This is a genomic window from Spirosoma pulveris (assembly GCF_054781875.1).
The window spans coordinates 98772-214114 of the sequence record NZ_BAAGTO010000007.1 but is presented as its reverse complement, the minus strand read 5'-3'; the positions used below and the strand labels follow the sequence as shown (position 1 = coordinate 214114).

Genomic DNA, 115343 nt, shown 5'->3' with positions numbered 1-115343 from the left:
CCAACATCATTGGTCCGTCGGATATGATGGATGGGCGTGTGGGTTACCTGCGTCAGGTGCTGGACGAAGGTGGATTCCACGAGGTTGCCATCATGTCGTATGCGGCTAAGTACGCTAGTGCCTTTTATGGACCCTTTCGCGATGCGCTGGATTCGGCTCCCAAGTTTGGCGACAAAAAGACGTACCAAATGAACCCCGCCAATAGTCGGGAGGCCCTTATCGAGGCCCAGCTCGACTTTGAGGAAGGGGCCGATTTTCTGATGGTGAAACCGGCTCTGGCTTATCTTGATATTATCAAACTGCTGAATGATAATTTCCATCTGCCCATTGCAGCTTACAACGTGAGCGGTGAATACGCCATGATTAAGGCAGCCGCGCAAAATGGCTGGCTCGATGGTGAGCGCGCCATGATTGAGTCGCTGATGGCCATCAAGCGGGCGGGAGCAAATGTTATCTTGACGTACTTTGCCAAGGAAGCGGCCCGTTTGTTAAAAAATAGTTAAATGAAGAAATTATCATTAGGTATTTTTGCTTAAGTGAATGCATAGTTGATTAGATTTGTAGGGAATATGTTCACCCTCTGTTTGTCAACTATGCAAAAAAATTTACTTCTGTTAGTTTTAGTAGCTTTTCTTTCAAACTGTACCCAAACCACCGTATCACCCGTTGCTGTTGATACAACAACCGTAGATAAAAGCGGAACCAGGAAGCCATATACGGAAACAATCGTTATCCTTGGTTCATCTACTGCCGAAGGTTGGGGCGCTTCAGAGTATAGAAATTCGTGGGCAGGATTACTCACCAAACGATTTTCAATTGGCCGTGTTGTAAACCTTGCCAAAGGAGGCTACAACAGCTATCAGATTTTACCCACACATTCCAGTCATCCAGCCAATCGGCCAGCTGCAGATACCCTTCGTAATCTGACGGCTGCGCTTAAGGAAAAACCAACGACACTGATCATCAGCATTACCACAAATGATGTGTTATTTGGATATGGCGTTGATGAGATCATCACAAATTTTAATATAGTGAGGAACAAAGCGTTGGCTGCCGGGGTAGCCCGTGTGCTCATTACAACCCCCATTCCCCGTAAATTAAATGCCGCAGCCACAGCAAAATACCTTCTTCAACGCGACCTGGTTCTAAAAAATTACGGCACATCGGCTGTCAATATTTTCGATCCTGTAGCAAACTCAGAGAATTTATTTAAGTCGGAACTGCTTTGTGGTGACGGTATTCACCCGAATGATAAAGGGCATAAAGTAATCTACGAGCAGATTAAGAAAGTGTTGCTCATGAACCTGTTACGATAAGTAGCTGTCAAAGTCCGTCGCAGGGGCGTTAGATCTATCAACTCTACTAATAAATCTACTTTGTTACTAAGTTTGCAACGGGATACGTCAACCGCGCGGGCCAGACACAAAGAAGATACTGAAGTGTGTGGCATGTAAAGCAGGCGAACAAAACTTCACAATTGAATAGAGTCTTCTGATATGAGTCAATTATTGATACGAAACGCCAGATTAGTAAACGAAAACAGAATTATTGACACTGATGTTTTAATAAATGATGGATTTATAACTAAGCTTGGTTCTGGCTTATCAGATGCTCATGCTGATAAAATCATTGACGCTGATGGCAACTACCTGCTGCCCGGTGTCATTGACGATCAAGTGCATTTCCGGGAGCCCGGTTTGACACACAAAGCCACAATCGGGTCGGAAGCCCGGGCAGCTGTGGCGGGGGGGGTGACCAGCTTTATGGAAATGCCTAACACTGTTCCAAATGCCCTGACGCAGGAACTTCTCGCACAGAAATACGCCATTGCAGCCAATACCTCATTGGCCAATTACTCGTTTTTTATGGGCGCTTCGAACGACAACCTCGACGAAGTACTGCGAACCAACACCGCCGATGTGTGTGGTATCAAAGTATTCATGGGTTCATCGACGGGGAATATGCTCGTCGATAATGAACAGGTGCTGGATCAATTGTTCAAAGAAAGTCCGATGCTTATTGCCACTCACTGTGAAGACGAGGCCACGGTTCGGACTAATTTGGCCCACTACAAAGCAGAGTATGGCGATCACGCAACCGCCGGTCTGCATCCGCTGATCCGGAACGAAGAGGCTTGCCTGCGGTCGTCATCCATGGCGGTTGAGCTGGCAAAACGACACAACACCCGCCTGCACATCCTGCACATCTCAACTGCCGACGAACTGGCGCTGTTTAGAAACGACATACCGCTGACCGAAAAGCGCATAACGGCCGAAGTATGCGTGCATCACCTTTGGTTCGACAGCGAAGACTACGCTACGCTGGGCAATCAGATCAAGTGCAATCCCGCCATCAAAGCCCCGTACCATAAAAAGGCCTTACTAGCCGGGCTTCTGGACGACCGGCTCGACATCATTGCAACCGACCACGCGCCCCACACCTGGGCTGAAAAGCAACAGCATTACTGGCAGGCGCCGGCGGGTTTGCCGCTGGTACAGCATCCACTACTGCTCATGCTTGATTTTGTAAAGCAGGGTAAGCTATCCATCGAAACCATGGTCCGCAAAATGAGTCACGCTCCCGCCGACTGTTTTCAGATCGACCGGCGTGGCTATGTTCGTGAAGGCTACTGGGCCGATCTGGTTCTGGTCGATCCGGCCCGGCCGATGACGGTTTCGAAGGAAAACATTCTGTATCAATGCGGATGGTCGCCGTTAGAGGGCCATACCTTTGAGGCAAGCGTAACCCATACGATTGTTTCGGGCAGGCTCGTGTATGAAAACGGCCGCTTCGTAACCGATCAGCCCGGCGAACGAATGCTGTTTGTACGGTAGGGTAGAAAAAAATTTAGACAAAATCCTTGTGCAATCGGGTTTGTACGCCTTATCTTTGCACTCCCAACACGGGGAAAGCGTACCTGCCGAAGTGGTGAAATTGGTAGACACGCACGTTTCAGGGGCGTGTGTCTTTACGGACATGCGAGTTCGAGTCTCGCCTTCGGCACATTATCAACGGTCTGTAAATTTAAAATTTACAGACCGTTTTTTGTTTTAGGGCCTTTGGTGCAAAACTGTGTTGCAAAAAGAGTTGAGTAAGGTTGAGGTAAAAAGTGCTCGTGCGACAAAAGCTGTCCCAGCCCGGCTGTTCCCGGGCCGAAGATTCTCCAAACGTTCTTGATCAGCCCCATATAGCCCTGGTTTTTTCGAGCCATTGTCTTCGCTTTTCAATACCAATTTGTCCGCCGTTGATAGCCTGTGTCACCTGTGTGATCGAGTCCTTATCGGCGAGTTCGTTACAACCCAGGCTGGACCACTTGGCAGCCGCTATTTTCAGGCACCAGTCTGTGCTGATGACGCCGTCCGGGTTAATAACAAAGTCGGGTGCATCGGGGAATGTTTTCCTGAGCAGGGTGGTCGTCGCCTTATAGTTGCCCTTTCCCGTTAGTTGGATTAGGCCCCGTCCGCGATACGTGAAGCCATCCGTGGGTGCTGTATTGCCATTACGCCCGGCATAGACTTCATTGGCTAATTTCTGGGGGTTAAAGGCAAACAGAGTAGGCTCTAAAGGCCCTTTTGGCTTAAAACGCTTAGGCCAGACAACAGGCAGACGCTTCGGGCTGTAATTTAGGTTCTCGACCTGAACGGTAAGCTCATCTGACTCATGCATGATCTGAGCCCAAAAATGCGCTACGCGCAAATTGGATTGGCTGATCTTAAATTCGTCCAGAACGGCTTGTCCATTGGCAATTGCGTTCCGGTAGCTCGACCGGGCATTGGGAGCAAGCTGTAGTATCTGGTTAAGGGTTACTTGTGTAGGCATATGTTTCGGGTGGTTAGCTGACCTAAATATGACTACGTAACTCGCTAAAAACTAGCGCTTAAGCTCCCATTTAGTTATCTGTATGCCGGATTGTTACCGCGCAGTTTCTAACCACCAAACATATGCCGGTGGGGGTGTCCGCTTCCCGGTAAACGTAGCCATTGAGTAAGGGAAATCAATGACCGCCCGATTTTAAATCTCTGACCAATCCGGAAAAGGCGAGGACTCCGTCGAAATTCAGCTCGGAATAGCCACCGGTACGGGAGGAGTCGTTGTGCAGCCGGTTTTAGTTAACTTATGCGTCTAAGCAGGTTGACTTTCCATGGGAAATTGAAGGGTAATAGTTGTTCCTTCCCCTTCCTCGCTCGTTACCGATAAGGTGCCCATATGGGTCTTGGTAACTATATCGTACGAAAGCGACAAGCCTAAACCAGTTCCTTCGCCGGTGGGTTTGGTTGTGAAAAAAGGCTGAAAAATCTTGTCCTGTACGAGGGCGGGGATACCTGTTCCGTTGTCGCTTACCTGAATCTGGACATAGCCACTGATAAGGGCAGTGGTAACGGTTACGGTTGGCTGATAGGTATCGGGCGTAGTTTTCCGTTTCTCTTTAACTGCATAAAAGGCATTGTTGTACAGATTCAGTAAAACTCGCCCAATCTCCTGAGGGATCATGTCGACCTTCCCTAACCGGGGCCAGAAATCCGTTTTCAGTTCAGCGGTAAAATGGACGTCTTTGGCACGCATGCCCTGGTAAGCAATCTTGAGGTATTCATTGGCTAACGCATTGAGATCGGTGGGGCGTTTCTCTCCTGTACCGCTGCGCGAGTGCTCTACCATGCCATTGACAATAGCCGAAGCCCGCCCGCCATGATGACTGATTTTCTGGAGACTTTGTGTCAGGGTCGCTAAAATATCGTCAGTATAGGCTTTTTCGGCTGGGGGAAGTAATTGAAAGGGGCCATCCTTAAGTTCGCCAATGAGGTCGATACTGACTTCGGAGAAGTTATTGACAAAATTGAGCGGATTCCGGATTTCGTGGGCGATACCGGCGGTTAGCTCACCCAGACTCGCCATCTTTTCCTTCTGGATCAGCTGCGTTTGAGTAGACCGGAGTTCGGCCAGCGACCCTTCGAGAAGAAGACTTTTTTGATTGATCTCTTCTTTCTGGCGTTGCAGAACGGTATTTGCTTTTTGCTTTTGGGCATAGCCATAAATGATAAAGCTCAGCAGGGCCGCCAGCAAACCAAGGATGATGAAGAGTGAAATAAGGACAATGCGCTGGTTCTTTTTTTCCTGATTGAGTAAATCCACTTCGGTCTGCTTCTGCGCAATTTCATAATCAGTGCGAAGGTCAGCCATTTTCTGGACGGCCTTGACGTTGTTGACACTGTCTCTGTACACAATGTAATCCTTGTAATAAGCCAGAGATTTACCCAAATCGCCCGCCTTTTCATGAATCTCCGAGAGCTTCAAATCGGCATTACTGATTTGTTGTTTAAGGCCATACTGTTGAGCCAGCGTTAGGCTTCTCATGGCGTAATTCAGGGCAATGCGCTTATCTCCTTTCTCAAGGTAGATATCCGACATAGAAAGGAGATAGACAGAGATGGGGTAAAAGTCCTCTAATTCGTCGAGCAGTTGAATGGCTTTATTGATGTATTGCTCGGCGAGGGCATTTTTTCCCGTGTTGGCGTATACCATGCCTATGTTGCCCAGATTGTAAGCTTTCCCGATTTTGTAGTTGGCCTCATCAAAAATCTTACCCGATTCCCGAAAGTACAGCAGAGCCGATTTGTAGTTTTTATGATTGAGAAATTCGTCTCCCGCATTTAAAATGGCAGAACCCAGAAGGACTTTGTTGTCGGATTTCCGAAGGATTGCGATGGCTTTATCGTAATAATTCATCGCATTCGTGTGATTATCCGAAATGGAATACAGATCAGCAATGGACATATAGGCCGTTCCTTCACCTGAAAGATAGCCTATTTTGCCGGCTGCTTCTGCGCTTTTTATGTAGGCCTCCAGGGCTTCATCTAAATTGCCAAGCAACCTTTTTTTATTGCCCTTTTGAAGGTAACCGCTGTGCAGAAACGTGTAGTTGCCCGCCTGCGAGGATAGACGAATTAGTTCTTCGGCATATTTCAGGGCTAATTTTAGATCGGTTACTTCATTAAAGGCCAGTTTCCGGAGCAGATCCAGCCTGGCGTCACCTGTCAGCGTATCTTTTTGATAGACAGTAGCAAGGCTATCCGCCAGCTTCTGATTCTGGCCGGCAGCATAAAAAACAGTGAAGAAAAAAAAGCCTATTACTAAATAACAGGCTTTACCATTAGCATGCATAGTGTGTGTAGACGCTAGGAGTCAACCTGAATTTTTGGGTCGGACTTATGCTCTATGTTGTCAATTGCCGATATGTAATGTATGCAATACTCTTCTTCGGAAGGAATAGGAAGCCCTGAATCAATTTGACCCCGCCACATTGAAGAACCGCCTATCGGAGCTGGATCGGGGCTGAATACATTGGTTGTGGAAGTACGCTGAATGCCTGTAATTGCCGAAACGCCGGAGCCGGGACCTATAATCCATTGTACCGTATCGCCACGAGATACACGGGTGATGCCATTATCGGACAATATAAGTGACTTGTCCGGGTTTATTCCCAGAATTCGAATCGTTTGTGTTTTTGGCATTTTTCTATTGGTAGAGTGAATGAATGCTTTTTGCAAATGCAGCGATCTGCTACTTGTATTGAAACTGTTAATTAAGCAAGTCTCCTTTTCAGACTGCGTAATCGGTTCGGTTCAAAACCAACGTGCCAGGGCTTGTGTATCAACAAACGACGTAATTACCTAATCGCAGGTATTCGTGGCTCGTAAGTAAAGGGCAATCAAGCTCTTAAAAAACGGGAAATTTCCCGTTTTTTAAGAGCTTGAACGGTATATATGAACGGCTATCGTTCAGATGGACAGACTTACTGATCCGGCTCCCTTGTGAGTCTGCCGGTTAACCCTAATTACAGGAAAGGGCAGGAAAGACGAACAGATAGAAGTGGGTATATTGCCCGTTAAACGGCAACTTGGGCCGGTAGTCCCTAAGGAGTATGAAAACAAAAGTAATTGCCCTGCTATGTGCGGTGTTGATGGGTGGACCGCTTCGTGCGCAAAAGGCGGAGAAAGCTTCGTTCCCGGACGGAAGCCCAATCGGCAGCTGGTTTACGACAGTCCGGAAAGTTAATCCTGATCAACTCGGCAAGCGCTACGTGGTTACAAGCTATGGGGTAAAATCGGACAGTATTCTTGTACAAACAAAAGCCATTCAGAAGGTGATTGACGCGGCTGCCCGCCAGGGTGGGGGCGTGGTCGTAATCCCCAAGGGTACGTTTATGAGCGGGGCCTTATTTTTCAGGCCCAAAACCCATTTACACGTAGTGGGGGGGGCCGTTCTCAAAGGCTCGAACAACATTGCCGACTACCCCAAACTGCCGTCGCGGATGGAAGGACAGAATCTGGATTATTTTGCCGCACTGGTTAATGCCTACGAGGTCGATGGTTTTACCATTTCGGGAAAAGGCACGATTGATGGCAATGGCTTACGTTTCTGGGAAGCATTCTGGGCCAGACGAAAAGAAAATCCGAACTGCACAAACCTGGAGGTTTCCCGTCCCCGACTGGTTTTTGTCTGGAAATGCAACAACGTGCAGGTTCAGGACGTAAAACTGCATAATTCAGGTTTCTGGACGAGCCATTACTATCAGTGCCGAAACATAAAAGTGATCGATGCACACATCTATTCGCCCTACCAGCCGGTGAAAGCACCCAGTACGGATGCCATTGACATTGACGCCTGTACAAACGTGCTTATCAAAGGGTGCTACATGTCGGTCAATGATGATGCCATTGCCCTCAAGGGAGGCAAAGGCCCCTGGGCCGACCGGCAGCCCGGCAACGGAGCCAATACTAATATCATCATTGAGGATTGTGAATTTGGCTTCTGCCATTCGGCACTTACCTGCGGCAGTGAAGCGATTCATAATCGAAACGTTATTATGCGAAACTGTCACGTAAGTGAGGCCAGCCGGGTATTGTGGCTCAAGATGCGGCCCGATACACCCCAACTGTATGAATACATCAGGGTCGAAAACATAAAAGGTCAGGCCCATAGCCTGCTGTATGTGAAGCCCTGGACACAATTTTTTGATTTACAGGGGCGTCCGGACGTGCCGTTATCCTACTCCGACCATATAAGCCTTAAAAATATTGAGCTTACCTGCGATACCTTCTTCGACGTTGCGCCTTCGGAGCACAACAAGCTCTCTAATTTTACCTTCGAGAACCTGGTAATCGACAGTAAAAATGCGGCTATTGACAAAACGGTCGTCAAGGGGTTTACGCTCAAAAATGTGAACATCAACCAAAAACTTGTCGAGTAACTAACCGCATCACCGACACACAGGCCTTTCTGTTGATACCTAGTCTCTCCTTTTCTGGTACTGGGTAACGTCAGGCTGGCTTCCCGCTCGCTACGAACCCGGTCAGCACGTCTTTGATGGTATGCCAGCGCATGTCCGGATAGCGATCATTATCGATGGCAGTAGCCTTACCCCGTCCGTCCAGCATATCCCGCATGTACTGCATGCCTTGCCAGGCCGGGTAGAGGTCGTCTCCACCGGGGGCTACGAAACGGGCAATGGAAATAACAGTGCTGAGCGCCCCCAGCCCACCCGGCCGTAATACGCTGTAGGTCTCCCCGGTCACCTCACTCACCACCGCTGTCAACTCCCGAAGGCTCAGTTGATCACCGGCAATGCGCAGAAAGCGGGGCGTCGAGTCATCCAGAGCCGCACTCGCGGTGAAGGCTGCTGTATCATCCTTGGTGGTGAAATCAATGCGCTGGTCGGGGTTGCCCCAAACCATCACCCGGTGCAGCTTGAAGAGAATAATGGGCATCTGCCCCGTGATCATATCGGCAAAGGGGCCGTTGAAGATCGTGGTGGCGGCAATGGGCGCCTTGTCGAGATAGGCATGAAATTCCCGCCTTAAATCCAGGTTGCGGTTCCGGCCGGCCGGTAGTCTGGTGAAATCAATTGAGTAGTCGGACGGGATGAAGCGGGGGACGCCAGCCGCCACAGCTGCATCGAGCAGTACTTTCTGGGCATCAATGACCGTTTCCCGCAGGCCCGACAACGCCGACACGACGCAGGAAGCGCCCCGGCAGGCGTCCGTTAGTTCGTGGATGGTCCAGGTACTGAGCCTGACGACCTGAACGCCCATTTTTTCAAGTCCGGCAATTTTGGTGTTGCTGCTGCTGGCACGAACCAGAGCACGAACGTCGGCACCCCGATTTACTAAAGCCCTGACAATTCGTTCGCCCATATCGCCCGTTGCACCAGCTACTGCTATTGTGTTTTTCATGTTTGCTTTTTTATGTTGACGTGCCGCAGCCGCTAAGCGACGCACACAGTTTGGATGACCACTTGATGAAACAGATGCGGACTGGTTACCGTACCGTCCCATCCGGATAAGCCGGTAGCTTTTTGTGAAGTTCCGGCTTGGCGAAGGCCGTCTGATAATGAGCTATGCTCTCCCAAACGGAATAGTTTAGAAAGGTACCACTTCCGGCGCTGCCCCGATAAAACTGCGCTGAAATAAAGCCCAAACGGTTCGCCACAGACGAGTAAGACCGGTTGAGCAAACGAAACGGTGAATACACCCTTCAGTTGAAATGAGTAGAAACGTACTCCCGGCATAGTCTTTACAAAACAAATCACTGTGGCATAAACTTTTGCGTTTCACAGCCGGTTCGTCAGCCTTACAAAGGGGCATGAACAGTCTTGTCCACAATTCGGGGAAAATGAAGATTCTGCTGACGGGTGCCACCGGCTACATTGCCCAGCGATTACTGCCTGTTTTGCTACAGGACGGCCATGATGTGATCTGTTGCGTTCGGGACAAGCTTCGATTTCAGGCCCCGGAACTCGCTTCGCCCAACGTTCAGCTCGTTGAAGTGGACTTTCTCCGGCAGGAGACGCTTCGGAACATTCCCCCGGACATTGACGCGGCCTACTACCTGATCCACTCGATGGCCTCGCCAACCGGCGATTTCGCCCAACTGGAAGCCATTGCCGCCCAGAATTTTGTGGAAGCCCTGCGGCCAACCGGTGCTCGCCAGATCATCTACTTAAGCGGCATTGTTAATCAGCCTCAGTTGTCGAAACACTTACAATCCCGCCAGCAGGTAGAGCACATTCTGGCTACGGCGGGCATACCCCTAACCACCCTGCGGGCAGGAATCATTGTGGGATCGGGCAGTGCTTCCTTTGAGATTATTCGCGATCTGGTCGAGAAATTACCCGTCATGGTTGCTCCCCGCTGGCTGCATACCCGCTGCCAGCCCATTGCCATCCGCAATGTGGTTTCTTTTCTGGCCGGTGTACTGCTTCGCCCCGAAACCTACCGGGCCAGTTATGATATTGGCGGACCCGATGTGCTTTCGTATAAGGAAATGCTCCTCCAGTTTGCGCAGGTAAGAGGACTCAAACGCACCATTGTGGTGGTACCGGTCATGACGCCCAAACTGTCGTCGTACTGGCTTTATTTTGTGACGGCTACGTCGTATCCACTCGCCTGCCATCTGGTAGACAGCATGAAGGTAGAAGTGGTAGGTTCGGCCAATAAGCTGCACACCCTGCTCGGCATCGAACTGATTTCCTACAAAGAAGCCATATCCATGGCCTTTGATAAGATTGAACAGAATGAAGTGATCTCCAGCTGGAAAGATGCCCTGGCTACCCCGGTTCTCCACAAAGGTCTGGCTCAGTATATTGAAGTGCCGGTGAAAGGCTGTTTTAAAGACCACCGCCGGATCAGGGTTGCCAACGGCGAGCGGACACTGGATAAGATCTGGTCCATTGGCGGACAAACGGGCTGGTATTACGGCAACTGGCTTTGGGCACTGCGGGGGCTGATGGACCAGGTCGTGGGTGGGGTAGGCCTGCGCCGGGGGCGCCGGAGTCCGAGCCGCATCAAGGCGGGCGATGCCCTGGATTTCTGGCGGGTACTGTTAGCCAGCCGATCGCAAAAACGATTGTTGTTATACGCCGAAATGAAACTACCGGGCGAGGCCTGGCTGGAGTTCCGGCTTCATGCCGATAATACCCTGGAGCAAACGGCCACGTTTCGGCCTTTGGGCATCTGGGGCCGGTTGTACTGGTACGCCGTACTGCCTTTTCACGGGTATATTTTTGAGGGAATGATTCGGCAGCTGGCCCGGCCTTAAAGGGCCGAAACGCCACGCGTTGGTTTAAGATTGGGTAGTTTAAGCGACCTGATCGGTTTGTTGATGCAGCGGGTTAGTTAATGGCCGCCACGTTTCTCATGACGACGCAATCAGGTGACAACGACTTGCTTAACCGCCGGGAATTTATTCAGTCGGCAAGTTCATTGGTAGCGGCTGGCATGACTGGTTTTACAGCCGATTTGAGTAAGAACCCATCGGTCGGGCAGTCTCCGGTCTCTATCCGAATCAAGCGGGTCGATTCCAATTTTGAGCGCGAGCCGCTCAATCCATACCGCTTTAAAGGCAGTGCCATCACAGAAAGCTGGCAAACGGCTTCCCTGCTCGAAAGCGAATCGGGGATTCGTAAAGTCGGCTTGTGTACGCAGGGGGTGTTGTGGTCGGATGCGAAAGTGTTTGCGACTCACTCGGAGCGGGTTGGCAATGCGCTCATGTATGCCATAACGGATCGGGCGTTGCAACTCATGAAAGGAAATTCATTCACCACCCCGGTTGATCTGCTGGATGAGCTGCTCCCCGAAGTCTACGCCTACGCCAAAAAAATTACCGGTAATCCGGACTTGCGAAAGACGTTTGCCCTCAACGCACTGGTCAGCGTCGACAATGCCGCCTGGCTGTTGTACGCTCAGGAAAACAAACTGATGCGTTTCGACGACATGATTCCGGAAAAATACCGACCGGGCCTGTCCTACAAACATACCAAAGTGGCCAGTATTCCGTCGTTCAGCGTAGGAACAACGGCCGATACGATCAAGGCGGCAGCCGACAAAGGCTATTTTATCCTGAAGCTAAAAACCGGCTCGGCGGGAACGCAGGCCGAAATGCTGGAGAAAGACATCGCGTTTTTGACGGCGGTGCATAAAGCTATCGGGCAGTATGAAACGCCTTATACCAAAAGCGGCAAAATCCCGTATTACTTCGATGCCAACGGGCGCTACGAGAAGAAGGAAACGCTGCTTCGTTTTCTGGATCATGCCAAAAAGATTGGGGCCTTCGATCAGATCGCGGTTATCGAAGAGCCTTTCGAAGAACGAAATGAGGAATTTGTCGGGCAACTGGGTGTTCGGATTGCCGCCGACGAAAGTGCGCATACCGTAGAAGATGCAGCCATCCGAATTCAGCAGGGGTATTCGGCCATTGCGGTCAAAGCTATTGCCAAGACCCTCAGCATGACCATGAAAATTACGCAGTTGGCTTACGAAAAAGGGGTACCCTGCTTTTGCGCCGATCTGACCGTCAATCCTATCCTGGTGGACTGGAATAAGAACGTGGCGGCTCGTCTGCCCCCCTTTCCGGGCGTAACGATTGGCTTGCAGGAAACGAACGGGCATCAGTACTTTAAAAACTGGGATAAGCTCATGAGCTATCATCCCAAAGCGGGTGCCAGCTGGACCAAAACTCAACAGGGCGTGTACCCCACCGATCAATCGTTTTATACCGAAAGTGGCGGCATTCTTCTGCCATCGGCGCATTATGAACAACTGTTCGAACAGGTGTAAGCAGGTTTTATCCCGTTCTGTCAGGACAAAACCGGTGGTCTAGCTTACGAACTGACCAACCCCACGGCGACGGCTTCGGCAAACCTTCTTGGTAGAACGCAGTTGATGTATTAGCGGATTATTACGGGCCAACGTGCTCCCGTCAAAACGGGCCGGTCTGATAATCAATCGACTAACAGCTTAACATACGACATCATGACTGATAAAACTGCCAAAAAATTAGCGAGGATTGTTTTAGGAGGTGCCTTGGTCTACGCGGGTATCAGCCACTTAACCTTTGCTCGGAAAGCCTTCAGGGCGCAGGTCCCGGACTGGGTACCCCTGCCGAAGGATGATACGGTGCTGTACTCCGGTTTCGCCGAAATTGCACTGGGTAGTAGCCTGGTGCTGACGGACGAAAAACACCAGCAGGTAGTAGGAAAGGCAGCCGCTGCTTTTTTTACGGCAGTTTTCCCCGGTAATATTTCGCAGTACCTAAACGGGCGTAGCGCCTTCGGGCTGGATACGGACCGCAAACGATTTGGCCGCCTGTTTTTTCAGCCAGTCCTTATCTACTGGGCGCTGGCGAGTACCGATAATACGTAACCATGAATGATCAGGTGCCGTAACGCGGGTAGTTGCCGGTCTTTTTGTTACTTCATCGCAACGATGTCGTTAAAAATCGTCGTTTCGTCGGCAAGGGTGGGTATGCCGTTGCGGAGATAGCTGTAATAAGCCCGGCCCGCCAGCGATGCATGACCTCTATTGCCGCTGGCCAGCGCCCGCTGATACGCTTCCAGCAACTGCTTCTTTCTAAACGCCCTTTTGTTTGTCGTGTCGACGACCAGGTAGATGATACCGCTTGCAACCAATATGAATACCATGAGTGCCATTGATTAGCGTGGAGAGATAGGGGGCTTTGTCCGGCCGAAACGTAGCTGCCAATTTTTACATCAGGATCGCAACTAACTCGTTCACCCTTAGCAATCTACGAAAATCCGTCAAATCAGGATTTATCAATTGATTAAGCGTAGCAAAACCCTCTTCCGCTATGATGAAGAGGGTTTTTGTGTAAATAATAGTTGATTAGTACTTACCTGGCTGGTAGCGTTGTTTCGGTTAGCCCATTTCAATGGCACTCCAGGGGGTCTTTTTATAACGTTGAAGCAACAGGAAGAATACACCCATCGAGAGTGGAGTTGCTATCCAGACGCCATAGGGTATAAGCGTCAGGCCGTAATGTGAAAAGCCGATCACTGCCAGAATAAGGCTGGTCAACAGGCCACGGGCGGTGTTGTTCTGCTTAAGGGCGTCGGGAACTACTGAAAACGGCATGTACCGGGTCGAAAGAAGGGCCGAGCTAACGAGCATGACCAGCGAATTACTAAAAGCCAGCAACACATCGCTGATTTTGTCGAGACCATAGCGGTACAGGATGTAGCTCGCCAGAATGACGTAAAAAGGTATTAGCAGCTTTATAATAAGGGCTTTCAGTGATCCCGCCAGTACATCGCCCGGTGCTTCTACGGGAGCACTGCCGTATATCCAGGAAGCCCTGTAGTTGTCGGAAATGCCCAGCTGGTACTGTGCCACCATGACGTACAGACCGGCAAAATACAGCGCGAAGAGATAAAAAAAGCCCGCTGAGCCGAGGCTTCCCCCCTGGAAAGACATGGCGACCACGTAAGCCAGTCCAAACCCCAACTGTGGATACGTTTTCAGTTTGAACTTACGGTCCCGGCCGGTTATGCGCCACGTAAACGCAAAGGCTGCCCGCTCCAGTGAGTTTGTCGTTACCCAAGTCGACAGTTGCTCCAGCCAGCCAGTCTGGCTCGACTTCGACTGTTGCGCGGAAGAAGCCGTAGCTTCGGGTCGGCTTTCGGCATCGATGCCGCTTAATCGTTGGGTGAAATCGGTGGTCAGGAACCGGTTCATGAACCACAGACCCGCAATGGGCATCAGCAGGGCCAGCGCGGCAAAGATCAGGTGATTAGTATCCAATACCGGTTTGACGAACATATCGACAGTAGCTGCCATCCACATCGGGGGAACCAGGTAATGCCATCCCTGGTGTTCAACAACCCGCAACAGGGTGTCCTGCGAGCCGATCAGACGAGGAAGAATCTGGTAACCGCCGTAAAAAAGTACCGCCATCAGGATCTGGAAATAGTTGATGACCTCGCGCAGCTTTTCCTCGCTGATAAACCGCATCAGTACCAGATAAAAGACATTGGTTAGAAAGACCATCAGCACCGCCGACAGTAAACTCAATGTCAGAAACATCAGCCCCGCCAGCGGACCAAATCGATACCCGACAATCAGAATACCGCCAATCGACAACGACAGGGCAATTCCAAACAAATAACTGGTAATGTGTACGACGCGGGCCAGCCAGAGTGTCCGGCTACCGACAGGTCGGGGGAGTATGATCTGGTTATCGGACGAATCCAGAATGACCGCCGAAAAATCTGAGATAAGCGTCATGGCGCAGAGGGCCATGATGTACGAAAACTGAAGGGTAAGCGGAAAGAACAGGCTCTCCTGCGGAGGAATGACCAGCATTCCCAAACTGATTATTCCACCAACAAAGGTGTAGATAAGCAGGATGCGCCCAAAATTATTGTTGTTTTCTGCCGATGGTTTGCCGTAGCGGCCCAGGCTAGCGATGTTCCGCCGGTTGTCCATCGTCAGTTTCACCTGTACGATAGCCCGCAGTTGGCCATAATCGGCACCCAGCGCCCGGAATAACGGTTGGATGTGGTCGAGAAGCCAAAGAATAAGTGTCGTCATAAAGTCGTCACGCCAATGAGTTCATCTAGTTACTGAGCGTATGAATGAACTCTTCGGCAATACCCGTTTGTCCATCGCTGCCGGTGAGTTGGGCGAATAACTGTTCGAGGGATTCGGGGCGCTGGTGCTGTAGCTCGGCAAAGGTACCGTCGGCAACGATTTGCCCCTGGTTGATGATAATGATTCGGTCAGAGATCTTCTCCACCACCTCCATAATGTGCGAGCTGTAGAAGATGGTTTTGCCACTGCCCGCCAACTGCCGGATAATCTCCTTGACCAGTACAACGGCGTTGGCATCCAGACCCGAAAGGGGTTCGTCCAGAAAAATGACGTCGGGGTTATGCAGCAACCCCGAAATAAGCAGCACTTTCTGGCGCATCCCTTTCGAAAAAGTCGTCATGCGGGCGCCGGCATAATCGCTGAGCTGAAACAGACGGAGCAGGTCGAGGGCTTTCCGGTCAATATCTGCCGGATGCAAAGCATACAACTGTCCAATAAACTGCAGGTACTCCATGGGCGTCAGCGTATCATAAAGGGCCGCATTTTCAGGAACATAGCCAATCCGGCGTTTGATGTCCAGCGACTGTGTCTTAACGTCCATGTCCAGAACCCTTGCCTCACCGGCAAAGTCGGCCAGCATCCCGATCAGGATTTTTATGGTTGTCGATTTACCTGCTCCATTGGGGCCGATGTAGCCCACAATCTGGCCGGACGAAACGCTCAGGTCAATGCCTTTCAGAACGAGGGTAGACCCGTAGGCTTTATGAATATTCTGGAGTTGAATAACTGGTGTCATCGGGAACGTGCGTTAACCGGGTTCAAATAGACAGAAGCTGTTTGAACTTTACTAACGTCAATCTACACAAAAAGTCCCGTTCGGCAGTAAGCCAAACGGGACTTTAGGCAAATAGTCGGGAAGAATGGTTACGCAGCCACTTCTTCGCTTTCGACCAGATTATGCTTCATCAAATATTCGGCGATCTGAACGGCGTTGGTAGCCGCTCCTTTGCGGAGGTTATCGGCCACAATCCACATGTTCAGCGTTTTAGGCTGGCTCTCGTCGCGACGGATTCGGCCAACAAACACTTCGTCTTTCCCGTGAGCCGTCAGCGGCATTGGGTACACTTTGTTTTTTGGGTCATCCTGTACAATAACGCCTTCGGCATTGGTCAGTAAATCAATGACTTCGCTCAGTTCAAATTCGTTTTCAAACTCAACGTTCACCGCTTCCGAGTGGCCGCCGATGGTTGGGATTCGAACCGTGGTGGCGGTCACCTGAATCGAATCGTCGCCCATAATTTTCTTCGTCTCATTCACCATCTTCATCTCTTCTTTGGTGTAGCCATTGTCGAGAAAGACGTCGATGTGGGGCAGTACGTTCAGGTCGATGGGATGCGGGTATACTTTCTCAACACCTTCCTGTCCGGTACGTTCGGCAAAAAGCTGATCGACGGCGGCTTTGCCCGTTCCCGTTACCGACTGATAGGTCGATACCACTACGCGTTTGATCTTGTACCGATCGTGAAGCGGCTTCAACGCCACCACCATCTGAATCGTCGAGCAGTTTGGGTTAGCAATGATTTTATCTTCGGGCGTCAGTGTAACGGCGTTGATTTCCGGAACGACCAGTTTTTTGGTCGGGTCCATGCGCCAGGCCGACGAGTTGTCGACAACGGTAATACCGGCTTCGGCAAACTGAGGGGCCAGCGAAAGCGATGTACCGCCACCGGCCGAAAAAATCGCAATGGCTGGTTTGGCTGCAATCGCGTCGGCAAAACTTACGACCGTGTACTGTTTACCCTTAAACTCGACCTGTTTACCAACCGACCGCTCGGAAGCGACAGGAATGAGTTCTGACACGGGGAAGTTGCGTTCTGCGAGCACCTTCAGGATTTCGCTACCGACCAAGCCAGTAGCCCCAACGACTGCGATTTTCATTTTGTGTGATGCGGAGGTCCAGGCTGCCCATTCGGGTTTGTGCCGTAAAGTCCGCTGTTAATTGGTTAATAAAACTGGGTATGTTGGCAATAACCAACCCCCATAGGTTAATTGGACTGCAAAAATAAGGTAAAACTTTGACGGTCAGGAATTATATTCTAAAAAAAATCAGAACCGCCCTACCAGGCCAATGCCCGAATTAGACAGCGACGAGTAAGGCGTTAGCCGCCAGGAGATACCCTGCTGTTTGAGGGCACGGTTATAATACTGAACCGAACGGCGTACATGCTGGCCGGGGATATTCATTCCCCAGCCAATACCTGCCAGAATAGCACCCCCCAAGAGAAAGACGCTACCCTTAGCATACATATTTTGTCGATGCGTATCGGTAACGGTTTGATAGCTAACAACCTGCCCCCCATACACCATACCGCCAGAGCCACCACAAACCGAGCCAGTTGGGCAGTAGAAAGGCTGTTGCGTGTTGAATTTTCCGTCGCTTCCCGGCCCGTTCGATCCCATGATGACCGCGCCAATGATAGCCCATGTAACCCCGCCCGCAATTAACCATCCACCCGTATGTCGACTACCGATATAGCGGTTGAATTCACGGATGGCATCCTGATCGCCAGAGGCTAATATGTACTGCCCAAGATCTTTAGCATGACGAACGTCAAGACCATCATACATGTACCGGGTTTTTACCTGCTGTCCGTAACGACCATTGTAAGATGGAATCAGTTCACTTTCAATGGGTTTGAGCTTTTCAGATGAAACCGGCGGAGGAAGTCGATCTTGTTGAGCCCATGTAGAAAGGGGGCTTAGAAGGAGCAGAAGGAATAGTGTTTTCATAGTCGTTGTCTCTTTTAAGAAAGTTAGCAACAACTACGATTAATTGTATTAAAGAATGAATAAAATTTGATTTAATAAGTATTCGTGCACGATTAGGTTGGATTTGTGTTCAAAAAGCTAAAAATTAAAACCGGTAGGTCTGCTCGGGAGTTATGCAGAAATCCAGCTTCACATCTGTTGGTTCAATATCCGTGATTTCATCAACTGCCTCAAATAGCGACAACCCTACTTTGAGGCAATCTGGGCGGCAGCCTGCCAGAAACCGGTCGTAGTACCCGCCACCGTACCCGACACGATGCCCTTGTTTGTCGAAAGCCAATAAAGGTACGAGCACGATGCTTATCTGTTCCAAAGCCGTCTCGTACCGGCTTCCAACGGCGGGCTCTGGAATGCCCAATCGGTTAGTAACCAGCGGTGTGCCGGGAAAAATGGTGTAATTCAGCAGTTGCTGGTTGTACTCATCCGTAACCGGTACGCTGATGTGTATGTGGGGAAACGACAGCCAGATTGGCTCAATAATGGCCCAGGTATTTACTTCATTATGCCGTTTAATGGGCAAAAAGGTGTGTATAATTATAGATGCATCGGTGAAGCCGTTTTCCTCCAGATAGGTAAAAAAGCGACCGGCAATAAGGTCGCTGCGATGAGCTACCTCATCGGCTGTCAGAGCTTTTCGTTGGGCAAGCAAGGCTTGGCGGAGCGCCGATTTAGTCATAATTGTTTACGTTGAACTAACCCGCAATCTGCCTGACGGATACGTATTTATAAAATTATTGCAAACAGAGACGCATAGGTTACCGAGAGTAGTGCGCTGTGTTCAACGATTTTATAAACTATGTCTTTCTTTATATGAACAATGAGGGTTCGTCTTTGACAATCAAACTAAACTTTTATGGCGTACGTAAGGGCTCATTGTAAGCAAAGCTGCATTCGGTAGTCGAAGGGATCGAAAGCGTCCAGCATTTTGGGCAGAAACTGGCGATCGTTGAGGTGGAAAGTCAGGAAGTTTTCGCTGCGCTCCTGTAGGCTGCCATTAGGGAAGAGTTCGTTTTTAACGGCCAGCAGATGCCGGATACCCACTTCCTGGTTCCGCTCTTCGGCACGTCGCATCTTCTTTTCCAGTCGGGCAACCGCGTCGGCAAACCGCTTTGTTTCGGCCAGAACGGCCCGCTCCAGGGTTGGGTCGACCATCTGCGCTTTGTGCAGAATAGCGTCCAGAGCTTTATTGACGGTCTTGTTTTCGTTATCGAACCTAAGCGTGTGGCGGGTATGATTATCGACAAACTCGCGTTTGAGCGTAAGCGTGTCCTGGAACAGCTGCTCGGGGGTAAGGCCCAGTTTGGCAACGCGTTTGGCACTTACCGACGGCACGTACATCGCGAAGTTACGGGGCATCAATATCGGAAATGGTGTTTGGTAATGCTCGAAAACGCTCTTCAGCTGAAGCCAGTACGGTACCTCCGATGGCCCGCCAATGTAGGCCAGGTTCGGTAAAATAGTCTCTTGATACAACGGCCGCAGTACGACATTCGGGCTGAATTTCTCCGGATGTTCGTCCAGTAGTGCCAGAATTTCACTTTCCGAAAAGGTCTGCTTCGTATGTAACACCTGATAGGTGCCGTCTTCCTTACGCTCGATCCGTTCGCGAAGCTGGTCATCGAGGTAAAACAGATTGATGTCGCGGGGAGCAATCACGGTTTTATAGCCCAGTGCTTCCAGCTCCGCCGTTCGCTTGCTCACGAGTTCACCCGACCGCTGGTTTATCAGCTCGTCGCGCATTACGGGCGAAAAAACGCGTTTCAGGGCCGAATCGTCGGCATCCAGACACACTAATCCTTCGGCGCCGAACAACTCGTTTACGTAGTAGCGGGCGGCATCGGCCAGGGTGTCATGTTTCAGGTAGGCGTCTTCGAACAGAGCCAGTTTCTCCGGAATCTGTGCAAAGAGAGTTTTTAGTTCCTTCGGATTCATCCGGCCAACCGCGCCCCGTTGGTCCGTTTCCCAGACATACTGATTGCCCATCAACGAAAAATGGTTGATTTCGGCAAAATCATGGTCTTCGGTCGCCATCCAGTACACCGGCACGAAGTTGTAAGTGGGGTACGTTTCCTTCAGCTTGCGTGCCAGCTTGATCGTAGTGATCAGTTTATAGATAATATAAAGCGGCCCGGTAAATATATTAAGCTGGTGCCCCGTAGTAACTGTAAATGTATTGGGCTGGAGCAGCGTCGAAAAGTCTGGCTTTACGGTTATGTGCTGGTACTGCCGTTCCAGCGCATCGACCAAAACCCGCCGATTGGCTTCCTCAAACGTCTTGTCGCTAAGCTGCCCTTCAAAGGCGGCTACATCCGGAAAACGACCGTAAAAGGGTTTTAAGCTGTCTTTATTGGAAATGTAATCAAGGAACAGGGAAGAAAACTGGCCGGTTGAGGCCAGCGGCAGGTACTGACAGTCCATGCGGAGGGGCGGGGGTTGCGGTTACCGGTTTTTAACAACGAAAAATCCGGCAAGGTTCGGTAGGAGGTTGTTCAGCCCACGACGTAAGTCGTGGGCTGCGTTAAAGCAAAAGACGAAAAGGACATTACACACTAACAACTTCGCCGTACAGGTCAAATTCCTCGGCCCGGTCGATACGCACGTTGGCGAAGTCGCCGAGTCGAACGTATTGGGTGGCGGGTACGAGTACTTCATTGTCTACTTCGGGGGAGTCGGCTTCGGTGCGGCCGATGAAATAACCGCCCTCTTTCCGGTCGAACAGCACTTTGTAAGTTTTGCCGACTTTCTGCTGGTTCAGCTCCTGCGAAATGCCCTGTTGTAGATCCATTAGCTCGTCGGCGCGTTCCTGCTTGATGTCGGCCGGAATATCGTCGGGCATGGTGAAGGAGTGCGTGTCGTCCTCGTGCGAGTACGTGAACACACCCAGCCGGTCGAAGCGCATCCGCTCCACAAAATCGTACGTTTCCTGGAACATGGCTTCCGTTTCGCCGGGGTGGCCCACAATCAGGGTGGTGCGGAGGGTGATGTCCGGCACTTTTTCCCGGATGGTTTCGATCAGGCTTTCGGTTTTCTCCCGCGTAATGCCCCGGCGCATGAGTTTGAGCAACTCCGTCGAACCGGTTTGCAGGGGCATATCCAGGTAATTGCAGACATTGGGCCGGCGGCTCATCACGTCCAGAATATCCATTGGAAAACCCGACGGGTAAGCGTACTGCAACCGAATCCAGTCGATGCCTTCTACATCGGCCAATTGGTCGATGAGGTCGGCCAGGTTCCGTTTCTTGTAGAGGTCGAGACCGTAATAGGTCAGGTCCTGCGCAATCAGGATCAGTTCTTTTGTGCCGCGCCGGGCCAGCGACCGGGCTTCGGTCAGCAGTTCCTCAACTGGCCGCGAGACGTGGCCACCGCGCATGAGCGGAATGGCGCAGAACGAGCAGGGCCGGTCGCAGCCTTCGGCAATTTTAAGATACGCGAAATGAGCAGGTGTGGTAAGCAGACGTTCGCCCACGAGTTCGTGCTTATAATCGGCCCGAAGCGTTTTGAGCATCCGGGGAAGTTCGTTGGTGCCAAACCAGGCATCGACGGTGGGCATTTCTACTTCGAGTTCGTCTTTGTAGCGGTGCGAGAGGCAGCCTGTTACGTAGACTTTATCTACGATACCCGCTTCCTTGGCGTCGACATAGCGCAGAATGGTGTTGATGGATTCTTCTTTAGCGTTATCGATGAAGCCGCAGGTATTGATAACAACGATGTTGGCGTCGTCTTTCTTCGATTCGTGCGTCACGTTCATGCCATTGCCCTTGAGTTGCGTAAACAGCACTTCCGAATCCACCAGGTTCTTCGAGCAACCAAGCGTGACGATATTGATTTTATTGGTACGTATTCCTTTGGTTTTCAAAACAGATATATGTTTCAGAGCATCAGTACTCACTAACGCTCAGGGTAAGCTGCAAAGTTCGGTGCTATGGGATTTCCGGTCTGGGTGCAATCGGTAATCCAGGGTATCCGATGGTAGATAATTGAATTTGGGACAGTTGAGCGCCAATGGTCTCGTCGGTATACCGCGGGGCACAAACAAAAAAACAGCCCGCTGGCACAAACACAAGGACAAAGAGAATGAAAAATGTTTCCATCGGTTTAAAACACTGCCTGGTGCGTAATATCGACCGTTACGGAAACGGACTTGTTCTTTTGAACGCTGACTGGAAAAATGTTGCCCTGACTATCGGAGAGATTGGCGTACAGCCCCTTCGGCTCCCGAACCATAACCGTGTACTGGCCTACGGGCAGACTCACGCAAAACGTGCCATCTTTCCCGGATTTTACAGTTTTGATCGGTTTGGTATCTCCCACTGAGTTAATGAATCCGTTTTCGCCCGCTTCTACCTGACTCCTGTTCAACAGCGGAAAAATCAGCACGTCGCGCACCACAGGCGACCCTTCCGGATTCTGCCGGGGCGAGTCGGGGCTGGGCATGAAGTTGCCGCGCTTCTCCCGAACGACACCGCATATTCCCTGTTTCGTCACGGCTTTAGCTGCTTTGCGCCGGGGGGCTTTCTGGGCTGAAACGGTAAGTGAGTAAGACAACGTCAATAGACTGAAGGCCACCCATATGAATCGTAGGTCAGCAAACCAAGAAGGTTGGTTTCTCATAGCCCAAGTTCTCGTTTTACACCGTCTAGCGAATGCCAGGTCGTTGTTTCACTCTTTACTTTCAGGGCATGTACGTAATCAGGAAAATCTTCGAGGCTATCGAATGAAGCCAGACTTTTCTGCAAAGCTTCGTATTTTTCGTAAGCAATCACCGCGAATTTTGGCTTTCCTTCAGATTGAATAATTTGCGCGTTCAGTGTCATTCGTAGCTATCATTTCTTAAAAAACGAATCCACGAACTCCATCTTGTTGAAAGTCTGCAGATCGTCGATCTTCTCGCCAATGCCGATGTATTTGACCGGAATCCTGAACTGGTCTGAAATGCCGATTACCACGCCCCCTTTGGCCGTACCGTCGAGTTTGGTAATGGCCAGCGCCGTTACTTCGGTAGCTTTCGTAAATTCCGTTGCCTGAATAAAGGCGTTTTGACCGGTCGAACCGTCGAGCACCAGCAGTACTTCGTGAGGAGCTTCGGCGGTAAATTTTTGCATGACCCGCTTAATTTTGGTCAGCTCATTCATGAGGTTAACCTTCGTATGCAGTCGGCCGGCGGTGTCGATAATAACCACATCGGCACCGATTTCGGTGGCTTTTTTTACCGCATCGAAGGCTACGGCCGAAGGGTCGGTGTTCATACCGTGCGAGATAACCGGAACGCCTACCCGATCGCCCCAAAGTTTGAGCTGGTCGACGGCGGCAGCCCGGAACGTATCGCCAGCGCCTAATACTACTTTTTTACCCCGCTTGTGGAACTGAGCGGCCAGCTTACCGATGGTGGTTGTTTTACCAACGCCATTGACACCGACCACCATAATAACGTACGGTTTTACGCCAGCGGGCAAGGCAAAATCGTCCGTTACGTCGACGGTATTATTATCGGAAAGTAAAGCGGCTATTTCTTCGCGCAGGATTCGGTCCAGTTCGTCGGTACCCACATATTTATCCCGTGCCACCCGTTCTTCAATCCGCCGAATGATTTTCACCGTTGTTTCAACGCCAACGTCAGAAGAGATCAGCACATTTTCGACTTCGTCCAGTACGTCTTCATCGACGGTCGATTTGCCAACAACTGCCCGGCCCAGTTTAGAAAAAAAACTATCTTTTGTTTTCTCCAGACCTTTGTCGAGCGTTTCTTTCTTTTCTTTCGAGAATAAACCAAATAGGGCCATAAGGCAGAATCAGTGAGTTGGTCAGTTGGTAGTCAGATCGAATAGCGTTTCAGGCGGAAATAATGGCTGACTGTCTCGCTATCTGCCCTAACCGTTTTTTAATAAAAAAAAGTCCCACAGAACCTTACAAGGCTGTGGGACAAATGTCTTCGTGCAAGAAGCTGACTTATTCAATGCCTAGCTTTTCAGCGCAGCCTGTACTTCGTCAACCGGGACCATTTCTTCTTTGAAGGTATAGGCGCCAGTTTTAGGCGATTTAACGGCTTTGATAATTTTGGCGAACGCCTTGCCGTTGTCCTTCGTTTTCAGGGTTGCAACTACCTTTTTTGCCATTGTCTTTTTGTAGTTTACGGTTTACGGCTCTCCGTTTTCGGATGCGGCAGCAGATTGACTCTACCCACCGTAAACAGAAAACGATAAACCTAAAACCTATTTAATTTCTTTGTGCAGCGTTACTTTCTTAAGGAACGGATTGTATTTCTTCCGCTCGATACGAGCCGGCGTATTTTTCCGGTTTTTCGTAGTAATGTACCGGGACATGCCGGGAACACCGCTGTCTTTCTGCTCGGTGCATTCCAGAATAACCTGGATTCTATTGGCGCCTTTCTTTGCCATTGCTAAAGTTCGTTTTCTCGATAAGGAGCGCAAAGGTACGAATTGTCTTTTACTTGACAAAGAGCTTGTTAGAAAAAAATGTGGGATTTTCTATGAACGACCTCAGAAAAGCCCGCTGATGTTTGTCTTTAGACGGCCCACTTTCGACCTTTGGGGGTAACCATGTACCAAACAGTAGGATACTGTTTGATCTCTTTATACAAACAGCAAGATGCTGTTTGGTACCAATCATGAACACACAGACAATACAATACGAATACGCGCCGGGACATTTTAAAGCATCCGAGCCAAGTGTGTACAGGCCCGATATGCTCAGCGAAGGCGAGATGATTCTAAATATGGGACCGCAGCATCCGTCGACGCACGGTGTTTTGCGGTTCGAAGTCGTAACGGATGGTGAAATTATCGTTGATGTGGTACCGCACCTGGGCTATCTGCACCGTTGTTTCGAAAAACATGCCCAGCACCTCCCGTTCAATCAGACAATTCCCTTTGTTGACCGGCTCGATTACCTGGCCGCTATGAATTCCGAACACGCGTTTGTGATGGGCGTAGAGCGTATGCTTGGTATTGAGAACGATATTCCCAAACGTACCGAATACATTCGGGTGCTGGTGGCCGAACTGAACCGGATTGCCGCACACTTTGTGGGCGTCGGTACGTATGCGCTCGATATTGGTGCCTACACGCCCTTTCTCTGGCTCATGCGCGACCGGGAACATATCCAGCGGATGCTCGAATGGGTGAGCGGTGCCCGAATGTTGTACAATTACATCTGGGTAGGTGGGCTGTTTTATGATCTTCCCGTAGGCTTCGAAGAACGTTGCCGTGAGTTTGTCAATTACCTCAAACCAAAGCTGGTCGAGTTACAGCAACTTGTTATCGAAAACGAAATCTTCGTCAAACGAACGGCCAATGTGGGGGTGCTGCCGCTTCCCGTCGCCATCGATTACGGCTGCACCGGTCCCATGCTGCGCGGTTCAGGCCTGCGCTACGACCTCCGCCGGGTGGATGGCTATTCGGTTTACCCCGAACTGGATTTCGACATTCCAATTGGCGAAGGGAAAGTAGGTACCGTGGGGGATTGCTGGGATCGGAACAACGTTCGGGTGCTGGAGTGCCACGAGTCCATCCGCATCATTGAGCAGTGCCTCGATCAGCTTCTGGGCGATCACAAACGTACCCGCGACTACGACCCGCAGGCAGTTGTGCCCAAGAAAATTCGCCCCAAAGCGATGGATTTCTACGCTCGCGCCGAAAGCGCTAAAGGTGAGTTGGGCTTCTTCTTCCGAACCGACGGTAAGTCAGATATACCGGTTCGCTGCAAAGCCCGCTCATGCTGCTATCACAACTTATCGGTTATCAGCGAAATCAGCAAAGGGGCCATGCTCGCCGATCTGGTTGCCATTATCGGGTCAATCGACGTGGTGATGGGGGAGGTGGATCGTTAAGGGAGGAGTTAGGAGGGCTGACGCGAGTATTTACCGCACGGGCAGCCCCGTCGTGCCTTTACATATGGCAAGCCGGTCCGGCGTTCCGGTTCGCTTGCGTCAGTGAATACTGACTATATAAAAAGGCACGGGCGAATGCCCGCGCCAGCACTCGCGTCAGCCCTCCTCACTCCTCACTTCTTGCTTCTAACTCCTCAAAAAGAACAAATATCTCCTTTGTATTCCGGCCCAAGCCGTCGTAATCCAGGCCGTAGCCCAGTACAAAGCGATTCTCGATTTCGAAGCCGACGTAATGCAGGTCCAGCTTTTCTTTCAGGGCGCTGGGTTTGAACAACAGCGTCGCAATAGCGATTGACGTAGGACTCATGGCCTGAAGCTGCTGACATACCTCATGAATGGTAAGGCCCGTATCGACGATGTCTTCCACAACGATCAAATTACGACCCGCTATGGATTCGTTTATGCCCAGAATCTGCTTCAACTGACCACTGGATTCTGTAGCACTATAGGACGCCACCCGAATAAAGGTGATCTCGCAGGGAATGGTAATGTGTTTGGCCAGGTCGGCAGCAAACAAAAAAGCGCCGTTCAGAACGACTACAATAAGCGGCAGTTTGTCGGCGTATTCCTGATTAATTTGCTGAGCTAATTCCTGAATGCGTTCCTGAATGGCATCGGCGGGAATAAACGGGACAAATGTTTTGTCTTTGATCGTTATCATATCGGCGTCTTGGGGCCTCAAAGATACGCCCGTGCTGAGGTTGCGGACAAAAAAAAGCGGAAAAATAAGCCTGAGCAAACGGACAGCCAACAGTTTACGTTCATATACTACTAACGCAAAATTTGACGAATGAAGAAGATACTGTTGACGGTATGGATTATGGGGCTGGCTGTTCTGGCTAAGGCCCAACTTTACGACCCGTCGGCTTTTGATAAAAAATATGACGGTCTGCTGAAGCACCCCGGCGTTCAGATTGAATCGGCGGAGGCCATCAACCTGATGTACAATTATAAGTTCTACGACGCCGACAAGGAATTTCGGTGGCTGCGGCTGCGCTACCCCAGGCACCCAATGCCGTACTTCCTGATGGGCCTTGCCGAGTGGTGGAAAATTGTGCCCAACACCGACGTAACCGACTACGATGGCCCCTGTCTGGCCTACATGGATTCGACCATTACGATGGCTGAAAAGCTATATGAGGACAGCGATAATAAACTGGAGCCTTCATTCTTTCTGGCTGCTGCCTATGCCTTTAAAGGTCGGTTGTACTCTGAGCGAAAAAAATGGGCGAAAGCGACCATTGCCGGAAAAAACGCACTCAAGTATTTCGAAAAGTGCAAAGGCAATGCCGATTTCAGTCCCGAACTGCTCTTTGGCGATGGTATGTATAATTACTACGCCCAGTGGATCCCGGAAAATTACCCGATCCTGAAGCCCATCCTGATGTTCTTTCCCAAAGGGAATAAAGCGAGCGGCATAAAAGAGCTGGAGAAAACGGCTAACTCCGCATTCTACACCCGCGTAGAAGCCCGGTACTTTCTGGTGCAGATTTATAGCATGGAAAACCAGTACGACAAGGCGTATGACATGTCGAAGTACATGTACGAGCAATACCCCGACAATCCATTCTTCGAGCGGTATTTCGCCCGGTCGGCGTTTGTGACGGGACGTTTGGCGGAAGCTGAGCGTGCTTCCCGGGATATTCTGGCGAAGGTCGAGCGTACGCAGGCGGGGTACGAAGGTGTGAGTGGCCGCACGGCGGCTTATATTCTGGCGTACATCAACCACCTGTTTTACAAGAATCTGCCGGAGGCCAAGCTGAACTACCAAAAGTCCATTGACTACGCCAAGCAGACAAACTCAACTAATTCAGGCTATTATTTATCGTCGGTGCTGGGGTTGGCGAAAATTGCGACTGAAGCGCGGGATTATGACCTCGCCCAAACGTATTTTCAGGAAGTGATCGACAAAGCTGAACGGAAATCCAGCCAGTACAAAGAAGCGAAAAAGGCGCTGGATGATGCGAAGAAATTACGCCGGGAAGAAAGACGCCGACGGAAAGGATAATACCGGATGTATGATGTATGATGTATGATGTATGATATTGCTTTCGCGTCAGATATATCCTAGATCATACATCATACATAGTTACTCATCAGGGAATAGGAAGTACTTTACTTTCTTTGAAGGTCGACATGATCACCATCGTTTGGGTGCTGGCTACTTCGTCGATTTCATTGATAACGTCCAGCATCAGGCCCTGATAAGACGCAATGTCTTTAGCAATTACTTTGAGCAGAAAGTCGCCCGAGCCGGTAATGTGGTGGCACTCGATGATTTCCGGAATCTCGTGGACTTTGTCCACAAAGGACATCGTTGTTTCTTTCTTATGCCCAACGAGCGTTACCATAACGAAGGTAGTGACGCCGAGGCCAATCTTCTCGCGGTTCAGTTGTGCATGGTAGCTCTGAATAATACCCGATGTTTCGAGTTTCTTGACACGTTCCAGCGTGGGAGCCGGTGAAAGACCAATTTCTTTTGAGAGCTGAGCGTTGGTTATTTTAGCGTTGGCTTGCAGAATTTCTAATACATTGCGATCTATCTGATCTAATTTCTGGCTCGACATAAATGATGGAGTCTGTTAATACTTAATGACAAGATGGGTCAAAATTACCACCTTTTAAAATAGAAAATTCTTAAAAGTTGTTGGATTCTTGCAAATCACAGAACAAATACTACCAATACCCTTTTAAAACGGCACAAAATTAAGTTTATTCTATAGCTCGCCAAATTGCAAATTTATTGTTTGGCAATCTTGTTGAGCGATATTACGCGCTGTTGAGTTGACTTGAACCGGGCATCATCTACCGCCGATAGTGCCGCATGCTTTGTGGAGCGCCCCTGTACACGTGCCCGCCACCGACGCCAGGAGGCCGGTTTCAGTTCCCGACGCATGAGTTCAATAACGTCTTTCTCCGATAGGCCAAATTGTGTGCCAATGGCGTCGAAGGGGGTTCGGTCCTCCCAGGCCATCTCAATAATCCGGTCAATATCGCGTTCTGTCAGGTTCTTTATTGTGTTGGCTGATTCCATGGGTAGATAAACTTAGTGTTATACAGAAGAGTTTCAGCTATATGAAAATGCGTAAAAAGGCAGATTTGCCAACGAAGATTTGCCCCGTCTGCAACCGCCCATTTGCTTGGCGTAAGAAGTGGGAGCGCGACTGGGATTCTGTCGTGTATTGCAGCGATGCCTGTCGATCAGCGGGTAAAGGACAAAAAACGACGCCAAAATCCACGTAGGTGTGCCCGACTATCGTTATTTTTGGGAATTAACCCACTTCCCCTGATGCGTCTGATTGCTTATTTTGGTCTGTTGCTGGTTCTGTTAATCACAACTAATTGTCGGCGGACCAAACCCGTTGTTACCCAAAAACCTGCTCCCAGACCAACCAGGCCGGTTACGGCCGCTCCGGCCCCGCAGAAACCAGTGGCTGTTAAGCCCACTACGCCCAAACCCATTCCACCCAGGGTGCTGGTGCCCGCAATAGATACCCTGCCTTTCGACGATACCCCCGAGCAGATCCTGGCCGCCCGTGGGCCTATACCTCCCAAACGTGAATTCCGGGCGGTTTGGGTCGCTACGGTCAACAACATCGACTGGCCCAGCAAAAAAGGACTGCCCGTAGTTGACCAGCAGCGCGAAATTGTAACCATGTTCGATCAACACCAGCAAATGGGGCTCAATGCCGTAGTGGTGCAGGTTCGATCGGCCGCCGATGCTTTCTACGCCCGAGGGTCGGAGCCCTGGTCGGAATGGCTTACTGGGCAGCAGGGATTGGCCCCGCAGCCGTTCTACGACCCGCTGGAGTTTATGATCGGACAAGCGCACGATCGCGGGCTGGAATTTCATGCCTGGTTTAACCTCGACCGGGCAACCTTCAGTAAAACTGCCAGTGTAGCCCCCTCAAACATCGTTAACCGGAAGCCAGAATGGATGCTGACCTATGGCGGCCGTAAACTGTTCAATCTGGGAATTCCCGCTGTTCGTTCATACATCGCCGGAATTGTGGCCAATGTGGTGCGCGAATACGATGTGGACGGTATTCACTTCGATGATTATTTCTACCCCTATGCCGAACCCGGTCAGGTCCTGCGGGATGACAGCACCTACAAGGCCAACTACAATGGCATGAGCAAAGCCGACTGGCGACGGGATAACGTAACAAAGCTGGTTACTGAACTGCGCGACTCGATCCGGGCCAACAAACCTTGGGTGAAGTTCGGGATTAGTCCTTTCGGCATTTGGAAAAACAAAAGCAGTGACCCGGAGGGATCGGCAACCAACGGCGGTCAGGCGTATTACGAACTCTATGCCGATACCCGTAAATGGGTACGTGAGGGCCTGATCGACTACGTTGTTCCGCAGGTATACTTTAGTTCTGAGTTTAGTAAGGTACCCTACAGGACGCTGGTCGATTGGTGGACCCGCAATTGTACCGAAAATTGTCATTTATACATCGGGCACGGTGCTTACCGCGTTGGGCGCGGTTCTGAGCGGGACCCCGGCTGGTGGCGGCCAACGGAGTTTCCGGATCAGATGCGGTACAATCGGCAACAGCAGGCCGTAAAAGGCAGCGTTTTCTTTAGCGCCAAAAACCTGCAGATAAACCCCCTTTCAATCCGGGATTCACTCCAGACCAATTTTTACCGGCATCCGGCCCTTCTACCGACAATGAAATGGCTGGATAGTATTCCCCCCCTGCCGCCCCGCGATCTGAAAGCCGCCATGACCAATGAAGGCATCGAATTATACTGGCATGAGTCGCCCGAAGCCCAGGATGGCGATATTGCCACTTCGTATGTGGTATACCGGTTCGAAGGGCGAAAGCCCCACTTACGGCTGGATGATCCCCGTTATATAGTGGCGCAGTGCATGGGCGAATCCAGTACGCGCTACATCGACAAAACGGCCGACCCGAAAAAGAAATACGTATACGTGGTAACGGCTCTCGATCGGCTGCAAAACGAGAGCCGGGAGGTAATTGTCCGGGTGCCTTAGGCTTGTTGGGTGAATTCTCCGATAACCTCCGAAACGGGTCGGGCAGTTGGGAAGAAACTAATCAGCTTCAGCAGAATACCTTCCACAACGGCATCCGGGCACGAAGCTCCGCAGGTAAGCAGCACGGTAACCGGCTTCTCCAGTCCGGGACCCTCCAGTCCGGGAATAAAGTTTTCGGTGACGACTTCCTCTTTAGTGTGGCCGTTGAAGTGCCTTATGAGCTTGTCGGAGAGTATTTTTTGTTCCGATTCGATGAAGTACGTTGGTAATTTCTCTTCGCAAAGCTCAACGATGTGCGAGGTATTCGACGAGTTGTACCCCCCGGCAACGATGGCAAAATCGGCTGGGTAGGTCAATAGCGAATAGGTAGCGTCCTGGTTGTCGTTGGTGGCGTAGCAGAGCGTATCGCGGGTGTTGGCAAAATGGGCTTCGGTCGTGGCCGGGGTCAGGGCATATTTCTGCACCATAATCTGCTTCAGGTAATCGGCAATACTTTGCGTGTCAGACGCCAGCATGGTGGTTTGGTTCACGACCCCAATGCGCTGCAAGTCCCGCTCCGGATTGAACCCGAGAGAGTACTGCCCGGCAAACTCGGTGTAAAATTCATCGACCGGCAACTCGCCCGTAATGTATTTAGCCAGCCGCTGTGCCTGCGCCATGTCTTTGACAACTACCGTGGGTGCTGCTTCTTTACTGTGAGAGAAAGTAGCCCGCGTTTCTTCGTGACTCGGCTTGCCGTGGACTATGACCGTGTAATCTTTCTGACCAATCTGCCCGGCTTTATTCCATACTTTCTCGACAAAGGGGCAGGTGGTATCATATTTGGCAATGTCGAGCCCAATTGTCGAGAGTTGATGCTGGGTTTCCAGCGTTGTCCCAAAAGCCGGGATGATCACCACATCTTCGGGGGCCAGCTCCGACCAGGGAATAAGCTGATTGCCCTTCGTATCCATGATAAAGCGGACCCCCCGACTTTGCAGGTCGGTATTCACGTCGGGGTTATGAATCATTTCGCTCAGCAGGAAAATTCGTTTGCCGGCATTTTCTGCAATAGCTTTGTAGGCAATCTCAACGGCGTTTTCGACCCCGTAGCAAAACCCGAAGTGCCGGGCAATCAACAGCCGGATCGGCCCGAAATCCAGCAGGGTAGGGGTAAAGTCCCGCTTCAGTTTGTCGCGTTTCCGCCGAAACTCTTTCAGTGGGGTAATAATGCTGCTACGGTAATATTCAGGTATGTCGAACGATTTCATTGACTGGAAAAGCGAAAGAGTGAAAGACCAGGCCGCCGATGCGGTGAATAAGTGAAAATCGCCCACAGCCGTAAACGTTGCTGATGCGGAGCGAAATCACCAGTTCAGTCCTGACTCACGAATGAATCACTAATAAAAGAACAGAAGTGCAAAACGCTTCGTTCGGTACAAAGTTAATGTAGCCTTTGTACATTATAGCATGGCCCGGGCGGCCCCGTCCATGCTACAACAACCACATGCCCAAACGACTACTTAAATACAAAAACTACGACATTCACAGCGTTACAACGGTGGCGAACGGCACCCCAAACGCCAACATTGTCGCCTGGGTCACGCAAACGGATATGGGCGGTAAGGTGCTGGCCGTAGCCTTGTATAAAGTGGATTATACCATTGAACTGGTGCGACAGAGCGGTATCCTGAACGTGAACCTGCTGGCAACCGACCAAACCCGACTAATCCGCAAACTCGGCCAGCAGTCGGGTAGAGAAAAGGATAAATTCAAAAATCTGCCCTACGCCCTCGATAGCCGCAACTGCCCGTATTTAACCGAAGCCATTGGCTACACCCAATGCCGGGTCATGCACAGTACCGATGCGGGAGATCACGAGCTGTTCATTTGCGAAGTAATGAAACAGATCGTACTCAATCCGGATAAGGAGGTGATGACTTATGCCTTTTTAAAAGCTAAAAAGCTGATACGGGGGTAGATAGGCTTGTGCATTTGTTTATATTTGGCTATTGCACTACACACCAGCTTATCTTTTTATGACGCTTAACGTTACCACCCCTGGCCGTAAATGGTCTATAGGGCACAAGTTGCTCTTTCGCTTCGGCTGTATTTATGTTCTGCTATTTACATCGCCCTGGGCATGGCTCGGCGATTTACCCCTGCTGGGTCTGATTGGTAAGTACTACGGCATGGCTGAAGAGTGGCTCGTCAACCAGGCTAATGCATCCATTTTTCATATTAAGGAGGTGCTGGTTCCGTTAAATGGTAGTGGCGATACATCCTACGGCTATGCGCAGTTGTGTTTTTTTATCCTCACCGCCGTTGTTGGTGCGCTGATCTGGTCGATCTTCGACAAACGTAAAAATTACGATGTTGCCTACTACTGGCTTATGGTGCTGCTGAGGTACTATGTGGCGATTATGGCTTTCAGCTACGGCATCATCAAACTGTTTGGCTTACAAATGGTCTTCCCCTCAATGAGTGCCCTGGCTACTCCGCTGGGCGATTTTCTGCCCATGCGCTTATCCTGGTATTTTATCGGCTATTCGACACCCTATCAGTTTTTTTCGGGCGCGGTAGAGGTGCTGGCGGGTACCCTGTTACTCTTCCGGCGAACCAGTACACTGGGGGCGTTTGTGGCCGCCAGCGTTTTCCTCAACGTAATGGTATTGAATTTTTGCTACGATATTCCGGTGAAGCTGTTCTCTGCCCATCTGTTTGTCTTCAGCAACGTGCTGCTGCTGAGCGATGCCAAACGGCTGCTCAATTTCTTCATTTATAACAAAGCCACCCAGCCCGCTCCGCAAGTGGTACTCCCCGAAAAGTGGATGCGAACGACCCGGGTAGTGCTGAAAATTGCGTTTGTGATCCTGTTTATTGGAATGCCGTTGTATGGATCATACCAGCGGGCGTTCGCACCGGCTGATTCGAGTGCATCGAAGAAGTTGACGACGGGCTTTTTTTCGGTCGATGAGTTTCAGGGTAACGTGGCGGATAGTCTTCGCTGGAAAGATGTGGTCTTCGAGCCGAATACCTCCGGGAGTATCCTGACGGCGGATACCCTTTTCCGGCAGCGCTACCGGCGGGGCTACTTCAGCTATTCACTCGACTCACTGGCGCATACCATCGCCTTTAAGAAGTTTCCGTCCGATTCGACGGCGCTGTTCACAATGGGGTACGTCATGCCCGACACCAACCATGTGGTGCTCCGCGGAAAAATCAGGAATGATTCGGTGATGATTGCGCTTACTCGCCAGAAACGCCATTTTCAACTCACCGAACGTCAGTTTCACTGGCTCTCCGAAGCCAATCGATGAAACGGCTGACGGGCTGGACGTCTCGTTTCGGCCCGTCAGTCTTCCCGCACCCGAATGTTGGCTTCGCTGACATTGACGGTTTTACTCCGCACAGCCGATGTAATGAAGAAGCCGGTTGCCTTGCGCCCGTTTGCATTCGTATTGATGATGTTGGTAGGCAAATTCACCGAGGGCGTGGCAAACAGGCCTCCATTGGTGATCTGCGTTCGTAGCGCCTGCCAGTAATCAAAGCCGGCCAGCGTAATCGACTGCAACTCCACTTTTACAACGTCATTCAGGTTGTACAGGCTGTCCGGGTTAACAGACCGGCGGATGGGCGCAATGAACACCAACCCATCTGTAACATTGGTTGCGCCCCGGAAGCCGCCATCCTGCGAGGTAATAATGTTGGCGGGTTTATTCTGCAACTCGCCATTCCGGAAGAAACGGATTCGGTAATAGTCGGTTGCTCCGGCTATATCGGTCGCGTAAAGTTCGGCCCGGTACCCTTCTGTCTTCGAGAAAGGGCTTAACTTCCGCTTGGTGAAAATGATGGAGTCGATGGGCGGAACGCGGTTCATTTTCGTACTGGCCTGGTACGTTTCGCCCTGGTAGGCGATGGTGAGCTGGTACGTCCGGCCAACGCGTCCGAGCGTATCTTTGGCCGAAGGCTGCCAGACATAATACCCATCGTTATCGGGGTCGGTAAAGGGGTACGTTTTTCCGGTATTGTCCAAAACCGTAACGGTGGCACTGGTGGCGGGTTTTGGCTGGCTATTGTCGAAATAAGCGGCTGTTTGGGTGAGCCGGATGGTTTGCGGACCGGGTAAGTCCGTAAGGGTACCATCCACCGAAAGCTGCGTCGGGCCGGTGTCCAGCTTGGCGTCAATCACGGTCGTACAGCCGTTAAGGGCAAGAGCGCCAGCTAAAAAGACGAATAGAATAAAGTATCGTTGCATAGGTAGTACCAACCGGGACGGTCGGGTGTTTAGCTATATCTCGGACGACCGGAATGGTCAGCACGACTATAATTTAAAGTTGTAGGTTACCGACGGAATCAGGGTTGCGAAAACGGAATAGCGAATGGCTTCCGTTACGCGGGGACTATCCGCATTAGGTTGAAAATAGACTGAAAACGCGTTCTTCCGGGCGTAGACGTTGTAAATTGAGAATACCCAATTGTCGTCTTTCCGCTTACCCGGCCGTTTGCGGCCCTGTAAGGTAGCGGCCAGATCGAGCCGGTGGTAGGCCGGAATGCGGTAGTTGTTCCGGGCATTGTCGGTGTTCTGCGGCACTACATAGCCCTGGTATTCAAAGCGGTTAGTTGGAAACGTGCCGGGTGTTCCGCTGGCCAGCGTGAAGGTGGCCGAGAAGTTCCAGCGTTTGGCATGGGGCGGGTCGAACAGCAGTACCGAGGTCAGCGTGTGCCGTTTGTCGAAGCGCGTCGGGTACCAGTTATTGTTGTTGATGCCATCCACCTGCCGCTCGGTTTTAGCCAGTGTATAGCTAACCCAGCCGTTCACAACGCCCGTATTCCGTTTTACATAAAACTCGGCTCCGTAGGCGCGTCCTTTGCCGCTCAGCAGATCACCTTCGAGGTATTTGTTCAGGATCAGGCTGGCACCGTCGATGTAGTCGATCTGATTTTGCAGCCACTTGTAGTATACTTCTACCGAAGCTTCGAATTCGCTGCCCGTTCCGCTGGAGCGGCCGAAGTTCTTGAAATACCCGCCGGCCACCTGATCGGCAATCTGCGGTTTAATGTTGTTGGTCGATGGTGTCCAGATATCCAGTGGTGTCGACGCGGTTGTGTTGGAAACCAGGTGGATATACTGCGCCATCCGGTTATAACTTAGTTTGAGTGAGCTATTGTCCGATAGATCCAGTTTGGTCGAAAAGCGGGGTTCCCAGTTGCCGTAGGTCTTGATCACTTCTCCGCCCCGGTACGCGACCGTAGTAATCACTTCCCGGCGAGTGCCTAGTGGCACATCGGTGCGGAAGGTATAGGCTTCGCCCTCGCCAACATAATTAAACAGCGAATAGCGCAGACCGTACTGCAGCTGAAGCTTTGGGGTCAGCTGCTGTTCATTGCCTACGTAAAGAGCCGCTTCCATAGCTCGTTTGCTGGCAATGCCAAACGTCCGGACACTGCCCGAACTGGCCGCTGTGGCCGTACCGGGCTGGAAATCGTGCGCGATAACCTGACCGCCAAACGTGACGGTGTTCTTGCCCAGAAACAGCGAAAAATCCGGTTTCAGACTGTAGTCAACAATACGGGAATCGGTTCGGAAGAAGTCGTTGGGCCGTTTCCCTTTCAGGTCCGAGTTGAGTGAGTAGTCGTAATTGCTGTAGTACGCCGTGGTGTTCAGGAAAAGTCGGTCGCTGAAAACGTGGTTCCAGCGGGCCGAGAGAGTCGTATTGCCCCAGTTGAACCCAAAATCGGATCCGAACACATCGCGGCCCAGATAGCCTGATAAAAACACTGTGTTCTTATCGTTGATGCGGTAATTACCTTTCGCCGTGAGGTCGTAGAAATAGAATTTGGCTCCTTTCAGGTCGCCGGTCAGGAACGGCTGGGCCAGCACGTCGGCGTAGGAACGCCGGGCAGCCACGATAAATGAGCCTTTGCCGTTGAAAAGGGGTCGCTCGTACGACAAACGGCTAAAAATAAGGCCAATACCGCCGTTAAGCTCAGGCTTTTTGGCGTTGCCCTCCTTTAGTCGAACATCCAGGATAGATGCGATCCGGCCACCATAATTAGCCGGTATGCCCCCTTTGATGAGCTTTACGTCTTTGACGGCGTCGGGGTTAAAGACCGAGAAGAAGCCAAACAGGTGCGAAGAGTTGTAGACGGGCGCTTCGTCCAGCAGCACCAGGTTCTGGTCGATACTGCCGCCCCGAACGTTAAAACCGGTAGCGCCTTCGCCCACCGTCGATACGCCCGGCAACAGCTGAATGCTGCGGATCACGTCGACTTCGCCCAGCAGGGCGGGAATGCGCTGCAGGGTTTTCACGTCGATCCGGTTAACGCTCATTTCGATGTTCTTCACGTTGTCGTCTTCCCGTTTGGTGGAGACCACCACTTCCTGAAGCTGCTTGCCTTCCTGGCTCAGTTCGAGGTCAAGGCGTACGTTCCGATCGACGAGGTCGACTGTTCGTGTTTGTCTGGTGTAGCCAACGTAGCTGATGACGAGGTTGTAACTGCCTGCCGGGAGCGTGACGGCATAAAACCCGTAGCTGTTCGTAACGGCACCGGTCCCGGTTTCTTTGACGTATACCGAAACACCAATCAGCCCTTCGCCATTACCGGCATCTTTAATGTAACCGCTTACGGTGAGAGCGGCACCCCGCACTCCTTTTTCCTGCGTACTGTTACCTGCTGCATTCAGTGCTACCTGCGCGATGCCAGCCTGTAGCGGCATAAAGTAAAGGAGCAGGCTGCACAACAAAAGTTGTAGTGTGTGTTTCATTGCGTTTCTTCAAGGCATCCTTTCCACACAATAGTGGTTCAGGACGCTAACGCAAAAGTACGTACGGGTATATTAACGATAGGTAAAAAATAGATAAAACAGCTAAATATGATGCTGAACGGTATCCAGTATAGGATAAAACCAATAAAGCGAAATGTAGTCATGTGATGAAAAAGATATCAAAAACGCTTACGTCAGGCCGTCCTGCTTTTTGATCTGTTTGATTAGCTTCTGCGCTTCTTTGGGGTCGGTTTCCGGGAAACGGACAGGCAGCGACTCCAGAATTTCGGTCAGGATGTGGGCAATGATGAGTTGTTGATTGACCCGGTCGTCGCTCGGAATGACGTACCACGGGTTTTGCTCGGTCGCCGTAGCCCGGATGGTATCTTCATACGCTTTCATGTAGTCCGGCCAGAACTCCCGTTCTTCCAGATCGTTCGGGCTGAGTTTCCATTGCTTTTCCGAGTCTTCGAGTCGGGCAATGAGCCGCTTCCCCTGTTCTTCTTTGGCTACGTGCAGGTAAAACTTCACGATAGGAAACCCGTTCCGAAACAGGTAATCCTCAAAGTGAACAATATCCCCGAAACGCTGCTCCCAAAGCGTTTTCTTGTTGGCGGGCACCAGATTTTTGGGAATAGACTGCTCCTTTAGTCGTTCCGGGTGAACACGCAGGGCCAGCACTTCTTCGTAGTATGAGCGGTTAAATACCCCGATATTTCCCCGCTCCGGCAGCTCCTGCCAGAAACGCCACAGGAAATCGTGTTTCAAATCCGACTCATCGGGTTTCTTGAACGGGGCAATCTGAAAACGCGATGGATTAACCCCTTTGAATATACGCCGGATGGTACTGTCCTTTCCGGCGGCATCCATAGCCTGAAACACAACCAGCAGCCCGTAATGCTCATCGGCATGCATCCGGTTCTGGGCCTGGTCCATCCGTTCGGCCAGTTCATCCAACTGGCGGCTCTGGTCCGCTTCGTCGGTGTAAAAAGGGTCTATGACTGTAGGCGTATCGGCAATGGAAAACGGTTGCTTTTCGTGGTACCGAAATGCCTTTGCATTTATTTTTTTCATAACGTAAGCTGTCTAAAGAACGTGAATTATGGATGGTACTCTGTATAAGTTTTTGTTGATCAGACAACTATCCTTGTCATCCCGGCGGCCCGGTCCTGTCGTCGGGATGATAAAATCGTGTAACGTTTGTATTGACAATCATCCATAATTCACCTTACCCCATTGGACATACGCACAGATTATGTCCAACGGCACTTATTAGAATTCGGGATGACGTTTCCAGCCGCATTACTGGGCTTTGATAATGGGAATGAGCTTTTGAAGTTCTTCAAACCGCTTTTCGTCCGGTTCCGGGTCCTGGATGGGTAATTTTTTCAGCTCGTCGATAAGGATACGGCCAACCAGCAAACGCATGTTCTTTTTGTCGTCGGCCGGGATCACGTACCAGGGGGCTTTGTCGGTGGCGGTTTCGTTGATGCAGGTTTCGTACGCATCCTGATAGTCGTCCCAGAACTCCCGCTCTTTTACGTCGCCTTCTTCAAACTTCCAGTTTTTTTCGGCGTCTTCGATACGGGCAATGAGCCGATCGGCCTGTTCTTCTTTGGACACATGCAGGTAAAACTTGACCGTTGGGAAGCCGTTGCGGGTCAAAAAAGTTTCCATATCCCGGATGGCTTCGTACCGGTGTTTGAAGAGTTTGTCCAGGTCTTCGGTTACTTTTTCGGGCAGGCGCTGGCTCTCCGTCAGGATTTCCGGGTGAACTTTGGTTACCAGCACTTCTTCATAATACGACCGGTTGAAAATACCGATCCGACCCCGTTCGGGCAGTTCCCGCCAGCTTCGCCATAAAAAGTCATGGTCGAGTTCCTGATCGGTGGGCCGTTTGAAGGAATACACCTGTACCCCGGCCGGATTGGTTCCGGTAAATACGTGCTTGATTGTCCCATCTTTCCCGGCAGCATCCAGGGCCTGAAAGACAACGACTAACCCATATCGATTGTACGAAAACATCCGCTCCTGCCACTTGTCGATCTCGGCCGACTGTTGCCGGAGCAGGGCTTCGTAATGGTCGTCATCTTCGTAGAGATCCTCTACTTTCGTAGGTGCTTTTTTGATTTTAAAAGGCTTATCTCCATCGTAATGGAAACGGTCGGTATCGAAATCTTTCACAGGCACGGGGGCGCAAACTTTACGCTTGTCAGTTATGTTATTCGTTAGACTTTACAACCACAAACCTAACGAATGGTTGCGATTACACTTCGCAAACTAACAGCCTCACTGCTAAAGGCGCTTACGCCGGCTTCCGGTCGTGTGTTGGCCCGTGCATCGGCGGGGCAAACAAAACAAAACCGTATGAATACTGATCAATCTGCCAATCTGGCCAAAGCAACGTTTGGAACGGGCTGTTTCTGGTGTACAGAAGCCTTATATGAATCACTCGATGGCGTCATTGGCGCGGTATCCGGCTACGAAGGGGGACACAAAGACAACCCAACGTATAAGGAAGTCTGTACAGGTACCACCGGCCATGCCGAATGCGTTGAGGTAACCTACGACCCATCCAAAATCACGTATCAGGAGTTGCTGGAGGCATTTTTCCGCAGCCATGACCCAACATCGCTGAACCGCCAGGGCGAAGACGTGGGTACGCAGTACCGGTCGGTGATTTTTTACCACAACGACGAGCAGAAAGAGCTGGCCGAAACGGCAAAGGCCGAACTCGATAAATCCGGCGCGTACGACCGCCCGATCGTAACGGAGATCAGCCCCGCCGAGACCTTCTACGAAGCCGAAGCTTACCACCAGAGCTACTTCGCCAATAACCCTAACCAGGGGTACTGTGCGTTCGTTATCGCGCCAAAGGTTGATAAGTTCAAGAAGGTGTTCAAGGAGAAACTGAAACGCGAAAACGCTTACTAAGTGAAGGGTAGTAAAGGCCCCTGCAGGGCTCTGGATCATACAAAATCTTTATGGATGAGGCAGCAGCCCCGGCACTAGTCGGGGCTGCTGTTTTGATAACTGTATGTGTAAACGTTGGCAAATCAGCCGCGCCCATCCGCTACTTTTTTAACCAGTTCACTTGATACCACCACCACAATGCCGCTGTCTGCTTTAATCTTAAGTCTGCCGGAGTTAGTCCAGGTCAATACAGTCCCTGCGTATTGCCCTCGCTCATAGCCGTTTATACGTTTCGTAACCCGTACCCGATCACCGGACGAAATGACCATTTTCATGACTAAAGACTAGTTAAGTCCAAATTAATTCACTATAATATAGTTGCAATATATATAATAAATATATTATATAGCAGTTTGTTTGGCCTTAACACCAATATATGATTGATTGGATAGACTATCTACCCCCCGAAAACATCTTCCTGACGGACCCCACCCGGCGTAAAGAGTTACCCTTCTTTGATATAGCCGTGCAGGCGGGTTTCCCTAATCCAGCCGACAACTACATCCGTCAGCGGCTAAACCTCCAGGATCTGTGTGTGCTGCATCCGGATAATACGTACTTCGTTAAGGCAGTTGGCGAGAGTATGCTGGGAGACTATATTTTTCCGGGTTCTATTCTCGTTGTCGACTCAACCAGGCCAATTGAAACGGGCATGGTCATTGTCATCTGGGTCAATGAGGGCTGGTGTGTCAAGCGCTATATTGATAAGAGCCCTATGATCGTACTGGAATCCAGCAACGAGAGCTACGCGCCCATTTATCTGCACCCTGACCGGGACCGGGTGGCTGTCCTTGGTGAAGTAACGTATGTCATCTCAAAACCGCCCCGGTACGCCCGCCCTCGTTGATACCCTTTTTGGCTATGTACGCACTCGTTGACGCTAATTCGTTTTACGCCAGTTGTCACCAGATATTCAGGCCCGAACTGATCGGGAAGCCTATTATTGTGTTGTCAAATCGGGATGGTAATGTAGTTGCCCGAAGTACCGAGGCCAAGGCATTAGGCATTAAGATGGGCCAGCTTTTCTTCGAGACGAGAGAACTTGTTGAAGCGCATGAGGTAGTTGTATTCTCGTCCAACTACGAGTTGTATGGCGATATCTCCGCCCGGTTAATGAGCTTATTAACTCAGTTTACTCCCGACGTTGAGGTGTATTCAATCGATGAAGCCTTCCTGCTACTGGAAGAGTACACCGGCATTTACCCGACCTATCGAGGCCTGGGCCAAAGCATACGCGATTCGATCAAACAATGGCTGCGGCTCCCGGTGGGTGTTGGCATTGGTCCAACGAAGACCCTGGCCAAAGTGGCTAATCGTCTGGCCAAGAGCAGGCCTGAACTTAACGGCGTCTGCGTACTGGATACCAAAGAGGCTATTGACGAGGCACTGTGGGGCTTTCCGATTGAGGAGCTATGGGGGGTAGGCGGCCGGTCAGCCAGCAAGCTTAAGAAGCAGGGTATCCGAACCGCCTATCAACTTCGGGAAGTCAATGATGACTGGATCGGGCGGGTGATGACCGTGAACGGATTGCGGCTGGTTCATGAATTGCGCGGGCTACCCTGTAAGTTGCTGGAAGTAAACCCACCGCCCCGAAAAGCGATCTGTACTGAACCCGGCTTTGGCAAAGTCATTCCCGACCTGAACAACATCACCGATGCGTTGACCACTCACTTATCAAGAATTTGCGAGAAGCTACGAAAGCAAGCGTCTTTGTGTGGATCGGTTACGGTCTGGCTGCGGACCAACCCGCACCGGAGAACACCGGGTAACTACTTACCCGCCAAGCAATACAGCAACAGTGTTACGGTTCGGCTTCCTCATCCAACCAGTTCCACACTGGAGATCATCAAGTACGCTGAATCGGGCTTGAAAGCAATTTTTAAATTCGGCTATAACTACCAGCGAGTGGGTATCATGCTCACGGACCTGGTGCCTGCGGACTATCGGCAGGTGGGCGTGTTCACCAAGGGGCCGGACGAGCGGCTGATTCGACTCTCGGCCGTAATGGACAAGGTCAATAAACGATACGGTCAGGATAAGCTTCGGCTGGCGTCACAGATGTATAATCCGGAGTGGCCCATGAAGCCAGCATACCTGTCGCCAAGGTATACGACGCGTTGGGAGGATATACTTGTGGTAAAGTGATGTATTTACCTGGAAGCTAAGTTAAACAGCCCTTTTCTTGAGAATTAGTTCTATCTGCTTTAAAACCAAAAGCACTGTGGATTTGAAAGACAACCCATCAAGGCTCTGGAAAATCAACATAGTCATCCTTGATTGCCTTGAAAACGTACAAAAGAGGGTTTCTCAAGCGGGTCGCCTTTTTTTGTGAGCGCGACTTTTGTTGATAGCCTGTTTATGTAAACAGTTAAAATAAGTGTATATTGGTTTATCTACAGGTAACTATTTTTTGTATAAATGGGTAATAAATCTAGGGAACGGTAAAGTATCCGACCGATAAATAAGTGAATACCTAATACGCTTGGTGGGCCATCAGATAGGCGTTTACTTTGTCTGGAATTCTAACGTAAATCGGTTCATTCAAATGAAAAATCTTCACTTTTCTATTTTATTACTTCTAGGCTTATTGGCCGGAACCCAGTCTTTTGCACAATATGTTCCCGACAAGGGCTCAAAGTTATTAAACCTGGGTATCGGCGTGGGTGGTTATGGCGGCATTGGTTTTGGTGGTGGCGGTGTTGCTTTCGGGGGCTCTTTTGAAGCTGGGGTCGCTAAAAATATAACCGTGGGTGGTATTGCCAGCTTCCGGTCTTACTCAGGGTTTGGCTCTTATTACAGCATCGGTGCGAGGGGCTCTTACCATTTTAATGAATTGCTGAATATGTCGGACGAGAAAGTAGATCTATACGCAGGCTTAGGGTTAATTTATAGCGGTTTCTCGTATAAGGACGGGTACCTGAGTTCTGCTTATAATTATGGCGGAATTGACCTGGGCTTACATCTGGGTGGCCGTTACTTCTTTTCCGACAAAGTAGGCGCCTTTGCCGAAGTTGGCGTGGGTGTTGCTCCGCTTCAGCTGGGTGTTACCTTCAAGCTGTAAGTATAGACGTATATAGCAAGGTATAGTTTATTGTAAAGGGCACAATCCCGGTCGCTAAATGGCCGGGATTGTTTATTTTTGGGCGTAGTCAATACCCACCGTCCATGAATCCTGTCCTTTTGCTACTTGCGGGTAGCCTCGTTTTGCTGTCTCCTCAAACCATTGACCGCCTGTCGGCTACGGTTACCACCCGACAGGTGCAGCAGGGTAAATCCGTTACCGTTCGGGGCGAAATGTTCTACCAGCGTAATGGAAATATGGTCACCCATTTTACCTTCCCGCGTGAAGTGGTTATTCTGGCCAATAAACTCGGCGAGACCCGAATTTACGACCCCCGCCGAAACGCCGTCATTCGCTATCAGAACGAATCTTTCAGCACGCAAACCACCCAACTGGCGTTTTTCCTGAATGGTACTACCGCCGATATGGGCCTGAGCCGTCTGGGGTTCGTGCAGGATAAAACAACGGCCAACGCCAAACTGCTGATTACCGAGTGGCGACTCAAAACCCCCAACGTCAAAGCCCCCATTCAGCGGGTGCGTATCGTGTACGACCAGGCAACCCCGATCTACATGCATTACGCGGATGGTACCGGGAAAATACTCCGGAAAGTATTCTACTACGGTTATCAGCCCATCGAAGGTCGGCCGTTCCCGGCTACAACAACCGAAATCGTTTATCAGGATAAGGATTCAACCGTGTCGAAAACGGTTTATGCCGATTTTCGGCTGAACGGCGCAGCCAATAGCCCGTATTTCGATTACGTTATTCCGGCAACGGCCAAAACCGATCAATGAAGCTGGCTATCGTACTGCTGGTCGTTGCGCTGGGAGGCACGACCAGCCTTCGGGCGCAGGGGCCTGTATCGGACCGGCAACTGCTGGCCGACCGTGATTTTCAGACGAGTGCTGCATTTGCCCAGTATCGCGGAGCAGGTAACTCCGATCGGGTAGTGCAGTACCGGAAGCAGAGTTGGCTGGCGCAGTACAACCCCGTTTCCCTGACTTTAAAAGGCGCCATGCTGGGGTATCAGCGGCTGATGTCGCAGCAACTGGCCCGAAGCTGCCCCTACCAGATCACCTGCTCCAACTTCAGCAAGCAGGCCATTGAGCAGTATGGCATCATGAAAGGGGTATTCCTGAGCGCCGACCGCATCATGCGTTGCAATCGTATTGGGTTGCTGGATGTACCACCAATGGACATAAACCCTACTGATGGTACTATTCTTGACCCGCTAAGCCGCTACCGATGAGCATACTTCGTTACTGGCTACCGGTACTGATCTGCTTGTTGTCCGGACCGGCTTTGTGCCAAACCGGCAACTTCAGCCGTGAGTGGCAGTTTGCCCGTTATTTATCCGAGAAGGAAGCGAACGACGAGGCCGCTTTTGTTCTTCAGACATTCGATAAACAACGGCTTACCGCGTCGCAGCGCGATTCGCTGGCCTACCTGACGGGCTGGCTGGCCTATACGGCCAAGTCGCTGGATGAGGCCAGCAGTCATCTGTTGTCGGTATCACCGGCATCACCGTTTTATGTGAAATCCCGCTATTTTGGCGCGTATTGTCTGGCATTCCAAAACCGACGCGATTCGGCTGGTGCCATCATGCAGAAATTACCGGCTACCGACTCTACACTGATCGAGTTGAAGGCTTTTGAACAGGCCGGTGTAGCGCTTCTCCAGCGCCGGTACAGCTGCTATGACACGCTCCGCCAACAGTTCAGTTACTCGTCCTATGCGTTAAGTGCCGAAGAGACCCGGCTGGATGCTTACCGGAAGGGGCTGGCGGCACAGAAACGGCGTTCACCCGCGCTGGCTGGTCTGCTGAGCGCCATTCTGCCCGGTTCGGGAAAGGTGTATGCCGGAAAGCCGAAACAAGGCATAGCCGCTTTTCTGCCGTTGCTGACGCTGGGTTTGCTGACCTGGGAGGGCTACCGGAAAGATGGCCCTGCCAGTGTGCGCTTTCTGGGGTTCGGCTCCCTCTTCACCGTGTTTTATATAGGCAATATCTGGGGAAGTACGCTGGCCGTAAAAGTCCGGCGCGATGAATTTAACCGGGGTTATGACAACAAGATTTTGTTTGATATGCACATTCCTCTGCGGAATCTGCTCAATCGCTAAAGCGCAGAACCCGCTTGCGCAGACCGATTCACTCTTCGCATCGGGCCAGTTTCTAGCGGCTCGGGTGGGCTATGAGCGGGTACTTTTTGGCGCAGAATCGGCGGAGCTACAGGTTGGAGCGGCTATGGGTAAGGCGCGCTGCCTGAAACAGCAGGGCTTATATGCACAGGCGGTCACGTTCCTCAACGGGCAGATTCAGCCCGGCTATCCAGACAGTTTACTGTATTCACTTCGGCGGGAGCAAATCCTGTGTGCGTATCTGGCCGGTCAGTTTGAAAACGCCCTTTCGTTGCTGGATCGGTTGCCATACCTGCACCCCGATGTGCCGGTGTCGTCATTGCTAAGGGCTGTACGGGTACTCTCGCTGAATGAATTACGTCGCTGGCCTGAAGCATCTGTAGCCTACAACCAACTGGCAATAGTGGCTCAGGCCGACACCCTATCAGCTCCCTATCAATATTTACCGCAGCTCAAAAGTGAGAAGAAAGCCCAATGGCTCTCAACGTTTATTCCGGGTGCCGGACAATTCTACGCGGGCAGACCCGCCGAAGCGGCTCTAAGCATTGTTATGCAGTCGGCAGGTTTGTATTTTGGCGTGACGAGCTTTTTGCAGGGCTATTACTTATCCGCCTGGGGCGTTGGGGCGGGTTTGTTTGGCTCATTCCACGCGGGGGGCGTGCGGAGGGCAGAGGTGCTCGTACGGCAGTTGAATCAACGGAGGGCTGCGGCTTTCAATGCGCAGGTACGGCAGCAGGTGCTGGAGATGGTGAAGTAGTGGAGTGGGTGGGGTAGCGGAGTGAGTAAGTGGCTAACAAAAATCTTGATTATGCATTAGCTACTTAGTCACTCTACTACTCCACCCACTTAATTAATCACTAGTTATTCGCCCACATGAAAAACTTCGAGTTGTCGACATAAGGCGAAATATCTTCGTTGTGCATGATCAGCACGATAAAGTCAACCAGGGGAACAACGCCGAAAATACCACCACAGGTCAGGATATAGCCGACCCAGGTCAGCGTTTGCGTACCCAGATACAAGCGGTGAATACCCAGGCCACCCAGAAAAAAGTTCAGCAGTATAGCCGGAACAAATTCCTTGCTTGCTTTAATTCGGGCAGGGCCGGCCAGGTTACCGGTCATCTGCTGGCTTTCGAGTAGGTTCGTACTTACAGCAGCAAGGCTAACGTCTTCGCTCTGAGCGATTAGCTGTTCCACTTGCTGATCATTGATTACATAAGCGTCTGCGGAGAGATCGGCAGCCCGCGTCGTCAATGTTGCCACGGTGAGAAGGCAAAGAATTAATAAATGTTTCATATTTGTGAAAAGTGTGTAGTTGTTCCCAAAAATACAGATAATACTGAGAGATAAATACCTAAATTTTAAAAACCGCTAAGGGAGTCATATCAACAAAATATGTGTTGATATGACTCCCTTAGCGGTTTTTTCGGGCATAGTCTTTGGCCGGGCCGGTTGCCGGCTTATGGGTATAGTACCGTAAAACTACTCAAAGAGTGCGTTCGATCCTGAGCCGGTTAATTCTTCGCCCCACCCGATACTTTTCCCGCTTTGGCCGGAACGCCGGGCTGGGTGATCTCAAAGTTCTCTTTCTGCTTGGCCTCGGCTACCAGTTTCCGGACATCGGCCAGTAGTTTCTTCGCGTCATAGACCACGCCGTCTTTTACGGTGTAGGTAACACCGCCAACGCGCTCCACTTCGTTTTTGTCGTTCAGGCTGATCGCGCCCGTACCGTACAGCACTTTAAGGTTGGCGAGCGGGTTCTGGTCGACAATCACAAAATCGGCGAGTTTGCCCACCTCAACGGAGCCGATCTGATCGGCCATACCGAGCGCTTCGGCACCTTTCAGGGTAGCCGCCCGGATTACTTCGAGCGGGTGAAAACCGGCTTCGCGGAGGAGTTCGAGTTCGCGGATGTAGGCAAAACCGTAAAGCTGATAAATGAAGCCCGAATCGGAACCCGCCGTTACGCGGCCTCCCCGGTTTTTATATTCGTTAATGAACGCCATCCAGAGCTGGTAGTTTTTCTTCCAGGCTACCTCCTGCTCCGTTCCCCACGAATGCCAATATGACCCGTGCGAAATCCGGCTCGGACCGTAAAAACGCCACAAACTTGGCAGCGTGTAGTCGTCGTGCCACTCGGCGCGTCGGGCCAGCATCAGCTCCCGGTTGGCTTCGTAAATATTGAAGGTCGGGTCGAGGGTGAAGTCCAGCGAAATAAGTTCGTCCATCACCTTGTTCCAGCGGTCGGTACCGGGTTTGGCGGCTTGCTGCCAGAGGTTTCCGGCTTCTTCAAAGCGGTTCTGCTCGTTGTTGTAGTTGTAATTGGCGGGGTAATTCTGAACGGTCTTGTCGTCGAACAGGGCTTCGGGCAGGCCGTACCAGTGTTCGAGGGAGGTCAGACCGGCTTTGGCCGTGGCCAGGGCATTCATCCGGGCTACTTCCAGCTGCGCATGGTGGCAGGCCGAACGCAGACCCAGTTTCTTATTCTCTTCCAGTGCCGCCCGGAAAATATTGGGTTCGGCACCGAAAAACTTAATGCCGTCGGCTCCTTTTTTTGCGTTTTGCTGCACCCAGGCGCGGGCCTGTTCTACGGTGCTGATGGGTTCTTTGGCCCCCTGCCCGAAAACGGTGTACGCTTTAATGCGGGGTGCCGTGATTTCGTTGCGGTCGCTTTTGGCGCGGTGCTCAAGTACCCAGTCGAGGCCATTGCCGCAGGATGGATCGCGAATGGTGGTGATGCCGTGGCCGAGCCAAAGTTTAAAGACGTACTCGGCACTGGCCCCCTGCGCCTGTCCGCCAATGTGGCCGTGCATATCGACAAAGCCCGGCATGAGGTACATGCCTTCGCAGTTCAGCTCTTTATCGCCGGGCGATGCCTGCGGACGCCCTTTCGGGTCGATTGAAACGCCGGGATAACCCACCTGCTTAATCTGCGTGATGCGGTTCTTCTCGACTACAATGTCCATCGGTCCAACCGGTGGGGCACCGGTACTATTGACGAGCGTAACTCCCCGAATGATGAGCTTGCCAAAGGGGCCATCGCCTTCGTGCCGGGGCGGGGACTTTTCCACCTGAGCCGATAAGGCGTGAACAATGAAGAATGTAAAATGAAGAATAAAAGCCAGGCGAGTGAGAGGTCGTATCATAATCAGGAAAATCGTTTCGGTAAACAGTTGTAAGATAAGCTAAACTGCCAGACTTTTGCAACGCAGTCGGTACCAGACTGCCTCACCATGAAACAGTTCGTCACCAAAAACTTCCTGCTAATCATCCTCCTCCTGGCTGTCGGGTTTGCGTTTGCCATGCAGGTGACCATTTTTCAGAAGCCTCCTGCTGCAGCCGCGCCACCCACCACACCCGTCGCGCTACCCGCAGCCTTCAGTGCCTATTGGCAGACCGGAAAAGCGGAAGTAAACACCTACCGGCTCGAACAGGCCGAGGCCGGGGCGCTGCATGCGGGTGAGGCCCGGCTGATTTTCGCCGTCGAGGACTTTCGAACCGATAAACAAGTTCGTTCCGAAACCGAAGCCAGCCGCGACAAGGCGATTCCGGTACTCAAGGCGAACCTGTCCCGACGGTTTGTGGTCGGTATGCAGGATTATACGCTGCAGACATCGGTGTTTACACCCGTCAACAGCCCTGTGTTTCTCAATACGCTGAAAGTCAGTGCATCGGCGCAGGACTGGTCGGGGCATAGCTATCTCCAGCTCAACTACCGAACGAATGAATACCAAGCGACGGGTCAATCGTACGTTGAGCAGGAAGCCGATGAAGCCTATACAGTACCCAAAGCCCTGCTGGAAGATGAACTCTGGAATCGAATTCGGATAGCTCCCGATAAATTGCCAATTGGAGAAATTCAGCTTATTCCGGGCACTATGAACGCTCGTCTGCGGCACCGGAAACTGGAACCGCTGGCCGCCAAAGTGAAACTCGAACCCTACGAAGGTGTATTATATCCGGGAAAGCTGCTCAAGGCATATGTCATCGAATACCCAACCGACGACCGGTCGTTGCGCATCGTTTTTGAAGGGGAGTTTCCGCATAAAATTGTGGGGTGGGCGGAAACGTACCCGAGTAAAGACAACCTTCTCACCACCCGGGCGGTTCTGAAAAAGACCACCCAATCTGATTACTGGAATCACAATACCCCCGCCGATACCTCTTTACGGGCGGAACTACTACGATAAGGGTTATGCAGCAACGACTTTTTTTACCACAAAAACAGACTGGCTGGTACGCAGCTACACCGGCAAGAATGTTTGGGATGTACTGGCTTCTTCTCGCCGGGCTGTGCCTTTTTTCGGGATGCTCGTCGGCCCCGGACAAACCAACTCCGACCGATGACCCGGTGTATACCCTGATTTTTCTGGACAAAACCCGCAGCGTCGATGTGAACAAGGCGTTCGTGGGTCAGAAATACCAGCACGCGGTCGATGAGATCATCGAACAGAACATCCGCCGGAAAGGCGATAAGCTGGATGTTTATTTCATTCATGAAAATACGTCCAAAGCCCGTGCGTTGAACGTTACCGTTCGCTCCGACATGGACGATGTATCGGCCGCCAGCCAAACCGACCGCGAAGCTGCCGAAACAGAATTCAATCTTCTCCTCACCCGCGAAAAGGCCCAGATCCGGCAGCGGGTGCTGCAGCAACTGGTAGCGCAAAATACGGGCAGCTCAAATCGCGAGACTGATATATGGGCGAGTCTGCCCGTCATTGCCAAAGCCAACGAATCCGGCGCAGCCGTGAAAGTCTACTACCTCAGCGACATGATCGAGAGCGTAAAAGGAACCGGACGGCGCGATTTTCAGGTGAAGCCCCCTAAAGACAATGCTCAGGCCGATGAGTGGGCCAAAGCCGATGCCCAACAGCTCAAACGCTATACCATCGGCAGCCCCGATATTACCATGGTTTTACCTTTCGAACCAAACGCATCGGTTCGGGAGAACAACCCTTCCGTTACGCAGTACTGGCAGACGCTGTTTGCTGAACTGGGCGCGGGCACCGTTGAAGAACAGTAGATTAGGTTCATTTAAAAAGGTTTCTTAATCACAGCGTCACGGTGTACACCGTGACGCTGTGATTAAAATAGGATTAGTTTACCAGCCGTCAACCCGGCTTCTCTTCCAAAACTTCCTGTCCCGGGATCTCGAAGTGGTAGCCTACCGAGAAGCCGGAAAAATCTTTCTTCAGGCAGTACGACGTCAGCGATAGTCCATCGTCCTCGCGCCTAACCGACAGGTAGTGGAAAAGGGGTTTGTAATCCGTTGCCAGATCGGGCAGCCGGGTGGGTGATACGTTCAGGGGTTGCCGCAGTCCACCGCCCCCGCCAATTACCAGAAACGTTTTTCCTTCGAACTCGTAGCGCTCAAAGGCGTGCGAGTGCCCCGTAATGAACAGGCGTCCCTTCTGCGACCGCGTATAGGCCGGAACAAACCGCTGCTGGACCAGTTTGGAGGAGCCAACCAGTTTGCTGTTTGAGTAAGGCGCGTGGTGGCAGGTAACAATAATCACCTTTACCGCCGGGTCTTCGTCCAGCTCTTTGAGCGTTTGCTCGTACCAAGTCTGCTGTTTTACCAGATCGGCGACGGAGAGAATGCTGAAGTTGGAATTGAGCATGACCACCGCAATGCTGTCCGTTATTTTAACGTAGCCGGTTGGAATATGCTCCGGAAACCGTTTCTGGAAGTTTTTGGCACCTTTCTTGGGCCGTCCCATGACATCGTGGTTGCCCATGATGGCGTAAACTGCTGTGCCGACAGCGGTGCAGTTTGCCAGAAACTGGTCAATGATCCGCCACTTGTTATTCCGGTAGCCCAGTGAAACAATATCGCCCAGCCAGTACAAAACAGCTGGTTTTAATCGGATAATCTCGTTGAAAATGGTCGTTGTTGCCTTGGTGTTCTGATGCGTTCGCAGTACCAGCCGCTCCACCCACATTGGTGCCTGCGTATCACTTAAAAACAAAATCTCCCGTTTATTCTCTTCCTGATTCATAACGACAATTTATACGTGGTGGACTTGGTGGAGTGAGTTGAGTAAGTGAAGTAGTTTCTTGGTAACTCCACTCACTTCACCTGGTTCACTAACGTCACTACTCCACTCACTCCACCACTTACCATGAAAACGCACGCCAGACGAGCTGAAGTTCGGCCGTAAAGGCCGCGTTCTGAATTGCTACGGCATCAAACCATTTCACTTCGCCAGCTACTCTAAAACGACGGCCAATCGGATATGTGTATGATGCTGCCGCCATCCAGCCCGGACTATTTGTATAAGCATTAACCGTTCCGGCGTACTCAAGGTGCGAATAATTTATGTAAATGCCCGTTCCGGCCGTAACCGACAGTCGGCGTGTGAGGCTACGGTCTGTACCCCGAAGCCAGGCCAGCGGCATGGAAAATACCAGCAGGACCGGAATGGCCGACACGTACATCCGGGCGGTTTCGCCCGCCACCCGACCCCGGTAGCGGTACATCGTTGTCCAGCCCGATTCCAGCCCGATGCGCAGCCGATGATCGGGATACCACATAACCCGCAAAGAGGCCGGGGTTCCTAACTTATTGAGCCGGGGTTCGGAAATTGTTTGCGGTACGCCAAGGTGAGAGGCATAGTACGACAGGCCACCTCCCGCCGTTACCACAATCGTATAAGGACCACGTTTGGTGGCGATGGAGTCTGTTTCGAGTTGCTGAAGGGGCTGGGCAGTCGTTGTAGCTGTGCCGACAAACAGGCTCATCAGCCCCGGTAGAATGAATAAAAGTACCCGCATAGAATTATTGCTGTTCAACATAATGATAGTAAGCCACAACTGGCGAGTAATTGGACAGAATACCATCGAACTCATTCTGGCTGATAAATTCACGAATGAACTCCGGTTCGTCGAGTGTCCATACATAGACTGTCAGGCCAGCCGCTTTCATGGCCCGTACCTCTTCAGTTTGGGGACCAAGCGTCCAGCGGGGTGCCCAGATGCGGGCACCCAGACTACGGGTAATGGTGGTGTCCAGCTCGCAAAGGATGGGCGTATTTTCTTTGCTGGCTAATGCTTCGTACGAGGCCACCGCCTGCGTACTGGGCAGGCCAATCACAATGCGCAGGTCCCGACGCGCCAGAATGGCCTTCTGCCGGTACTTCTGCTGAATCTGCTGAACCTTGTCCATAGGACCGATGTATTTCGTATCGAGCCAGACAAAATTCAGCGACGTGTTGTTGATAACCGTTTCCAGAGCCTCCTCCAGCGTCGGAATTTTTTCGCCATTGACGAGCCGCACCAGCGCATTCAGTTGCTGATAGGTGTACGATTCGATGGGTCCGGTAAGACCGGTCTTTTGAATAAGCCGCAGATTCAGGGTGTTGTCGTGGTATAAAATCGGTACGCCATCTTTCGTATAGCGCACGTCGATCTCTATCCCGTTAGCACCCAGGCGCGATGCCAGTTTGATGATCTCGATGGAGTTTTCCGAAGCAGGCAGCAAATCCGACGTACGTCCGCCAGACCGGTGCGCCATAATGGAAAACGGCTTCTGATTAAGCGGACGCCGGTACGTAAGCGTGAGGGGCTGGATGGGTGCGGCCGTACCGGCTCCGTAACCGCCCGTCAGGACCAGCGTATCACCCAGCAGCAAACTACCCGAGAAGGGCTGCAATTGCCCATTGCGTTTGTTCTTGACGGTTAAACGCACCAGCCCCGTATTGGTGTTAACCAGCCGTCTCCAGTAGCCGTCGACGACCAGACTGTCGACTTTCTGGTTGGCTTCGAGATTGAAAAACCCCGCTTCCAGCCCCGTAAAAATAGACAGATAGTGAGTCGTGTCGGCCCCGTTCAGGGTGTACGTCCATTTTACGGCTACCTGATCGCCGAACTGCGTAGCGCCATCGCTAACCGCGTAGACGCCTTCCATTGCCCGCCGAACGCCCGGTACAAACTTACCCGAACCCGGCGTACCGGCGAAATTGTAGGGTACGGGTGCTTCGTAGTCCTTCCGGCAGCTGCTGATGGCTATGAGAACAAAACCCAGGAATAAGAAATTGGTCAGTTTCACAGAATAAAGCCGAAAATGAGTTGAGGATATAACAAGTTTCTGTCGAAGGTGTCGTAGAGTGACCAGAGCTGCCAGTTGAAGTTGGAGTAGGCCATTCGCACACCCACCGATACCCGGCGCTGGTTGTAAAAAGGCTGTTCGAGCACAGCCGCAAAGGCTACACCGTTTACGTCCCGACGGTTGTACTCGACGGCCAGCGAACCTACCTGCGACCGGTAATACAGGTCAATAATGGCCTCCGACCGAACCGTTAGCTGCAGATCCCGCGTGAGTCGATACCCGACAGACAGGCTGGGAAACGTCTGAATGCCGTAAGCCTGGCTGTTAAACACATCTTTGATGCGCAGGGCCCCGAACCAGCCGCTCAAATCGTACCCTACCCCTACCGACAGCCGCTCGGTAAGGGGTGTAGCCCAGCGTACGCCCACACCCAGGTTGCTTTGAACAAACTGGGTCTGTATGCGGCCCGTTAAGTAAAACCGTTTCGTTAATGCACGCTGGATGTTGAAATCAACAGCCGGAACGCTAACCCGTACCTCTTCGGTTATTTCGGGCGGGGTGGTGGTGAAGACGACACCAATGGATCGTCGCCACTTCTGGAGCGGGGGCGCCTGCGGAAAGTAGATGCCCGTCTGTGCAGGCCAGGGTTTAGGTGTCTGGGCCAACGAGGCCGATGCAAAAAGCATCATCAAACAAAGAACCCGGCCAAATCTGGTAAAAATTTTTGCGATGGTGGTCACTTGACAGCTTATAGTGAAAGTCAGATGAGATAAACTGCCTGAGCAGGATTTATGTTATAAGAAGGCCTCGCAAGGCATGGGCAGGACTGGTCCGAACGACTTTGACTACCGGCTGAATCAGGTAAAATAATTCGAATTTTTTTGCCGGAAAAGGCCTTCTTTTATGCAGAAAACCTCATTTATTTTGTTGTCTATACAGAACGTAAACAACTCATAGACAAGGAAAATGGAATCACTTCACTTACCTAAATTAACCAGTCATTCTACGGAAACGACCATCACCCGCTCCAGCCGACGCAAGGGAAACGGCCACGCTACGGCAGCTTTGCTGATTCAAATGGCGACCGAAATTTTAACCGCTTCACCAACGCTTAGAAAGAAGGCAAACATTACATTGATGGACCTTGCAGCCGCCGATAAAGTTCGGAAGGACCTGGCTAAAAAGTCGGTATCACTACAGTGACTGAGTAGACTATACGCATAGAAAAAGTCCGCTTTATAAAGCGGGCTTTTTCTCTTTACGACGTATTTACTCTGTTTGAAAGCTGAGCTGATAACCGATTAGCGATCAGTAAAGGCACTGGTAAATTTGCAGCCTTGGTCTGACCCCAGCGTTGGCATGGGTAGGCTTTTTATGAAAATTTATTTATATATAATTGTTTTCTTTCTAAAGCAATTTGTCAATTTTACCTGCTGTAGACACTCCGATAAGTCTCTTGAATACGCTACGAATGTATTTCGCCCGATCAGGCGAAGCCGTGTATTCAGTTCAACAAAAGGGGTGTTTTCAGCTTCTATCCATTTATACATATTATCCGTATGGAATCGACTGAAAGTCAATCGATTATTGGTAGGAATATCAAATTGATTGAGATTGTAAAAAGAAATTTAAACGCTATCAGATCGGAGATCGACTGGAGTCAGGTCGAGTTTGAGAAAGATTGTGCCGGAAACATAGTCCGATTGCGGTCGAATGACCCAATGCTTTGCGAGTGGCTTCAGCAAACCATTACGATAACCCGGCCGGAGTCTGATGAATCCGCAGTCGCTTACCCCAATGTCTTCGTGCATGAGTGACACCCGTTACTGTTTTTTGATTAACTGTCTCAACCGCCCGGCCGATAGCCGGGCAATTGGGACAGTCCTGATAACCGACTTTCGGCACAAACGGCTAACCAATACGTTGTACTAGCTAACTGGTAGAACGGCCTGATAAGGCTTGTTGGAGTTGCCGGTAACGGTGATAGCGACATCCTTTATTGTCAGTTCGGCCGGTAGGGTGAACGTCACCTGCCCCTGTTTGTCGGTCTTTTTGACTTTGCTCAGCACCGCACGGTCGTTATTCCAGCCGCCAACCAGCGTAACGGTCTGGTTAGCCAGCGGTGTGTTTTGCGTGTTCCTGACCGTGACGACGACGGTACTTCCTTTTTGTGCGGTAGCCGGATGCGTAACGACGAGTTTTTGGGGAACCGTTCGCCAGAGGGTCATTTCCGGATCGCCGTACAGGGCCTGGGTAAAGAGACACCACATGCCCTTGGAGCCATCGACCGACTGCCGCAACCCGGCTGCCTGCCCTAAAGGAGCACCAAACGCAGCCATAATCCAGAAAAATTGTTCGTACAGGTAGGTAACCCCTATATAGCCCATATTGGTGTGACCAATGTATGCCACTGCCCCTTTATTCGCCATCGTGACCATTTTCTCGCCAAACGTTTTGGTACCCTCTTCGGGGGCACTGGTACTGCAGGCATCGCCATAGGCGATAAAATAGCCCGATGTATTGGTCAGGGTTTCGATGGTGTCGGTACCCAGCCAGCAGGTTCCCCAGGGAGCCCCATGTCCGGTTAAACTTAAAAAGTGGGTGCCCTGACTGATGCCCGCCTGTAGACTCTGGGTGCGGAGTGGCAAGGCAGGTTGCGGTTCTGCCAGTGTTTCGGTGTAATCCGCAAAGTACCGGCGGATGGTGGTAAAATCGGGGAACAGATCCTGCATTAGCTTTCGCTTTGTTTCGGCTTCGACGGCCGCAAACTCCAGCCCTTTTACATCCGTCTGAATCTGTGACGGTTGATTTAGGGTGGTGAAACCGGTGATTTCAAGGCAGCTGGTTGCCTTGTCAACCACCTTCTGGCTGAAGGTTTCGTCCATGAAATAAAATCGGGGCGATTCAATCTGGCTGATCGGGTTGTACGGAATCAGCAGGTCTTTGTCGCCGTAGAAAGCTTTCAGGTTGAAGTTGGGTGCGAAGGAGCTGTCCAGAACCGCGCCGGTGGTTGGTGATAAACGCAGACGTATACGAATGCTGTTGGCTGCCGGACTCGTTTTCTTGGTTACGCTGAACAGCCCTTCCTTTTCCGGATTCTCCTTGCTGTTGTCTGGCCAGTAGTTCACCACGCTAAAGTAATCGGCAGCGAACACCATAGTTTTCAGCGACTGATCGGCCGCGGCTCCGCTGATCGTCAGCCCTTCGTAAGCCAAAACCTTGTCGACGAAAGCTGCGGCCTCGGCACCGCTGGTAATGGGTGCGCGGCCAACCCAGATGTCCTGCGTTGTCTTGTAACTATTCAGCAGAGGTTCTTCTTCTTTGGTGGTTGGATTAAGCGCAAACATGCCGTATAAGCCCGACGCCAGCGGGTCAAAATCATACCGGCCCGGCACCGAATAGCAGGAACCGTCTACGCTGGCGTAGTAGAAATCGGTGGGGATGTTGCGGTCGTTGCCCAGCCAGTAAAAACCGTATGTACTGTCAACGCTGGCGGCAGGTCCTTCGATGATCAGGTAAATTTCGTTCAGGTCCTTCGTTTCCGGCTTGCCCAGCCGGGTGAACCCTGTCGTTTTGTTGGGATCGATAAACTCCGATTTCTTCGTGAAATACCAGCCAGCCTGTTGCGATGACGCATTCAAATTAAACGAAATAAGCTTGCCCGACGTAGCATTGCAGAGCGTCCGGAACGGTTGCGTATCGTTAAACTCCTGAGTGGTTTTGCCCGGATTGTCAGGATCAGGTACAGTCCTGAGCGAAAAGACGCCCGTACTCACATCGTTACGAAGCTTGGCAATCGACTGGCCGGGAATTTTGACGCATTTGCGAATGGGCGGCACCGGGTCCGACACGTACACAAAGTCCCAGCCATAATTTCCCTTGTCGCTCACGTAGCTAATCATGTTGCGCATGGGCACGATGTCGGTGTCGCCCCCGATCAGCAGATACCGGGTTTTCCAGCTTTTGTACGCGTACTTCACGAAGTTCCGGATAATCTCGGCCAGGTCACGCGCTTTCAGGCCATGGCCACAGTCCGTAAAATCGCCCCACTTGACGCCTGTCGAACTGGCTCCCTGAACAATTTCGGATACCGTTACTACTTTGGCATCTATGCCCCGTTTGGCTTTCCATTCGGCCAGCCGCAGAAAGTGACTGGTAGCCGTTTTCCCCGCCGGATCCAGCGGTAGGGTGGTGGAGACAACCGGCTTTCCGTTCTGGAATGTCCACCGCCGGTCGTCCGTAATGATCAGGTAAGTAGCTGTGGTAATGAACAGGGGAAGCCCTCCGGGAATGCGAAAATCACCCGGCCTAAAACTCGTGGTCCCCTGATTGAACTGGGTCAGTACCGATTGGTACCCCAGGGGAAAATTGAGTTTTCGCAGTTCGGTAACCGGGGCGGCAGGCAGCGGTATGTCGGGTTGCTCTACCTCCAGGGTATAACTGAGATTAGGGTACAGCAGGTATTGCTGCTGCCGCGGATCATATTGCATTGGCCGCACCCGAATGGCTATTGTAAGGGTGCGGTTTATCTCTTCGGTACGCTGGATCAGAGCCAGTTCCGTTGGCGAAGGCCGCCCCCGAAGAACACGGGGTGACAACGTAGCCCGCTGCCGACTGGCTGCCAGTACACTGGCCCGGAGCACCGGCCTGGTGTCGGGTACGTCTAACAGCACCGTCGGGACCGGCCTGGGGTTTACCCGTTCGGGCAGTCGCACGGGCTCACCCGGCTCAACCGTCAGGCCAATAATCCGGCTGCCGCTGGGTAATACAATAAACTGTAACTGTTCCGGCAGCGTCGGCTCGCCGGGTTGTGTACTTGGGTAAAAATTGGCCAGCTCGGGAATGTCGAACCCATCAGCATGGCGAATCCGTAATTGGGCCTGATCGGCATTGGCCCGCCCCGGGTGTTGCCGGCGTACCCAGGTGTAGGCCTGCCGGGCATCGACGAACAAATCGACGATTTGAGTCGACAGGGCCGGGTTGATGGTAATGGTCGTGTCGGCGAGGGGCTGGCGGGCATTGGGAACGCGCAGCACCCGTACCACTACCGTAACGGGCCGGATGGCTCGCGGCAAATCGAGCAGTAGCTGGTAATCTCCCCGCTCGTCGGTCAGCGTTGAGCCAAGTACGGGTTGGGGAGCGCCCTGTTGGATAACCTGAACGGTCAGCCCGGCTGATAAATACGTGTTGGTCGCGCGATCGCGCACGGCTCCGGTCAATTGAATCTGCATTGGATCTGTTGAGTTAACGATCGTTTAAAATCGATTGGGTTTAACTCCTGAATAGTAGCAGATAATGAACCGGATGGAAACAAGTATTGGCTGAATGGATATGAATAAATGATCTTTTGAGGGAACGGTAGTATGTGGCAAACTTCTTCCGTGGCAGGAGGTGCTCTTTCGGGAGAAGTCAGGGGCTTCTTTCTAACGTAGCCGCTACAGTTTATCGGGGCCGATGGGCTGCGGAACCAGATTTTCAACGGGTTTGCAGCTTTTCATGTACGCGAAAATGGCTACCAGGTCTTCCTTTTTCATGTCTGCATAATTAGGCCATGGCATAGGGGGCAGCAATGGACGAGCGGTGCGGAGCCCTTTACTTTTCCCTTCCGTCAGAGCAATGATAAACTGTTCTTCGGTCCAGTTGCCAATGCCGGTGGCATCCGGAGTCAGGTTTGCCGCAAACGACACGCCCCATGGCCCCACAGCAATAGTGTTCATTGGATGAAACAACACCCAGTCGGTCAGAACATCTTTGGTTACTTTGCCCACGGGTATTTTAGCCGGGTGGCCGGATAGCCCCAGTTGGGGATCGGGAACGGGGCCTTGGGCAGTCATGACTTTTGGCGCATGGCAGTCGGCACAACCCATGATTTTAACGAGGTACTTCCCTTTTTCCAGTTGCGCCTTCGTGTACGGTGCGTTTTTTACGGCTTTCTTTGGGGGCTCTAACGTAGGCCTGCTGGTAAAGGATACCAGCCCTGTGGTGCTCAGAAACAGTACGATCAATGCGGAGGCAACGAATTGTTTTTTCATGTGTTGCGAGTGGTTAAACGAAGTGAACACTTTGTATAAAAATCAGTAGTTAGCTCACGTAAAGCCCCAGGAATAATGAATAAAGGCACTGATTCATTGAACCGTCGAAATTGCCCTAATGCCTTGTGCTTTAGTCTGATGAATAGTTTATAGTTTATAGTAACTAAGTTGTAAGTAGCATAACAACGCCTTGAACTCCAAATCCTTTTCCCGAAGAATTATTGAGCGGTAGGCGCTGCCATTATTAGTTTTTAATATTAGTGAATACGCTACTAATCAGTGCTATACTTAATAAGTGCACATGAAATCATTTGTCAATCTGTAGGCTATGAAATGAGGGTGCCGACTGGTAGAATGTGCGCAGGAAGTCTCAAGTTGAATTGGACGATATTTCGCTCGTAGGTTTCTCCAACGCTCCACACAGCGCCTTTGTGACGCCCCCCATGACCGCCGTTGTGCAGCCGATTCACGAAATGGGCAGACTGGCGGCCGAACTACTCATGCGCCAGATTACTGAAGGGCAGCGGTTTATTCCCGAAACCCACGTACTGAATACGCAGTTAATTATTCGAGAATCAACCCTAAATGAAATAGGTAAGAGATAATCTTTTCAGCAAGATTTATCCCTGAACTAATCAGGTATCCAGGTACAGTTCGTAGGCTCATAGACAGGAACTTAGGATTTAGATAAAACCGGTCCATTTTGGCCCATCCATTGCCTTAGCAGTAACTCTATAATTTACAGTGATAGTGAACATAAACGGATATGCACAAACAAGGCTGAAAGGTTTGTATATCCAATTCAATAGAAGTCCGAACGATTGATTAGACAATGAATGCTCATTCGTCTCACCTGGGAGGATTTAACTAAATATATAAACTCGTTAATGTGATAGAGACACAGTACTTTATCGCAATTATTCGATAAGAGCTGGGAGAACACATACTCATTCGAATTGAAAAAAGGTAATTAACGTCCTTATGATGGGAAAGCCATTTATCATAATTCGTAGATTTTTTTTAAAATATGCTGTCATTAAAGCAAGGGTATAGGGGCTTTAAAACACTCTTATGAGTAAACTCCTCTGACTGCTTGTTGCATGGACCGTTATACTCAACCAGAAAAACCTTCTCATTCTGATCGACAACAAGGACCACGGCTAGAGCTGGAGGATTCAGCTGGAGGCAGACCCGCATTCATTGACTCGGAGCTGTTTATTCGGCAAACGTTTGAAATAGATTCCCGTAAAGGGTATGAATTGCTCTTTAAGCGGTACTACCAACCACTTTGTAACCATGCTGTGAGGTTTGTTTACGCAAAAGACATAGCCGAAGACCTGGTCATTGATGTGTTTGGTCAATTCTGGCAAAAACAGCTTCAACACACGATTACTGTATCATACAGAGCTTATCTGTTTACGACCGTACGCCATGCCGCGTATAGTTATCTCCGCAAAGAGTTCAGCCGGGAAACTCCAACAGAAGATTTTTCTGAAATGATGTCGAATATGACAGCCAATACTCCGCAACAGGAAATGCAATTTAATGAACTGTACCTCAAAATTGAACAGGTAGTTCGGTCGCTGCCGCCCCAGAGCCAAAAAGTATTTATCATGAGCCGATTTGAAGGCAAGAAGAACGTAACAATTTCCGAGGAGTTACAGATTTCCGTAAAAACGGTAGAAGGACATATCACTAAAGTATTGTCCATTCTACGGCAGGCACTTCGACACTATGGCCTTGTAACGGAGTTAATCATGTTAAGTTTCTGGATGGTGGAGCAAGGGGTAAACAGACTTTTTTCACTCGTATAGAGTAACCAGACTGCTCCCGTATGAAACCACTTTTGTCAAAACAAACAATCTGGAACCTGTTTGAAGGAAAGACTACGCCAATGCAGAATACACTGATCCAGGAGTGGTTATGGGAGCCAGCCAACCAGGAGCTCTATTTCCAGTGGCTGGAAGAGTGGGAGCGGGAAAATCCTCAATTCACGGCAAATGTTGATCAGGCGTACGCGCGCTCACTGCAACTGAATCAGCGCAATGGGCTGGGGGAAACACATGTAGCAGAGCCTATTCGGCCGCAGATTATTCGCATGAAGTTTTATCGCCGGGCTGCCGCTTGTGTGTTGTTATTGCTGGGATTATTTCTGCTACGTGATGTATGGTTTTACAAACATTATGAAACCGGATACGGCGAAGTGCGGACAATTCGATTACCTGATAACAGCCGGGTCAGCCTGAACGCGCATTCCTCACTGACAGTTCCACGGTTTGGCTTCGGCAATGGCAGTCGTGAGGTGCAGCTAGCGGGAGAAGCCGAGTTTGCCATTCAGCATTTACCTGATCATCAACGATTCATTGTCCGAACTCCTGATCAGCTTGAAGTACAGGTATTGGGAACCGAATTTATCGTGTATAGCCGGGAGCGAGGGTCTAAAGTTGTCTTAAGTCAGGGAAAAGTACAGCTGCGTTCGCTAACCAATTTAAAGGCACAGCCAGTCGTGATGATGCCCGGCGATGTTGCTACGTTTTCAACCAGGGGTCAGCTCACACTACGGCATAAGCAGCCATTATCAGCTTTTCAAGCCTGGAAGCAAGGGCGTTTCATGTTCGAGAACACCCCTGTATCCGTAATTGCCTATCAGATCAGTGAACAGTTCGGAGTCAATGTAGTGGTGGCAGACTCAGTCCTGGCCCGACGAACGCTGGGTGGAACGTTTCAAGCCAAATCGGCCGACAATGTTTTGCAGGTAATTGCCGAAATACTCAATGTTCGAGTCAGCCGAAGCACCCCATCCGATCAATCGGTGGAAACATACATACTTACGCCAATCCGTTAGTTAATCTATAACTCTCTTTCTTCCATGACTCGATCTTTAAAACTTCTCGTATTCTTAACGGGAATGATGGGATATCTATATGATTCTCCTCTCATACATGCCCAATTACTGGCTCAAAACCTTCATAAAAACACGACCAGCCTTCCTCCTTCGCAGTCTCATACGCTTACCTTACGTGAAGCGATTATGCAGGTAAAAAAACAGTATAACGTTGATATCCTCTTTGAAGAGAAACTGCTGGAAGGCATTACAGTAGGGACAAGCCAGCTTCAATCGGGTCAATCGATCGAGAAAAACCTGACAGGTTTGTTACAACCCGCTGGTCTACGGTTTAAAAAAGTGGGTAAACTGACCTACGTAATATTGACAACCCGCGCGGATACTAAAACGAGTTATCAGGAACCGCTCAACGCACTCCCTTCAACTACGCCCACTTTCCCAATGGTGGGTATGGCTCAGCCAGTAACTGCGCATGTCAGTAGCCCAATCCAGGTGGTTGAACGGACTATCAGTGGGGTTGTAACGGGTGAAACCAGTGAGGAGTTGCCAGGTGTAAGCGTCGTAGTCAAAAATACAACTCGGGGAGCCACAACGGATGCAAATGGTCGGTATCGAATTAACGTGCCAGATGCACCCACTTCATTGGTCTTCTCCTTTGTAGGCTATCAGAGCCAGGAAGTCGCCATCGGAAACCGGACAACGGTTGATGTACAGCTAGTGCCCGATAATAAGGCGCTGGACGAAATTGTGGTGGTAGGGTACGGCACGGTTAAGAAAAGTGATCTGACAGGATCGGTGGCCTCGGTGAAAAGCGAACAACTCACCGCTTACCCTGCTACAGGAGCCGTACAGGCGTTGCAGGGTAGGGCGGCAGGGGTTCAGATTCAGGCAAACAATGGAGAACCAGGCAACAGTTTCAAGGTGCGAATCCGGGGGGGCAATTCGATCAACGCTAGTAGCGATCCGATTTTTGTAGTCGATGGCTTCGTCGGCGGAACATTGCCTCCACCGGAAGATATTGAATCGATCGAAGTGTTGAAAGATGCTTCAGCCACTGCCATCTATGGGTCGCGCGGTGCCAACGGGGTTGTGATGGTCACCACCAAGCGGGGCAAAAGCGGTAAAGCGCGTATTGATTTTAATGTCTCGCATTCCTTTCAGAAGGAAATCAAACGGCTCAACTTACTCAATGCTGATCAGTTTGTGAGTTACCTCAAAGAAATCAATCCTAATTACGTATCTCGGGGGCAGAATACCGACTGGCAGGACCAGATTCTCAGGCCCGGGGGTATTCAGAATTACCAGCTTTCACTATCCGGGGGCAATGACAATGTAAAATATTACATTTCCGGGGCGTATTTCGATCAGAAAGGAATCGTTATTAATTCTGATTTCAACCGGTTTTCGATCACCAGTAATATCGATATCAAAGTCTCCGATAAACTGCGGGTGGGTCTGAATGTGTTCGGACAACGCAGCAACAAAGCTGGCGTAGTCAGTCAGGAGCTATCAGGCGGACCAGCTGGTACCGGCGTAATCGCGTCAGCGTATAAATTTGGTCCCGACCTGGGCATTTACGATGCCAACGGTCGATTTTCCATTGCCGCCATTTCCGACCCGATCGACAATCCCTTCGCTATTGCTACCCAGCGCCAGAACAATAACGTTACGGACCAGACACAGGGAAATTTATTTGCTGAATACCAACTTCGCAGCGACCTGAAATTCAGAGCTACGTTGGGCACGACAACCAACACCGGTCGGACAGGGATGTACACGCCTACCACGCTGAATGCCGGAGCGTCTGTTGGGGGAGAAGCCTCAATGACTGGTTTTCGCAATACGTTGTTTCAGAGTGAGAACTACTTGTCCTACGACAAATCGTTTGGTGAAGCCCACCGCGTGGGCGTGGTGGGCGGGTTCTCCTACCAGACTTCCCGCAACGAAAGCTGGGGCGGTAGCGGGCAGTCGTTTATCAGCGATGCCCTCTCGTACTGGAACCTGGGGAGTTCATCGGTCTGGCAAGCTCCCTCCTCGGGGTTGACCGACTGGAAACTGGCATCCTGGTACGGCCGGATCAATTACGCCCTGAACGATCGGTATCTGCTTACGGTCAACGCGCGTTACGATGGTTCGTCAACCTTTAGTCGCAACCACAAGTGGGCCTTTTTCCCATCTGGTGCCTTCGCCTGGAACATGGGCAACGAATCGTTCATGACGGGCCTGCCGTGGGTAAGTCAGTGGAAGTGGCGGGCCAGCTACGGCATCACGGGTAATCAGGCCATTGCACCCTATCAGACGCTCGCTCGTTTTTCGACGGTTTTTGCGGCTATCAACGGGGTTGGCGTCAACGCCATCACACCGTCGTCCATTGCCAACAACGACCTGACCTGGGAAACCGCGGCTCAATTCGATCTGGGCACCGACATTAGTTTGTTTAACAACCGGCTGAACCTGACACTCGACTACTACCGAACCATTACGTCAAATTTACTCTTCAGCGTTCCACTGCCGCAGTATTCGGGCTACACGAGTCAGTTGAAAAACATCGGTAAGCTACAGAATCAGGGATTTGAAGTTACGCTGGGAACCCGGAACCTGACAGGCCCGCTCCGCTGGGATATGGACGTTAATCTTTCCCTGAACCGCAACAAGGTGCTGAGTTTACCCGGCGGAAAAGACATTTTCTACTCATCGGCACCGGGGCATCTGATTGGCCTGGATCAAACGCAGATTCTGCGCGAAGGTGCTCCGGTGGGTAGCATGTATGGCTGGATATACGATGGCGTTTACCAGACCGGCGATGCTTTTCTGACCGGCTCCGGCTTTGAACAGACGGCTGGTGGAGAAAAGTTTCGGGATCTTGACGGCAACGGAGCCATCAATAGCAACGACAGGACCATTATTGGTAATCCCAATCCGAAGTTTATCTGGGGCTGGACTAACGAGTTCAAATGGCGGAACCTGGACTTGAACCTGTTCTTTCAGGGATCGCAGGGTAACGATATGCTGAGCTATACGCTCATGGAACTGGACCTGCTGTCGGGAATCAATAACGCTACCACCAACGCCCTGAATCGCTGGACACCCCAGAACACCAATACCAACGTACCGAAAGCATCAGGGGCGCGTACCCGCCGGGTATCGACCCGCTGGATTTATAACGCAAGTTATGCACGACTAAAAAACCTGGCGGTGGGCTACACCTTCCCCAAGTCATTCACCAGTCGGGCTAAAATCAGTCGCTTGCGCATCTATGCAAGTGCGCAGAACATCCTGACGATAACCGACTATCCGGGCTACGACCCGGAGGTTAACTACAATTCGTCCGGCTCGGCGAACGGTAACCAAAATCTGGGACTTGATTACGGTAGTTATCCAAACGCTAAATCATACACGGTAGGATTAAACATTGGCTTTTAATCAGTCATAACGCTTTGATTATGAAAACGTCAACTAATAAATACTTGCTGGCAGTGCTGATTGGTGCGCTGGTTTCCTGCACGGATCTGGAAGAAAAGCCCCTGGGTGTACTGGCACCCGAGGGTTTGTTCAAGACTACGAAAGACGTACAAACGGCCATCAACGGAGCGTACGGGCTTATTGCTTCCGAACCCCTATACGGCCGCAACTTCGTAACCGCCCTGATGCTCCGCGACGACATGGCAGACATCGGTGACCGGACAACGGCGGCCGCTCGTCAGCAAACCAACGATTTTAACATGGATGCCAGCAACGGACTGGTCGCTTCCTTCTGGCCCCGCTGGTACAAGGTAATCAGTACGACTAACGCGGCCATCAATGGGGCGGAAGGACTAAATCTGGCGCCTGAAAAAATTAACCCAACCATTGGCGAAGCCCGGTTTGTACGGGCCTTTTCGTACGTTCATCTGGTCCAAATGTTTGGTGCCATTCCGTACATCGATGCGTTCGTGACCGATCCGGAATCGGTGAAGGGTATTAACAAAATGGCGGAAAACGATGTCTACGCCCGCATCATTAGCGATTTGGAATTTGCCAAACAGTGGCTACCCGATCAGCAACCGGCCGATGTGCGTACCCGCCCCACAAAAGGGTCGGCAGCAACGTGTCTGGCGACGGTGTATCTCATGCGGGGTGATTATCAGAAAGCGTATGCCGAAGCGAAATGGGTGATTGATAATAAAGATAAATTTGGGTACCGGCTGGAAGCTGACTTTCAGGATTTATTTATTGCTACCAAAGCCGATCAGCTCAAAGAAACCATTTTCGCGGTCGATTTCGTAGGGCAGAAAGTAGGACCCGAAAGTACAAACGATGATCTGATGGGCGCCATGACGGGAATTCGGGGCACCGATCAAAACGGTTGGAGTGTGGCCGTACCGACCCTAAAAGTATACCAGAGCTGGGACGCCCGCGATTATCGGAAAAAAGTAAGTCTGGAAGACTCCATGCGCATCGGTGGTGTAGTAAAGCCCTATACCGCGTTCCCAACGGCCGCTCGCCCGCACATTGCCAAGTTTGCCCGTTATCCGGGTAACGCCAACTCCGAAGGCCGTTATTCCGATCATAATTACGTTTGTTTCCGCTACGCCGAGGTACTACTAACGGCGGCCGAAGCGTTAGCTGAAGTAAATAGTGGACCAAACGCCGAAGCCATTGGTTATATCAATCAGGTTCGAAGCCGGGCGCGTAACTGGGCTGGCCGCCAGACAAGCTTCCCGGCCGATGTGACATTGGGTATGAGCAAAGAGGCTTTCATCAATCTGGTCCTGGAAGAACGGCGGCTCGAACTGGCCTTCGAGTTCAAGCGGTGGTACGACATCAAACGGCGTAAATTGGGAGATGCTGTCTTCAAAGGGGCTAACTCTCTGGAGCCACACCTCAATTTTGACGCCAGTCGGGATTACTTGTTTCCGTTCCTTAGTACCGAAATGGCCATCAATCCGAGTATTACCCAGAATCCGGGTTATTAATCAATACCCGCTAACTTTCGTCAGCCGTGGTAACGTGGCGATGGGTGATGCCGTTGACCAGACAGTAGGATTAATTAAGAAGTGTTTTCTTTGAATACATTCATGGGGCAACTCTTGCGGCTGCCAACTATAACCCGGCAAGGCAACTAAGATGACTTATCTGGCAATTGATACGATAAAAGAGCGAACCTTCGACGCCATCGTGGTCGGTACGGGTATTAGCGGAGGGTGGGCAGCCAAGGAACTGACCGGCCGGGGGTTACGGACGCTGGTGCTGGAGCGGGGACGGGACGTCAAGCACATTGTCGATTACCCAACAACGATGGCTCAACCCTGGGAACTCGAACACCGCGGGCAGGTGCCCCTGGCGGTTCGTAAAGAGTATTTGATTGCCAGTAAGAATTACGCATTTCGGGAAGATACTGCTCACTTTTTCACCAAAGATGCTGAACAGCCGTATGTACAGGAACAACCCTACGACTGGATCAAAGCTTATCAGGTAGGTGGCCGTTCGTTACTGTGGGGGCGTATGACACAGCGATGGAGTGACTTTGATTTCAGCGGTCCAGCCCGCGATGACTACGCTGTCGACTGGCCCATTCGCTATAAAGACATTGCGCCCTGGTACAGTTACGTCGAACGCTTTATCGGCGTATCCGGAAATCGGGATGGCCTGCCTCAACTGCCCGACGGCGAGTTTCTGCCGCCCCACGAGATGAGCTGCGTAGAGTCCTATTTTCAGAACAAGATGCGCAACCGATATGCTGACCGACCGATCATTATCGGGCGTGTTGCCCACCTGACTAAACCGAAGCCCATCCATTTTCAGCAGGGTAGAGCGCAGTGTCAGCATCGGAATCTGTGCGATCGGGGATGCCCCTATGGTGGTTATTTCAGCAGCAACGCATCGACCATCCCCTGGGCGGCCCGCACCGGGCGCATGACGTTACGGCCCCACTCGGTGGTCCATTCCGTCATCTACGATGAATCGCGAAAACGGGCAATAGGCGTCCGGGTCGTTGATACACAGACGCACCAAATGACCGAGTATTACGCCCGGATTATTTTCCTGAACGCATCGACGATGAACACAAATTTGATCCTGCTCAATTCAAGGTCAAACCGCTTCCCAGACGGGCTGGGCAACGACTATAACGGGCTGGGCAAATACATCGCGTTCCATAGTTACCGAGGACGGATTAGCGCGGAGTACGATGGTTTTCAGGAATTCAAGACCGACGGAGTCCGGCCTAATGCGTGCTACATGCCCCGGTTCAGAAACCTGCACAAACAGGAAACCGATTTTCTACGGGGCTATGCCGTAGCCTTCTCGGCGGGGCACGGTACGGTGCCGCACACCGAGGAATTAGGCGTCAGCCTGAAAAAACAACTGCTGCAAACGAACTACGGCAACTGGAACGTGGGAGCCAGCATGATGGGAGAAACCATTCCCAAAGAAGTGAGCCGGGTTCGACTTGACCCTACGCTAACTGATCCATACGGAATTCCGCAACTGCGTATTTCGGTAGCCTACGACGACAACGACACGAACATGTTGAACGACTTCTTCGATCAGTTATCCGAAATGTATACCGCAGCGGGCTTTACGAACATCCGTAAACTAGACACCCAACGTACTCCCGGTAACGAAAATCATGAGATGGGTGGGGTACGGATGGGGAAAGACCCTAAAACGTCAATGCTCAACCGCTGGAACCAGCTGCATAGCTGTCCGAATGTGTTCGTTACCGACGGTGCCTGCATGACCTCGACCTCTACGCAAAACCCTTCCCTTACTTACATGGCCCTAACGGCACGGGCGGCAGACTACGCCGTAAAACAACTAAAAGCGCATAATATATAGCCATGATACCCCGTCGAACCTTCCTTAGAACAACACTTGCCCTGGCCGGAACGTCGGCCATGGGCTTTTCAATGAAAGGGGCAAAACCACGTTTGTCATTCTCCACCCTGGGATGCCCCCAATGGTCGCTGGCACAAATCCTGACGACAGCCGCATCCGACGGGTATGAGGCCATCGAAATACGGGGGTTGCAGGGAGAGCTTTTCTTACCCAATTGTCCGGAATTCAGTACCCCGGCCCGGCTGGCAGCGACCAAAAAGCAGGTTGCTGCCCACAAGGTAAAAATCTGTAACCTGGGAGCCTCGACGGCCCTGCATTACCTCGATCCGGTGAAGCGGGAGAAAAACCTGGCCGAAGCCCGGCGGTTTATCGATCTGGCCCAGGAGTTGTCGTGCCCGTATGTCCGGGTGTTCCCAAACGATCTTCCTAAAGATCAGGACCGCGAGCAGACGCTAAATCTGATTGGTGAAGGCTTGCTCGAACTGGGAAATTACGCCCAAAAGGCGAACGTAACGGTACTGCTCGAATCGCACGGCGAAGTGGTCGGAAAAGATGTGCTGCTGCGTATCCTGAAACAGGCCGAGCACCCGAACGTAGGCATGATCTGGGACATCTTCAATATGTGGTCGGTAACAAAAGAGCCACCAAAAGAGGTATATCAGGCGCTGAAGAAATACATTCGTCATACCCATGTCAAAGACGGCAAAATAGTCGATGGAAAGCCGCAGCTCACATTACTGGGAAAAGGTGAAACTCCCCTCCGGGAAGCGATCGACGTGCTGAAAGCTAACCAGTATGCTGGCTATTACAGTTTTGAATGGGAAAAAATGTGGCATCCTGAACTTCCTGATCCAGAGCTTGCCTTCGCTGATTACGCCAAAGCAATTCAGACGTATTTTTAGACGAATTTTTCCTGTCACTGAGCTGGAGGTAAGTGGTTTGTTTCCCAAGCCGATTAACGATTGAAGGCGTCGAAAAATCAGGTCCGCAAATGGAAAACTGAATGAGCGAATAGTGAGACAGTGATTTTTTACCATCTGTTCAACTCTATACGTAGCATACGAAGGTAGGTTAAACCGTGAGCTTCAGCATTTGGGACTCTGAGGAAGCAGGCAGCTTCCCGGTAACCCGAACGTTAACCGCTACGGGGCAAAGCAGGCTCTTCAGGAACGGTGAAAACCACGCGTACCTTTACCAAACCGGGAACGTAGTTCGCTATGCTGTAGGCAACCTCCCAGTGGAAAGGAAACGTCAAGACGCCCTGTTGACGGGTTCAAAATCTCGACCCGTTGCAAATAATTGTTCATTAAGTTGGCGGTCTTTCCTTAGTTTTCGGGCAAAAAGCCTCATCGACGGCCTTCCCTGCATGCTTACGCCTACACTAAGAAGGTTATAGGGGGAGCTACGTTATCTTTATAACCTTCCTAAATACCTAACTATTCCAGTGAAAAACAGAATTAGTTGTTTCATATTCTTCTTGCTTTGGCATTTTTCGCAGGCCCAAAATCCGCGCGTGTTTGTGCTGACCGACATTGAAAACGAACCAGATGATGCCATGTCCTTTGTTCGATTTCTAACCTATGCGAACCACTTTGACACCGAAGGTATCGTTGCCACTACCTCCTGTTGGCAGCGAACGAAAACTGCCGAATGGCGTTTGCACGAGATCGTTCAGGCTTACGGAAAAGTCCGGGATAATCTGGAAATCCATGAAAAAGGCTTTCCGACCGAGGCTTACATTCATTCGGTGATCAAAAAAGGGTTACCCGTTTTTGGCAAAGAAGGATTAGGCGATGGAAAAGACTCTGAAGGGTCGGATTGGCTTTTAAAGAGCATGCTCAAAAATGAAAATCGGCCGCTTTTTATACAGGCCTGGGGTGGCACCAACGTTCTGGCGCAGGCCCTTTGGAAACTCCAGCGAACGCAGCCAGAGCAAACGGTTTCGAAGGTAATCGCCAACCTTAGAGTCTATACCATTTCCGATCAGGATGATACGGGTCCATGGATTCGGAAAACCTTTCCCACCCTTTTCTACATTGTGAGTCCAGGCTTTGAAGAAAATGGGGGTGGACAATACCACTACGCTACCTGGACAGGTATTTCAGGCGACCGGATACATGGGCGTTTCCTGGGCGCTGACTCAACGTTGGTTGGCAATAAGATCTTAGAGGAGCACGTGCGCCGGAATCATGGTCCACTAGGCGAAAAATATCCTCAAGTGGCGGTTCTGATGGAAGGCGATACCCCTTCCTTTTTAGGCCTGATCAACAACGGGTTAAATGATGCTGAACATCCCAATTATGGGAGTTGGGGTGGACGATATGAGTGGGCTATTCCGCCCTATAAAAAATATATGTACGAACCCGAAACCCGCCCAATCTGGACTGATACCGCGGATGAAGTCTACAGTGACATAACCCAAAGCTATCACACCAGCAATCAGGCAACGATCTGGCGGTGGCGAAACGCCTTCCAACATGATTTCTTTGCCCGCATGGATTGGTGTGTCGCTAAATCGTATGCCAGGGCAAATCACCCACCTACCGTGCTCCTCAATCATCCAAATCAGCTTACGGTCAAATCAGGAACCGACGTTGTTCTCTCGGGTATTGGCACTGACCCCGACAACAATACATTGACGTATACCTGGTTGTTCTACAAGGAGGTAGGCTCACTTAATGCGAGTTCACTCATCCTGAATAATCCTAAGAATAGAGCCGTAACGTTTAGAGCGCCAACAGTATCGGAAGTGAAAACAATGCATTTTATTTTAGAAGTTACCGACAATGGCACACCCAGTTTAACTCGCTACCAACGGGTTATAGTGAATGTAATTCCCAATTAAATCAAGTCTCTGCTGAAGTTTGTGAATATTGTAAAAAAGACCATTCATAATAGCCTTTATCTAATCGACATTTTATTTAGATCAACCCCTACTTGTGTCAATAGGATAAGACTTACCGGTGGCGTAGACAATCTGTATTAATTTAATACACACTTAAATAAAATTCTTAATAAACCAATATAATTAGGTAGTCAACGTCTTTTGCTTGCAATGGATATGAACTTTGTTCCTGTAAACGTTTAATGTTAACTGATTATAGGCAACTGGCTCATCAAGAGCTTTGGCAACGCTTTAAAGCCGGAGATGAAAGGGCTTTGGGCGAGTTAGCCCGTAGCCATTACCATAGCCTGTATAACTATGGGCTTCGGTTAACGACTGACTCTGAACTGGTTTGGGACACCATCCAGGATTTATTCCTGGAACTCTGGGATCGTCGGGAAACGACTGGCAATGCCATTTTTGTCAAGACGTACTTATTAAAAGCGCTTCGGTATAAGCTATTGAAGATCCGAACGCATCACCAGGCGGTTCATTTCGATGAATCTGAACCAGTCAATATGCCATTTTCGGTCTCTATAGAAGATGAAATAATTGACGAAGAACTGCACTCAGAACAAAATCGCCTTCTTCATCAGCTAATGGCTACCCTTACCAAACGCCAGCAGGAAATACTGTATCTGCGTTTCTACCAAAATTTAGATAACCACGAAATTGCGCAGATTATGGGTATGGAACGGCAAAGCGTGGCAAATCTTCTATACAGAACGTTTAAAGAACTTCGTAGCCAGTGGTCGCCCGATTTGTTAATGTCACTGCTGGTAGCTTTACTGTCGAAACTTTAATACGAGATAAATTGCATTCTTCCTGAAAATATTTTTCATTTTTTTTGAGTATTGACCGGTCGATACTGACACTATAGAAGCATAGGCATAATGTTGCCAGTTATTCCGACATGGACTATAGAGCTTATAAGGCTGAAGATTTTCTGTTCGATGAGTCATTTCGCCAATGGACGAGTGGCACGTCTGAACAAGCGACTGCCTTTTGGGAGCAATGGCTGGTTCAGCATCCTGATCGGGTCTATCTAGTTCGGCAGGCTCAGGAAATGATACGTGTTCTTGATAATCACTATCGGGATGATGCGACGGACGACCGACTGGACAGCGAACTGCAGCGATTGATGAGCAATGCTGCCGAACGCCGGGACGCTGAATCAGTTATGCCGATTGTGCCGCTGCTACAAAGTACCCCTTTCTGGCGCTGGGTTGCGGCCGCAGCCCTCGCTGTTACGATTGGCATCAGTGGCTGGTTTTACATGAACATCAGTCATGAGGAAGCCACTACGTCGTATTCTAATATCTCGAAACATACGCCAGTACAACTTCAGGAAAAAATCAACAACGGAGACAAAGCCATTAATCTCATACTCGGCGATGGTAGTGTGGTAAGCCTCCAGCCAAAAAGTCGACTGAGTTACCCCAGGCAGTTTGTCGGTGCTAACCGGACGGTTTATCTGAACGGAGAAGCGTTTTTCGACATCGTAAAAAATCCAGCTAGCCCCTTTCTGATCTACGCCAACCAAACCGTTACCAAAGTGCTGGGTACTAGTTTTCTGGTGCGGGCTTTTGAGGGCGAAAAGGACGTGACAGTTGCTGTACGGACCGGACGAGTATATGTTTATAAACAACAGGATTTTGAAAGAGCCCAGCAATTAGGTATACGACGGATTCAGGGCATCGTACTAACGCCGAATCAACAAATGATCTTCAATCTGGAGGCTAACCGCTCAACAAAAGCACTAGTTGAAAAGCCAGCTGCGCTAATGCCTTCAGTCGGTATTCAGGAACAGGTATTTGAAGACGCTCCTGTTGCCAAAGTACTTACCGCCCTTGAGCGAGCCTACGGTATAGAAATTCTTTTCAACAAAGCTGACCTGTCGGCCTGCTTGGTAAATCTCATGTTTACCAATGAGAGTTTGCTTGAGCGGCTCGACGTTGTCTGCCAGACAATCGGCGCATCGTATGAGGTGCAGAATGGACAAATTATCATCAACAGTAAAGGCTGTAAATAAGTACCAAGGGTATCCTGTATCAATAACCTGCTACGTATTGCCTATGATAAAATAGATTGATCATACACAAAAAAGCCAGTGATGATTCCGGCATCACTGGCTTGATTAACACCCTTCTTCGAGACCCTCATCCAGGATGAGGCAGGGGGTTCTTTGCCCATTTTTTAATTTAAATAGACAAAAAACAAGCAAAAGTATGAAAAAACTTCGACAACCGCTTCGTCTGTTGCATAGCTTTATGAAATTCACTGTCTATCAGTTGCTTTTGGCGGCCATGATCGCCGGGCTGGCTACAGCTCGCTCGGTTGAAGCACAGCAAGTTATGGATCAACGCGTTACGCTCCACGCGGAAAATCTGACGGTGAAAGCCGTGTTGCACCAACTGGGGCGTCAGGCTGATGTTCGGTTTGCCTATCGGTCGGCGCTTATGCAATTAAACAATCACACATCGCTAAATGCAACAAACCTGCGTCTAAGTGAGGTGCTGGACAAACTACTGAAGCCACTTTTGGTCACGTATTACGTAAAAGGGCGACAGATTATCCTGAATCAAGAGCCGCCAGCGCCAACGAGTCAGGGTATTTTTGACCATCCGGCTGATGCTTTCAACGACCGGGCCTTGTCAGGTGCTGTTACGGATGAAGCGGGAGCTGGTCTGCCAGGGGTTAGCGTTGTTGTAAAAGGGACGCAACGTGGTACTACGACGGATGCTAATGGCCTATTCAGAATGACTTTACTAACGGGCGATGACGTACTGGTTTTCAGTTTTGTCGGGTATCTAAGTCAGGAAGTTACGGTAGGAAATCAGACCAATGTGAGCGTTAAGTTAGTCACCGATACGAAAAACCTCAGCGAAGTAGTAGTTGTCGGGTATGGTACGCAGAAGCGGTCGGACCTGACCGGATCGATCTCGTCTGTGAAAGCAGAAGACGTAAAAAACCTGCCTGTTCGCAGTATCAATGAAGCCCTGCAGGGGCGTGCTGCTGGTGTACAAGTGACACGTAACGACGGATCGCCTGGTGCCAGTTCCGACATTGTTATCCGGGGAGTAGGTTCCATTGGGGGGATGTCACCCCTTTACATTGTGGATGGTATTCGGATGTCGGCTGGAAACAACTTCAATTTGCAGGATGTCGAATCGATTGAAATTCTTAAAGATGCCAGTGCGGCTTCTATATACGGAGCTCAGGCGGCTGGTGGCGTCGTACTGGTAACGACCAAACGGGGGAGTGGCACGGATAAAATGAAAATCAATTTTAACGCCTACTACGGTGTTCGTCAACCCCGGAATCTATATAAGCTTCTGAATACGCCCGACTATGTTACCGCTAAGAAAGCGTTTGGGGTTAGCACAAGTGGATGGGGTGATCCAAATACGTTACCCGACAATGACTGGGTGAAGGATCTGTACACAAACGGATCGGACCAGAGCTATTCATTGTCGTTATCCGGCGCTACGGCTAAAACTAATTATTATTTATCGGCCAACTATCAACGGGAGGGAGGAACGTTAATCGATAACTGGTTTGAGCGCTATGGGATTCGCTCGAATGCCGATTTCAAAATCAATAATAAACTGAAAGTAGGCGAAACGCTTTATGCTTGGAAGACCGGTAATAATCCGGTCGTAACTAGTACGTATCCGTTTCGGTCGGCACCCGTCGTTCCCATCTATGACCCAACAAACCCGCTCGGTGGATGGGCCAAAACAGGCACTTTTTTTACCGGGCCAAATCTTGTCGGTCAGGAATACCAGAACCATACCCTGAATGAACAATATGCACTGGAGGGTAATTTATATGCCGATTGGGAAATCGTAAAAGGCCTCAATCTCCGGTCTACATTCGGGGCGTCGATCTATAACGTAAAGAATTACAGGTTCACGGAAGCATATGACTACGGCACCGTCGCCAACAGAAATGCGTTTCTAAGCCGCGATATTAATAATCAGCGAAACTTCACGGCCAACTTTGTTCTGACGTATGGGCGCACAATTGGCCTAAACGAATTCAAAGTACTGGCCGGTTATGAAGCGTATAAATCAGACCTGAGTTCCTTACACGGCGAGGCTCAGAGTTTTCCCTACGTAACGTATAACCTAGGGTTAACAGCCAACCCCAGCAGTTACGTATCCAGTGGTGGCGAATTCCCACAGGTTCGGTTGCTATCTCAATTTGGACGAGTCAATTACGCCTACGCCAACAAATACCTGATAACCGCAACGGTTCGTCGGGATGGCTCTGATCGCTTCGGCCCTGCTAATAAATTCGGCGTTTTTCCTTCGGCCTCCATTGGTTGGAAATTGAACGAAGAAGCTTTTATTCAGGACAACCTTAGCTACGTATCGAACCTCAAGCTCCGAGCTAGCTATGGTAAACTGGGAAGTACCAGCAGCATTCCGCAGTACACCTATCAGAACTCCTATGGCGGAACAAACGCCATTACAAGTATGGGCCTTCCTGACGGCTCCCGCCAAAAAGGGTATTCGCTAACTGCCCAGCTAGCCAATCAGGACATTAAATGGGAATCTGTGCTTCAAACGGATATCGGTTTAGATATTGGTCTATTGCGTAATGCCCTAAACGTTACCGTCGATTGGTATAGCCGTCAGACGAACGACATGATTTACCAGGTTCCTGTTCCGATGTCCGGTGGTTTTGGCAGTTCCAATGTCTATACGAACATTGGGCAAATGAGCAATAAAGGCCTGGAGATTGCCGTGGATTATCGGGGTAAAGCCGGAGAATTTACTTATGGAATCTCGGGTAATGCTGCCTTTAACGCCAACTTGGTAAAGAAATTAGATGGTACCAATAACAATCCGATTAACGACGGTCCTGCTGGTGATTACCTGGAGAGCGTTGTATCACGCACGCAGGCCGGGCAACCACTGGGCCAGTTTTATGGCTACAAAACGAGTGGAATTTTCCAGAGTGATGCCGACGTAGCTGCCTTAAACAAACGGGCTCAGGAAGCAGCAGCCGCGGCTGGCGGCACCACCACCGGGGTATATTATCAGGCAGCGGCTACGGGAGCAGGTGATCTTCGTTTTCAGGATATTAACGGAGATGGTCGAATCACCTCAGCCGATAAAACCTTCATTGGCAACCCCTGGCCAAAAATGACATATGGCATTACGCTGAATATGGCCTGGAAAGGGCTGGACTTCTCCGCGTTGTTTCAGGGGATTGCTGGCGTCGACGTTTTCAATGCAAACCGCTTTTATACCCCGATTTTCGTTGGAGATTATAACACAACCCGGGACATTTTCAATACGTCGTTTTTTAATGGCAATGGCCTTACGAATCTGCCTCGGGTAGGTTATACAGATGCCTCCGGTAATTACGTTCGAGACCCCAATGCCAACTACACGCGGATTTCGGATTACGCTGTTGAAAGTGGCTCCTTCCTCAAATTACGCAATGTTCAGATCGGATACACGCTCCCGGCTTCGCTCATGAAACAGTGGAAAATGTCTGGCCTTCGAGTGTACGTGCAAGGGCAAAACCTACTGACGTTCACTAAATACACAGGACTCGACCCGGAAGTACTCGGGCGAAGTAGTGGCTCGAACGCAGCTACTACCGGGCGTGGCATTGATACGATTTATTCGTATCCCCGAACCACACTTCTTTCCGCCGGTATCGACGTAAACTTTTAATGTCCCCTCACTCTGGTAAGTGATTTAAAAACACCGAATCATGAAAATATTCATTAAGCTCTCCCTCTTTGCCTTACTCTTAAGTATAGCAGCTTGTAAAGAGGATTTTGTCAATGTCGACAATCCCGGTGCCATTTCAACCAGCGGTTATCCGAATTCAGTAGCTGATTTGGAGCAGCTCCTGGCGGGAGTTTACGCAACTCAGCATGCACCCAGCCTCTTCGGGCATAACATGCTGGCCAAAAACACGTACCTGTGGGACCATACAACGGATCTAAGCTGGCAGGGAACAACAACCTGGATTCAACTGGCGCAGAACAATTCGCAGGTTAATGATGATTTTCTGCGGGGAACCTGGCAGGATTTGTGGCGTGGTGTACAGCGCGCGAATACGTTGCTGGCAACGATTGAATCCTATAGTCCTAAAGCTGCGGCTTCGGACGCAGCCGCAATCAGTCTGATTAAAGGACAGACACTGTATTTGCGGGCCTGGTATTACTTCTACCTCACTACGTTATGGGGTGAAAGCTTCCTGACCGATGGACAGGGTGATAAAATGGGCGTACCCCTGATTACAAAGACGTCAACCAGTCTACCCGAAACGCAGGTCTCCCGCGCCACGGTTAAACAAAGCTGGGATTTTATCATAAGTGATTTAAAAGCCGCCGAAACCCTACTGAAAGGTAAAAGCTGGACCGGGGCAACCGATAAGTATAAAATGGGTGAATGGGGAGTTAAGGCATTCTTAGGTAAGGTGTACGTGTATACGCAAGACTGGGTGAATGCAAAAACGTATCTGAGCGATGTTGTGACGAACAGTGGTAAGTCGCTGGTTCCATTTAATACCTACAAAGACATGTTCAACGGGCAGAATGAGTTTAACTCTGAATCCCTTGTTGAACTCAACCTGAATGTTGACATGACCTACCGCGGCACGTCTGATCTATCAATGGGGTCAAGCATCGGTATGGTGATTGCGCCAACGTATGTCGGTAGCAACGGTGCCCAGGCGGCTTCGGCTTGGTCAAACGTCTTTCCGCACGCCAAAAATATAGCTCGTTTTGGCTTTAATCTGGGCCACTATTACCCGGTGGGGACAACGACGGCGAATGTAGCGAACGTCGATAAAGCCTACATCGCGCGTTCAGTTACCGCTCGCAATAACAAAACAGTTGATCCGCGTTTGTGGGTAGCCTGTTTGCAGCCCTACGTCGATTCGATGATCGTGAGTGGGGTCAAAAAGCCGATCTCGCACTACCTCGACATTTCGGAGATTGATATGGAAGCTTGGAGTTTCCGTAAATACCTTTATCCGGGTGGTACAGAAGGCGAAGTGAATATGGCGAATGGCAGCAATATATTGTGGCTACGACTAGCCGACGTATACCTGCTCTACGCCGAAACGCTGACGCATAGTGGAGATAATACAACCGCACTGGAATACGTCAATAAAGTCCGTCGACGAGCGTATGGCTACCCGGTCAATACACCTTCTGTCGTTGACTATAAAACCCTGGCCGATCAGACAAGTGCTCCGGATGCTGTCTTAAAGAATGATCCGCTCAAATACGAACGATGGGCGGAGTTATTCGGCGAGGGACACTGGTGGTTTGATGTTTGCCGATGGAAAATCGGCGATAAAGAAGCGGCTTATTATCAGCGCGTTCGCGGTGGTGCGATCCAATGGGAACCTACCGACTATGCGCAGCCTATACCAATCAATGAGATTACGTCGAACGTCAATATAAAGCAGAATCCGGGGTATTAGTAACCTGTAGTACAATGATGGAGTGGTGTCAGGTTTGAGAGTCTGATACCGCTCCATGGTAAATCCTGGCAAGTGAACTATTAAGAGTGGGAAGAAAACGGTTGAATTTACCCATGAACTGACCGATGCTGCCGGTTACTCATACCTGTACCAGAAAACGTTGAGACTGTTACCGGGAAAGCCGACGCTGGTGCTGGAGCACTCGCTGAAAAACACCGGCCGTAAACCCATTGAAACAACCGTCTACAATCATAATTTTTACATGATCGACGGCCAGCCGGCGGGTCCTGATTTTTCGGTCACATTTCCCTTTAAGCTGCAAACAAATGATAAAGCACGGGGACTTGGCACTTTGTTTGAGACGCGTGATGACCAGATTACGTATCTACGGGAACTTCAAAAAGGCGAGAGTACACATGCATACTTAACAGGCTTTGGTGATACGTCAAAAGACTACGACATCCGAATTGAAAACCGTAAAACTGGCGCGGGTGTGCATATTACCAGCGATCAGGCCCTTACGCAGCTCGCTTTCTGGTCAATTGGTACGGTAGTTTGTCCGAAACCCTACATTCGAATAAAAGCTGAACCGGGGATGACGTTTCGCTGGCAAATCAAATACGATTATTACACCCTACCATAGTTTGCTTCGAAATAGCCGATTTATCGGGTGCGCAGGTACCAAAATCCTCAACAGAATTCATGAAGAACATTTTAAGAACCGGAACAATAGCAGGGCTAGCGTTAACGCTCATGGCTGTTTATCCAAATCTAGACGACGTACCCATTGACACCAAAGGCAATACCGACTGGGCTAGTTATGGTGGGAATAAAGCCGGAAACCGCTATTCAGCTCTTAATCAGATCAATATCGGAAACGTTAAAAACCTTAAAGTCTCCTGGACGTACGATGCGGCCGCCGTTGACGGTAAAATGGACCGCCAGCCAGAGATTCAATGTCAGCCGATTGTTGTTAATGGGGTTCTTTACGGCAACACGCCCAAGCTGAAGCTGTTTGCATTGGTTGCCAATACAGGTGAACAACTATGGACATTCGACCCTTTTAAAAATAAAACACCCCGGTTTAGTCAGAATCGGGGTGTCCTGTATTGGGAAGATGGAGCAGACAAACGCATTCTCTACTCGGCTGGCCCAACGCTTTATGCCATCAATGCCCTGACGGGTATGCCTGTCGCCCAGTTCGGTAAAAACGGAGAAGTGGATCTGCGAGAGGGTTTATTTGATAAGGCTACCGTTGATATTACGAAGCTTTCGGTGTCGGCAACCAGTCCGGGTGTTATTTATAAAGATTTGCTGGTGTTGGGAGCGACCGTATCGGAATATGGCGATGCTGCCCCGGGACACGTACGCGCGTTTGATATACGTACCGGCAAAATTCGCTGGACATTTCATACCGTTCCCCAACCGGGTGAAGCGGGTTACGAAACCTGGCCGAAAGACGCTTACAAGAAAATAGGTGGTGCTAACAATTGGGCCGGCATGGTTCTGGACGAAAAGCGGAACATGGTTTATTTGGGCACTGGTTCACCCGCCGTCGATTTTTACGGAGGAAGCCGGGCTGGGCAGAACTTGTATTCGGATTGTATTCTCGCACTGAACGCCGAAACGGGTAAACTGAAATGGTATTATCAGACGGTTCATCACGATCTGTGGGACCGGGACATTCCTTGTCAACCCAATCTGATTACCGTGACTCACAAGGGCCGTAAGGTTGATGCGGTGGCTCAGTCCACGAAAGATGGGCTAATTTATGTGCTTAACCGCGATACAGGCGAATCGCTCTTTCCGGTTGAGGAGCGGACTGTACCAACGTCGGGCTTGCCCGGTGAGCAGCCATGGCCCAAGCAACGATTTCCAGTGAAGCCTGTCCCTTTTGCAAGGCAGGTGTTTACGGAATCAGACATCACCGACCGAACGCCCGAAGCGCATGCGTTTGTGAAGGAGCGATTTCAAAAAACCCGATCCGGCAGTAAGTTCATGCCCCCAAGCCTGGAAGGTACCCTGTTTTTTGGCATTGGCGGGGGAGCCGAGTGGGGTGGAAACGCAGCTGATCCAGATGGAATCCTCTACCAGAATTCTAATGAAATGGTCTGGGATTTGAAAATGGCAGACTTAGCAGCCCGTAATGCCGAAATAGCCTCAAAAGGGAAAACGCTTTATCAAACCAACTGTGCAGCCTGCCACGGAATCGATAGGAAAGGCAGTGGTGATGCCTACCCAAGTCTGGTCAATATTGGTAATCGGTTATCGGGACAGGATATACAGACGATTCTGAAAACGGGACGGGGACGAATGCCGTCTTTCGAGCATATTTCTGAGCAGGACCGTAGCACGCTTGTCCGGTTTTTGCTCAATACAGAAACAAAATCCAGTGAAACCGACGATCAGCATAACGCCGGACGTCCAACGGCTGTGGTAGCTAAATCCGAGTATCCTTACATACCGCCTTACATTAACAACGGCTGGACGCGTTTCGTCGATCCCGATGGATATCCAGCTGTCAAACCACCCTGGGGAACACTCAATGCCATCGACCTGAACACGGGAGAGTACTTGTGGAAAGTTCCGCTGGGCGAGTTCCCCGAACTGACAAAGCGTGGAATACCAATAACGGGTACCGAGAACTATGGTGGACCAATTGTTACCGCAGGTGGCCTGATCTTTATTGCCGCTACGTATGATGAGCGTATTCGTGCCTTCGACCGGAAAACGGGTAGGGTCGTTTGGGAATATCAGCTTCCTGCCGGAGGATTTGCTACACCCATCACGTATCAGATGAATGGGAAGCAATATATAGTGATTGCTGCTGGTGGCGTCAAAAACGGCCATAAACCGGGCGGTTCCTATATCGCGTTTGCGCTGCCTTAACCGTATTCTTTCTTGGAAAAATCAGGTTATAAAACCTAACTCCAGGCAAGATGTGAAGCGCTTAATCAAATCAACATATTTACCTTTCAATCCATCTTTCCATGAATACAACTCGTGCATCACACGATAGTAAAGCTAATCAGAGCCGCCGTGATACGTTAAAAACGCTTGGTTTTGGCTCATCGGCCGGACTCCTGGGCCTGTTTAGTGGTACATCGACAGCCGAAGCCCGTGAACAACAAGGTAAACCGCCCTATGCTGTCGGTGCGCCACCGGTTAAAATTAAGTCCGTTAAAGCTATCGCTACGGCTCCACAAGGCTCCAATCTTATTGTCGTCAAAGTCGAAACCACTGAGCCAGGACTTTACGGTCTCGGCTGTGCTACGTTCACTCAGCGGGCGGCTGTGGTGGTGGTGGCCATCAACACATATCTCAACGAGTTCTGCGTCGGCAAGGACGTTGACAACATCGAAGATATTTGGCAGGGGGCTTACGTAAGCTCCTACTGGCGTAATGGACCGGTACTTAACAACGCTCTCTCCGGACTGGATCAGGCTCTGTGGGATATCAAAGGCAAACGCGCTAAAATGCCCGTATATCAACTTCTAGGGGGTAAAGTGCGCTTCGCCATTCCCTGCTACACCCATGCCGGTGGCAATACCCCGGAAGCTGCCGCTGAGAGTGTCAAGAAGTTCATGGAGCAAGGGTTCAAACACATTCGCATTCAACAAGGTGGTTACGGTGCCGTTGGTGCCACATCCGATAAGCCAGACTTCAAAACGGCTGGCTTCGGGGGCGAGACCGACAACTACATGAATGTGCAACTGTACCTGAAATCGGTACCCAGGATGTTTGAGGTGGTGCGCAAGCAATGTGGTGAGGAGGTCGAGCTGTTACACGACATTCACGAGCGGGTGCAGCCCATTGAGGCCATCAACATGATCAAGAAGCTGGAAGAGTACCGACCCTTCTTCATCGAAGACCCCTTCTCGCCCGAAAATATGAAGTGGTTTGCCCAGCTTCGTCAGGTCACCTCAGTGCCGATTGCGATGGGCGAACTGTTCAACAACGTCAACGAGTTCAAGGAGCCGATGGTTAATCAATGGTTCGACTTCATCCGAATCCACGTTTCGCAGATTGGAGGCATCACACCAGCTATGAAGGTAGCCCGGTTGGGCGAGTGGTTCAACGTGCGGACGGCCTGGCATGGTCCAGGGGACGTATCACCTGTGGGTCACGCAGCTCATGCCCACATTGATCTGGCGGTATGGAATTTCGGGATTCAGGAAGCGGTGTCATTTTCGGACAAGATGAAGGAAGTTTTCAGTGGTTGTCCTACGATGGACAAGGGTTACATGTCGGTCAATGAGGTGCCGGGCATCGGCGTGGACATCAACGAGAAGGAAGCTGCTAAATATCCTATCAGCACCAAATCCAACTGGCAAGTTCGCAAGATGGATGGTACAATTATTCGGCCGTAATTACCAGCGAGTAATTCAGCGATAAGAGCCCCTTTCAACTGCGATATGCATTGGCAGGGACTCGCATCGCTATTTTTAGTCAAAGGCGGCAAAACGGTAGTATCTCTTTTATGAAAAAGCGGCTGTGGCTTTACAAGGCAATCTCAGTGACCATACCTCTGTTCATGCTGGTATTGATAGAGATTTTACTCAGACTGTTCGGATACGGACATGACCTAAGCCTATTTGTGGAAGACCCTGAACGCAAGGGCTATTGGGTTATGAATCAGTATACATCGGAGCGGTATTTTACTCAAACCGAAAACGCGACGATTGGTAATTTTGAACCCTTTCCGCAACGCAAAGCAGACGGTACGGTAAGGATTTTCGTGCTGGGCGAATCAACCACAATCGGTTATCCGTATATGCACAACGGTTCGTTTCACCGGTGGTTGAAATATCGGTTGATGCACACCTTTCCCGATAAAGAATTTGAAATTATCAACCTGTCGTTGACGGCTGTCAATACATATACTGTCTATGGATTTGCTAAGGACTTAGTCGATTACGCTCCCGATGCTGTATTGATTTATACTGGCCATAACGAATACTACGGTGCTTTAGGAGTTGGTTCTACCAGCTCCATCGCCCATAATCCGTCACTAATGCGGCTGGTAATCTGGCTCCGCGAGTTTCGGCTGATACAACTTATTAATCATATCATAAACGGAGTTCGAAAGGCAGTTTCTAACCAGAAAGCGGATCTGCGGGAAAATCTGATGAAACGTATGGCTGCCGATCAGCAGATTCCGTACGGTTCCCCAATCTATCAGGCAGGTGTCGATCAATTTAAAACCAATTTGAACGACCTCTGCCAGCTTCTGAGCAAACAGCAAATACCGGTTTTTATCAGTAATCTGGTCAGCAACGAAAAAGACTTAAAACCCTTTATCAGCGCTCCGGGCGACGGTGCTTCATCGGCTCAGGCGCAATTTCAGCTTGCCAGTCAGACCTATGCGAATGGTGATTTTGACGCAGCAAAAAGAGCATACATACACGCGAAAGAATTGGATCTGCTCCGGTTCCGGGCACCTGAAGCTATGAACCAGATTATTCGGGATGTAACAATCAAATACCCGGGCGTTACGCTGGTTGATTCGAAACGGCTTTTTAACGAACACTCGCCCCATGGTATTTTAGGTCAGGAAACCTTATTGGAACATGTTCACCCGAATTTGTTTGGCTACGCCTTGCTATCGGACGCGTTTTACGAAGCGCTAAAACAGCGGCAGTTGATTCCTGCTAATGGTAAGAATGAAATTTCGTTTGCTACGTTGCGGAATCGGATGCCCATTACGGCTGTAGATTCGCTCAAAGGTGCTTACGAGATGATGATTCTGAAAGAAGGGTGGCCGTTTAATATTCCCATGCCACCAGAGGAGAAACGCCCCAAAACTGTGGAAGAACAGTTAGCTGGAGCGCTGGTTGTTAGGCAAATAGCCTGGCGTGATGCCATGAACCAACTCGCCAGCCGGTACGTGGAGCAGAAGAATTTGCTTAAAGCGTTAAAGGTGACAGAAGCCCTATCGCTGGAGTATCCGTACGACCCGGCTTTGTACAGTCAGGCAGGTAAATTGTGTTTAAGTCTGAATGAAAGTAACCTAGCCATTACGTATTTCAAAAAGGCTTTTCGTCTGGAAAATACGTTCGACACTGCACAAAAGCTATTCATTACGTTGCTTAAACTGGATCGCCCCGAAGAAGCCCTACCATATCTTCAGTTTGCAGCTGCCAATAATCAATCACAATTTAGTTTGAATGAGCTACAGCTATTTGTTCAGCAATTAATTGTTGTGAAGCAGCAGTTTGCAAAGGATACCACCAATGTAACGTTAAGCAATCAACTAGCTGCTAGCTATCTCAAATTTGCCAATACAACTGCTGCCACTAAATATGTGGAGAAATCGCTAAGCCTTAGTAATCGTGATGTAGATGCACTTCGTTTAAAACAACAAATTCAAGCGCTAAAACACTAGGTTATTGGCATTGTAGAGGTTAATAGCTGTTGACATAGCCTCTTTTTGTACTTAAACTACTTAGCACCTCCTGGTTCGGCACTGAATAAATCGCCCTTGTTGGAGCTGATCCAACGTCGAAATGATCACTAAGTTGGGGTGCTTTGGCCACCAATCGGATCCACTGCTACGACTTAAAATAGGACAAAAGGGGCTACACCGAGTAGCTTATTGATAGCAAGTCGTTGCAGCTGTCCATAAAAATCATGTGGTTAGCATCTAAATAATGAATCTGTTGAATCGAAGCAACAGCTACAACAAACCGGTAACTGCCTGCGAGCGTGGCATCAGCAGTACTCCGATACTACGCCATCTCCAGTAAGTACACCCTATGATAAATCCATTGACTGACTTCGTGATCTTTGAACCCTCCCTTTTACAAGACACGGCTTTACCGCTCAGTGCTGTTTTGTACTTTTCTGCCGCACCTCAAATGGCCTAACCGGAGCGTTGCCTTTTGCATCCGGTTCACCTGATTTTTAGGAAACATCACACCTCCCTCAAAAGCCAAAAGTCCCAACCAGCCAGCTTGCCGCCGGATAATTGGGACTTCTTTTCTTGAAAAAAACGCCTAGCTTTTCGAGTTGGCTTTTTCGATCTGTTCTACCTGTGCGTGGCCTTCCGGAATGGGGGGCGCCAGTTTGGGCTCGCCACCAATGGGTTGAGCCTTCATCTCGCGGAACTCGCTGCGGCCGTCGAGGGAAGTCCCCTGCGTCCAGCGCCGGTTCAGGCCCGCCGAAGGCTCATCCGGGTCGATGTTCGTGTTAACAAACGCATAGCTGAACTCCTGATGCTCCTGGCTCTGCGGGAAGCTGTTCGGAATGGGCAGCACATTGCGGATGTCGCCGTTACCCAACTCCTCCAGTACCGCCAGCCATTGCTGCTGGTGCATGGTGTCGCGGGCAATCAGGAACGCCAGCATGTCTTTCATACCCGCGTCGTCGGTCAGTTCATAGAGCCGCGTGGCCAGCGTACGGCCGGTTGCTTCGGCCATGACGTTGGCGTACATATCGGCGGCAATGTTGCCCGAGCTTACCACCCACGAGCCATTAAAGGGTACACCGTTGGCATCCGCTGCCATCGCCCCCAGGCCACCCGATAAGAAGTGACGGGGATCGCCACCGCCCACTATTTTCTCCATCAGCGAATCGCCACCCACGATGCTCTCGATCATGCCGCTCGATGCCCCTTCCAGATTGAGCGACACCGCCGTAGCCAGCATTTCAATATGGGCTATTTCTTCGGTGCCGGTGTCCAGCAGCATATCCCGGTAGCGCTGGGGACCGCGCGAATTCCAGGACTGGAACAAGTATTGTAAACAGACCCGGATTTCGCCTTCAATGCCGCCAATGGCCTGTTGTAAGGCTCGGGCAAACTGAGGGTTGGGCTTGTCGACCCGGACTTTGTATTGTAATTTCTTATCGTGATAGAACATATCGATTCGGTTAAGGGGTTACTGATTGTTCTTACGGCTACTGCCGTTGCTGCCCGCACCTGAGCCGGAACTGCCCGACGTGCTGCCGGTGCCGTTACCACTGCTTTGGTGAGCTTTACCCTTACCGCCCGACTTGCTGCTCATCGAACCCTGGCCTGAAGTACCTGCGCCTGTCTGGCCGTTGTTGCTGCCAATACCGGCTCCGGAAGCCGATCCGCTCGTGCCGGCACCAACGGTCGACCCGGCGCTGTGCCCTTTCGTGCCCGATGTGCCGGTTTGCCCCGACGCCGTACCGCGACCCGAGTTGGTACCGCTCGTTTTGTGGGTACCCGAGCCGGTTGTTCCGCCCGAGGTATTGGCTGTGTTGCTGCCCGATTGCGCCTGTGCGCCAATAGCCACGGCTACCAGCAGGGCAACTGTCATTACTGAAGTTTTCATACGTTGAATTGATTATGGTTTATGTGTGCACTCGTTGATTTTAACAAGCTGAGGCTGAGAAATACCAGAAAAAATGAACATGTGTTAGGTAATGGCCGACCAGGCCGGACGGTGATGCTATCCCGGCACAATCAGCGGATTTTAGCCCCCAGATATTCGCGGTTTAACCGGGCTATGTTCTCCAACGATACCGATGCCGGGCACTCTACCGCACAGGCTCCCGTAAACGAACAGGCGCCGAATCCTTCCGAATCCATCTGAGCCACCATACGCTCGGCGCGTGTCCGGCGTTCGGACTGTCCCTGCGGCAGCAGCGCGAAACGGGAAACCTGCGCACTCACAAACAGCATGGCCGATGCGTTTTTGCAGGCGGCTACACAGGCCCCGCAGGCAATGCAGGCGGCAGCATCCATCGTTGTTTCCTGAATCTCGTGGGATACCAGAATCTCGTTGGCTTCGGGAGCTGCCCCCGTATTGACGGAGATATAGCCCCCCGCCTGCACGATCCGGTCGAAGGCCGAGCGGTCGGTAGAAAGGTCTTTGATGACCGGAAATCCACGCGAACGCCAGGGCTCCACAATGATGGTATCGCCATCGTTGAAACTGCGCATGTAGAGCTGACAGACGGCAGCGCCCGTTTGGGGTCCATGCGCCCGGCCGTTCACGTACATGGCGCAGGAGCCGCAGATACCTTCCCGACAGTCGTGGTCAAAGGCAATGATCTGCTCGCCTTTATTGGTTAATTCGCCGTTCAAAATGTCGAACATTTCCAGAAACGACATGTCCGGGTCGATATTCGCCAGTTTATACTCTACTAATTTTCCTGGTGTGCTTGTATTCTTCTGCCGCCAGACTTTCAGTGTGATATTCATACAATTGATCCCGTTTTTATACCTTCCCCTTATAATCCCAATGATCTTTTAGAATAGCCCCGCTGGCATCTTTGAGCAGTCGGCGGGTAAACTGATCCCCTTTAATGATACCCCGGTCGTCGGCTTTGCCGATGAATAGAAGCATGGGGTTTCCTTCCTCATCTGTTTTGGTGGCTACGTCGTACCGGCCAAACGTAAAGGCGATTAGTCGGGATGGTTCGTATTTTTTGTTGAGGTGCTTGAGCAGCCGTTCGCCTAGTTTCATGGTAATCAGAATTGACGGGGACTAAGCTTCCATTATTAGATCGTTGGGGAGCCGCCGGTGACCTGAACGGTGCTGCCGGTCATGTAGCTGGAATCGTTAGAGGCCAGCAGTACATAAATAGGGGCCAGTTCGGCGGGTTGTCCGGCCCGTTTCAGGGGTACATCCTGCCCGAAATTTTTTACCTTCTCGGGGGGCATGGTCGATGGAATGAGCGGGGTCCAGACAGGTCCCGGCGCTACGCAGTTGACCCGAATGCCTTTCTCCGCCCACACCTGACCCAGGTTAGCCGTGAAATTCTGGATAGCGGCCTTGGTGGCGGCATAGGCCAGCAACTGCGGGCTGGGTTTATACGCGTTTACGGAGGTGGTGTTCACCACCGTACTGCCGGGTTTCATGTGTTCTTCGGCCGCTTTGCAGAGATAGAACATCGCGAAGATGTTTGTGCGGAAGGTGCGGTCCAGCTCTTCACTGTTGATATCCTGCAAGGATTCGTGGGCCATCTGAAAGGCGGCATTGTTCACCAGAATATCCAGTCCGCCGAGTTCACTGACCGCCCGTTGAATAAGCTGTTTGCAATGCTCTTCATCGCTGATGTCGCCGGGGACGAGTACGGCTTTACGCCCCGCTTCTTCCACGAGTCGGGCGGTTTCGCGGGCGTCCTGATCTTCGTTGAGGTACGAAATCAACACGTCGGCTCCTTCGCGGGCAAAGGCAATGGCTACGGCCCGGCCAATACCCGAATCACCTCCGGTAATAAGGGCTTTCCGGCCCGTTAGTTTGCCGGACCCCCGGTACGATTCTTCGCCATGATCGGCTTTGGGCTGCATCTCGGCTTCGGTGCCGGGTACCGACTGCTTCTGATCGGGGTGAGGGGGCTGCGGATATTTTGTCAGTGGATCTTCCTGAGTCGATGCGAAATTCTGGGAGGCTGGATTCATAACGTATTTATTTTTTGGACTGCCAATACGTTATACTATACCCGGCTACTACTAAATCGTTTGGCAAAGAAAAGCGGGAATGAGGTAGCGGTTCAAACCACCTCATTCCCGCTTTTCGGGTTATTGGTTAAGGAGTTATTGGTCAGCAATTGAAAGCCGCTCCCTTAACGAATGACCGCTAACCACTTCACTACTTCTGTGCAACGACTGTTGGATTCGCCAGCACCAGCGTACGTTTCTTGGCAACGATCCAGGCGGCCCGACGGCCAATGTTGTTGCTGTTGTACCCAATCCACATGTACCCGTTTTCACCCCAGCTGGTGCCCCAAGAGTTTTTCATGAGCCATGCCTTCCGGGCGTCGTCCCAGCCTACAAGCAGAATGGCGTGGTTCGTTGATGGGTTAGCGGGGTTGCTGGGCATTTCATTGAACGTACCCCCGGCATAATTCTGAAAAAGGGGGGTTACCAGCACACTGGCTGCTACCGGGCCATATTTACAGATGGCCGCTTTGATCTGGGCGACGGAGGCAATTTTGTTGATGTCGCCGGATGGGTCGACAACCCCCCAGGCTACGGCCCGGTAATCGGTAACGGGGGTTGCGGCCGGACACGAGCCGTTGGTGCCGGTATCGGGAATGTTGGCTTCTGTAGCCAGTCGTTTATTCTGGTTCACCAGCCATTCCATCACTTTATAGGCGAATCCACCGCTGCAACTGCCGCCACCGGAGCAACTGACGGCGTACTGCTCCGAAGCATTGATGGCGGAACTGGCCGTGCTATTGACTTTTATGTAGCTCGATTCATACGCCCCAACGGCCGAATACGCCCAGCAATTGCCGCACTGCTGGTTACGAACCGGCGATACCAGATTGGCTGCACGGGCATCGTATTTCGCTTTGTCGGCAAAACAAACTTTCTGCAGGGTCTGGAGGAGCGTGCTGTACCTTGGGTCGAGCCGCGCACTGGTCACTTGTGTTTTAATTCGGGCGCGCTCGGCATCGGACAGTTCGTTTTTTTCACCCGCCAGCACGGCCAGGCTTATTGTCGATACACCGGTGTTGGCTACCTGGAAGGTAAGCTTACGGCTGGCAATCAGCTTTCGCTGTTCGGCAAGGGTGGCCTTAAGCTGGGCCGGTGCCTGAACTTCACGGGCCTTATAAATTGGGGGTAGCTCGGCAGGAGCCTGCGCAAAGAGGGTTTTTGTTGCCAGAAGACAGGCAACCACTAAGCTGGTACGAAGGGAAATAGCGTTCATGAGATGAATTATGGTGTTGTTTCAGGAGGTTAGTCGGGAACGCCTTGACGAATGGAAACGCGACGGGTAACTTAGGTAGAAAATGACCCGGAGAGGAGAGACGGAAGGATCGACCCGCCTGATTCGGTGGGATGAGAAGTCATCCGGGCCAAACGACCCATGTGGGCAGACTTACTGGGTTGTACTACTCCGGGAAGGTTTATACCAGCGGGTATTCGTTGGTGTGCCGTACGTTATGCATTTCCAGCGAACGCATGAACGGGATACACAGCACGATGGCAACCGCCAGCAGGAGCAGGCTGATGAACAGATCTTTATCGGCCAGGAGCGTTGCCTGCGCTTCTACTTTCTGATACATGAGCGCGTCGGCCGCAGCCTGGGCGTGCTGATTATCGAAGCCAGCCTGCGTAAATCGGCGAATGAGTACCTGCACTTCCTGCCGAAAGGAGCCATTCTCATCCGTAAGCCGGCTCATCAGGTTACTGCGGTTAATGGCCGATCGGTGGAACAGCGCGTTGTCCCAAATCGACCCGACTGTCACCAGTCCAATGACCGATCGGGCCGCCACACTGGCAAAAGCTCGGTGCGGATTGTCGACAGCACCAATGTCGCTGGAGGCAAAGGTCGATAAGGTGGTTAAAATCAGGCCGTAAGCCACACCTTGCAGGAAATAAAACAAGTATAGGCTGGCCGGGTCGATATTGGGTGAAATGGTTTCGACAATGTAGCCGTACGAAAGGATATAAAGCACAAAACCGACCAGCAGCAGCAATCGGTAAGAAACCTGACGGGCCAGCAGCCAACTGCAAAGCGGGAAGCTGATGAGGTAGGCCAGTACGGTCGATAACGTCAGGCGACCCAGGTACCAGCTATCGCCTTTTACCAGACCCAGCGCGTATTGGCGGGCGAGGGATGATGAATAAATAAACAGGCAAAGTACCAGCATGAGCAGTACGCCCAGCCGAATTTGCCGGTACTGGCTGAAAATGCGGAGATTCCAATAAGGGCGTTCCTGCCGAAGCTCCCAGAACACGAACGAAGCCGCTACCAGAAAAAGCCCGACGATAGACCAGTTGATAATGGCCGAACTAAACCAGTCGTAATATTTGCCGAAATCGGCAATGAAGGTGAGCAGAACGCAGGTCAGCGTTAGCAAGACCGCACCCGTCCAGTCGACTTCAGACAAAGGAGCTTTAGGGAGCAGCCGCTCCCCGTGAAAGAGCAGGGCGGTTAAGCCGATAGAGACAAGAATGGCCGGTACCGACAGCCAGGCCGCATAATGCCAGTTGTATTGGTGAATGAGCCACGCCAGACTAAGGTCGGCGAGGAGGGCTACCGGCTTGGCAATGGTGTAGTATAATCCGTAAAAGAACGCCCGGTTGTTGCCGGGGTTGAAGCGCGCCATCAGCAGCCCGATCATGTCGAGCGTGACCATGCATTTTGTGATACCGAGGCAGAAATTAAGCACGCATAACCCCGGAACAGACCCCACCTGACCGGCCATCAGCGCCAGAACCAGTTGCAGCACCAAAGCCCCAAGCAGTAAATCTTTCTTCTTGAAAAAGCTCCTGAATCGGTAATACAGTGGTAAAGTACACAGGAAGCCAATGGCGCTGGCCTGAATAATAAACTTGACGTTTTCGGCCAGTGTACCCAGCTCACCGGTTAGTTCGGGCAGCATATCGGTGCTCAGCCCGAACACGAAACTTTGCAGGATCAACAGCGTGATAATCCCCGTGTCGCGCAGCCACGAAGGCACCCACTCGTAATAAGGAAGCTGGTTTGCCATAATCGATACGCTTTTATAACCGCAGAAGAATGAACCCTGGAATAATCGAACCTGCTTGCGCGGTGCGTGTGGGGCGGTGTCGGGTCTGACCGGGCTGGCGTTCCAGGACCCGACACCACATCACACTAAAAATTTGCCGACAGGTTCACGAAGTAGTACCCGCCATTGAAGCCGAACTGGGTGGCACTTCGGCTGTAGACGAACCGGCCGAAAGAGGAGTTGTCCAGTGCTGCGGCTCCGTATCGCTCCGGCGTTGGGTAGTTGGCTACCCGCAGCTGATCGGGGTAAATGTCGAACAGGTTATTGGCCCCAACGGTCATGTTGAGGTTTTTCAGGATGCGGTACGAAAAGCTCAGATCGGTAATGAGTTTCGGATTCTGGATCTCGTCGAGGGCCGGGTTGGCCGGGTCGTAAGCCTGCACCGTACCGAAGCGCGAGAAACGCAGCACCGCGCCAAACTTACGGAGTCGGTAGTTGAACGTCAGCTGAATTTTGCTCTTGGGCTGAGCCACCGTTAGCCGGGCGCTGTCCTGGCGATTGAACAGGAAGTTGCCGAAGGTAGCATCTGTTGGCACGTTGGCGGGCCGTTTAATTTCACCCACGAGCTTGGTCTGGTTGAAGTTGGCCGCCAGGGTTATGTCCAGCGTACCCGTTCGGAGCCGGGGGTTGGTGGCAATGACCACGTCGATGCCCTGCGTTTGGGTGTTCACCGCATTGGCAAAAAACTGGGCGCTGTTCACGTCCGTCTGTCCGGCCCCGTTCAGGATATTGGCCACGATCAACCCTGCGCCCGACGTGCCGCGCGAAAACTGGTTGCTGTAAATAATCCGGTTGGTAATGTTGATCTGGTACGCATCGACCGTAACGCTCACATTGGGTAAGGGCCGCGACGTGATACCAATGCTGTAGTTGGTGGAGCGTTCGGCTCCCAGGGGCGGCACGCCAAAGGCCTGTGCAATGGGGCTGTCGTTCCGGAACGTACCCGTTTGGCGGGGCTCCAGAATGGTGCCGTTGGAGACGAAGACCGTGCTGATGGCGCTGAAATACCGCTGGTGCAGCGAAGGGGCCCGGAAGCCGTTGCTGATGGAACCCCGCAGCGAGAACGCTTCACTGAACCGGTAACGGGCTGCTAGTTTCCCGGCCAGGTTCCCGCCAAAGTCGCTGTAATATTCATATCGACCGGCTGCGTTGAGCAGCAAACGGGACGTCACATCCGACTCCAGATCGATGTAGCCGCCATACACATTGCGGGTAGCGTTGACGGCGTTGGCAGGCTGGTAGCCCGGAAACACCTGCGAACCGCCAATCTGCCCCGATGTGGGGCTGAAGTTGAGGTACGAAGCCGCTTCGCCCGGTTTAATCCGGTACTGGTCGTTGCGGTAAGTGAGGCCGGTAGCTACGTTAAAGGACGTCAGGCCGAGTTGCTTTCCGAAATCCTTGGCGGCACTCACATCGGCCGAGTTCTGGTAGAAGCTCAGCGTACCGGCGTAGAATGATGTTGGGTTGTTCAGGGTCCCCAAATACGCCAGCGACGCGTTGTTGGAATTGGTCACGTCGAAGCGGAAGGAGTTGCCGCCATACACGTTGCTGATGTCCCAGCGCCAGCCTTTCGTTTCGCCATTGACGCCCACCAGCAGCGACTGGTCGTTGATGCTCGACTGGATATTGGGCAGGAATCCGTTGGGATAGATAGACGTGATCACCTGCGAGGTCTGGTACGGGTAGCGGTAGAAACCGGACGCCAGTCCGCGCCGGTAATTCAGCCCGCCCGATGCGTAAAAACTGGCATTGCTGTTGGCAATCGGGACGCGGGCGTTCAGGAAGAAACCGGCATTTTCGATGCGGGCGTTGCCCACCTGCAGGTTATTTTTCAGGCTGAAATTATTCTGCTGAATCAGCGTCTGGTCCTGCTGATACAGGTTTTGCCGACGTGCTACGTAGGCCGCAGCACTTTCACCCGTTTGCTGTCCTACGTTCCAGTTCACGTAAACCGGACCGGTATAATCGCCCGCCCGATTGGTGGAGCCGCGGTGGCGAAATTCGCCCGTCAGGCTCAGAAATCCCTTTTCGCCGATCTTGAAGCCGTGGTTAATCCCAACCTGAGCTACCTGGCCATCGCCTTTGTAGTACTGGCCTACCTGTGCGTTGACCGTGGTGCCGGGCCGCTCTTTCAGCCGGAGGTTGATAACGCCCGCAATGGCATCGGAACCATATTGTGAGGAAGCCCCATCGCGCAGCACTTCAATGCGCTCAATGGCCGAACTCGGAATGGCATTCAAATCCGTGCCGACAGAGCCGCGACCGATGGTGCCGTTGATATTGATAAGCGCCTGATTGTGCTGGCGTTTGCCGTTGAGCAGCACCAGCACCTGATCGGGGCCAAGTCCGCGCAGAGTGGCCGGGTCGATGTGGTCCGTACCATCCGATACCGTTTGGCGGGACGAGTTGAACGACGGGGCCACGAAGTTTAGCTGCTGGGTCAGGTCGATCTGGCCGGTTGCCTGTAAATCGCGCGACTGAATCACATCGACCGGGGCCACCGTTTCGGTGCTGGTCCGGGCCTGGGTCGAGCGCGAGCCTACCACCACCACTTCATTGAGGCTTGCCAGCCCTTCCACGAGTTTTACGCTCACGGTCGAGGTATTTCCGGCCGTAACCTGCACAGGGATATTCTGGGTTGTGTACCCCACAAAACTGAAGCGAAGGGTGTACGAGCCCGGACTCACCGATACGCTGTAAAGCCCGTTGGCATCGGTAATGGCACCGGCTGTCTGGCCGGTTACCAGCACCGAAACACCCGGCAGGCCGGCCCCCGTGGTAGCATCCGTCACCTGGCCGCTAACCGTTTGGGCAGACGTCGTAAACGCGATAAATAAAGAAAAGATACCGGCCAGAATCAGCCAGCGATGCGAGTATGTGTTTCTCATAGTTGAATAGCCGTGAGGGGTTGATGGGGGTTCATCACGTAACAGATACCGGCGGGCACCAGCGCAACGACCTGCCTGTCTCACTGTGCTGACAACTGCTTTTACCGTCCTTTCTCTTTTGTAAATAATGATTACTTAGCCAATGGACTCGGTTGCATAGACTAATTTGACCGAGCTAAGTAGGGCACTGGCTGCTGTGTGGCAAGGTGAACAGGCCCTTGTTTGCCATAAACTACTCCAAATCCTCACAAACTGCCCGGGCAAGTCTGCTGATTAAATCAAACCTTCTGGTTAGTGAGTTAATACCAGACAGTCAGTTATTGACTTATTATTTTCTACCTAGCTGCGTTCTCGATTAATTTGTGGCTTTTTACGAGTAGTCCATTGAAAAAGTATAGTTTAACCGGCGATTACCCTTTTCTGGCAGGAGGTGGGGAAATGGGTGAACTCACCCGGCAGTTCGATTGGTCGGCCACAGCACTGGGCGCGCCTGCGCAATGGCCGCAAAGCCTGCGCACAACGGTGAGTATCCTGCTGAACTCCCGATTCCCGATGTTTTTGTGGTGGGGGCCGGAGCTGATCCAGTTTTACAACGATGCCTACCGCCCCAGTCTGGGCAACAATGGTAAACACCCCGGTGCGCTCGGGAAAGCGGGCGAGTTGTACTGGCCCGAAACATGGCCCGTTATTAAGCCGTTGATCGATCAGGTTATTAACGAGGGCGAACCTGTCTGGAGTCAGGACCAGCTCATCCCGATCTACCGTAATGGTCGGCTGGATGAAGCCTACTGGACTTTTTGCTATAGCCCGGTAAACGATGAAGCGAATCAGGTGGCGGGTGTGCTGGTGACCTGTACGGAAACCACCAGTCAGGTCAGGGCAGTCAATCAGTTGAAATTGTCTGAGCAACGGTTTCAGAACCTGATACGCGAAGCCTCCGTGGGTATTGTGGTACTGAGCGGTCTGGAAATGCGGGTAGAGGTGGTCAATAAAGCGTATGCCCAACTCGCAGGCCGTACGTCCGAGCAATTACTCGGCAAATCCCTTTTTGAGAGTATACCGGAAATTGAGGCTGTTTTCGGCCCCATTATGGAGCAGGTGCGGCAAACCGGCGAGCCGCTTCATCTCTACGGCTATCCTTACCACGTCCGTACCAAAGAGGGTTTAAAAGAAATTTTTCTCAATCTGACGTATCAGCCCTACCGGGAAGAGGATGGTACTATTACGGGCGTCATGGTGCTTTGTGATGATGTGACTGAGCAGGTCATGGCCCGCCGGAAAGTAGAGGAAAGTCGTGCTCAACTGGCCCTGTCTATCAACGAACAGCAGAAACTGGTCAATATCCTCGACGTCAGCGATGAATTTATTGGTATGACGGGTCTGGATGGTTCGGTTCAGTACGCCAATCCCGCAGCGTTACAGATGCTGGGATGGGATACCATCGAGGGAAAAACCCTGTGGGATATGCTGTATGAGGAAGACTGGGTAGCTGCCCGGAAAATCCTTGCCGAACTTCAGGAAACAGGCCGTGCTTCCTACGAATTCCGGTTTAGAAACGCCCAGCGATGCGAACCGTTCTGGCTGCAATGGAACTCGGTGGTCAATAAGGATGGAGCCACCGGCGAAGTCATCGGCTTTGCCACCGTAAGTCAGGATATTACCCGGCAACGACGAGTGCAGCAGGCATTACTGGAAAGTGAGGAGCGTTACCGCCGGTTGTCGGCCCATCTGGAGCAGGAGGTTCTGGAGCGTACCAGCGAGCTGGCCAGCGTAAACGAAGAACTGGCTGCCGCCAATGAAGAGCTGGCGACAGCCAATGAGGAGCTCACCGAATCCAATGAATTACTGACGCGGTCCAACGACAATCTCGAACAGTTTGCCTATGTGGCCAGCCATGATTTGCAGGAACCACTGCGCAAGATTCAGCAGTTTGGCGACCTGCTGAAGGTCCAGTACCAGGCCGAGTTAGGGGACGGTGCTACGTATTTGGAGCGTATGCAGTCGGCAGCGGGCCGGATGTCTACGTTGATCCGGGATTTGCTGAGTTTCTCCCGCATTTCTACCGGTCAGGTTAATTTGGTAACGGTTTCGCTAGCCAGTGTGGTGGATGCGGTACTGACAGATCTTGAGTTGCGGATTCAGGAAACAGGGGCGGTCATTGAGGTCGACGACTTGCCGACTATCCGGGGCGACCGGTCGCAGTTGGAGCAACTTTTCCAGAATCTGCTCAGTAATGCGCTGAAATTCCGTCATGCCAACCGCACGACCCAGATTGGTATCTGGCTCGAAACGGTGCCCATCAAGCAATTGCCGCTGTTGGTGAGACCCGCCCGGTCGGTCAAGAATTACTACCGGATCGACATAACCGACAACGGTATCGGTTTCGATGAAAAGTACGCCGATCGTATTTTTCAGGTCTTTCAACGCTTACACGGCAAGAGTGAATTTGCCGGAACGGGCGTTGGGCTGGCTATCTGTCAAAAAGTAGTGGCCAACCATGGGGGGGCGATTATCGCAACAAGTCGGCCGGGAGCAGGTGCTACCTTTAGCGTGTATCTGCCCGTCGTTTAGCGGGACGCTCAATCCGGGAGCAACTTACGTCCGCAGCGGGCTGGCAGTGGGTTTGGACTGGAAGAGTGAGCCGGGGCCGGGCTGCAGCGCCGTTACTTTTTGCCGGAGCTTGTGCGCCGTACAGAACGCTAAAATAAAACAGAGCCCAACCGTCGATACGGTGAGTATCCGGAAATGCTGCAGCACATCGTATGGATACCGACCGATGAGGTCACTCGAAATAAAAGGGGTGAAAATAAGGGCGTTGATCGCAAAAATAGTCAGGAGAAGGTACCGCCTTTCGCTGGTTGCTTTGAAGGAAATAAGCAGATAATACACCAGATAGATAACCGCCGGGGCTATGTACAGAAAGGCATATTTCTGCTGATGCGGAAACAGCAGTGGCGTGACCAGAAACAGGTACGAACATTCCCAGATCGTCTGAAGTTTGTCGGTGTTTCGTTTGAACGGAAGGCTCCGGAGAAAGTACAGCGTAGCCGCTACAAAAAACAGCCGGGCAATGTTGGTGGCCAATATAGCCTGGTCGGCGGTGAGGTTCAGGAAATTTCGGTCTATATCAATTTTGTTATGCGTTTCGGTCAGGTAAACGGGAATCAGACTGACCAGACTATGCGTGCCCAGATCGGCTTCAATGGAGTTTTCGGCATTGCCGGGGTTGATCACGAGCCACCATTCTTTCAGCAGAAATGTGTTGAACTCAAACCCGAAAACCAGAGCGGGGGCGATTAGAAAGAAACCAAAGAACAGCAGCGTATAGGCAAAGCCCGTAAAGTGCCGTCGGTAGACCAGGTAGGGCAGAAAGATAAGGGGTAGCAGTTTAGTCGTACAGGCAAATCCGAACAGTATTCCCCCGACAAGCGGGCGATTCTTCTCAAAAAGAGCCAGACTTTCCAGGGTCGCCCACATCAGAAAGATGGTCATCTGGATCATCGAATAGTTGTACAGCAAAAAACGCAGCGACAAAAAGAAAACGACGAATAGCCAGATCCTGATTTCTTTCGCCGTTAACACCGATACGTCTATATATCGGGTCGTCAATACCCATATTCGGTACAACAGAAAGGTCGACAGGAGCAGCCAGGCAAATTCAGGAAGGATGAAAGGCAAATAGCTGAATGGCAGCAGGACTAACGCAAAGAACGGACTGTAATAATATTGAAGTCCTTTGGCAAACGGGGGGCGATAGATATTCTGATGGGAAGCCAGTTTATGCCCGGCATCTAAAAACACATCAAAATCACCACCTTGTACGGCGCAGAAAAGACAGTACGCAAGAATAAGAATGGTTAGCAGTATCGATGAAGTCGTGTAGCGTTTATGTCGTCTGTCTAGAGAGCCGGATACCGTCATGGTTATGGAACTGACTGATTCGTAAGGTTGAGTAAGGCTGTTGGCTGATTGGCCAATAGACAAAATAAACATATTTCATGTGTATTGTTTTCATGTTTATAGAGTTACCTGACTAATTAGGTTTTTTTAACGAAGCCCATCAGCCGGGCAGTTTCCTGAGCGTTTCGAAATCGCCCACTTTTTGCAGGTACTGTAAATGGCTCATCACACCATGAATGTTGCTTACCAGCCCGTGCGCTTCGGGCAGGGTGGCAATGTATAGCTGCGTGTGTTCGTTCTCGCCCTTGGCCCCCGTCGACTGGCCGTTCATGGCCTGAATGTCGGTGAGCGGCATCCGTCGTTCGAGGTAAAAGAAGTGCAGGGCTTCGTCGCTGGTGGCGGTGGCGGAGTACAGGGGCTTGTTAAATAGTGGGATCAGTTCAGCGGGATCAACGTCCAGCCGGGCTTCTTCGCCCAATTCCCGCGCGGCCACCTCAATGGGCGAGGAATCTTCCTCATCGATCATACCGGCTGGGTGTTCGTAGGTGAAGTCGCCGTTACAGATGCGCCGTTGTTTTACCAGCAGCACGTATTTCTCGTTCGTTTTCTCGGCAATCAGGACAACCAGCATCGAAACGGCATCGCCTTTGAGAAAGCAGATTGGGTTCAGCGTAGTGCCTTCCGGCGTGTCGGCATCCAGCTTGAGCAGCGCGTATAGAATAGTACCGTCTTTTTGCGCCCGGTGGATGTACAGCGGGTTGACGTGGTTAAGGGTAATCTGGCTTTTGAGCAGCTGAGCCCGCCAGTTTTTGTATTTCGTGGCGTCGTTGAGTTGTTGAGAATCCATTGGGTGTATGGTTAAGTTAAGTACCCGACAGCAAGCCGGGTGGCCGGTGCCATGCTGTCGGGTACAAATGGGAAGATCAGGGCTGCTGGCTCAGGAAGATCTTGGCGGAGTCGGATCGGAGGGTGAATCCTCTATCTATTTTCTCAATGGAATACCCTTTTTTGTCGATGTACAGGCTGTCCTGCTGAACCCTCCAGGTGAAGGGCGTATCTCTCGATACCATGCCCATCTGGATGTGATTCATTCCTTTTCCGTCTTCGCTGAAGCTGTAGATGGCCTTTGATCCCATCAGGCTGGCCAGGTTGGTGCTGTCGATGCCTTTTGTTGAATCAATATTGTACGTAGCCGCAAACTGCTTGCTGACGAAATCAATATCCCGGGTACCTGTTTTGCAGCCGCTGAGCAAAACCAGGCCAAGGATTCCTGTTCTGATTGACCAAAAATTCATAGTATCGTTGCGTTGAGATAATAGGGCTGTCCGGCACTAAAGCCACTTACAGGCTGGCATAGCTTGGCCGCAGCAGATCGGGCAGCACATACTGGCCGAAATCCTCAATAAATCGTTCGTGTTCAAGGTTAACGTTGTGCAGAAAAAGCTGCTCGAAACCCAGGTCGATATACCCCTGCAGCCACGCCATATGCTGACTGGTATCTGCCGAAACATGGACCATTTTATCGACTTCGGCCAGATTGACGAGTTCACCGGCCATGTCGAACTGCTCGGGTCGGCGGAGGTCGGTGAGCAGGCCATTCGGGAAAATGTTGCCCCGCCACTGGTCGTAAGCCCCGGCTCTGGCATTCTCCAGCGTGTCGGCGTACGAAAGCTGTACTTTTAAATGCATTGGTTTGCCCGCGCCACCCCCGCGCCGGAAAGCGTCCACGACTTCCCGAAGCTGATCGAGCGGCTGCGAAATGGTGAGTAAACCATCGGCCCAGCCACCTACCCATTCGGCGGTTTTGCTGGTTACGGCGGCCCCGAACAGCAGCGGTTTTATGGCGGGGCGGGTGTAGAGCGTGGCCTCCTCAACCGTCACCAGCCCCTTGTGCGTAACGGTTTCACCGTTCCACAACGCCCGGATAATGTCGACGCATTCTTTCAGGCGGGCGTTTCGGTCGGCTTTCGCGGGCCATTTGTCGCCGGTGATGGCTTCGTTCAGGGCCTGCCCGGTCCCCAGGGCCATCCAGAATCGTTCGGGGAACATGTCGGCGAGGGTGGCGGCCGCCTGGGCGATAATGGCCGGATGGTACCGCTGTCCGGGAGCGTTGACCACCCCGAACGTTAGGGAAGTGGCCTGCAAAGCGGCACCCAGCCACGACCAGGCAAAGCCGCTTTCGCCCTGCCGGTTACTCCAGGGGTGAAAATGATCGGACGACGAGCCCGCCGTAAAACCAGCTTGCTGAGCCAACTGAACATAGTCTAGTAAGGTGCTTGGCTTAAATTGCTCGTGTGATGCGTGATAACCTATTTTTAACATAACGTTGTGTATAAATACAGTCGGGTAAATTCGTGTCAACTATCGGTTGTAGACGGTGGTCCACTCCCGAAGGCGCTGTTCTATGGCCGGGTCCAGCTGCCCCGGAAGCAGCCGCCAGGTCCAGTTGCCGGCGTCCGAAGCCGGGGTATTCAGCCGGGCCGACTCGTCCAGCCCCAGCACATCGGGCAAGGGCAGAATGGCCGTATTCGCCACCGACGCGTACACCAGCCGACCCAGTACCAGATGGACATCGAGCTGCGATACCGGATGACCTACGTAGCGTTCCAACTGGCTGCGGTGTTCGTGGCTGCTGTCCTGCCGATACCAGCCCACGCTGGTGTTGTTGTCGTGTGTACCGGTATAAGCGATGGCGTTGGGTGTATGGTGATGCGGAATGTCTACGGTTTCGGGCATATCCTCACCAAAGGCAAACTGAATGACTTTCATGCCCGGCAAGCCGAATTCGTCGCGTAGGGTATACACATCGGCATCGATGTCGCCGAGGTCTTCGGCTACAAAAGGGAGTTCGCCGAGTTCGCTTTGCACCGTTCGGAAGAAGTCGGCTCCCGGCCCCGGCTTCCACTCACCCCGGATGGCCGTCTCTTCGTGAGCGGCTACTTCCCAGTAGCTGGCAAACGCCCGAAAATGATCCAGCCGCAGCAAATCGTAGCGTTCCTGATTCTTTCGCAGACGAGCTATCCACCAGGAATACCCCTGCTTTTTGAGGTTTTCCCACCGAAAAACGGGCATGCCCCACCGCTGGCCGCTGGCATTGAAATAATCGGGCGGCACACCAGCGACACCAATCATGGCCCCGTCTTTATCAAGGCTGAAAAACGCCGGGTTTGCCCACACATCCGCCGAATCGTAATTCATGTAAAATGGCAGATCACCGAAAAACTGAATCCCCAGGCTGTTGCCATACGTTTTCAGCCTGTTCCACTGGCGGGCAAATATAAACTGACGCCATTTTACCTCCCGAATGGCCTCGGCCTGCTCGGCCCGGAACGGTTCCAGCGCTTTCGCCTGACGGAATTTATATGGTTTCGGCCAGCGATGCCAGGGCTGGTTGTCATGGTGTTCTTTCAGAACGGCGAACAGGGCAAAGTCGTCGAGCCAATCCGCTTCCCGCTGGCAAAACAGGGGAAAGTCGTCGGTATCGCTCTGTTGCTGTTTAGCGGTTTCGTAAGCCTTCTTGAGCAACTTCTCTTTTGTCCGATAAACAGCGTTATAATCCACTTCAGCAGTAAGCGGCAGGTAAGCGGACGGCAAATCGGCTTCGGTTAACAGCCCATCCTGAACCAGCCACTCGGGACTCAGTAAAAACGGGTCACCTGCCATGCTCGATATGGCGCTGTAAGGCGAGTAGGCGCACTCCCCCGCCACCGGATTAAGGGGCAACACCTGCCAGTACGTCTGCTGGCTGCGGCTGAGAAAATCGGCAAACGCCAGCGCTTCCGGCCCGAAATCGCCAATGCCAAAAGGGGAAGGGAGTGAGGTGATTGGCATTAAAATCCCCGCACTACGCTCAGTAGGACGCTTTTTCAGTTTAATTACGGCCAGTGGAAGTTGACCAAATAAATCGGAAACGAGAAGGCCATCGGTTGCCTTCCCTTCCCGGTCTACCAGGCAATGCTGCCAGGAAGCGGGGGCACCATCGGGCAGGATAATCCGCGTATCCAGCCACGCCAGTTCCAGCGCATCTTTTTTCTGCTGGCGGCACAGACGGGCCAGACCCAGCGGCACCACCACTACGTACCACAACTGCTGATACCGGCGGGCAAAGGCCAGCACATGCTGTTTGTAATGCCCCTTTACCTCCAACGGCACGTAATGCCCGTGCGCAAACAACTCGGGCTGCCGGTTGCGTTCGGTGAGCAGGATATGCACCAACCACTGCTTGATCCGGGCATCGTAGCGAGTGCTCCACAGGTCGGGCAACAGGGTTGCCGGGTCATGGGTCGCCAGCTCATCCAGTGCCCGTTGCCGGGGCGCAAAGTCGATTGGCCGACGGTTGTCGGGGTCCACCAGGCTCAGATCCCAGCCTTCGCAGCCCTGGTAAATATCCGGCACACCCGGACTGGTGCATTTGAGCAGCACCTGCGCCAGCGAGTTGATGATGCCAAAGTCGGCAATGCGCTGGTGAAATTGTTGAAAGCTGGCCCAGAAAGGCCGTTTCGGGTCCAGCAGCTGCCGGGCAAAGGTTTGCGTGGCGGTTTCGTAGGCTTCGTTGGGGGCATCGTAGGTCGAGTTACGCTTGGCCTCCCGCATGGCTTTTTGCAAGTACTCGTTGAGCCGGTCCGCGAAATCGGGGTCTTCCTGACCCGGCATAGGGTAAGCCCCGATCAGCGTCTGGTAAATAAAGTACTCGTCGTTGGCGTCGGGGGCTTCGGAGGTCGTGTCGCTGCCCGTATCAGCCGACTTCAGAGCTTTGTTAAGCTGCTGCCACTCCTGCACGGCGGCAATCCATTCGTCGGTCAGATCGGTGAGCACATTCAATCGGCTCCGCACATCCTCCCCCCGCTTGGTATCGTGGGTGGAGGTGGCGTTGAGGGCCAGCGGCCACTGCCTCTGCCGGTCCAGCATCTTCTGATGAAAAGCTTCGACCGTCAGGCCGAAGTACGCAGGCGAGTCGCCCACTTCGTCGTGGCCGATGAAGCGGGTGTAGGTGTACATGAGCGTATCTTCCACGCCCTTGGCCATCAGCGGACCGGTGAACTGCATACACCGCTGGTAGAACCGCAAGGCCCGCTGCTGATAATCGGCCGGGGCCAAGGGCGGGTTCTGCAGCAGGGCTTCGTCCAGCAGGCCAACGGCGGGGGCCAGTTCGGGTTTGTGCTTACGGATGCGGCTGAAGATGGCCCGAACGGCCGTGGTCTCCTCTTCACTCAACGGCATCTGGTTGCCATAGTAGCGGTAGACGGGGCACTGAATCAGAAACTCACCGATGGCCGTTTTCAGGCTGTCCTCCAGCAGGCTCGCTAACTCAGATTTGTCCAGTAGGTTTAGGTTCTGGAATAACCCGTACAGATTATCCAGTTCGCCGTTCATGTGCTGGTAGAGGATATAGGCTTTTTTGTCGTGCAGCTCCGTCCGCACGGCCATTTTCTCGCCCAGCAGGGCGTGGTAGAAGCGGGTAAAGCTGGCTTCACTCTCGGTGCGGGTGAAGAGATTATTGACCATCGAGAGGTAAGCATAGCCCGTCGCGCCCTGTACGGGCCAGTCCGCAGGTAGTTCTTCCTCATTCTGGAGGATTTTCTCAACGATGATGTAAGCCTCCGGCCCGGCCAGTTGGCGCAGTCTTTGGAGGTAGCGTTTGGGGTCCTGAAGCCCGTCGATATGGTCGACCCGCAGGCCGTGGAAAACGCCGGCATCGAGCAGAGCTTTGGGTAGTTGATGTACCGCATCGAAGACGGCCGGGTCCTGAATGTTGAGGCAGATGAGGGCGTTGACCGTGAAGAAACGCCGGTAGTTGATCTGCTGGTCGGTTTCGCCGTGATAACACAGCCGATACGCCTGCTGGTTGGTGATTTCCCGGATGCAGGATGGCGTGCCGTTGACGGTTTTCAGGCAGTTTTGAATATAAACTTGTCCGTCTTTTTCAGTCATCAATTCCGCTAACGCCAGTACGCACTCGTCCGATTGCCGGGTGTACTGGTCCGGGTTTTTGGCGGACGCACTCTTGACAATTCGACCGAGTAGCTGCTGTACAGACTTGTCCGGATTGGCATTGCCCGCTTTCAGAATGGTCGTGTACGCACGCAGATTCAGCGGATAGCTCGTGTCGAAATAGGTAATCACAAACTTCCCCTCCCGGTAGTCGACGGTGAGTTCGTTGCGGTCGATGACTTCATCCAGCGGAGAGCCCAGGAAGGGCACCATGAGTCGACCCTGATGGACGGGACTTTGCCAGTCGATGTCGAAAAACGTGGCGTAGGGCGACAGCTGGCCTTTTTCCAGCACATCCATCAACCACAAATTATGCGGGTTGAAAGCCATGTGGTTGGGCACGATGTCCTGTATCCAGCTCATGCCCCGCTGGCTCAGTTGCTGGCTAATGGCTTGCAGTTCTGCTTCGGTACCGATTTCGGGGTTGATGCGCTGGGGGTTTACCGAATCGTAGCCGTGCAGGCTACCGGGTACGGCTTCAAAAATGGGTGAGGCATACAGCGTACGGACGCCCAGTTGGTCCAGATACGGGATGATTTGCTCAAAATCACGAAAGGTAAAGTCCTTGTGAAATTGGATCCGGTACGTGGAAACGGGATTTTTCATGCGATTGTGCGTAAAGAATGAATGACTCGGGCGGACATAGAACGGTTTCGGTACCCGTTATCGATTCGGGGGCTTTGCTCACCGTAGATGCGGGTTCCGGCAACCAGCGCTCATCGGCCGAGTCCAGCAATTTCTGCCAGTCGGCATCGGGTTCGCCAACGGCGGGCAGGGTAATGGATTGGGGTTGTTTGGAAAAATTCATCAGGCACAGTACATGCTGATCGTCGTGCCAGCGATGCATCACCAGCGTCTCGGTCCCGGAATCGGTCTCGACATTAAGTTTAGTCCGGTCCAGATGCGCCAGGGCGGGTAACTCCCGGCGCAGGGCAAGCAACGTCTGGTAATAATGGAGCAGAATCCGGTGCGGTTGCTGTTCGATAAGTTGCCACTGGAGTTTGGCCTGCTGGTAGGTGTCGTGACTTTGCGGGTCGGGTACGTCTTCGCCGTCGGAATGAAAGGAAGAAAACTCATCTTTTCGCCCCTGCCGAACGGCTTCGACCAACTCCGGCTCGGTATGGCTCACGAAATAGAAGAACGGGCTCGTTTCACCCCATTCTTCGCCCATGAACAACAGCGGAATGTACGGACTGGCCAGTACCGCACCCGCCAGCAGCTTGAGCGCGTCGAAACTGTACAACTGGCTCGACCGTTCGCCCAGCTTGCGGTTGCCCACCTGATCGTGATTCTGCGAAAAGACGATAAACTGCCTGCCTGGGTTGGTCTCGGCTTTACCCCCGAAAAACCGGTTCCGGACAACCGAATACTGACCATCGTAGACGTAGGCATCCTTATAGGATTTCTCCAGGTGATTCAGCCCGTCGAAATCGGCGTAGTAGCCGGTTTGTGCTTCGCCGACGGCCACCCGGAGGGCGTGGTGAAACTCGTCGTTCCACTGGGCATCCATGCCGTAGCCATGCTCAGACAGCGGGTCGATGTAGCGCGGATCGTTGAGGTCGTTCTCCACAATGAGGTAGTACCGGCGACCGGTGTCGGCCATGAGTTCATCGACTTTCTGCCGGAGTTCCTGAAGGATATGTACCGGACTGAAATCTTTGATGGCATGAACGGCATCCAGCCGCAGGGCGTCGATGTGAAAATCACGAAACCACATCAGGGCATTTTCGAGCACGTACCGCCGAACCCCATCGCACCAGGCATCGTCGAAGTTAACGGCCTTTCCCCAGGGTGTGCAGTACTTGTCGGTCAGGTAAGGACCGAAGTTGCCGAGGTAGTTTCCTTCCGGGCCGAAGTGGTTATACACCACGTCCAGCACCACCGCAATACCCTTTTTGTGGCAGGTATCGACCAGCTGCTGGAGACCATTGGCACCTCCGTACGACTGCTGAACGGCATAGGTATACACGCCGTCGTAGCCCCAGTTGCGCGAATCGGAAAACTGCGCAACGGGCATGAGCTCAATGGCCGTTACCCCCCAGCGCTTTCAGGTAGTCCAGCTTGCTCTCCAGCGATTGAAAGGTGCCTTCTTCCGTGAAGGTGCCGGTATGCAGTTCATACAGCACGTAGCTCTCCAGCGCCGGGTTTTCCCAGTTCGCATCGGTCCACGAAAAGGCCGCTGTGTCCACCGCCTGCGATGGTCCGTGTACGCCCTGCGGCTGGCAGAGGGATACCGGGTCGGGATATTCCTCCTGCCCGTCGAGTTTAAATGTGTATAAATCGCCGGGTTTGATCTGGCTGGTGGTCAGGTGCCAGTAACCCAGTTCTTCGCAGGTTAGAGGAAGTGCAGTTGGGTGCCCGTATATTTTGATGGCTATGTATTTGGCCAGCGGTGCCCATACCTGAATACGGGCTTCGTGTTCGTTGGGGAACGTGACGCCCAGCGAGCGTTGGCCGCTGTCGACGAGAGGTTTCATACGTTAAATTCGTTTTCTTATCGTTGAGAAAGGTTCATCAAGGGCGTATTTCAATGCTCCTTTGCTGGTTTTAACAGCCGGGTACGAGTCCGGGCTTGTTCAGAACCGGCGGAAATGAGGCAACGGGCTTACCGATTGGTCTAATCTGTCGTGACCCGGTCTGGCCGGGTGAATGGGCATAAGGGGGGTGAGTCTCAACGTATATATACGCTCCGGCGAATGAAACGGAGCGCCGGAGATGAATAAACTGAAATAAACAATGGCTTCTTCCACTTGTTACACTGCTCAGTAAACCACCAGTCGATGAAGAAATTCCTGCACGAAAACAGCCTTTCCCTGTTGCTCCTTTTCATTACCCTGATAACACTGGCGGGGCAGATCGTTGTGGGCTGGCACGAGTTCAACGGCGACCTCACCGACTACGGCCGGGCACCCATTCCGTTTGGTGCTTACCTGAGCAGTGGGCACTGTATCGAAGCCGTCTTCGAGAACTGGGAAAGCGAGTTTTTACAGATGGGCCTATACGTGCTGGCAACGGTCTGGCTTCGGCAGAAAGGATCGTCGGAGTCCAAAAGTCTGGATGAACCGGAAGAAGTGGACCGGGAGCCATCGCCAACCCGCGCCGGGGCACCCTGGCCCGTTCGGCAGGGCGGTCTGGTGCTGAAACTTTACGAAAACTCGCTCAGCATCGCGTTCTTCCTGCTTTTTGGCTTGTCCTTTTTCCTGCATGCCTACGGGGGCGTTCGGGAGTACAATACCGAGTCGGCCCTGAAAGGCAAATCGGAAGTGCTCTCTCTCTGGGAGTTTCTGGGCACCAGCGAATTCTGGTTTCAATCGCTGCAAAACTGGCAGAGCGAATTTTTGTCGGTGCTGTCCATTGTTGTTTTATCCATTTTTTTACGGCAGAAGGGTTCGCCCGAATCCAAACCGGTAGATGCCCCGAATTCGGAAACGGGCGAATAACCGGCTGTCAACTTTTACTCAACACAGTTACTATGAAAAGACTTTTTCTGCTTTCCGGACTCCTCTGCTGGAGCCTGGCTGGTCTGGCGCAACAAACCTTTTTCAGTGTTCCTTCGTCCGATATTGTGCCCAAACACAAAGTCATGGCGCAGCAGCAGGCCGATATCAACGGCGAACAAATGCGGTTCTCGACAACGGTCGAATATGGCCTGGGCCGCAACTGGGAAGTTGGCGTGAACCTCTACAATGTGGATTACCAGCGGCCGGAACGCACCTGGCTCCGCAACGACACCACCCTTCAATTACCGTACGCTCCGTTGCTGCTGATCAACACGCAGCGTACGTTTAACCTGACCGATGAACTTCACATTGGCCTTGGCGGACAAACGGGCCTGAACCTGTTCCCAACGGGGCAGCACAGTGCCTGGGTAGGCTGGGGCTACGCTAACCTGGGCGGCAGCTTTCATGACGACCATTACAAAGCGGTCATTGGCGGATACGCCGGCAACCAGCGCTACCTGGCCGAAGGGTCGACCGTGGGTGGGCATGTGGGGTTCGATGCGGGGCTGTGGTACCAGAAAGTACACCTTCTGGGCGACTGGGCCACCGGTACACACGAGTACGGGCAGCTGGTGCTGGGCGTAGAGGTCTATTTACAGGAGCATTTACCCCTGGCTCTCGGCTGGCGCCGGTCTAATCAGGATGGAAATCAGGGCGTTGTTGTCCAGTTGACCTACACGCCCAAGTAATCATTGGGGAACAGGGAACCCTTTTGTTTTTTCGGTAAAGACATTCACCAGACCCGTTACCGTGTCGTAACTGAATGAGTCGACACCCGACACGGTAACGTGGGCAATCGGACCTCCCGTTATGAGCAGGCTCATGTCGCGGAAGCGGGTAACGTCCGGCACGGCGCTCAGGTCGATTCTAACCGTCAGTATATTTCCGTTCAGGAATTGGTTTTTTTGCGCCAGCCGCTTCACTTCCCGGTATTCGAGTTGTTCGGTCATGCCCACAAACCAGACCCGGTCGGCGGCAATGGAGTCGGCGTAATTAAAGAACGTACTCATTTCCGGGTAGGTGCCCGTGTGCGTACCGAGCCGCATGCCCAGGTGTTTGCCCGCATTGCTCTTGGCCAGTAAGTCGACGAACTGCGCCTTGAGCGTACTGATAACCGTTGGTGTCCAGGAGTCCTGAAAATTGCGGGTGTACTGCACAAAACCGGTGTTGCTGAACTTACTGTAGCCGGTAACGGGCAGTGTTTCTTCCTGAGCAAAGTTGCCGCCATTGTTGGCCGTGTTCAGATCGAAATAACGCGGGAATCCCTCATACCCGTCGAGGGCGTTAGTCGAGGTTGACCCGAGGTATTTGAGTGAATCGGCTCCTCTGATAAAACCGGCGTAGTTGGTGGGTACCACGACGCACCGCATCAGGTATTCGACCCCCTGGCTCTTTAGTTTGGCGTACGTAAATTTCTGGTTCTCGGCAATATCCCAGCCCGCCTGTGAAGCGGTAGCGCTCGCAGGCGGGTAAAAGTTATTGGTTGTGGCAAGCTCGTGGTAGTAGCCGTGGTTCATTACGCCCCACTTGCCAGTCTTCACCATCGTGGCTACCTGCTGTGTCGTCAGCCTTCCCGTTATTCCCCAGAAGTCGAGATTGTTGAAGTTAGACCGTGCATTGGCCACTACGGAGCCCCGCCAGTTGACTTTGTTGCCGCAGCCGTCCGTAAACGTTTTGCCGGGATAGGTCCGTCCGTCCGCCGTTGTACCGCCATTGAAGAAAATATAATCAGTCCAGGTGCCCGAAAGCAAGTCGTCGCGTTCATACTGGAACCAGGCCAGCTTGTTGTACTTGAGGGCGGTAAAGGTAGCAGACGGCGATGTCGGAGCAGATGCGTACGTGACGGTAATGGTGACGATATTGGACGGTACTCCCGCTACCGTGCTCCGTCCGTAACGGCTGCCCGACACCCTGTACAGACCGCTTGTCGATTGGGCTTGCCCCTGGCCAAAAGCAGCCAGGAGCAGGAGCAGGATAATGCATTTTTTCATACGATTAAAGGGGTACGCTGGATTCACGAATCACACAGGTGGTAAACGGAGATACGGTTCCCGAAACGTATTTGTTGGAAACGGTAATCCGGCCATTGGCATCGGGCTGAACGTTGAAATAAGTGACCAGCGCCTTGTTTGGGTCAAATTCGCTGCCCCCGCCAACACCGGAATTGAAGGCTGCGTTGATTGTTTTCGTTGCCCCGTTGATGGTATAGCTCACGGTGGCGTTACTGGCTATGGTGGTGGCACTCAAAAAGTACAGCTGGTAATATTTGCCCGGTGTGAGGCCATTAATACTGTACCGGCCGCCAGCCAGATTAGACGAGGATACCTGCCAGGCCGACTGCATGATGGTTTGCGGGTAAACGCTGCCCGCCGTGGCGGTAAAGCTGCTGGCCGTTGCCTGGGTATAGGCACTCTCCAGGGTTACGAAAAGGGTCGAACTCGCCCCGGTTTCGGTCAGAAGCGTACCGGATGTGTACGAGTTGGGCGTTGTTAGCTGAGTGGCCGTCGGCTTTATCTGGTTCCAGCCCGCTGTTGCCACACCGGAGGTTGCGCCCTGGAACGCCAGTCGGAAAGTCCGTTCAGCAACAAAGGCCGCGGTCGTCGTTGCTGTAGCCGTTGAACTCGTGGCCGATGCGATAAAGCCCGGAGCACTCGCCGATACGTCAACAAAATAGGTCGTCAGGGTCGTTAGCCCCGTAATGGTCAGGTTCGTTCCTGAACTGGTAACCGTGCTCGCCGAGGTCATGCCACTGTTGGTGGCGTATCGAACCGAATAGCTGGTAGCATTGGGTGAGGCCGTCCACGAAACGTTGATGGCCGACCCGCCTGTAGCCGTTGCCACTACATTGGTGGGTGTCGTCAGGATACCAATTGTTTTTGCCGAAGCCGTTGCACTGGTGGCCGATGTAACAAAGCCCGAAGCGCTGGCCGAAACGTCGACAAAATAGGTCGTCCCGGCTGACAGCCCCGTAAGTGTCAGACTGTTGGTGGCGCTGGTGACGGTGGTGGCCGAACTCATCGAACTCGTGAGCGCGTACCGAACCGAGTAACTGGTAGCACTGGTGGAGGCTACCCACGAAACACTGATCGCTGAAGTGCTCAGGGGCGATGCCGCCACATTGGTGGGCGTAGCCAGCGTTAACGGCGCATCATTGGTTCGCGCGGAAGCTGAAGTCGGTGCCGAGGTCATAAAGCCCGAAGCCGTTGCCGACACGTCAATATAGTAAGTTGTTGCCGCCTTTAAGGCCGTTAGGGTCGTGCTGGTGGTGGTCGTGGTGACGGTCGTGGCCGATGTCATACTACTGTTGGTGGCGTAACGGACAGAGTAGCCGGTGGCGTTGGCCGATGCCGTCCACGAAACGGCAATCGTCGAGGCACTTTGTGGGGCTGCTGCTACACTGGCAGGTGCCGCCAGCGTCGGGGTGATGGCGCCGGTTGTTGCCGTGACGACAGTGCTGGGTGCTGATGATAAAAAACCCGAAGCACTGGCCGATACGTCAATATAGTAGGTTGTTGTTGGCGTTAATCCCATCAGGGTGGCGCTGGTAGCCGAAGTAGTCACGGTAGTAGCCGAACTCATCGAACTCGTGAGCGCGTAACGGACCGAATAACTGGTGGCACTGGCCGAGGCTGCCCACGAAACGGCAATGATTGACGTACTCTGTGGGGTGGCCACCACATTGGCAGGTGCCGCCAGGGTCGGTGTACTGGCACTGGTCGTTGCCGTAACGACGGCACCGGGTGCTGATGGCATAAAGTCGGAAGCACTGGCCGACACGTCAATGAAGTAGGTCGTTGCCGGTGCTAAGCCCATCAGGGTAATGCTATTGGTCGCACTGGTGACGGTCGTAGCCGACGTCATACTGCTGTTGGTGGCGTAGCGAACCGAGTAACTGGTGGCATTTAGTGAGCCCGTCCAGGACACCGCAATCGTTGATTCGCTCGTTGCCGACGCCACGATATTTGTCGGCGCTGCAAGTGTTGGTACGGGCGCACTCGTCGTTGCCGTAGCGATGGAACTACTGGCGGATGTCGTAAAGCCCGAAGCCGTTGCCGACACGTCAAAATAGTAAGCTGTTGCCGGACTTAACCCCGTCAGGGTCATACTGGTGGCAGACGTTGTAATGGCCGTGGCCGATGTCATACTACTGTTGGTGGCGAACCGAATCGAATAGCCGGTGGCACTGGAGGGCCCCGTCCAGGATACAGCAATTGCTGAAGTACTGAGTGGCGTTGCCACCACCGCAGTCGGCGGATCGAGGGTTGGTTGAACGGTTGAAATAGTCGCCGAAACAGTGCCGTAGCCGGATGGGGATGTATTTGACCCGCCCGACGCCTTTATTCGGAAATAATAAGTTATGCCCGCCGTCAGCCCGGTTGCCGTGAAACTGGTACCGGCTAATACAGACAGCAGGGCCAGATTGTCCGTGAAGCTGGAATTTGTCGCTGATTCCAGAGTATAGGAGGTCGCGTTGGTCGACGCTGGCCAGGAAAGCACAATGGACGAATTACTCGAAATGGCTGCGGTAAGGGTTGGTGTCGATATGGTGAAAGTACCCGTACTTACGGCAATCTGCTGCTGCAACTGGTTAACCAGAGCAGACAGGCTGGCTACCTGAGCCATGGCTACGGATAGCTGTGTTTGTAAAGCCGTTACACTGGCTGCGTTGCTGGAAATTCCGGCTGTATTTGCCGCAACAGTGGTTGACAAATTGGCAATATTCGCATTGGCCTGGTTGACGGCGGTCGTGTTACTGGCCAATGCCGCTGTGTTTGCCGCTATGTTCGTATTGACCTGATTGAAAGCCGAGGTAATGGCGGCATTGGTAAGCGCGTTGGTCGAGGTCGAACTCAGGACATTGTCGATCGTAACCGAATTGACACTGCCACCCCCATTCGGAATCGTTACCGTGAGCGAATTTCCGTTGCTGGTGACCACTGCATTGACGAACGTAATGGCGCGAACACTGTCTTTTATCGCCAATCGAACCTGCGAGAGATCCACTTTACTATTCCAGGTCTCTTTTTCGGCATCACTAACAAACCGGTATAAACTGGTTTGCGTAATGCGGGTCGGCTCAAGGGCGCTGATCCAGCCCGGATTTGTGTAGGAGCCAGTCGTTTTAACGACATTGGCGCTCAGGCGGGCATCGTCAACCGGACCTGATTGGGTGGCGGTGGCAGTCGTTATCTGCGTTTGCAGGGCACTTAAGCTGGCCGCATTCGTGGCGATGCCAAGGGTATTGGCGGCAATATTGGCGTTGGCCAGGTTAATGGCAGCTGCATTGTTCGCTGTAGCTGTGGTAGTAGCCGCAAGGGAGGCAGTGGCCTGACTGATAGCTGCGGTGTTGGATGCAATGCTGGCGTTTGCCTGGTTGATGGCTTTGGTGACGGCCGCATTGGCGATGGCATTAGGGGAGGTCGCACTCAGAGCGGTGTCGACCGGCATGGAAGCCCCTCCGCTACCAGCGGGAATGGT

Annotated in this window: 94 protein-coding genes, 1 tRNA gene and 1 pseudogene (1 of these 96 only partly in view); 45 read left to right on the top strand and 51 right to left on the bottom strand. The window is 51.7% G+C overall.

The features are described 5' to 3' along the window. The 4 genes from hemB to ACYVJM_RS22205 all read left to right on the top strand — a co-directional run. Positions 1 to 503 carry the 3' portion of a porphobilinogen synthase gene (gene hemB / locus ACYVJM_RS22220; RefSeq protein WP_461150425.1) on the top strand. The gene continues 478 nt to the left of window position 1, outside the view, so the window shows 503 of its 981 coding nt (coding positions 479–981); its start codon lies off the left edge, out of view; the stop codon is at positions 501 to 503. Between the two features lie 90 nt (positions 504 to 593). Next, entirely contained in the window at positions 594 to 1316 is a 723-nt protein-coding gene (locus ACYVJM_RS22215; RefSeq protein WP_461150424.1) for an SGNH/GDSL hydrolase family protein, read from the top strand. A 180-nt stretch (positions 1317 to 1496) separates the two neighbouring features. Continuing rightward, positions 1497 to 2834, top strand: a complete 1338-nt coding sequence (locus ACYVJM_RS22210; protein WP_461150423.1) for a dihydroorotase — start codon at positions 1497 to 1499, stop codon at positions 2832 to 2834. Between the two features lie 85 nt (positions 2835 to 2919). Further along, positions 2920 to 3003, top strand: a tRNA-Leu gene (locus ACYVJM_RS22205). 174 nt (positions 3004 to 3177) lie between these two features. Here ACYVJM_RS22205 and ACYVJM_RS22200 read toward each other — a convergent pair. From ACYVJM_RS22200 to ACYVJM_RS22190, 3 genes are all read right to left on the bottom strand, one after another. Continuing rightward, positions 3178 to 3819 carry a glycoside hydrolase family 19 protein gene (locus ACYVJM_RS22200; protein WP_461150422.1) on the bottom strand — a complete coding sequence of 214 codons (642 nt, stop codon included), beginning with the start codon at positions 3817 to 3819 and terminating at the stop codon, positions 3178 to 3180. Positions 3820 to 4122: 303 nt separating this feature from the next. After that, the gene (locus tag ACYVJM_RS22195) at positions 4123 to 6159 is read right to left on the bottom strand and encodes an ATP-binding protein (protein WP_461150421.1); all 2037 of its coding nucleotides are present in this window, start codon (positions 6157 to 6159) and stop codon (positions 4123 to 4125) included. A 14-nt stretch (positions 6160 to 6173) separates the two neighbouring features. Continuing rightward, positions 6174 to 6509: a hypothetical protein gene (locus ACYVJM_RS22190; RefSeq protein ID WP_461150420.1), complete on the bottom strand. Its 336-nt coding sequence runs from the start codon at positions 6507 to 6509 to the stop codon at positions 6174 to 6176. A 410-nt stretch (positions 6510 to 6919) separates the two neighbouring features. Here ACYVJM_RS22190 and ACYVJM_RS22185 point away from each other — a divergent pair, with 410 nt between their 5' ends. After that, a complete protein-coding gene (locus ACYVJM_RS22185; RefSeq protein WP_461150419.1) occupies positions 6920 to 8248 on the top strand; it encodes a rhamnogalacturonidase in 1329 nt (442 codons plus the stop codon). Positions 8249 to 8318: 70 nt separating this feature from the next. Here ACYVJM_RS22185 and ACYVJM_RS22180 read toward each other — a convergent pair whose 3' ends face one another. Further along, positions 8319 to 9230 (bottom strand): NmrA family NAD(P)-binding protein, encoded by a 912-nt coding sequence (locus ACYVJM_RS22180; RefSeq protein ID WP_461150418.1) that lies wholly within the window; start codon positions 9228 to 9230, stop codon positions 8319 to 8321. A gap of 85 nt (positions 9231 to 9315) precedes the next feature. Then, complete coding sequence (locus tag ACYVJM_RS22175) at positions 9316 to 9486, bottom strand: antibiotic biosynthesis monooxygenase family protein (RefSeq protein WP_461150417.1); 171 nt, start codon at positions 9484 to 9486, stop codon at positions 9316 to 9318. Positions 9487 to 9669: 183 nt separating this feature from the next. Between ACYVJM_RS22175 and ACYVJM_RS22170 the strand changes: the two genes are divergently transcribed. The 3 genes from ACYVJM_RS22170 (at position 9670) to ACYVJM_RS22160 (ending at position 13196) form a co-directional block, all read left to right on the top strand. Then, on the top strand, positions 9670 to 11094 hold the full coding sequence (locus tag ACYVJM_RS22170) for an SDR family oxidoreductase (protein ID WP_461150559.1): 1425 nt from the start codon (positions 9670 to 9672) through the stop codon (positions 11092 to 11094). Between the two features lie 179 nt (positions 11095 to 11273). Continuing rightward, entirely contained in the window at positions 11274 to 12611 is a 1338-nt protein-coding gene (locus ACYVJM_RS22165; RefSeq protein WP_461150558.1) for an enolase C-terminal domain-like protein, read from the top strand. Positions 12612 to 12806: 195 nt separating this feature from the next. Next, on the top strand, positions 12807 to 13196 hold the full coding sequence (locus tag ACYVJM_RS22160; RefSeq protein ID WP_461150416.1) for a DoxX family protein: 390 nt from the start codon (positions 12807 to 12809) through the stop codon (positions 13194 to 13196). A gap of 47 nt (positions 13197 to 13243) precedes the next feature. Here the strand turns inward: ACYVJM_RS22160 and ACYVJM_RS22155 are convergent, their stop codons facing one another. The 13 genes from ACYVJM_RS22155 to rpmG all read right to left on the bottom strand — a co-directional run bounded on the left by ACYVJM_RS22155 (position 13244) and on the right by rpmG (position 24604). Next, positions 13244 to 13474: a hypothetical protein gene (locus tag ACYVJM_RS22155; protein WP_461150415.1), complete on the bottom strand. Its 231-nt coding sequence runs from the start codon at positions 13472 to 13474 to the stop codon at positions 13244 to 13246. Between the two features lie 235 nt (positions 13475 to 13709). Beyond that, positions 13710 to 15380 carry a hypothetical protein gene (locus ACYVJM_RS22150; protein WP_461150414.1) on the bottom strand — a complete coding sequence of 557 codons (1671 nt, stop codon included), beginning with the start codon at positions 15378 to 15380 and terminating at the stop codon, positions 13710 to 13712. A 25-nt stretch (positions 15381 to 15405) separates the two neighbouring features. Continuing rightward, on the bottom strand, positions 15406 to 16176 hold the full coding sequence (locus tag ACYVJM_RS22145) for an ABC transporter ATP-binding protein (RefSeq protein ID WP_461150413.1): 771 nt from the start codon (positions 16174 to 16176) through the stop codon (positions 15406 to 15408). 128 nt (positions 16177 to 16304) lie between these two features. Next, positions 16305 to 17318, bottom strand: a complete 1014-nt coding sequence (locus ACYVJM_RS22140) for an aspartate-semialdehyde dehydrogenase (protein ID WP_461150412.1) — start codon at positions 17316 to 17318, stop codon at positions 16305 to 16307. Between the two features lie 168 nt (positions 17319 to 17486). Further along, positions 17487 to 18170, bottom strand: coding sequence for a hypothetical protein (locus ACYVJM_RS22135; RefSeq protein ID WP_461150411.1), 684 nt, complete (start codon positions 18168 to 18170; stop codon positions 17487 to 17489). A gap of 124 nt (positions 18171 to 18294) precedes the next feature. Next, positions 18295 to 18885: a 5-formyltetrahydrofolate cyclo-ligase gene (locus ACYVJM_RS22130; protein ID WP_461150410.1), complete on the bottom strand. Its 591-nt coding sequence runs from the start codon at positions 18883 to 18885 to the stop codon at positions 18295 to 18297. Between the two features lie 194 nt (positions 18886 to 19079). Then, a complete protein-coding gene (bshC, locus tag ACYVJM_RS22125) occupies positions 19080 to 20627 on the bottom strand; it encodes a bacillithiol biosynthesis cysteine-adding enzyme BshC (protein ID WP_461150409.1) in 1548 nt (515 codons plus the stop codon). Between the two features lie 124 nt (positions 20628 to 20751). Further along, entirely contained in the window at positions 20752 to 22065 is a 1314-nt protein-coding gene (gene rimO / locus ACYVJM_RS22120) for a 30S ribosomal protein S12 methylthiotransferase RimO (protein WP_461150408.1), read from the bottom strand. 239 nt (positions 22066 to 22304) lie between these two features. Further along, positions 22305 to 22754, bottom strand: a complete 450-nt coding sequence (locus ACYVJM_RS22115) for a hypothetical protein (RefSeq protein WP_461150407.1) — start codon at positions 22752 to 22754, stop codon at positions 22305 to 22307. A 62-nt stretch (positions 22755 to 22816) separates the two neighbouring features. Then, the gene (locus ACYVJM_RS22110; protein WP_461150406.1) at positions 22817 to 23023 is read right to left on the bottom strand and encodes a prevent-host-death family protein; all 207 of its coding nucleotides are present in this window, start codon (positions 23021 to 23023) and stop codon (positions 22817 to 22819) included. Between the two features lie 9 nt (positions 23024 to 23032). After that, entirely contained in the window at positions 23033 to 23989 is a 957-nt protein-coding gene (gene ftsY / locus ACYVJM_RS22105) for a signal recognition particle-docking protein FtsY (protein WP_461150405.1), read from the bottom strand. A 177-nt stretch (positions 23990 to 24166) separates the two neighbouring features. Continuing rightward, the gene (locus ACYVJM_RS22100; RefSeq protein ID WP_012929818.1) at positions 24167 to 24322 is read right to left on the bottom strand and encodes a DUF4295 domain-containing protein; all 156 of its coding nucleotides are present in this window, start codon (positions 24320 to 24322) and stop codon (positions 24167 to 24169) included. 96 nt (positions 24323 to 24418) lie between these two features. Then, positions 24419 to 24604 (bottom strand): 50S ribosomal protein L33, encoded by a 186-nt coding sequence (rpmG, locus tag ACYVJM_RS22095; RefSeq protein ID WP_012929817.1) that lies wholly within the window; start codon positions 24602 to 24604, stop codon positions 24419 to 24421. Positions 24605 to 24834: 230 nt separating this feature from the next. On the opposite strand from rpmG, the gene ACYVJM_RS22090 reads away from it, so the two are divergent. Next, positions 24835 to 26055, top strand: a complete 1221-nt coding sequence (locus ACYVJM_RS22090) for an NADH-quinone oxidoreductase subunit D (protein WP_461150404.1) — start codon at positions 24835 to 24837, stop codon at positions 26053 to 26055. A 166-nt stretch (positions 26056 to 26221) separates the two neighbouring features. Here ACYVJM_RS22090 and hpt read toward each other — a convergent pair whose 3' ends face one another. Next, complete coding sequence (gene hpt, locus ACYVJM_RS22085; RefSeq protein ID WP_461150403.1) at positions 26222 to 26776, bottom strand: hypoxanthine phosphoribosyltransferase; 555 nt, start codon at positions 26774 to 26776, stop codon at positions 26222 to 26224. A 129-nt stretch (positions 26777 to 26905) separates the two neighbouring features. Between hpt and ACYVJM_RS22080 the strand changes: the two genes are divergently transcribed. Next, positions 26906 to 28123 (top strand): tetratricopeptide repeat protein, encoded by a 1218-nt coding sequence (locus ACYVJM_RS22080; RefSeq protein ID WP_461150402.1) that lies wholly within the window; start codon positions 26906 to 26908, stop codon positions 28121 to 28123. 88 nt (positions 28124 to 28211) lie between these two features. Here the strand turns inward: ACYVJM_RS22080 and ACYVJM_RS22075 are convergent, their stop codons facing one another. Both ACYVJM_RS22075 and ACYVJM_RS22070 read right to left on the bottom strand, forming a co-directional pair. Further along, on the bottom strand, positions 28212 to 28682 hold the full coding sequence (locus ACYVJM_RS22075; protein WP_012929813.1) for an Lrp/AsnC family transcriptional regulator: 471 nt from the start codon (positions 28680 to 28682) through the stop codon (positions 28212 to 28214). Positions 28683 to 28855: 173 nt separating this feature from the next. Continuing rightward, entirely contained in the window at positions 28856 to 29149 is a 294-nt protein-coding gene (locus ACYVJM_RS22070; protein WP_461150401.1) for a TIGR03643 family protein, read from the bottom strand. A 41-nt stretch (positions 29150 to 29190) separates the two neighbouring features. On the opposite strand from ACYVJM_RS22070, the gene ACYVJM_RS22065 reads away from it, so the two are divergent. Both ACYVJM_RS22065 and ACYVJM_RS22060 read left to right on the top strand, forming a co-directional pair. Next, entirely contained in the window at positions 29191 to 29358 is a 168-nt protein-coding gene (locus tag ACYVJM_RS22065; protein ID WP_461150400.1) for a DUF2256 domain-containing protein, read from the top strand. 46 nt (positions 29359 to 29404) lie between these two features. Further along, complete coding sequence (locus tag ACYVJM_RS22060) at positions 29405 to 31117, top strand: glycoside hydrolase family 10 protein (RefSeq protein WP_461150399.1); 1713 nt, start codon at positions 29405 to 29407, stop codon at positions 31115 to 31117. Here the strand turns inward: ACYVJM_RS22060 and ACYVJM_RS22055 are convergent. Continuing rightward, positions 31114 to 32367, bottom strand: a complete 1254-nt coding sequence (locus ACYVJM_RS22055) for a 4-hydroxy-3-methylbut-2-enyl diphosphate reductase (protein ID WP_461150398.1) — start codon at positions 32365 to 32367, stop codon at positions 31114 to 31116. The genes ACYVJM_RS22060 and ACYVJM_RS22055 overlap by 4 nt on opposite strands. A gap of 236 nt (positions 32368 to 32603) precedes the next feature. On the opposite strand from ACYVJM_RS22055, the gene ACYVJM_RS22050 reads away from it, so the two are divergent. Beyond that, entirely contained in the window at positions 32604 to 33077 is a 474-nt protein-coding gene (locus ACYVJM_RS22050) for a flavin reductase family protein (protein ID WP_461150397.1), read from the top strand. 58 nt (positions 33078 to 33135) lie between these two features. Continuing rightward, positions 33136 to 34416 carry a hypothetical protein gene (locus ACYVJM_RS22045; RefSeq protein ID WP_461150396.1) on the top strand — a complete coding sequence of 427 codons (1281 nt, stop codon included), beginning with the start codon at positions 33136 to 33138 and terminating at the stop codon, positions 34414 to 34416. A 35-nt stretch (positions 34417 to 34451) separates the two neighbouring features. Here the strand turns inward: ACYVJM_RS22045 and ACYVJM_RS22040 are convergent, their stop codons facing one another. The 4 genes from ACYVJM_RS22040 to ACYVJM_RS22025 all read right to left on the bottom strand — a co-directional run bounded on the left by ACYVJM_RS22040 (position 34452) and on the right by ACYVJM_RS22025 (position 40049). Beyond that, positions 34452 to 35354, bottom strand: a complete 903-nt coding sequence (locus ACYVJM_RS22040; RefSeq protein WP_461150395.1) for a DUF4249 domain-containing protein — start codon at positions 35352 to 35354, stop codon at positions 34452 to 34454. Between the two features lie 66 nt (positions 35355 to 35420). Then, positions 35421 to 37865: a TonB-dependent receptor gene (locus ACYVJM_RS22035; protein ID WP_461150394.1), complete on the bottom strand. Its 2445-nt coding sequence runs from the start codon at positions 37863 to 37865 to the stop codon at positions 35421 to 35423. 189 nt (positions 37866 to 38054) lie between these two features. Further along, complete coding sequence (locus tag ACYVJM_RS22030) at positions 38055 to 38939, bottom strand: PPK2 family polyphosphate kinase (protein WP_461150393.1); 885 nt, start codon at positions 38937 to 38939, stop codon at positions 38055 to 38057. A gap of 228 nt (positions 38940 to 39167) precedes the next feature. Next, positions 39168 to 40049, bottom strand: coding sequence for a PPK2 family polyphosphate kinase (locus tag ACYVJM_RS22025; protein WP_461150392.1), 882 nt, complete (start codon positions 40047 to 40049; stop codon positions 39168 to 39170). A 183-nt stretch (positions 40050 to 40232) separates the two neighbouring features. Here ACYVJM_RS22025 and msrA point away from each other — a divergent pair, with 183 nt between their 5' ends. After that, positions 40233 to 40799 carry a peptide-methionine (S)-S-oxide reductase MsrA gene (msrA, locus tag ACYVJM_RS22020; RefSeq protein ID WP_461150557.1) on the top strand — a complete coding sequence of 189 codons (567 nt, stop codon included), beginning with the start codon at positions 40233 to 40235 and terminating at the stop codon, positions 40797 to 40799. 122 nt (positions 40800 to 40921) lie between these two features. Here msrA and ACYVJM_RS22015 read toward each other — a convergent pair whose 3' ends face one another. Continuing rightward, positions 40922 to 41113: a hypothetical protein gene (locus tag ACYVJM_RS22015; protein ID WP_461150391.1), complete on the bottom strand. Its 192-nt coding sequence runs from the start codon at positions 41111 to 41113 to the stop codon at positions 40922 to 40924. 101 nt (positions 41114 to 41214) lie between these two features. Between ACYVJM_RS22015 and ACYVJM_RS22010 the strand changes: the two genes are divergently transcribed. The 7 genes from ACYVJM_RS22010 (at position 41215) to ACYVJM_RS21980 (ending at position 46795) form a co-directional block, all read left to right on the top strand. Further along, positions 41215 to 41685: a LexA family protein gene (locus ACYVJM_RS22010; protein ID WP_461150390.1), complete on the top strand. Its 471-nt coding sequence runs from the start codon at positions 41215 to 41217 to the stop codon at positions 41683 to 41685. 14 nt (positions 41686 to 41699) lie between these two features. Continuing rightward, positions 41700 to 42983, top strand: coding sequence for a Y-family DNA polymerase (locus ACYVJM_RS22005; RefSeq protein ID WP_461150389.1), 1284 nt, complete (start codon positions 41700 to 41702; stop codon positions 42981 to 42983). Between the two features lie 400 nt (positions 42984 to 43383). Then, positions 43384 to 43899, top strand: coding sequence for a hypothetical protein (locus tag ACYVJM_RS22000; protein WP_461150388.1), 516 nt, complete (start codon positions 43384 to 43386; stop codon positions 43897 to 43899). 104 nt (positions 43900 to 44003) lie between these two features. Next, positions 44004 to 44696: a LolA family protein gene (locus tag ACYVJM_RS21995; RefSeq protein WP_461150387.1), complete on the top strand. Its 693-nt coding sequence runs from the start codon at positions 44004 to 44006 to the stop codon at positions 44694 to 44696. Next, positions 44693 to 45151 (top strand): membrane protein insertion efficiency factor YidD, encoded by a 459-nt coding sequence (gene yidD, locus ACYVJM_RS21990; protein WP_461150386.1) that lies wholly within the window; start codon positions 44693 to 44695, stop codon positions 45149 to 45151. Before ACYVJM_RS21995 ends, yidD begins: the two co-directional genes overlap by 4 nt. After that, positions 45148 to 46020, top strand: coding sequence for a hypothetical protein (locus tag ACYVJM_RS21985; RefSeq protein ID WP_461150385.1), 873 nt, complete (start codon positions 45148 to 45150; stop codon positions 46018 to 46020). The genes yidD and ACYVJM_RS21985 overlap by 4 nt, the downstream gene beginning before the upstream one ends. After that, entirely contained in the window at positions 45980 to 46795 is an 816-nt protein-coding gene (locus tag ACYVJM_RS21980; RefSeq protein ID WP_461150384.1) for a hypothetical protein, read from the top strand. The genes ACYVJM_RS21985 and ACYVJM_RS21980 overlap by 41 nt, the downstream gene beginning before the upstream one ends. A 100-nt stretch (positions 46796 to 46895) precedes the next feature. On the opposite strand, the gene ACYVJM_RS21975 is transcribed toward ACYVJM_RS21980, so the two are convergent. Both ACYVJM_RS21975 and ACYVJM_RS21970 read right to left on the bottom strand, forming a co-directional pair. Beyond that, positions 46896 to 47336: a TM2 domain-containing protein gene (locus ACYVJM_RS21975; protein WP_461150383.1), complete on the bottom strand. Its 441-nt coding sequence runs from the start codon at positions 47334 to 47336 to the stop codon at positions 46896 to 46898. 218 nt (positions 47337 to 47554) lie between these two features. Then, a complete protein-coding gene (locus tag ACYVJM_RS21970; protein ID WP_461150382.1) occupies positions 47555 to 49186 on the bottom strand; it encodes an amidohydrolase family protein in 1632 nt (543 codons plus the stop codon). An 87-nt stretch (positions 49187 to 49273) separates the two neighbouring features. On the opposite strand from ACYVJM_RS21970, the gene ACYVJM_RS21965 reads away from it, so the two are divergent. Together ACYVJM_RS21965 and ACYVJM_RS21960 are read left to right on the top strand one after the other, a co-directional pair. Continuing rightward, positions 49274 to 50230, top strand: a complete 957-nt coding sequence (locus tag ACYVJM_RS21965; RefSeq protein ID WP_461150381.1) for a hypothetical protein — start codon at positions 49274 to 49276, stop codon at positions 50228 to 50230. Positions 50231 to 50298: 68 nt separating this feature from the next. Beyond that, positions 50299 to 51066: a hypothetical protein gene (locus ACYVJM_RS21960; RefSeq protein ID WP_461150556.1), complete on the top strand. Its 768-nt coding sequence runs from the start codon at positions 50299 to 50301 to the stop codon at positions 51064 to 51066. A gap of 88 nt (positions 51067 to 51154) precedes the next feature. On the opposite strand, the gene ACYVJM_RS21955 is transcribed toward ACYVJM_RS21960, so the two are convergent. The 4 genes from ACYVJM_RS21955 to ACYVJM_RS21940 all read right to left on the bottom strand — a co-directional run bounded on the left by ACYVJM_RS21955 (position 51155) and on the right by ACYVJM_RS21940 (position 54779). Then, positions 51155 to 52042, bottom strand: coding sequence for a metallophosphoesterase family protein (locus ACYVJM_RS21955; RefSeq protein WP_461150380.1), 888 nt, complete (start codon positions 52040 to 52042; stop codon positions 51155 to 51157). A 118-nt stretch (positions 52043 to 52160) separates the two neighbouring features. Then, positions 52161 to 52817, bottom strand: coding sequence for a hypothetical protein (locus tag ACYVJM_RS21950; protein WP_461150379.1), 657 nt, complete (start codon positions 52815 to 52817; stop codon positions 52161 to 52163). A gap of 4 nt (positions 52818 to 52821) precedes the next feature. Continuing rightward, on the bottom strand, positions 52822 to 54090 hold the full coding sequence (locus ACYVJM_RS21945) for a glycerophosphodiester phosphodiesterase (protein WP_461150378.1): 1269 nt from the start codon (positions 54088 to 54090) through the stop codon (positions 52822 to 52824). Further along, positions 54087 to 54779, bottom strand: coding sequence for a hypothetical protein (locus ACYVJM_RS21940; RefSeq protein ID WP_461150377.1), 693 nt, complete (start codon positions 54777 to 54779; stop codon positions 54087 to 54089). The genes ACYVJM_RS21945 and ACYVJM_RS21940 overlap by 4 nt, the downstream gene beginning before the upstream one ends. A gap of 277 nt (positions 54780 to 55056) precedes the next feature. Here ACYVJM_RS21940 and ACYVJM_RS21935 point away from each other — a divergent pair, with 277 nt between their 5' ends. Together ACYVJM_RS21935 and ACYVJM_RS21930 are read left to right on the top strand one after the other, a co-directional pair. Further along, positions 55057 to 55293 carry a hypothetical protein gene (locus ACYVJM_RS21935; RefSeq protein ID WP_461150376.1) on the top strand — a complete coding sequence of 79 codons (237 nt, stop codon included), beginning with the start codon at positions 55057 to 55059 and terminating at the stop codon, positions 55291 to 55293. A 356-nt stretch (positions 55294 to 55649) separates the two neighbouring features. Next, positions 55650 to 55907, top strand: coding sequence for a hypothetical protein (locus ACYVJM_RS21930; protein ID WP_461150375.1), 258 nt, complete (start codon positions 55650 to 55652; stop codon positions 55905 to 55907). Between the two features lie 111 nt (positions 55908 to 56018). Here the strand turns inward: ACYVJM_RS21930 and ACYVJM_RS21925 are convergent, their stop codons facing one another. Next, a complete protein-coding gene (locus tag ACYVJM_RS21925; RefSeq protein WP_461150374.1) occupies positions 56019 to 59321 on the bottom strand; it encodes a C25 family cysteine peptidase in 3303 nt (1100 codons plus the stop codon). A gap of 204 nt (positions 59322 to 59525) precedes the next feature. Continuing rightward, positions 59526 to 60122, bottom strand: a complete 597-nt coding sequence (locus ACYVJM_RS21920; protein ID WP_461150373.1) for a c-type cytochrome — start codon at positions 60120 to 60122, stop codon at positions 59526 to 59528. Positions 60123 to 60502: 380 nt separating this feature from the next. Between ACYVJM_RS21920 and ACYVJM_RS21915 the strand changes: the two genes are divergently transcribed. From ACYVJM_RS21915 to ACYVJM_RS21840, 16 genes are all read left to right on the top strand, one after another. After that, positions 60503 to 60727, top strand: coding sequence for a substrate-binding domain-containing protein (locus ACYVJM_RS21915; protein WP_461150372.1), 225 nt, complete (start codon positions 60503 to 60505; stop codon positions 60725 to 60727). A gap of 495 nt (positions 60728 to 61222) precedes the next feature. Next, positions 61223 to 61936 (top strand): RNA polymerase sigma-70 factor, encoded by a 714-nt coding sequence (locus ACYVJM_RS21910; protein WP_461150371.1) that lies wholly within the window; start codon positions 61223 to 61225, stop codon positions 61934 to 61936. Between the two features lie 20 nt (positions 61937 to 61956). Beyond that, positions 61957 to 62967 carry a FecR family protein gene (locus ACYVJM_RS21905; RefSeq protein ID WP_461150370.1) on the top strand — a complete coding sequence of 337 codons (1011 nt, stop codon included), beginning with the start codon at positions 61957 to 61959 and terminating at the stop codon, positions 62965 to 62967. Between the two features lie 24 nt (positions 62968 to 62991). Continuing rightward, positions 62992 to 66390 carry a SusC/RagA family TonB-linked outer membrane protein gene (locus tag ACYVJM_RS21900; protein ID WP_461150369.1) on the top strand — a complete coding sequence of 1133 codons (3399 nt, stop codon included), beginning with the start codon at positions 62992 to 62994 and terminating at the stop codon, positions 66388 to 66390. Between the two features lie 20 nt (positions 66391 to 66410). After that, positions 66411 to 67922: a RagB/SusD family nutrient uptake outer membrane protein gene (locus tag ACYVJM_RS21895; protein ID WP_461150368.1), complete on the top strand. Its 1512-nt coding sequence runs from the start codon at positions 66411 to 66413 to the stop codon at positions 67920 to 67922. A 151-nt stretch (positions 67923 to 68073) separates the two neighbouring features. Further along, on the top strand, positions 68074 to 69786 hold the full coding sequence (locus ACYVJM_RS21890; protein ID WP_461150367.1) for a GMC oxidoreductase: 1713 nt from the start codon (positions 68074 to 68076) through the stop codon (positions 69784 to 69786). A 2-nt stretch (positions 69787 to 69788) separates the two neighbouring features. Beyond that, positions 69789 to 70688, top strand: a complete 900-nt coding sequence (locus ACYVJM_RS21885) for a sugar phosphate isomerase/epimerase family protein (RefSeq protein WP_461150366.1) — start codon at positions 69789 to 69791, stop codon at positions 70686 to 70688. Positions 70689 to 71230: 542 nt separating this feature from the next. Beyond that, on the top strand, positions 71231 to 72631 hold the full coding sequence (locus tag ACYVJM_RS21880) for a DUF1593 domain-containing protein (protein WP_461150365.1): 1401 nt from the start codon (positions 71231 to 71233) through the stop codon (positions 72629 to 72631). 242 nt (positions 72632 to 72873) lie between these two features. After that, positions 72874 to 73473: an RNA polymerase sigma factor gene (locus ACYVJM_RS21875; RefSeq protein WP_461150364.1), complete on the top strand. Its 600-nt coding sequence runs from the start codon at positions 72874 to 72876 to the stop codon at positions 73471 to 73473. Between the two features lie 110 nt (positions 73474 to 73583). Next, the gene (locus ACYVJM_RS21870; RefSeq protein ID WP_461150363.1) at positions 73584 to 74702 is read left to right on the top strand and encodes a FecR family protein; all 1119 of its coding nucleotides are present in this window, start codon (positions 73584 to 73586) and stop codon (positions 74700 to 74702) included. A gap of 196 nt (positions 74703 to 74898) precedes the next feature. After that, positions 74899 to 78363, top strand: coding sequence for a SusC/RagA family TonB-linked outer membrane protein (locus ACYVJM_RS21865; protein ID WP_461150362.1), 3465 nt, complete (start codon positions 74899 to 74901; stop codon positions 78361 to 78363). Between the two features lie 40 nt (positions 78364 to 78403). Further along, positions 78404 to 80131, top strand: coding sequence for a RagB/SusD family nutrient uptake outer membrane protein (locus tag ACYVJM_RS21860; protein ID WP_461150361.1), 1728 nt, complete (start codon positions 78404 to 78406; stop codon positions 80129 to 80131). Between the two features lie 160 nt (positions 80132 to 80291). Then, the gene (locus tag ACYVJM_RS21855) at positions 80292 to 80774 is read left to right on the top strand and encodes a hypothetical protein (RefSeq protein ID WP_461150360.1); all 483 of its coding nucleotides are present in this window, start codon (positions 80292 to 80294) and stop codon (positions 80772 to 80774) included. Between the two features lie 59 nt (positions 80775 to 80833). Next, positions 80834 to 83020, top strand: a complete 2187-nt coding sequence (locus ACYVJM_RS21850) for an outer membrane protein assembly factor BamB family protein (RefSeq protein WP_461150359.1) — start codon at positions 80834 to 80836, stop codon at positions 83018 to 83020. Between the two features lie 101 nt (positions 83021 to 83121). Continuing rightward, positions 83122 to 84501, top strand: a complete 1380-nt coding sequence (locus ACYVJM_RS21845) for an enolase C-terminal domain-like protein (protein WP_461150358.1) — start codon at positions 83122 to 83124, stop codon at positions 84499 to 84501. A 110-nt stretch (positions 84502 to 84611) separates the two neighbouring features. Then, positions 84612 to 86516, top strand: a complete 1905-nt coding sequence (locus ACYVJM_RS21840; RefSeq protein WP_461150357.1) for an SGNH/GDSL hydrolase family protein — start codon at positions 84612 to 84614, stop codon at positions 86514 to 86516. A 610-nt stretch (positions 86517 to 87126) separates the two neighbouring features. Here the strand turns inward: ACYVJM_RS21840 and ACYVJM_RS21835 are convergent. From ACYVJM_RS21835 to ACYVJM_RS21800, 8 genes are all read right to left on the bottom strand, one after another. After that, positions 87127 to 87990, bottom strand: coding sequence for a manganese catalase family protein (locus ACYVJM_RS21835; RefSeq protein WP_461150356.1), 864 nt, complete (start codon positions 87988 to 87990; stop codon positions 87127 to 87129). An 18-nt stretch (positions 87991 to 88008) separates the two neighbouring features. Beyond that, on the bottom strand, positions 88009 to 88428 hold the full coding sequence (locus tag ACYVJM_RS21830) for a hypothetical protein (protein ID WP_461150355.1): 420 nt from the start codon (positions 88426 to 88428) through the stop codon (positions 88009 to 88011). 131 nt (positions 88429 to 88559) lie between these two features. Beyond that, complete coding sequence (locus ACYVJM_RS21825; RefSeq protein WP_461150354.1) at positions 88560 to 89300, bottom strand: succinate dehydrogenase/fumarate reductase iron-sulfur subunit; 741 nt, start codon at positions 89298 to 89300, stop codon at positions 88560 to 88562. A 16-nt stretch (positions 89301 to 89316) separates the two neighbouring features. Continuing rightward, positions 89317 to 89565, bottom strand: coding sequence for a hypothetical protein (locus ACYVJM_RS21820; RefSeq protein WP_461150353.1), 249 nt, complete (start codon positions 89563 to 89565; stop codon positions 89317 to 89319). A gap of 35 nt (positions 89566 to 89600) precedes the next feature. Then, positions 89601 to 90503, bottom strand: a complete 903-nt coding sequence (locus ACYVJM_RS21815) for an SDR family oxidoreductase (RefSeq protein ID WP_461150352.1) — start codon at positions 90501 to 90503, stop codon at positions 89601 to 89603. 190 nt (positions 90504 to 90693) lie between these two features. Next, a complete protein-coding gene (locus tag ACYVJM_RS21810) occupies positions 90694 to 91758 on the bottom strand; it encodes a C1 family peptidase (RefSeq protein ID WP_461150351.1) in 1065 nt (354 codons plus the stop codon). A 199-nt stretch (positions 91759 to 91957) separates the two neighbouring features. Beyond that, positions 91958 to 93547, bottom strand: coding sequence for an MFS transporter (locus ACYVJM_RS21805; protein WP_461150350.1), 1590 nt, complete (start codon positions 93545 to 93547; stop codon positions 91958 to 91960). Between the two features lie 125 nt (positions 93548 to 93672). Then, positions 93673 to 96474, bottom strand: a complete 2802-nt coding sequence (locus ACYVJM_RS21800) for a TonB-dependent receptor (protein WP_461150349.1) — start codon at positions 96472 to 96474, stop codon at positions 93673 to 93675. Positions 96475 to 96912: 438 nt separating this feature from the next. Here ACYVJM_RS21800 and ACYVJM_RS21795 point away from each other — a divergent pair, with 438 nt between their 5' ends. Continuing rightward, the gene (locus ACYVJM_RS21795; RefSeq protein WP_461150555.1) at positions 96913 to 99045 is read left to right on the top strand and encodes a PAS domain-containing sensor histidine kinase; all 2133 of its coding nucleotides are present in this window, start codon (positions 96913 to 96915) and stop codon (positions 99043 to 99045) included. A gap of 24 nt (positions 99046 to 99069) precedes the next feature. Here the strand turns inward: ACYVJM_RS21795 and ACYVJM_RS21790 are convergent, their stop codons facing one another. From ACYVJM_RS21790 to treZ, 6 genes and pseudogenes are all read right to left on the bottom strand, one after another. Further along, positions 99070 to 100467 (bottom strand): glycosyltransferase family 87 protein, encoded by a 1398-nt coding sequence (locus ACYVJM_RS21790; RefSeq protein ID WP_461150348.1) that lies wholly within the window; start codon positions 100465 to 100467, stop codon positions 99070 to 99072. 67 nt (positions 100468 to 100534) lie between these two features. Next, positions 100535 to 101221, bottom strand: a complete 687-nt coding sequence (locus tag ACYVJM_RS21785) for an NUDIX hydrolase (RefSeq protein WP_461150347.1) — start codon at positions 101219 to 101221, stop codon at positions 100535 to 100537. A gap of 76 nt (positions 101222 to 101297) precedes the next feature. Beyond that, positions 101298 to 101669 carry a hypothetical protein gene (locus ACYVJM_RS21780; protein WP_461150346.1) on the bottom strand — a complete coding sequence of 124 codons (372 nt, stop codon included), beginning with the start codon at positions 101667 to 101669 and terminating at the stop codon, positions 101298 to 101300. A gap of 46 nt (positions 101670 to 101715) precedes the next feature. Further along, positions 101716 to 102696 (bottom strand): TIGR03885 family FMN-dependent LLM class oxidoreductase, encoded by a 981-nt coding sequence (locus ACYVJM_RS21775; RefSeq protein WP_461150345.1) that lies wholly within the window; start codon positions 102694 to 102696, stop codon positions 101716 to 101718. Positions 102697 to 102735: 39 nt separating this feature from the next. Further along, positions 102736 to 106971 carry a malto-oligosyltrehalose synthase gene (gene treY, locus ACYVJM_RS21770; protein ID WP_461150344.1) on the bottom strand — a complete coding sequence of 1412 codons (4236 nt, stop codon included), beginning with the start codon at positions 106969 to 106971 and terminating at the stop codon, positions 102736 to 102738. Further along, positions 106913 to 108842 (bottom strand): annotated as a pseudogene (gene treZ / locus ACYVJM_RS21765) (malto-oligosyltrehalose trehalohydrolase). Before treZ ends, treY begins: the two are co-directional and overlap by 59 nt. A 303-nt stretch (positions 108843 to 109145) precedes the next feature. Between treZ and ACYVJM_RS21760 the strand changes: the two are divergent. After that, positions 109146 to 109805: a DUF6766 family protein gene (locus ACYVJM_RS21760; RefSeq protein WP_461150343.1), complete on the top strand. Its 660-nt coding sequence runs from the start codon at positions 109146 to 109148 to the stop codon at positions 109803 to 109805. 32 nt (positions 109806 to 109837) lie between these two features. Further along, entirely contained in the window at positions 109838 to 110554 is a 717-nt protein-coding gene (locus ACYVJM_RS21755) for a hypothetical protein (protein ID WP_461150342.1), read from the top strand. Here ACYVJM_RS21755 and ACYVJM_RS21750 read toward each other — a convergent pair whose 3' ends face one another. Then, positions 110555 to 111856: a hypothetical protein gene (locus tag ACYVJM_RS21750; protein ID WP_461150341.1), complete on the bottom strand. Its 1302-nt coding sequence runs from the start codon at positions 111854 to 111856 to the stop codon at positions 110555 to 110557. It abuts the gene before it with no gap. Positions 111857 to 111860: 4 nt separating this feature from the next. Next, positions 111861 to 115343, bottom strand: a 3483-nt coding sequence (locus ACYVJM_RS21745) for a beta strand repeat-containing protein (protein ID WP_461150340.1), incomplete at its 5' end; no start/stop codon positions are given.

Excerpts from the sequence above, each read along its gene's own strand:
- ACYVJM_RS21780 (WP_461150346.1), bottom strand. The coding sequence starts at position 101,669 with ATGAATTTTTGGTCAATCAGAACAGGAATCCTTGGCCTGGTTTTGCTC.
- ACYVJM_RS21760 (WP_461150343.1), top strand. The coding sequence starts at position 109,146 with ATGAAGAAATTCCTGCACGAAAACAGCCTTTCCCTGTTGCTCCTTTTC.
- ACYVJM_RS22190 (WP_461150420.1), bottom strand. The coding sequence starts at position 6,509 with ATGCCAAAAACACAAACGATTCGAATTCTGGGAATAAACCCGGACAAG.
- ACYVJM_RS21835 (WP_461150356.1), bottom strand. The coding sequence starts at position 87,990 with ATGTTCTATCACGATAAGAAATTACAATACAAAGTCCGGGTCGACAAG.
- ACYVJM_RS22030 (WP_461150393.1), bottom strand. The coding sequence starts at position 38,939 with ATGAAAAAAATAAATGCAAAGGCATTTCGGTACCACGAAAAGCAACCG.
- ACYVJM_RS21895 (WP_461150368.1), top strand. The coding sequence starts at position 66,411 with ATGAAAACGTCAACTAATAAATACTTGCTGGCAGTGCTGATTGGTGCG.
- ACYVJM_RS22185 (WP_461150419.1), top strand. The coding sequence starts at position 6,920 with ATGAAAACAAAAGTAATTGCCCTGCTATGTGCGGTGTTGATGGGTGGA.
- ACYVJM_RS21930 (WP_461150375.1), top strand. The coding sequence starts at position 55,650 with ATGGAATCGACTGAAAGTCAATCGATTATTGGTAGGAATATCAAATTG.
- ACYVJM_RS21910 (WP_461150371.1), top strand. The coding sequence starts at position 61,223 with ATGGACCGTTATACTCAACCAGAAAAACCTTCTCATTCTGATCGACAA.
- ACYVJM_RS21865 (WP_461150362.1), top strand. The coding sequence starts at position 74,899 with ATGAAAAAACTTCGACAACCGCTTCGTCTGTTGCATAGCTTTATGAAA.
- ACYVJM_RS21905 (WP_461150370.1), top strand. The coding sequence starts at position 61,957 with ATGAAACCACTTTTGTCAAAACAAACAATCTGGAACCTGTTTGAAGGA.
- ACYVJM_RS21845 (WP_461150358.1), top strand. The coding sequence starts at position 83,122 with ATGAATACAACTCGTGCATCACACGATAGTAAAGCTAATCAGAGCCGC.
- ACYVJM_RS22145 (WP_461150413.1), bottom strand. The coding sequence starts at position 16,176 with ATGACACCAGTTATTCAACTCCAGAATATTCATAAAGCCTACGGGTCT.
- ACYVJM_RS21825 (WP_461150354.1), bottom strand. The coding sequence starts at position 89,300 with ATGAATATCACACTGAAAGTCTGGCGGCAGAAGAATACAAGCACACCA.
- ACYVJM_RS21860 (WP_461150361.1), top strand. The coding sequence starts at position 78,404 with ATGAAAATATTCATTAAGCTCTCCCTCTTTGCCTTACTCTTAAGTATA.
- ACYVJM_RS22150 (WP_461150414.1), bottom strand. The coding sequence starts at position 15,380 with ATGACGACACTTATTCTTTGGCTTCTCGACCACATCCAACCGTTATTC.
- ACYVJM_RS22200 (WP_461150422.1), bottom strand. The coding sequence starts at position 3,819 with ATGCCTACACAAGTAACCCTTAACCAGATACTACAGCTTGCTCCCAAT.
- ACYVJM_RS22170 (WP_461150559.1), top strand. The coding sequence starts at position 9,670 with ATGAAGATTCTGCTGACGGGTGCCACCGGCTACATTGCCCAGCGATTA.
- ACYVJM_RS21800 (WP_461150349.1), bottom strand. The coding sequence starts at position 96,474 with ATGAGAAACACATACTCGCATCGCTGGCTGATTCTGGCCGGTATCTTT.
- ACYVJM_RS21975 (WP_461150383.1), bottom strand. The coding sequence starts at position 47,336 with ATGAAACATTTATTAATTCTTTGCCTTCTCACCGTGGCAACATTGACG.
- ACYVJM_RS21870 (WP_461150363.1), top strand. The coding sequence starts at position 73,584 with ATGGACTATAGAGCTTATAAGGCTGAAGATTTTCTGTTCGATGAGTCA.
- ACYVJM_RS22040 (WP_461150395.1), bottom strand. The coding sequence starts at position 35,354 with ATGCAACGATACTTTATTCTATTCGTCTTTTTAGCTGGCGCTCTTGCC.
- hpt (WP_461150403.1), bottom strand. The coding sequence starts at position 26,776 with ATGATAACGATCAAAGACAAAACATTTGTCCCGTTTATTCCCGCCGAT.
- ACYVJM_RS21750 (WP_461150341.1), bottom strand. The coding sequence starts at position 111,856 with ATGAAAAAATGCATTATCCTGCTCCTGCTCCTGGCTGCTTTTGGCCAG.
- ACYVJM_RS21875 (WP_461150364.1), top strand. The coding sequence starts at position 72,874 with ATGTTAACTGATTATAGGCAACTGGCTCATCAAGAGCTTTGGCAACGC.
- rpmG (WP_012929817.1), bottom strand. The coding sequence starts at position 24,604 with ATGGCAAAGAAAGGCGCCAATAGAATCCAGGTTATTCTGGAATGCACC.
- ACYVJM_RS21890 (WP_461150367.1), top strand. The coding sequence starts at position 68,074 with ATGACTTATCTGGCAATTGATACGATAAAAGAGCGAACCTTCGACGCC.
- ACYVJM_RS22075 (WP_012929813.1), bottom strand. The coding sequence starts at position 28,682 with ATGTCGAGCCAGAAATTAGATCAGATAGATCGCAATGTATTAGAAATT.
- ACYVJM_RS22110 (WP_461150406.1), bottom strand. The coding sequence starts at position 23,023 with ATGACACTGAACGCGCAAATTATTCAATCTGAAGGAAAGCCAAAATTC.
- ACYVJM_RS22195 (WP_461150421.1), bottom strand. The coding sequence starts at position 6,159 with ATGCATGCTAATGGTAAAGCCTGTTATTTAGTAATAGGCTTTTTTTTC.
- yidD (WP_461150386.1), top strand. The coding sequence starts at position 44,693 with ATGAAGCTGGCTATCGTACTGCTGGTCGTTGCGCTGGGAGGCACGACC.
- ACYVJM_RS21965 (WP_461150381.1), top strand. The coding sequence starts at position 49,274 with ATGAAACAGTTCGTCACCAAAAACTTCCTGCTAATCATCCTCCTCCTG.
- ACYVJM_RS22160 (WP_461150416.1), top strand. The coding sequence starts at position 12,807 with ATGACTGATAAAACTGCCAAAAAATTAGCGAGGATTGTTTTAGGAGGT.
- ACYVJM_RS21985 (WP_461150385.1), top strand. The coding sequence starts at position 45,148 with ATGAGCATACTTCGTTACTGGCTACCGGTACTGATCTGCTTGTTGTCC.
- ACYVJM_RS22065 (WP_461150400.1), top strand. The coding sequence starts at position 29,191 with ATGAAAATGCGTAAAAAGGCAGATTTGCCAACGAAGATTTGCCCCGTC.
- ACYVJM_RS21960 (WP_461150556.1), top strand. The coding sequence starts at position 50,299 with ATGTTTGGGATGTACTGGCTTCTTCTCGCCGGGCTGTGCCTTTTTTCG.
- ACYVJM_RS22005 (WP_461150389.1), top strand. The coding sequence starts at position 41,700 with ATGTACGCACTCGTTGACGCTAATTCGTTTTACGCCAGTTGTCACCAG.
- ACYVJM_RS22135 (WP_461150411.1), bottom strand. The coding sequence starts at position 18,170 with ATGAAAACACTATTCCTTCTGCTCCTTCTAAGCCCCCTTTCTACATGG.
- ACYVJM_RS21785 (WP_461150347.1), bottom strand. The coding sequence starts at position 101,221 with ATGGATTCTCAACAACTCAACGACGCCACGAAATACAAAAACTGGCGG.
- ACYVJM_RS21755 (WP_461150342.1), top strand. The coding sequence starts at position 109,838 with ATGAAAAGACTTTTTCTGCTTTCCGGACTCCTCTGCTGGAGCCTGGCT.
- ACYVJM_RS22140 (WP_461150412.1), bottom strand. The coding sequence starts at position 17,318 with ATGAAAATCGCAGTCGTTGGGGCTACTGGCTTGGTCGGTAGCGAAATC.
- ACYVJM_RS21815 (WP_461150352.1), bottom strand. The coding sequence starts at position 90,503 with ATGAATCCAGCCTCCCAGAATTTCGCATCGACTCAGGAAGATCCACTG.
- ACYVJM_RS22045 (WP_461150396.1), top strand. The coding sequence starts at position 33,136 with ATGACGCTTAACGTTACCACCCCTGGCCGTAAATGGTCTATAGGGCAC.
- ACYVJM_RS22000 (WP_461150388.1), top strand. The coding sequence starts at position 43,384 with ATGAAAAATCTTCACTTTTCTATTTTATTACTTCTAGGCTTATTGGCC.
- ACYVJM_RS22215 (WP_461150424.1), top strand. The coding sequence starts at position 594 with ATGCAAAAAAATTTACTTCTGTTAGTTTTAGTAGCTTTTCTTTCAAAC.
- msrA (WP_461150557.1), top strand. The coding sequence starts at position 40,233 with ATGAATACTGATCAATCTGCCAATCTGGCCAAAGCAACGTTTGGAACG.
- ACYVJM_RS21950 (WP_461150379.1), bottom strand. The coding sequence starts at position 52,817 with ATGCGGGTACTTTTATTCATTCTACCGGGGCTGATGAGCCTGTTTGTC.
- ACYVJM_RS21955 (WP_461150380.1), bottom strand. The coding sequence starts at position 52,042 with ATGAATCAGGAAGAGAATAAACGGGAGATTTTGTTTTTAAGTGATACG.
- ACYVJM_RS22035 (WP_461150394.1), bottom strand. The coding sequence starts at position 37,865 with ATGAAACACACACTACAACTTTTGTTGTGCAGCCTGCTCCTTTACTTT.
- ACYVJM_RS21810 (WP_461150351.1), bottom strand. The coding sequence starts at position 91,758 with ATGAACGCTATTTCCCTTCGTACCAGCTTAGTGGTTGCCTGTCTTCTG.
- ACYVJM_RS21840 (WP_461150357.1), top strand. The coding sequence starts at position 84,612 with ATGAAAAAGCGGCTGTGGCTTTACAAGGCAATCTCAGTGACCATACCT.
- treY (WP_461150344.1), bottom strand. The coding sequence starts at position 106,971 with ATGAAAAATCCCGTTTCCACGTACCGGATCCAATTTCACAAGGACTTT.
- ACYVJM_RS21805 (WP_461150350.1), bottom strand. The coding sequence starts at position 93,547 with ATGGCAAACCAGCTTCCTTATTACGAGTGGGTGCCTTCGTGGCTGCGC.
- ACYVJM_RS21850 (WP_461150359.1), top strand. The coding sequence starts at position 80,834 with ATGAAGAACATTTTAAGAACCGGAACAATAGCAGGGCTAGCGTTAACG.
- ACYVJM_RS21920 (WP_461150373.1), bottom strand. The coding sequence starts at position 60,122 with ATGAAAAAACAATTCGTTGCCTCCGCATTGATCGTACTGTTTCTGAGC.
- ftsY (WP_461150405.1), bottom strand. The coding sequence starts at position 23,989 with ATGGCCCTATTTGGTTTATTCTCGAAAGAAAAGAAAGAAACGCTCGAC.
- ACYVJM_RS22180 (WP_461150418.1), bottom strand. The coding sequence starts at position 9,230 with ATGAAAAACACAATAGCAGTAGCTGGTGCAACGGGCGATATGGGCGAA.
- bshC (WP_461150409.1), bottom strand. The coding sequence starts at position 20,627 with ATGGACTGTCAGTACCTGCCGCTGGCCTCAACCGGCCAGTTTTCTTCC.
- ACYVJM_RS21935 (WP_461150376.1), top strand. The coding sequence starts at position 55,057 with ATGGAATCACTTCACTTACCTAAATTAACCAGTCATTCTACGGAAACG.
- ACYVJM_RS22080 (WP_461150402.1), top strand. The coding sequence starts at position 26,906 with ATGAAGAAGATACTGTTGACGGTATGGATTATGGGGCTGGCTGTTCTG.
- ACYVJM_RS21885 (WP_461150366.1), top strand. The coding sequence starts at position 69,789 with ATGATACCCCGTCGAACCTTCCTTAGAACAACACTTGCCCTGGCCGGA.
- ACYVJM_RS21970 (WP_461150382.1), bottom strand. The coding sequence starts at position 49,186 with ATGATACGACCTCTCACTCGCCTGGCTTTTATTCTTCATTTTACATTC.
- ACYVJM_RS22090 (WP_461150404.1), top strand. The coding sequence starts at position 24,835 with ATGAACACACAGACAATACAATACGAATACGCGCCGGGACATTTTAAA.
- ACYVJM_RS21775 (WP_461150345.1), bottom strand. The coding sequence starts at position 102,696 with ATGTTAAAAATAGGTTATCACGCATCACACGAGCAATTTAAGCCAAGC.
- ACYVJM_RS22010 (WP_461150390.1), top strand. The coding sequence starts at position 41,215 with ATGATTGATTGGATAGACTATCTACCCCCCGAAAACATCTTCCTGACG.
- ACYVJM_RS21790 (WP_461150348.1), bottom strand. The coding sequence starts at position 100,467 with ATGTTTATTTTGTCTATTGGCCAATCAGCCAACAGCCTTACTCAACCT.
- ACYVJM_RS22060 (WP_461150399.1), top strand. The coding sequence starts at position 29,405 with ATGCGTCTGATTGCTTATTTTGGTCTGTTGCTGGTTCTGTTAATCACA.
- ACYVJM_RS22130 (WP_461150410.1), bottom strand. The coding sequence starts at position 18,885 with ATGACTAAATCGGCGCTCCGCCAAGCCTTGCTTGCCCAACGAAAAGCT.
- ACYVJM_RS21795 (WP_461150555.1), top strand. The coding sequence starts at position 96,913 with ATGGGTGAACTCACCCGGCAGTTCGATTGGTCGGCCACAGCACTGGGC.
- ACYVJM_RS22055 (WP_461150398.1), bottom strand. The coding sequence starts at position 32,367 with ATGAAATCGTTCGACATACCTGAATATTACCGTAGCAGCATTATTACC.
- ACYVJM_RS22155 (WP_461150415.1), bottom strand. The coding sequence starts at position 13,474 with ATGGTATTCATATTGGTTGCAAGCGGTATCATCTACCTGGTCGTCGAC.
- ACYVJM_RS21900 (WP_461150369.1), top strand. The coding sequence starts at position 62,992 with ATGACTCGATCTTTAAAACTTCTCGTATTCTTAACGGGAATGATGGGA.
- ACYVJM_RS21820 (WP_461150353.1), bottom strand. The coding sequence starts at position 89,565 with ATGAAACTAGGCGAACGGCTGCTCAAGCACCTCAACAAAAAATACGAA.
- ACYVJM_RS22070 (WP_461150401.1), bottom strand. The coding sequence starts at position 29,149 with ATGGAATCAGCCAACACAATAAAGAACCTGACAGAACGCGATATTGAC.
- ACYVJM_RS22210 (WP_461150423.1), top strand. The coding sequence starts at position 1,497 with ATGAGTCAATTATTGATACGAAACGCCAGATTAGTAAACGAAAACAGA.
- ACYVJM_RS21925 (WP_461150374.1), bottom strand. The coding sequence starts at position 59,321 with ATGCAGATTCAATTGACCGGAGCCGTGCGCGATCGCGCGACCAACACG.
- ACYVJM_RS22165 (WP_461150558.1), top strand. The coding sequence starts at position 11,274 with ATGACTGGTTTTACAGCCGATTTGAGTAAGAACCCATCGGTCGGGCAG.
- ACYVJM_RS22100 (WP_012929818.1), bottom strand. The coding sequence starts at position 24,322 with ATGGCAAAAAAGGTAGTTGCAACCCTGAAAACGAAGGACAACGGCAAG.
- ACYVJM_RS22015 (WP_461150391.1), bottom strand. The coding sequence starts at position 41,113 with ATGAAAATGGTCATTTCGTCCGGTGATCGGGTACGGGTTACGAAACGT.
- ACYVJM_RS21995 (WP_461150387.1), top strand. The coding sequence starts at position 44,004 with ATGAATCCTGTCCTTTTGCTACTTGCGGGTAGCCTCGTTTTGCTGTCT.
- ACYVJM_RS21830 (WP_461150355.1), bottom strand. The coding sequence starts at position 88,428 with ATGAAAACTTCAGTAATGACAGTTGCCCTGCTGGTAGCCGTGGCTATT.
- ACYVJM_RS21940 (WP_461150377.1), bottom strand. The coding sequence starts at position 54,779 with ATGATGCTTTTTGCATCGGCCTCGTTGGCCCAGACACCTAAACCCTGG.
- ACYVJM_RS22050 (WP_461150397.1), top strand. The coding sequence starts at position 32,604 with ATGCCCAAACGACTACTTAAATACAAAAACTACGACATTCACAGCGTT.